This window comes from Halalkalibacter sp. HAAS-P013 (genome assembly GCF_056619925.1).
Window position 1 is genome coordinate 230,687 of the sequence record NZ_JBWQTU010000002.1, and the last position, 115,343, is coordinate 346,029.

Consider the following 115,343-nt stretch of genomic DNA (forward strand, 5'->3'; position numbering starts at 1 on the left):
TTGACTCACGCTGAAAATGACAGCTTCCCCACCAACCCTTATTCCTATAAAAAAGCAGCTAATGCTACTACACTAGCTGCTTAAATGGCAATCATTCTCCACTACAGTTTGCAGTGATATATAATATCTTTCATTACTTAAAAGTCATGAAAATTAAAAATGAATGTATATACTTTATCATAATAACGAGTTTTGATCAAGATCAACTATATACCCCTTCGGGTAGGGGTCAGACCCCGCTTTATCTTGCTAAAGCGGGGTCTGTTTGCATTATTCTGATTTTTGCTTGATTGGGTCTTGCGGGTGAAGAAAGCTTGGTCGAAATCTCATGGATGGTACTGATGAACGAACAAGTATGTGCCAAGCAGAGATTGGGTCAAACGGCAGGAATGGCCACAAATATGGTTTTGCAAATGTTTTAATTGATGCTAAGAATAGAACAAAAATGGTCATTCCAATTATAAACCCAGGTGCTTTAAAGGTGGCAACGGCAACAAGCAGAAACACTCGAATAGCACGTAAGGCAACCCCTAATTCATAACTTGGTGTTGCAAACATACCAATGGCACCTATCGCTACATACAAAATAACTTCTGGTGTGAAATATCCAACCTCAATCGCGATCTCCCCGATTAGGAGAGCTGCCACTAAACCAAGAGCCGTAGCTAATGGAGAAGGTGTATGAATGGCTGCCATCCTCAGTAGTTCAATTCCAAGTTCTGCAAATAGTATTTGCAGAAACACAGGAATGTTGGTCGTTTCTTCTGGGCCAATAAAATCTAAGGCTGTTGGTAATAGATCTGGATTCATCGTAAGCAACAGCCAAAATGGTAAAATAAGTAACGAAAACACAATCCCAATAAAGCGTGTCCACCGTAGAGCTGTCCCTATAAATGGTGCTTGGCGATACTCTTCAGCATGTTGAACATGGTGAAAGAATGTTGTTGGTGTAATAATCACACTTGGTGACGTATCGACCATTATAAGTACATGTCCTTCAAGTAAATGGTTCGCAGCAACATCCGGTCGCTCTGTATATCTAACGAGTGGAAATGGATTAAATCCTTGTTTCACAATATACTCTTCAACTACTTTATCTGACATGGTCAAACCATCGATATTAATCGCTTGTAACTCTTTTTTGAGAATTTCGACCATTTTTGGATCCGCTACCCCGTCAATATAGGAAATACAAATATCCGTTTGTGATCGTTGACTTACTCTCATGATTTCATTTCTTAGCCGATCGTCTCGAATACGTCGACGAGTAAGAGCTGTATTAATAATAATGTTCTCCGTATAACCATCACGAGATCCACGTACAACTCGTTCTGTATCAGGTTCTTCTGGTCCACGTGTTGGGTAACTTCTAACATCAATTACAATTGCCCGATCTTCACCTTCCACTAGAATGAAAACAAGACCGGAAAGCATTTGAGTCGTTGCCTCTTCTAAGTTATCAACGAATTCCACTTGTACATGCGGTAGGTGATTTATAATTGCTTGTTGTACATTCGTCGTTTCATTTACTCTCCCTCGGGACTCTAACAGCATCAATTCCCTAATCTGTTCAATAATGAACTGAATGTCGCACAATCCGTTAACAAAGTAAATTTGAATATGCTTATCAAGAACTGTTAATGTTCGAACCCCAACATCAAACGAAGTGCCAAAACCAAGTCTCTTTTTCAGTTCAGCTTCATTTTCAACAATATTTCGTGATATCGGGGTCTCTTTCTTTTCATGTGCTTGACTCATGATATCCACTCCGTTCCAAAATGGTTTCCACTGCTTGCTTTGTAATAGGGGCTCCTTTTTTTAACGCATCAAATCCGGCCATTTTCCCAATGTCCCCTACTCCGACCACAACAGGAATATCTAATTCATCCAAAATATAAACCGTATCGCCATTTATTCTGCCTATTTCCAAATCTGGTATTCCTTCCTTATCTACTCCAAATTCTGTTAAATGACCATATCGGTCTATACTGACATCTACATGAGTCCACTCACTAGAGTGGGTTGAAGAAGCCACAGCAATGGCTCCGAGTACTTCTATTTGTGGATGAGTCGCTACAAAGTGCATCGCCTTTTCTCCGACTCCTTCATCTCGCTGGCCACAATCATCAAACATAACAAGAACAGGATCATAAGGAGTTTTCATAATGAGAGAGACGATCTCTTCCCCACTAATAGGGGTAGGATTCCCATATGAGTAACTTATACATCTCCCACCTATTTCTTTAGCTACAAATTCAACAACTTGCTTGGCGTGTTCATCTCCATCTGTAATCAGTATCACTTTTCGTCTCTCCATTATTTAATCACCCCTTTGGTTTAAAGAAGATTGCTACTAAAAAACTGAACAAAATCGTTGAGGAAATTCCGACTGATGTAACCTCAAAAACACCCATACCAATTCCAAAAAAACCGTAGCGGTCCCCTTCTGACATTGCTCCATGAACAAGAGCATGTCCAAAGCTAGTAATAGGAACCGTTGCACCAGCTCCAGCAAAGTCAATCAATCGATCATATAGATGAAATCCATCAAGCAAAGCTCCCGCTACCACTAGCGTGCTTAATGTATGAGTCGGGGACAACTTGCCAATATCCATCAGCATCTGCCCAAGAAAACAAATAAACCCTCCTACGACAAAGGCTGCAAGATACTCAAACATGCCTACTCCTCCCGTTCAAATGCAACTGCATGAGCGATACTTGGAATTGATTCTTTTTGTTGGATCATTAAAGGACTTAATAGCGCTCCTGTTGCAACAACAAGCATTCGCTTAATCCTTCCTTCTTTCATTTCTTTAAAGAGATGTCCAAATGTGACAACAGCTGGGCAAGCGGCTCCACTACCTCCTGAAAAAACAGGCTGCTCTTGGTGATAAATCATCACACCGCAATCTTCATACCGATCAAGTGTCATTCCCTTATCTTGTACTAGCTTGCGCAATATTCCACTTCCTACACGTGAGAGATCACCTGTAACGATCACATCATAATAAGATGGCTCACGTCTTGTCTCTTTTAAATGTGTAATTAAAGTATCCGCTGCTGCTGGCGCCATCGCTGACCCCATATCAAAAGGCTGTTTAATGCCATAATCCCTTACCTTCCCGATTGTTGCATCTGTAACTTTTATCAAAGAAGGCTTTTTACCAATGACGACAGCACCTGCTCCCGTTACAGTAAATGTAGATGAATCAGGTCGTTGCCCTGCAAATTCAGTAGGATAACGAAATTGGCGCTCAGCAGTTGCATTATGACTACTTACGGCCGTTAACGTTAAATTAGCTGTACCTGTATCTACAAAAAGTGCCGCAAGTGCTACTCCTTCCATAACCGTTGCACAAGCAGCAAACAAACCAAAATAGGGAACATCTACTTCCCTTGCATAATAATTAGATGTAACAATTTGATTGAGCAGATCACCAGCAAAAAAATAATCCATTTCCTCGCTTTTCTTTTCTGCCTCCTTTAATGCAACCTCTACTGCATCTTGCATTAACTGACGCTCAGCTAACTCCCAATTTTCTTGCCCTGCATACAAATTATCGTAGCTTACATCAAAATAGCTTCCGAGGGGACCTTTTAACTCTTCTGGGCCAACTGCAGTTCCAGCCCCCTGTATGTATACAGGTTGATCAAAATGCCATGTTTGCTTCCCTCGTCTCTCCAACTCAAACACGTCCTTTACGAATTAATCAACATTTCAACTAGCATCCTAGTTAGCCCTACTAAATAAGCAGAAAGCACACCAAAAGCAATAACGGCTCCAGTTAATTTGAACATGTTCGCACCAATTCCAAACACTAATCCTTCACTTTTATGCTCTAGAGCAGCGCTCGTCATTGCATTCGAAAATCCAGTCACAGGAACCAACGAACCTGCCCCAGCAAACTGACCAAGCTTGTCGTAAATCCCGAACCCTGTTGCTAAAGCGGCCAATAAAATCAGCGTTGCCAAAGTCGGACTCATAGCTTCCTCTTGAGTAATAGGCAAAAAGGTCATATAAATACGACTAATCCCTTGTCCGATCGTACATATTAAGCCGCCTATTAAAAAAGCTTTTAATCCATTTTTTAGAACATGACTTTTGGGTTGATAAAGCTTTATATTTTTTTGATACAATTTTTTTTGTTGCTCATCGACTGCCATATCCGATCCCGCCTCCTCATAACAACCTTTCCCTTTCTTACCACACGAAAAATCAGTACTCTACGTGAGGTATAAATAAGACAGATGATTGCACTATACCGTTAGTATGACTGTAAATCGACATATCATTCTAGCAATGGAGTCTTTTTTAAGAAATGGTAAAAAAACCGAACAAGAAACTTTATACTGTTTCTTGTTCGGTGTATACATTTAAATGCTGATCTTTACTATTTCATCTTCCCTATTTCGCTCTTTTAACCAACTTGAGTAATCATACTTCTGTTCCATATAGACTTGATGCCAAATCATGAAAGATAAGACAGTCCAGATTTTCCGACTGCGATCTGCTTTAGCCAAGCAATGTTCTTCAAGGAGATGATGAACATACGTTTTATCAATATATGCATCTGTCTCACTTTCCGAAATTAACTTCTGAGCATAATCATACCATTCGTTTTTTAACCAATGACGGAGAGGAACAGGAAAACCTAGCTTTTTACGCATAAATACATGTTCTGGCACAATTCCCGCAAAAGCTTTACGTAAAATATATTTTGTTGTCCCATTTGTCGTTTTCCACTCAGCGGGAATGTGAGAGGCTAGCTCAAACACCTCTTTATCCAAAAATGGCACGCGTAATTCGAGCGAATGAGCCATTGTCATTTTATCAGCTTTAACTAATATATCTCCACGTAACCAAGTACATAGATCTAAATGCTGCATGCGATTGACAGCGTGCTGATGAAAAGAGTGATCATAGATATCTTTCGTTATTAATTCATTTGTAAATTCTGCATTATAAGCAAGAAGAAGCTTTTCCTTTTCTAATTCAGTGAACATCTTTGCATTGCCAATGTATCGTTCTTCTAGTGGGGTTGTCCCACGTTCAAGAAAACTCTTACCTTTCATACCTTCTGGCAAAACTGCTGCTAGTTTCCGTAGATTTTTCTTTAGTACTGTTGGAATGTACTGAAAACAAGCTAGACTTTGCGGTTCTCGGTAAATATTATACCCACCGAAAAGTTCGTCTGCTCCTTCCCCAGAAAGGACGACTTTCACCCTCTTACTTGCTTCCTTGGCAACAAAGTAAAGTGGGACACAGGCCGGATCAGCTAACGGATCATCCATGTGCCACATGATCTTAGGTAATTCCTGCCAATACTCTTGTGCCGAAATCACTTTGCTGTTATTTTTAATATTAAGCTTTTCTGCACTTTCTTTTGCGACATCTAATTCACTATAGCCATCTTGGCTGAAGCCAACCGAATATGTTTCTAGATCAGGTTTAATATCTTTAGCAATGGCGGCGATGATCGTGGAATCAATTCCTCCTGAAAGGAATGAGCCAACTGGTACATCACTACGCATATGTTTTTCGACTGACTCATACATCGTTTCTCTAATTTGTGATACCCAGTCTTCCTCCGTTTTGTTAACGGGGCTAAACATCGGTTTAAAATATGATTTTATAATTGCCTTCTGCCCTATTTTCTTAACAAAATAATGTCCAGGTTCTAGCTTGAAAATATCTTTGGTAAGAGAGTATGGTTCAGGAACATACTGAAAGGACAGATAATGATGGAGTGCTTGTGAATTAATCTCTGACATCTCGTCCCCAATTTCTAAGCTTTTCTTTTCAGAAGCACAAATAAAACTATCTTTATCTTCTTTATAGAATAAAGGTTTAATTCCAAAATGATCACGCGCAGCAAACGCCTTCTTTTCATGACTATCCCATATAACAAAAGCAAACATTCCTCGTAAATACTGTACAACTTGTTCTCCTACTTCACTATAAAGAGCAAGAATCACTTCTGTATCCGAATCCGTTTCAAAGTGCTTGCCTTTAGCTAAAAGATCTTGCTTTAATTCAACATAATTATAAATCTCTCCATTAAAGACGATCCAATATCGCCCGTTCATATAGGAAAGAGGTTGATAGCCACCTTCTAAATCAATAATACTTAAGCGGCTAAATCCTAATTGAACATGGTCTCCACGCATATACCCTTCTTGGTCCGGTCCACGATGAGGAATCATTTTGTTCATTTCTTTTAGTTTATAATCACTTTTTTGCGGTTCATCAAAAATACAGGCTACAAAGCCACACATAAACTTGCACCTACTTTTCTTCTAAATGTACTTTTCGTAGTATTGGTTGTAACTACAACTCGTATTCACACATTAGACGCAAGACCTTGCAGAAAGGATTCATATTTATTTAAATATTATTTACACTTAAACATACATCCTGATTTTCATAGTAAAAATAGAACCTGAAGTAGTAATTACTCTTCACTTAAAGGCAACAAAAGAATAAGAAAAGAGGGCACTGAAAAGGTCGGTTTCACCTTTTCAGTGCCCTTCAAAATGGGTACTCTTTTTATCTACACATCTCCCATTTCAAGCTTCATTTGCTCAAGAATTTTCTTCTCAAGCCTTGATACTTGAACTTGGGATATTCCTAACCTCGTTGCCACTTCTGATTGTGTTTGATCTTTGTAATAACGAAGGTAAACGATCAGCCGCTCCCTCTCATCAAGATCACGAATGGCTTCTTTTAGTGCAATCTTATCAAACCATTTTGTCTCCGTTTGATCAGCAATTTGGTCTAACAACGTAATTGGATCCCCATCATTTTCATAGACAGTTTCATGAATGGAAGAAAGGGATCTGCTTGCCTCACCTGCAAACACAACTTCTTCTGGTGTAATTTCTAATGCCTCAGCAATTTCGTTCACTGTCGGCGTTCGTCCTAATGATTTCGTCATTTCATCCTTCATTTTGCGAATTTTATTTCCTAACTCTTTAATGGACCGACTTACCTTAACCGTTCCATCATCACGAAGGAAACGTTGTATTTCACCGATAATCATTGGGACGGCGTACGTTGAAAATTTCACGTCATAAGACAGATCAAATTTATCAACGGATTTGATGAGCCCTATGCAGCCAATTTGAAACAAATCATCTGCTTCATAGCCCCGATTCATAAAACGTTGAACAACAGACCAAACAAGCCTCGTGTTACGATTAACTATTAAATCCCTAGCATCTTGGTCCCCATCCTGACTCCTAGCAATGAGCGCCTTTACTTCGGAATCAGAAAAATGTGCCTGCTTCTTCTTTTGTTGTTTTACCTCGACATCCATAGGCAAAACTCCTTAATTACACATAGCTTTGCTATTTGTAAGTGTTTTTTTTACAAAGACAGTTGTACCAATCATAGGTTCAGATACAACTTGCAGTTCATCCATGAAATTTTCCATGATCGTGAAGCCCATACCTGAACGTTCAAGTTCTGGTTTTGTTGTAAAGAGAGGCTGGCGCGCTTCCTCAATGTCTTGAATGCCCATCCCCTCGTCACGAATTGTGAGTTCTATCGTTCCATTATCAAGCGTACAATGAATATAGACCATTCCGTCCGGCTGATTTTGATATCCATGAATGATAGCATTCGTGACAGCTTCAGATACAACCGTCTTAATCTCAGTCATCTCATCCATAGTTGGATCAAGCTGAGCAATAAACGCTCCCACTGTCACACGTGCAAACGACTCGTTTTGGCTCTGGGCTGAAAACTTCAAATCCATTACATTTTGCATCGTTAAGCCACCCCCAACGTTTGTAAAGCAAATTGTTCACTGTCTTCTAAGCGGATAATTTTAAACAGTCCTGACATTTCAAACAAGCGCTTCACAGATGGGGATATCGCACAAACGACCATTTCCCCCCCATTAGCCTTCACTTGCTTGTATCTACCTAAAATCACACCTAAACCAGAACTATCCATAAACGATAATAACTCTAAGTTTAAGACAATATGCTTTACTTGACCGTCAGTGAGTATTTGTTCAACTTGACCTCGTAATTCCTCTGCCGTATGGTGGTCAAGTTCGCCCTGCAACCTAACGAGTAACACACTACCTTTTTGTTCTAAATCAGTTTGTAAACTCATTTCAATCACTCCCTCTAGTTCACTCACAAGTATGAGTTATCATAGTGAATGTTCTGTTACAAATATTCACTATAGGTCTTTGCTAGAGAGAATTTCGCCTTTTCCCTTTGCTCTTCCTGCAAGGTGACAAAACTAGTCTTCATTCGTAAAAAGTTGTCAAAACAAGTTATGCTGCTCCAAATTTCGCTAGTGTCCTTTTAAACAATTTCCACCAAGAGGCTTCAAGCACATCATCGCCAGCAATTAAAGGCGTTTCACTTAATATTTCCCCTTCTTTCTCGATAAAGAGCGTTCCAACTACGTCCCCCATTTTGACTGGTGCACGTAAATTCGCCTCAATTTCTAGACGTTCTGTCACATCGTCTATTTTCACTCCTTTTTTCGTTAGGATTGATACAGATTCAGATGTGACGACAGGAATTTGGTCTTTATCTCCTTTGCTTACTTCAACATCAGCTAATACGTGCTCACGATCATAAAGCTTATGTGCTTGAAATTGACTAAATGCATAATCAAGCATCGACGTAATTTGAGCATTTCGTTCTTTCGGAGATGGTGCCCCCATAATAACCGTAATGACTCGCATCCCATTTTTCTCAGCAGTTGCCGTTAAACAATACATTGCTTCACGGGTATAGCCTGTTTTTAATCCATCTACACCAGGATAGAACTTAACCAATTTATTCGTATTAACAAGCCAAAATTTATCTTCTTCTGAATCAGCTCGTAAATAATCTTCATAAATACCTGTGTATTTCGTTATATCGTCATACTTTAAGAGTTCTTTTGAAATCATCGCTAAATCATAAGCAGTTGTATAATGATTTTCTGCCGGAAGACCATTTGTATTAACGAAGTTTGTATTCTCTAGTCCTAACTCTTTTGCTTTTTCGTTCATCATGACAACAAATTCTTCTTCGGTTCCAGCTAAATGTTCAGCCATTGCAACAGATGCATCGTTTGCAGAGGCAACAGCAATTGCCTTTAGCATATCTTCTACACTCATTTCCTCGCCAGGTTCTAAGAAGATTTGAGAACCTCCCATGGAAGCTGCATATTCACTTGTACGAACCATATCATCATAAGCTATTGCTTCTCTATCAATGGCTTCCATAATTAAGAGCATCGTCATAATTTTCGTCATACTTGCAGGAGGTAGCTTCTCGTGACTATTTTTGTCAAAAATAACTTCTCCCGTATCACGTTCAATGACAATTGCTGAAGAGGCATTCTCCGCTAACTTTGCTTGTTTTTCTGCAGCGCTTGCCATAGGTACTATCAAACTTAAAATAAGGCTTACGCTTAAAATACTGGATAGAACTTTCCTCATCTCCATCCGACCTCCATATCATATTCATAGTCGTCCTCAGGCGTAACTTTCCATTTCCAGAAGAGGAAACCCCACCCAAGTTGGCTACCCCCCATTTTTCCCACTCCCGTTGTATTTATACATTTTCTGGAGGTTTTCTTGACACTTTCTGAAAGCTAGTGAACTACTAAAGCGTATGATAGGATAGGATAGGAGAAACTCCAAAAAAGGGAATTTGATTGAGTAAATGATTAATTTTTATATAAGCTCCTTTGCTTTATTATCAGATTATTTTTTTTATACAAAATGACGAAAATGATTACTATGTACCTAATGATTTAATAAGATATAGCTCAGATTTTTTATCATGGGAATATGAAGGAGATACCTTTATAATAGAAGACGGCTCTTCCATTAGAGGCTCCACATTACATTAAAGGACTGATTCATTATTTTACATTACTTACAAATTATTTTTATCATTATTGCCTTGCTCATTTTCTGGTATGTGACGATTACCAAAAAATTGTGGAAGTTTGCTATTTTTTTAGCAATGCTGACCCTCGGAGGGCTAGGCATGTTCTTTGAAGCCTATCTTTCATACGCTATGTTTCTTGTTAGTTTGCTGTTATCGGTAATTGCCTATATCGGTTTGTTTTTCATTAGCAAAAAGGAAAATCGTCTTAAATATGTGACTGTTCTCTTCCTCGGGATCATATACATATATATATATGTCTCGTTACTTCCCGATCCATTTGTTCGTTCTCTTGATGATATAAAAAACTCTTATCATACATACACCGAGGCAGCTGCAGACATCCCAAAGTCAGAAGTAGAGGATTCATCGTGGCTATCTACATGGGACCGGTCTTACTCGACACTTGAAACAGAAATGTTGCTTTTCTACACAGAAGAAAGTTATTTTGACCGTTTTTTCCGTACTGAATTTTTGCCAAGTGCCGAGGAGCTGGATGAATTTTCGACGCTCGAGCAGCAAGTCCAAACAGAACATATAGAACATGTTGAGAAAGCTTTACATGCTCTATATGATGCATATCCTCTTCACTCTCATTTCAACATGTTAGAGGAGAATGAATGCGTCCAACACACCGAGGTAATGATTTGTAAAAATGACAGCCATTTTACTATTCAGTTAGACGAAACAGTTATAGCTGATCCAAACATGCTTCAGTCTTACTATGTCTTTAAAGATGTATTGTTACTCACCGGTCAGTCGTCTAATTACTTTTTGCCAAAGGATAAAATGGACTATACAAGTACATTATTAGAAGCAAGATATGAAGATATCAGGTACACGATAATTGGAGAAGTTCAATTTAAAGATTAGGAATTTGCCGGTTTGTCTCAACATTTTTTTGAGGCAAACTTTTTTTATTGATTAATACATACAAATCCGATCTTTTTAGTATATTTTAATTGAGATCAACGCCCACTTCCTTTATACTTACTAATTATAAGACTATAAAGAGGTGCCAGAAATGACGACTAAAGCAATTCGTTTCCATTCAAATACATTATCGGCTGTTCTTCACAAACCAGAGCATCAAAATCAACCTTCTCCGGTTATTATCTTTGTTCATGGGTTTATCGGAAGCAAAGTCGGAGAACATCGAATGTTTGTGAAAGCAGCGAACTATTTTTCACAATTGGGTTTTGTTTGTTTCCGATTTGATTTCAGTGGGTGTGGGGAAAGTGATGGCGACTATCGCGATGTCACTGTTACAAAACAAATTACAGAACTAAAGGCTGCCATTGATTATGTCGCTAATTTACAATTCGTCGATGCAAATAACATCCTCCTAGTAGGTCATAGCCTCGGAGGAGCGATTACCGCTTTAACCGCTTCTCAAATACAACAGTTGCAACATATTGTTTTATGGTCGCCAGTTGCTAACCCTTATGATGATATTACAGCTATAACAGGAAAAGAAGCTGAAGAAACAGCTGCGATCTTCGGCGAGTTTGATTATAGAGGTTTTCTTTTAAGCAACGAATTTTTTACAGATTTAAAGAAGCACCAACCGCTAGAAGCTATAAAATCATTTAAAGGAACTGTTTGTATTTTACACGGTTCAAATGATCAGGAAGTATCTAAAGATAATGCCGAAGCCTACATAAGGTCACTATCTTCCAAAGCCAATAACCAAAATTATTCGTATATTGAGGGCGCTGACCATACTTTTACTAATACAAAATGGGAACAACAACTTTTTCAAAACACATCCGATTGGTTACACAAAATTAAGCTAACAAATTATTCAAAAAACCCCGCCATATGACATGACGGGGTTTAAAAGAATTAACATTTGTGGGCTAGGGTAAAGTTTTTAATTAAAACTGTGAACCGCCAAGTTGTTGCTCAGCTTGTTGAACTAGACGCTTGGTGATCTCGCCGCCAACAGAACCGTTCGCACGTGCAGTTGCATCTGCACCAAGTTGTACCCCAAATTCAGAAGCGATTTCATACTTCATTTGATCTAGAGCTTGTTCAACCCCAGGTACTAATAATTGGTTACTACTGTTGTTGCTTGCCATTTCTGTTCACCTCGCTTTGTTCGTTTTCAGTAACTATTGTGTGAGAAACATATCAACTTATGCAACTTTTTTGTTGGAAAAGTTTTCTCACTGAATGCTACTGGCTTCATAAACTTCTAGAGGTAATCCATCTGGATCAGAAAAAAAAGTGAATTTCCTTCCAGTTGTCTCGTCGATTCGTACAGACTCTACTACTATCCCCTGCTCCTCTAACCATTTTTTACACGCTTGAACATCATCTACTTCAAAAGCAAGATGCCTTAATCCCCTTGCCTCAGGATAACTCGGTCTTTTCGGAGACTCTGGGAATGAAAATAATTCAATTTGACTGTCTCCAATTTGAAGGTCTAATTTATATGAGTTTCGCTCGCTTCGATACGTTTCGTTAATCATTTTCAATCCTAAAAACATTCACATAGAAATGCTTCGATTTCACATAATCTGAACAAATGATAGCTATATGGTGAATGTGTTTAAACACTGTGACGTCCTCCTAGATAAATATTCTCCATTATAGCATTTCTTAATAAGTTTTTTATTGTCCATTACATAAAACTTTATATAGGTTAAAAACTAAAAGCGGTCAAACAGAACATTATAGGAGGGATCTTTACGTGGATCAGGAAATGCATTATAGCGAAGATAATAAATTTATTCCGATTACATCTGTTACTGATGGCGTCATTCAAGAAGTAGCACCACAAATCTATTGTTTGCCTGTTCAAGTAGTAAATGTTTGTTTTGTAGGAGACCCAACGAAAGCCAACGCGTGGGTATTAGTCGATGCCGGTATGCCAAAATCTGCAGATAACATTTTAAATGCTTTAAAAGAAAAATTTGGTTCAGTACAACCGCCTCGAGCAATTGTTTTAACTCACGGTCATTTTGACCACGTTGGAGCAATTGTTGAATTAGCAGAGAAATGGGATGTCCCAATCTATGCCCATTCAGCAGAATTTCCGTACTTAACAGGTGAAAGAAGTTATCCTGAGCCAGATAAGAGCGTGGAAGGCGGACTAATTGCAAAAATGTCATCCATATTCCCGAATGGTCCATCACAAATCGGAAGCCGTCTAAAGGAATTACCTAAAGATCATCGCATTCCTGAAATGCCTGGTTGGCGTTGGATCCACACTCCTGGTCATACTCCAGGACATTGCTCTTTCATCAGGATTGAAGACAACGCACTAATTGCCGGTGATGCCTTTGTGACTGTCAAACAAGACTCACTTTATAAAGTACTCACACAAGAAAAAGAGATGAATGGTCCTCCTAGGTACTTAACGACCGATTGGGAAGCAGCATGGGAGTCAGTTGGTATTTTAAAACATCTCGAACCTACTGTTGCTATTACCGGACATGGCCTACCGATGTACGGAGAAGAACTGACTAAAAGCCTTGATAAACTTGCAGCAGATTTTGATAAGGTAGCGATTCCTGACTACGGTCGCTTTGTTGATCCAAACATTCATTAATTTAATCAAATAAAAAGGGTGACTTGTAAGGAATTCTGAAATGAGTGACTGAAAAATAATTGGTCACCCTTTTTATTTAAACAATCATCAAGAATTTAACGAACATTCGTCTCTTTATACATAACTTTCTGATAATATAAAAAGAAACAGTATTTGTCCGGAGGTTAATGAGATGACAAAAAGAAAATTAGTTATCACACAAAATATTGAAGACACTTATATACAACAGCTAAATATGATTCTACCTGAATGGGAAATAATAGTTGGAAGAGATCGTTCGATTTGGGAAGGACATATTAAAGATGCTGAAATCATAGCAGGGTGGAAAGTCGAAATAAAGGATCTCCTTATCCGAGAAGACCAAACCCCCCTTAAGTGGATCCAAACTTGGTCTGCTGGTGTAAATCACCTTCCTCTTTCTGAATTACAATCAAGAGGAGTTCACATCACCAGCGCTAACGGCGTTCATGCTTACCCTATTTCAGAAACGATATTTGCATTAATGCTTAGCCTAACGAGAAAAATACATACCTATGTAAAAAATCAACAATCTAAAACATGGCACCATGAGCATATGAAGCTTGAAATTCATAGGAAAACAATTGGTATTATTGGGGTAGGTGCGATTGGTCAAGAAACAGCAAAGATTGCTAAAGCCTTCGGTATGAATGTCATTGGCATTCGACATTCAGGACAGCCATCCCCTAATGTAGATGAAATTTATACACCAAGTCACTTAAACGACATTCTGCCTAGATGCGACTATGTCGTCATCACACTACCCCTTACAGCAGACACGCAACATCTATTTGCTGCTGAGCAATTTAAATTGATGAAGCCGAGCGCATTTTTGATTAATATTGGTCGTGGGGAAATTGTTATTGAAGCTGATTTACTAGCTGCTCTTGAGAACGAAGAGATTGCCGGGGCTGGCTTAGATGTATTTGAACAGGAGCCTCTTCCTGAAGAATCGAAGCTTTGGGATCATGATAATGTTATTATTACTCCGCATACAGCTGGTTCGACTGAGTATTATGATAAACGTGTAATGGATGAAGTTCTTATTCCAAATCTAAAGGATTATTTAAGGAATCATCCGCTTTCTGTCAACCTTGTCGATTACGAAAAAGGATATTAATATAGCTCTTGCAAAGAAGTGCTTAAGGAGGCACTTCTTTTTTATGTACGGATTGCTTGAACCTAAAAAACAGTAATACTAGAACAAAACAAATTATTATAAGCAAAAATGCGCGTTATTTTATTAAGCTGTCACTCTTTTATTTAGTAAGATGCTACAATGATAATAATTATTCATATGGGAGGAATCTAGAATGCCGGATTGGTCCTATCATGTGTTATTTAAACCAGTATTATCAAAACTTCCGGCAAAGATATCGCGGGAATTTATTCATAAAACGATGAACCGAATTGCTACCACGCCTGGTGGAAAACAAGTGATTCACTTTTTAGGGAGAGAAGAATCTTCCCAGCTTCTTAAGAAAAACATTCAACAAGTCGAACTTGAGAATTCAATCGGTCTGTCCTGTAAAATAGACCCCAACTTATCAGGAACACAAGCTTTTGCAAATTTAGGTTTTGGCTTTATTGAGGTAGGACCAGTAGGCAAAAAGTCTATCCCAAGTCAAAAGAATCCAATCATTCACCATTTAGAACAACGAATTGATTTCAGTGAATCCACTCCAACGTTAAGTGTAGAGCAAGTTATAACGAAATTAAGAAAGTACAATATAAATAAGCCTATTTTTATTCGGTTAACTGCAAACGATCAGCATTTAGAAGAAATCACTAAGCGCTTAGCGCCATTTACTGATGGTTTTATTATTGATATGACAAATCACTCTCTAATCGACACTGACATTCGTACACTGTCACTATCTCATGCTACGAGCAAACCAACCTTACTTGCTATCGAAGAAAATCAAGTTGAAGACCTACAGTGGCATGAGATTGAAGAAATTTTTTCAGGTCTGGTTCTGGAAGAGGGAAATCAGCAAGAAAATAAGGAAACTCTTTCTTCACATATACAAACGTTAAAATTTTTGCGAGAACATCACTTTTCATTGCCAATCACCACTGTTGGAGGGGTTTTACAACCTAGGGATGCATTAGAGCTATTACATGCAGGTGCGGACATGATTCTCCTATCTCACGGTTACGTCTTTGCTGGTCCAGGACTGCCAAAGAGAATTAAAGAGGCGCAGCTTGATGAGATTAACGTAGCTCCTGTATCTTATCAAGGCTGGGGGTGGTATTGGCTTTTTGGGCTATTTATTATGATCGGAGGGTTATTTGCTCTAATTCTTAGTATGACGACAATTATCCTTCCCTATGATGAGTATTTCTTAGGCATGACTCGTGAATCGATTTATTATTTCAACGAACGCATCCTATTATTTATGGCTCACGATCGAATGACACTCGCGGGAACAATGGTTTCAGGCGGAATCATTTATATGTTTTTAGCTAGATATGGTATTCGTAATGGAATGCTTTGGGCGAAACAGGCAACGGACATTGCCGCTATTATTGGATTTTTAGGTGTTTTTCTTTTTATTGGCTACGGATATTTTGATTGGCTTCACATACTATTTTGGCTCGTATTGCTACCAGTTTATTTAACAGGTTATATAAAAACAAAAAGGGTAACGGGGACACCTTCTTCTTCAAACCGATACAATGATCGGCTTTGGAAAAAAAGTTTGTATGGACAATTTTGCTTTGTCCTGCTCGGCTTCTCCTTCGTCATTGGTGGGATCATCATTTCCTACATCGGCATAACAAGTGTATTTGTTCCAACCGACCTACTCTACCTTTGCATGCCAGCTGAAATGCTTCAATCGTTTAATGATCGGCTCATTCCAGTTATCGCTCATGATCGAGCTGGTTTTGGGAGTGCTCTCTTAAGTGTAGGCCTTCTCGTTTTAATGGTTTCTTTGTGGGGATACCACCAAGGAAATAGTTGGGTATGGTGGCTGTTATTTATCGGAGGGATTCCTGCATTTGTTAGTGGAATTGTTGTGCATTTTGCTATTGGTTATACAACATTTATTCATTTGCTTCCCGCCTATTTTGCTTTAACTCTCTATATGGCCGGATTAGTCTTATCATATCGGTTTCTCAATTTAAAAAGAGGTGTCTCATAAGGTTCTGATTCCCAATCATGAGGTACAGTGTATGTATCCTCAGTAATTAAGGGGGCAGAAACTTAATATGTATCAAGACACCTCTTTACTAATATATTAACGCTATATTACTCTTTCTTCTCACTTTCTTTCTCTTGTAACTCAGCTAGTTTTGCCAATAGAATATGTTGTGGCATGTGCATAATTTGTTCAATCGGAACTTTTAACGAATCCGCGAGCTTTTTCGCTGTTTCAGCAGAAATTTGCAATGGTCTCATTGTTATTCTCCCCTTCTAGTTTTGTATTACCTATATTAAACCATAATACCAAAAAGAGTTACAATGATAGTAGGTATCAATTAGCTGAGAAAAGTAATTGGAACCGTATTAATATAAAAAGCATAGCAAACTTACACACAAAATGGAAGCTACCGAGGTCCAAATAACTTCTTTTGAAGCTTGATCAACCCAATTCTATCCCGAGTACTTCATGACAGATTCTCAAACCAACCTTGATAATTTGATCAAACTCTTCTATCTAAAACACCACGCATTAATACCCTATTTTAGAACTACTAATAGGTAAGTTCACATTTTATTATCTTCGTTCTATTTACTCTATCCTTTCATACGATAAAACAAAAAGGAAAAGGAGGCTTCTGCATGATTCATACCGTTCGAGCTGGGGAAACGTTATTTTCAATCTCTGAAGATTACCGAGTTCCTTTGCAAGTAATTATTTCAGCAAATCCTAGTATAAATCCAAATGTTATTCTTGTTGGGCAAAGAATTAATATACCTGGTCTCCCCTCCCCACAAACGATCCCATATTCCATCGACGTCTCACTGGCGAATCTAACATTAACACTTATGTTTCAAGATCAAATTCAAAAGGTATATCCCGTTGCGCTTGGTCGAATTCTGCATGAAACACCTGTTGGCGATTTTATAATAATTAACAAAGCCCCTAACCCAGGAGGACCTTTTGGTACAATGTGGATGAGTTTGTCAAAGAAACACTATGGAATTCATGGTACAAACGATCCTCAATCAATTGGACATTATGTCTCACGAGGCTGTATACGAATGTTTAATCACGATGTTGAAGAATTAGCTCACACCGTTCCAATAGGTACGTCTGTATTCATCAGGCCTTAATATAACAAAGGTTGTTCTGCCAATTGAACAACCTTATTTTTATGGACAATTTCCATTGCGGGTAATTCATTCTTAATCTCCCCTCCTTTGTGATAAACTGGTAAAAACCGAGTGAACGGAGGAGGACTCATGAAACTACAAACAGTAAATTCAAACGAAGAGAGAAAGCATATCGTTCATCAAACTGCTCAGGCCTTTTTGTCTCGTGCACAAAAACATGATGAAGAAAATACATTTCCAATGGAAAACATTCAAGAGCTTAAAGAAATTGGCTATACAACCCTAACGATTCCAAAAGATTTTGGAGGAGCAGGTCTCCCATTAGCTGACTGGCTATCTTTACAAGAAGTGATTGCTACATATGATGGTTCAACTTCCTTATCCATTGGATGGCATATGGGAATCATGACTCAAATTATTGAAAATAGATCATGGCCTGAAAATATTCTAGACCGCGTCCTTTATGAGGTATTACATGAAGGGAAGTTATTAAATGCTGCAGCTTCAGAGCCTGAAACAGGCAGTCCTACTCGCGGTGGAAAGCCTACGACCACTGCAAAAAACGAAAAAGATAGCTGGGTTATTAACGGCAGAAAGAGCTTTACATCTATGGCACCAGCGCTTGATTATTTTATCGTTTCAGCAACGATTGAAGACGGTCAGGTCGGAAATTTTTTAATTCATCGTTCAGCCCCAGGAGTAAAGATTGAAGAAACATGGAATTCCATTGCCATGAGAGGAACAGCAAGTCATGATCTCTATTTAAAAAATGTTCGTATACCAGCAGATCATTTTCTTGAGGTCATTCACCCTGGAAAGAAAAGTCCAGCTGGCTGGCTTTTGCATATTCCGGCTTGCTATTTAGGAATAGCCCAAGCTGCTCAAAATTTTGCGATTGACTTTGCAAAGTCATATTCTCCAAATAGCTTATCATCAGCGATAAAAGATCTCCCCAACGTTAAAGTCAAAATAGGAGAAAATGAGGCGGATTTAATTCAGGCACGGTATTTTCTTTATGGTGTTGCAAAAAAATGGGATACAAGTTCTCAAAATGAACGCCTCGAGATGCAATCTGAATTAAGTTCGGTAAAATATCATGTTGTTAACAGTGCGGTAAACATTGTCGACCGCGCAATGCGAGTAGTTGGAGCTCAAAGTTTATTTAAAGAAAATCCGATCCAACGCTATTATCGCGATGTTCGGGCTGGCCTACATAATCCTCCAATGGATGACCGAACGCTTGTCGCACTTGCTTCAGAAGCTTTTGAACGCCCTGAATAAACAAAACCATGTGATGAGAGTGATTCTTCAAAAAGTACAAAAAGAGCCTCGACCTTGATTAAGATCGGGGCTTTAGTCTACTCGTCACGTTGAAAACTGATGCTACGTATCATTATTTTGGAACATATCCCCAAAAGCTGAAACGAAATTGTATGCCTTCATTCACAAGTAAAAAATACATATTTCGACATCGTAACATTATACCTGTATACTTATAGACTATTTAGAGGAAGCTGTTTCATATTTTATAGTCAAAAAAAGAGTGCCTGTTCATTAGTCATCACGTATTCTTACAAAACTCGTGATTAATTAATAGAAAGACACTCGTTTAAGTATTTACACTCTTATCAATTTTACCTGTTGTAGAGAAGACAGTTCTGTTTCACCAGTTAAAGCTAGGGCTGTTTGTAATTCAGCTTTTAATTGTGTAATGACTGTTTCTACTCCTACTTGGCCATCTGTAAGACCGTAAGCATACAGCCGACCAATTAAGACACTATCAGCACCTAAGGCAAGGGCTTTTATTATATCTGTACCTCGTCGAATCCCGCCGTCAAAAATGATTTCGATTTGGCCTTTTACCGTATCCACAATTGTAGGTAATGATTCAATACTGCTTATTGAACCGTCTAATTGTCTTCCCCCATGGTTTGAAACAACAATCCCATCCATGCCATAATCAACTGCTAATTTAGCATCGTCAGGATGAACGATCCCTTTTACGACAATGGGTAGGTTAGTTTTCGTACGTAACCATTTTATATTTCCCCATGTTAATGATGGGTTAAACAAGCGAGCGGCTACTTCTTTAATCGCTTCTTCTTTTCCTTCACTTGAAGTGATCTTCGCCTTCTCTTTAAAGACAGGATCCGTTAAATAGTTTCCTAGACCTTGCCCATCCCTTAATGGAAAGTATTGATTTTGTTTATCCTGCTCTCTCCAACCAAGCATCGGAGTATCTACTGTAACAAAAATAGCTGAGTAACCACATTTCTCAGCTCGCTTCACAAAGCTTAGAGCAATGTCTTCATCACTTGGCCAGTACAATTGAAAGAAGCGTGGAACCTCTCCCATTACTTCAGCTATTTCTTCCATTGAACTTGTAGAAACCGTACTAACGGTATACGGAACTTGGTGGGCCGCAGCGGCTTTTGCTGCAGCTAGCTCTCCTTCTTGATGGATGATCGTTTGAAATCCTACTGGAGCTAGAGCAAATGGGACCGGAGCAGAATTTCCAAGAACCGTTTTTGTCACGTCAATTTTTGACACGTTACGAAGAACACGAGGAACAATTTTCCAATTTCTGAATCCTTCGATATTTGCCTGAAGAGTTTCTTCCGCACCAGCTCCACTTTGAATATATTCAAAGGCCCCTTTATCTAAACGTTCTTTTGCAACTTGCTCCCACTCCTCAGGAGACCTAAAACCGATCGTTTGTGACATAATTGCCCCTGCCTCTCTTAATCTTTCTTCAATCTAGCTGCAACGCGGTTACCTATCGACTGAATACCTTGTACAAGAATAATTAGGATAATGACTGTTGCGTACATAACTTCTGGTTCATAACGTAAATGACCGAAACGATATGCTAAGTCTCCTAGACCACCAGCACCAACTAGCCCTGCCATTGCGGTTGCACCAATCAACCCGATTGTTGCAATAGTTAAACCTAAAATAAGAGAAGGGCGTGCTTCTCTTACCATAACATGCCAAATCATATGTCTTGTCTTGATTCCCATTGCTTCATAAGCTTCAAGTACCCCTTTATCGACTTCAAGTAGAGCGGATTCCATTAATCTTGCAATGTAAGGAGCAGTGTAAACAACTAGTGGCACGATTACCCCTTTAACACCCATTGATGTTCCAACAATAAATTTTGTAAAAGGTAAAATAAAGAACAGTAAAATAATGAATGGAATTGAGCGAGTAATATTGATTACAATATTTAATACTTGATAAACGTACTTATTTTCTAAGCTTTTATTTGGTCTTGTTAAAACAAGTAATGTTCCTAATGGCAAGGCAATAATAATGGAAATTAATAATGAGATCGAAACCATTTGAAATGTTTCAATGGTCGCTTTCCAAATCGGGTCTCCCCAACGATCTAAAAATTCAGTTACTTGAAACATGCTACAAATTCACCCTTTCTACATGTACACCCTCTGCTTCTAAATACGTTATGGCCGCCTCTGTTTGTTCTTTTGTTCCTTGTAGGTGAATAACCATTCGGCCATAAGGCTCATTTTTCAATTGAACGATGTTTCCAGATAAAATATTTGTGTACACTTCAAACTTCTTAGATACTTCAGCAAGAGCTGGTTTACCAGTTGATTGACCAACAAAGGACAAACGAATGACTGGACCTTGTTCACTTAATGAATTAATAACTTCAGCTGGAATATCTTCTGGAAACAGACTATTAATGAATTTCTTCGTTGTGTCTGTAGTCGATTTAGAAAAGATATTAATGACCTTTCCTTCTTCAATAACTTTTCCATTCTCCATTACAGCTACTCGATCGCAAATTTTTTGAACGACATGCATTTCATGAGTAATTAACAAGATTGTAATTCCAAATTCTTTATTAATCTTTAATAGTAAAGATAAAATTGATTCAGTCGTTTCTGGGTCTAGAGCGCTTGTTGCTTCGTCACTTAACAATACATCTGGTTCATGAGACAAAGCTCGGGCAATTGCCACACGTTGCTTCTGACCACCTGATAACTGACTAGGGTATGAATCAGCTTTCGCTTCTAGGCCAACTACTGCTAAGTACCTTTTTACTCTTTCATCAATTTCAGCTTTAGGTATTCCTGTTAACTTTAATGGAATCGCAATATTATCATAAACAGTAGCTGTTTTTAAAAGGTTAAACCCTTGAAAGATCATCCCAATGTTTTGTCTTGCTTCACGAAGTTTATTGGTCGATAAATTAGTCATTGATACTCCATTAACGACAATTTCTCCTTCACTCGGCTTTTCAAGCATATTCACGCAACGAATGAGTGTACTCTTACCAGCACCACTATATCCAATCACTCCATATATTTCACCTTTTTTTACATGAATAGAAACGTCGTCTAGTGCCTTGACCGTGTTTTTCTTTGACGCAAATGTTTTTGATACATGCTTTAATTCGATCATATTCGTCAACTCCTTAATAGAAAAAGAGGGTGACAATTGTCACCCACTCTCATATATTACCTTACCATGAAGCTACTACTGAACCAGCAAATTCTTCCTCAACAAATTGTTTTACTTCTTCAGATTGGTAAATTTCAATAAATTTTTGAATCACAGCATCATTTTCATTTTCTGTACGAACAGCAAGTACGTTCACCCAAGGAGAATCACTTGGCTCAATGAAGATAGAATCTTCTGTCGGTACATACCCGTGCTCAATAGCAAAGTTTGTATTAATAGCAGCTGCAGCTAACTCATCTAATTGTCTTGGGATTTGTGACGCTTCAAGCTCAATAAATTCTAAATTATGTGGGTTATCTGTAATATCATTTACTGTTGCAGTAACTCCAGCATCAGGATCAAGTGTAATTAGACCAGCAATTTCAAAAAGAATTAACGCACGCGCACCATTTGTTGGATCATTTGGTAAACCAACTTTGTCACCTTCTTGTAACTCAACTACATCTGTTAGTCCTGTAGAGTAGATTCCCATTGGGAAGTTAACGGTTGTAGCCACATCAATTAAATCCAAATTACGCTCTTCCTTAAAGTTATCTAAATATGGCTTGTGTTGGAAGCTGTTCAGATCCAACTCACCTTCATCAAGCGCTACATTTGGCATTACATACTCTGTAAAAACGGTCATATCAATCTCAAGACCTTCTTCAGCTGCTAATTCAACTACTTTCTCCATGATTTGTTCGTGAGGTCCAGCAGTTACCCCTACTTTTAATTGATCTTCAGATAATTCACCAGTACCAGTGTCACCACCACCACCGCAAGCTGCAAGGCCAATCATTGATAAAGCTGTTAACGCAGAAATTAATATTTTTTTCATTTTGCTCTCTCCTACCCTTTTTTATCTATTTATTTTTTATATGTTTCAACGGTTTTAATTCCGTGAACAACCTGAGTTGTTGTGAATGACTGACTCATAAAGTGAATCGATTCACTTGGATGTAGTGCTTTTTTGGCTATTGCCTCTAAGACTAAGGCTTCACCATTTTGTTTTAGGCCTAATTCCTTTAAGGAAACGGGCAAGCCAACTTTTTCATAGAAAGGAAGCAACTTCTCTATCTCATCCAGCTCACCTTCAAGTGCAAGTTGAACAAGTATACCATAAGCTACTTTTTCACCGTGAAGGACATGATGAGTTTCTTCGAATTGTGTTAGAGCATTATGAATAGAATGCGCCGCAGCTATTCTACCAAATTCATCTCCCAATCCGCCAACAAGACCACCTGCCATTATATTCGTTTCTATAATGGTTAACAAGGATGGTGTAACTTCTTTTTTCGTTAGAGCAGCCAAAGCTTGCTCGCTCTCCTTAAGTATCAGCTCTTGGCAAAGACTTGCTGTTTGGAGTGATAATTTCACAGGTACTCGCATATTACCTAAGTCTTTTGTTAAGGCCTTAGCTTCGTACCATTTCGCCAATGTATCTCCTATTCCCGCACGTAGGTACGAGAGAGGCGAGGAAGCAATAATTGTCGGCTCAATAAGGACAACCCATGGATTCTTCACAAAAGTAGTATATTTTAAATAATCTCCTGCATCGGAATAGATCACACTTAACGGTGTCCATGCTGCACACTGTGAGGCAAGCGTCGGAAGCAAAACGACTGGCACATTCATCTCATTTGCAACGGCTTTGGCTAAGTCCATCACTTTTCCGCCACCTAACCCAATGACGACATCACAGTCCTTTGTTGAACCTACCTTTGTAAAACGCTCAATCTCACTCGATGAACATTCGCCAACATATTGTTCAAAATGAACTTCTAGCTGATCAAAAGAAGGTAAAAACCTATTAGCAGCTTCGAGTGATTTTTCTCCATGAATCAACAACGCTCTACCTACTTTTCCCTCAATCAACAAAGATTGCAGGCCGCCATACACTCCTACTTCACAAGCATAGTAGCTAGGAGAAGCTTGTACTCTTATTTCCTTCATCGTTCCCCCCCTATCCATTCATTTATTTCTTTAGCAGAAAAAACCAAGAAAATGAGTTGGTTTTAACTCATTGTTCATCATTATAAAGAATATTTACTATTACGACAATTGTTTTTTTGAAAAAATATTTCAAAAAAATAAATTCGACAATCTCTCCACCAAAATTATCTGAAAAATAGGCGTTCGCTATAAAATTAAGCATTGACACCTTTCTAATCTCAAGCTATGATTTAAATAACTTAGATTCCGAGAGATCAAATGGAGAAGCAAAGAAGTCTTGTTCTCTTTAGCGTTTTATTGATGTAAATCGATAAGATGAAAAAGTTGAAACAACTTCTAAACTTAATCATTTATGGTAAATCGGCGTATTTCTTCCCTATCACTTGAAGAAATATGCTTTTTTGTATCATCTCGTCTACACATTTTTAGGAGGTATCTTTAATGATACGAACAAAAGGATCGTTAGAAGCGTCAATTTCAAAATCCCTAACCCAGTGGGAAAAGGATTTCTTAGGGAGAGGATCCGTTTCTGTAAAAACTGATATCCTACGTGACATGATAATCGTGACGCTCAAAGGGGTGTTAACCCCTGCTGAATATGCGCTTTGTCAGAAAGATGAAGGTAGATTATCGATCAAAAAAGTTCGCTGTGAACTTGTAGAGTCTGGTCGTGATACATTAGGTGAACTGATCCGAGAAATTGTAGGGATTGAAGTCATTACGCTTCATACAGATATAAGTACAAAAACAGGCGAACGATTAATGGTTTTTAAATTAGCAGCCGACTTAGAGAAAACTTTAACTTAAATGAATAAGGGAGATCTTTAAAAAGCGTTAATGCCTCGTTAAAGATAAACCGCCAATTATGAAAGCAGTAGCGTCTACTTCGGATGAAACTGACTTCCTAATCGGCGGTTTTTTTATATTTAAATAGTCATAAAGGAGGATTCAAACGATGTATGAAATTATGATTCAAAACATATTGTCACCTGTTGTTTTGTTCTTTGTCCTAGGCTTATTCGCCGCTCTCGTTAAGTCTGACTTAAAGTTTCCAAGCGCACTCAGTGAAACACTTAGCATATTTTTACTAGTTGCGATTGGATTAAAAGGAGGGATTGAGTTATCCAAATATTCATTAGAAGAGGTCATCTCTCCTGTAATTGCCACACTATTTCTAGGTTCTACTTTGCCCATCGTGGCTTTGCTTCTTTTAAAGACAATCAAAATTGATAAAAAGAATGCCATTGCACTTGCCGCGACATATGGATCGGTAAGTATTGTCACATACGGGGCTGCAATTTCCTTTCTTGATCAAATTGGAACGACATATGAAGGGTTTATGAACGCCATGGTTGTTTTAATGGAAAGTCCAGCTATTATCGTGTCATTAATTCTCTTGAAAGTGATGGAACAAAAGAAATCAGAAGGACAGACCTATTCACCAAAAACTGTTGCTTTTGCATCACCTGCAACAGCTTGGATTGATAAGGAAGTATTAAAAGAAGCTTTATTTGGAAAAAGTATTTTGCTATTACTCGGTGCCCTCCTCATTGGTCTCATTGCTGGGGAGCAAGCACTTCCGACAGTCCAGCCATTGTTTATTGATCTATATGGCAGTGTGCTTATTCTATTTCTCCTTAGCATGGGGTTAACTGCTGGTGCAAGGTTACCTGAAGTTCGCAAACAAGGTCCACAGCTTTTTCTTTTTGGAATTATCATGCCGATTGTAGGTGGAATCTTAGGGGTTCTAGTAGGAAATGTCATCGGACTTTCTCTTGGTGGAATGACTTTAATGGGAGTTCTTGCTGGGAGCGCATCCTATATTGCAGCACCTGCAGCCTTACGTACGTCTGTACCTGATGCTAATCCATCCGTCTATTTAGGTCTTGCACTTGGTATTACTTTTCCATTTAATCTGATCATTGGAATTCCACTATATTATCAATTTGCTCAGTGGTTAATTCATTTCTAATTGGGAATCCAGATGATAAAAAGGTTGAACCAGCAGACAGTAAATACAAATATCTTCTCCTGAGACAGAAGAAGATATTTGTTAACACGACGCGCGCCTGTAATTAGGAACTATCCTAATTGCAGGCTTTTTTATTTCAAAAAAGAAAAAGGTGATTTCCTTATCGAATCCTAAAATTTGAGATGGAGCTTGTTTATGTTATAGTAATTAAGAAACTAACCTACCTTCCAGAGGTCATAGGAGGCATATAAATGAGCGTACATATTGGAGCAAAACAAGGTGAAATAGCAGAAACGATTCTCCTTCCAGGGGATCCACTACGAGCGAAATATATAGCTGAAACATTTTTAGAAGATGCTGTTTGCTATAATGAAGTAAGAGGCATGTTAGGATTTACCGGTACATATAAAGGTGAGCGTATCTCAGTTCAAGGAACAGGAATGGGTGTTCCTTCCATTTCTATTTACATTAATGAACTTATGCAAGAATACAATGTTCAAAACTTAGTACGTGTTGGAACTTGTGGAGCGATTCAAAAGGATGTTAAAGTAAGGGATGTCATTTTAGCAATGAGCGCTTCGACAGATTCGCAAATGAATCGTTTAACATTCGGTGGATTAGACTTCGCCCCTACTGCTAATTTTGATTTACTTAAACAAGCGTATGATGCCGGTCTTGAAAAAGGGTTAAATCTAAAAGTAGGGAATGTCTTCACTGCGGATATGTTCTATAATGACAATGCAGAATTAGAGAAATGGGCGAAATACGGTATTTTAGCTGTTGAGATGGAATCGGCTGCTCTTTACACCCTTGCTGCTAAATTTGGCAGAAGAGCACTTTCTGTCCTTACAGTAAGTGATCATATTTTAACTGGTGAAGAAACGACTTCTGAAGAACGCCAAACAACATTTAGTGACATGATGGAAGTTGCACTAGAAGCTGTCACAAAAAAATAATCTGTTTTTAAGGCATGAAGTGGGCTTCCCTCTTTATGCCTGTTCTACTTATTACGAGATTATTCTGCGTATTTGTAAATTTTCTCGTCGTAACTTCCCCTCTTTCTCACTCACCATAACCTCTAATTTACTTGCGCAACAAAAAAGCAGACCCCACAGAGCCTGCTCTTCACTAAAATTCATCAATGAATCTCATCATAGATAAGCGTCGGCTTAGCGACTCTTCCGTCCGTAAACGAATACGCAGCATGCACCATTTCGATGACATTACTTACATTTTCTTGATTCGCATGTAACGTCGCTATCGCTTCCCCTGCTTGAACAATATCACCGATTTTTTTATGTAAAACGATTCCTACCGCTAAATCAATTTCTGAATCTTTCGTTGCCCGACCTGCTCCAAGTAACATCGCGGCAGTACCGATTTTATCTGCTACAATGGCTGAAACAGTTCCAGCTTGGTTTGCTAACACTTCTACTTTGTAGCTAGCTTCGGGAAGGGTCTCAGGATGATCTACTACGGAAGGGTCTCCATTTTGTGCTTCGATAAATACTTTTAATGCTTCAAGTGCCGTTCCATCTGCAATAGCATTCTCAAGTTGTTGACGTGCTTCTATAATAGACTCTGCTTTTTTTGCTAGAAAAACCATTTGGCTTCCAAGCGTTAAACATAACTCGCGCAAATCATCTGGTCCACCACCTCGAAGCATCTCAATTGCTTCTTTTACTTCTAGTGCATTTCCGATCGTATATCCAAGAGGCTGATTCATATCAGAGATAATCGCCATCGTTTCACGACCGAGACTATTTCCAATTTCCACCATTGCCTGTGCCAGTTGTTTTGATTGATCCAATTGTTTCATAAATGCGCCAGAACCTGTTTTCACATCAAGGACAATTGCATCAGCCCCTGAAGCAATTTTTTTACTCATAATCGAACTAGCTATAAGAGGGATTGAGTTTACTGTAGCTGTTACATCCCTTAGCGAATATAGCTTTTTATCAGCTGGTGTTAAGTTACCTGTTTGGCCGACAACAGAGAGCTTATTTTTATTAACCAATTCAGTGAATTTTTGAGTTGTTATTTCGACACTAAATCCTGGAATGGCTTCAAGCTTATCAATCGTCCCACCAGTATGTCCTAAGCCACGTCCCGACATTTTAGCGACAGGAACACCGACAGCCGCAACAAGCGGGGCCAAAGCGATCGTCGTTTTATCACCTACTCCGCCTGTAGAATGTTTATCTACTTTAACCCCTTCGATAGCGGACAAGTCAATTTGATCACCTGATTGGACCATCGCCATTGTTAATTCCGCCCGTTCATCTGTTGTCATGTCTTGAAAGAAGATTGCCATCGCAAGAGCAGCCATTTGATAGTCTGGAATATTTCCACTTGTATAGCCTTCAATAGCAAAGCGAATCTCCTCTTTCGTTAATTCATGACCATCTCTTTTTTTCTCAATAAGATCTACCATTCGCATCTGCGTCACATCCTTTTTTTCTTTGACCGATGAAACGATTTCTTACTTCAACTGACTCTGTTCTTTCCTTACAAAAACTGTTCTAATTACTTCTCTTACATTTCTTTCACAATCTCTTTTACTAAGGATAAGAAGTCTGATTTTACTTTTTCTGTCGTTTCAATGACTTCATCGTGTGTAAGAGGCTGAGGTAATATCCCTGCTGCCATATTGGAGATACATGAGATACCAAGCACCTCTAGTCCTGCATGTCGGGCAACAATCACTTCAGGAACCGTTGACATCCCAACAGCGTCAGCACCTAACGTACGAAGCATACGAATTTCAGCTGGTGTTTCATAAGAAGGCCCCGTATTTCCTATATACACACCTTCCTGTACGTTAATAGTAAGTTTTTCTGCTTGATCTCGCGCAAGCTCTCGAAGACGTTCTGAATAGGCACTAGACATATCCGGAAAACGCACTCCAAAGGCTTCATCATTTGGTCCAATTAATGGATTTTGTCCCATGTTGTTAATATGATCTTTAATGATCATTAAGTTACCTGACTCATATGATTCATTCACACCACCTGCTGCGTTCGTTACAATAATTTGTTCGACACCTAAAGCTTTCATGACTCGAACTGGAAAAGTAACAACGTCCATGCTATACCCTTCATAAAAATGAAAACGTCCTTGCATCGCTACTACTTGCTTTCCCTCTAGCATTCCAAATACGAGTTGACCTGCATGGCCAGCTACCGTTGAAACTGGGAAATTTGGAATTTCACTATATGATACTTTTACTGGATTTTGAATTTCATCTGCCAATACACCTAATCCCGAACCTAAAATTAAGCCAATAGATGGTGTTACGGTCATTTTTTCTCGTAAATATGAAGCTGTCTCTGTAATTTTAGTCACTATTTTTCCTCCTAAATTAAAGTTCGTGTAAAAAGCTTACCCCATGTTTCGGAAGCGGAACACCGAAGTTATCAGCAATAGTTGCCCCAACATCAGCAAATGTCGTACGCACGCCAAGGTCTTTCGCACTTGTTTGCTTCTTGTTGTAAACAATTAATGGTACAAACTCCCTCGTATGATCTGTCCCATGATGTGTCGGATCGTTGCCATGGTCAGCAGTAATGATTAGTAAGTCATTCTCTTTAAGCTCTTCCATTACCTGCTTAAGTTGGCGATCAAATTGCTCTAATGCTTTTCCATAACCAATTGGATCACGGCGATGTCCATATACCGCATCAAAATCTACTAAATTTATAAAGCATAACCCAGTAAAAGGCTTACGAATTGTCTCAAGTAATTTCTCCATCCCATCGTCATTGGATACCGTTCGAATCGCTTTTGTTACACCTTCTCCATCATAAATGTCAGAAATTTTCCCAAGTGCAATGGAATCAATCCCGTTATCTGCAAGCTCATTCATAACAGTACGGTCAAAAGGCTTTAACGCATAATCATGACGATTAGACGTTCGTTTCCACTCGCCCGCTTTCCCTACAAAAGGTCTTGCAATTACACGACCAATCATATATTTCGGATCGAGAGTAAGCTTACGTGCTTTTTCGCAAATGTCATATAACTCCTCAATCGGAACGACATCCTCGTGAGCCGCTATTTGCAAGACAGAATCCGCTGAAGTGTAGACGATTAAATTTCCTGTTTTCACATGCTCGTCTCCAAGTTCATCTAAAATCTCTGTTCCTGAAGCCACTTTATTCCCAATCATCTTTCTATCCCATTGACGCTCCAATTCCTCAACTAGTTCTTTAGGGAATCCATCTGGGAAAACACGAAAAGGCTCTTTAATATGTAAGCCCATTAGTTCCCAATGTCCCGTCATCGTATCTTTCCCGCTTGATGCCTCCTGCATAATCCCATAATGCCCTAGAGGACTGTCTACTTTTTCAATCCCTTTTATTTCTCGAATATGACTTAAACCGAGTGCCGCCAAGTTCGGCATCGTTAATCCATTCATCTTTTCAGCAATAGACCTAAGTGTATGAGAGCCTACATCACCAAATTCGGCTGCATCTGGAGCTTCACCAATTCCAACGGAGTCCATTACAATTAAAAATACTCGATCATAACGATAATTACTCACTGTTAAATTCCTCCTTTTATTACATACTATGCCCTATTCTCGTGTCAACTTGAACAAAGTGGTGTTGTCAGAAGTCTGACCTCATAAGACGTAAAAATTCTATGCTCTTGGATGATACTGAGCATAGACGTCTTTCATTTTTGCTTTTGTTACCTGTGTATAAATTTGCGTCGTCGCAATGTCTACATGTCCTAACATCTCTTGAACCGCTCTAAGATCTGCACCATTTGCGAGCAGGTGACTTGCAAATGAATGTCTCAATGTATGCGGGGTTAAAGGTTTTTCAATAGAAGCAATGGCAGCAAGCTGCTTTAAAACTTTCCAAAAACCCTGTCTAGATAACGGGCTTCCTAAATGATTAACAAATAAAACGTCATGCTGTTTGTTTTTCATGAGGTTTCGCCGACTACTTTCAAGATACTTTTGCAAAGCTTTCGTCGCTTCCCCTCCTAGCGGAATAATTCGCTCCTTTCCTGCCTTGCCAATACATCTGACAAACCCCATCGTTAAATGCGTATTCGTGACCGTTACATTCACTAACTCCGACACACGCATCCCAGTAGCATATAATGTTTCCAACATTGCGCGATTCCTAATTGAGAACACATCATTTCCAGAGGGAGCATTAAGTAGGGCCTCAACTTCTTGCACAGATAAAATTTGCGGCAGTCGTTTTGTACGTTTTGGAATATCTAGATGAACAGAAGGATCAGAACTCGTTAAGTTTTCTCGAAGCAAAAATTGATGGAATGCTCTTATTGATGCAATGGTTCTCGCGATCGTTGTATCGGCACGCCCTTGCTCTTTCAAAGAATGCAAATATTCAACAATCGTTAGTTGATCAATATCATGAACACTTTTCTTATTTGCGACACTTCTTACATATAGCTCGTACTGTTTCAGATCACGTTCATACGATTGAACCGTATTTTTTGCGAGCCTGCGTTCCAATTGTATGTAATGTAAAAACTCGTTTCTTTCATGTTCCATCTCTATCACCTTAATTAGGAGTCATTCGCTTACTCACCTTCTCGATAGAACAGCATAAGTCGTTCAATCCACGAAATAGGATCCCCTCCATCTTGTTCCATCTGGAAAACCTTCACAGCTTTCCCTTGAGGCTCATCATAGCGATGATAACTCTCGTATTCTTGACTCACCCATAGAATACCATAATAAAAGAGAAGTGTGCATCCCATAAATAAGAGAAACACTTTTATTGTTTGTATAACTAAACGAAACCAAGATTTCATGGGACATACCTCCACTTATGACTTCTTGTACGATTCCCCTTTTTACAAGCTATGCCAAAAACCATATGGAATATACCTATAAATCCATACGCATTACAATAATTATTAAGTTATCTTCTATTGTTAAACACAGACAAAAGCACCCCCAAGACTCAACATCCAGTGGGTGCTTTTTAATGTTATTTATCTTCTGTTTTTTCTTTATCATGGCAACGATGACAAATTCCATGAAATGTTAAACGATGATCTTTTATTTTAAAGTTCCAATCACGTTCAACGACCTCTTCGACATCACCTAATAAATCTTCTTGTATCTCATCAACAGCTCCACATTCAATACAAACAAGATGGTGGTGAAAATGAGCTGCACCTTCTTGCCGTAAATCAAAACGAGATACACCATCTCCAAAATTTATTTTATCGACTATTTTTAATTCAGCCAGTAACTCCAGCGTCCGGTATACTGTTGCTAGTCCAATTTCTGGTGATTTTTCTTTTACGAGGAGGTAAACGTCCTCTGCACTTAAATGATCCTCTTCATGTTCAAGAAGAACGCGAACTGTTGCTTCCCGCTGTGGTGTAAGTTTGTAACTTTGTGAGTGCAGATGCTTTTTAATACGTTCGAGCCTTTTCTCCATTCGTTATGCCTCCCCTCGTGCAGTTTCCCTTCTTTTATTATAATCATTCAAAAAAACAGTGTCAATCGATAATGATTATTATTTATAAAGTTATAATCATTATTAATTGATAATTATTATATCATAGATTCAATTACCCACTTCATTAAAACAGGTGATACGTATGCCTCAAATGCAGAAGCAAATGCAAGTGCAGATCCTACACATAAAATAAGTAGGGAGTATTTAAGAAATTGCGGAAAAATAGGCATATTTGTTCGTTTCATAAATTGTTGACGAACCATCTTCAAGCAAAATGAAATACTAGCAGTACCTACAATAATAAACGCAGGTACTAGGATGAAATTTTGCGGCATGATTGATACAAACGCCAAAAAAAATCCGGACATCCCCATTTGATTGACTAGAAATCCGACTGTAAAACCAACAACTACTCCTTTTAAGAAAAGCAAAACGAGAATAACCGGCAGGCCAATAATCGATAAACCTAGAATCCACATTAGCCCAAAATATTTTGCATAATGTGCAAAGCTCTGACTAAATAAAGCCGATGACTGCGCTAATTCGCCTTGTTGAACATGTCCAAAAAATTGGTTCAAATACGTATATAAGTCATGCTTTTGCGTTAAGCTCAAGCTATTAACAACGATTGCTCCAAAAACGATCCCTATTAAAAATAAAACGATTGTAAACACATAGATCGTTCGGTTCTCTTCTAAATGGGTAGCTATCATTTCACGTAAGCCGTACTTCATCATGCCAAGACCTCCTCTTTTGCTCTTACTTCACTCTATGAGATGAGATTTGAATCTATGACAATGATGTTTCTATAGTTTTTATGATTAGCGTGTAGCTACCCATTCGATTCAATAGAAAACAGATAGAAGTAACTATTTAATTGAAACGCACCTATTATTTCTTCGATGCAACCTTTCCATAAATCCCGCCACCACCAGCATTAATAGAGAGAGTTCCCTCTCTGGCACCAATAATCGCTTCTGCAACAGGTTTTGATACAACCTGTAACAACTCTTCTATCGGAACGGAATGGATAATGTTCATATCAGTCCCAAAACGGTCTCTAAGTTTCTTTAATGTTTTCTTTCCTAATTTCGGTATAAATTGTAACGGTACTTGATGGATATATGGTGGACGGTCCGTTTCTTTTCCCTCAGAGGATCTCAACTCTAGTAATCGGTCAAAAACTCCTTTAACTATTTTTGAGGTTTGACAATCAGAACAACCTTTTTCCGCTATTTGTTTTAAGCATTTCGCACAAATTGTTCGGTAATACTTGCCTAGAAGGGGATTTAAACCGAAGTTGCTACTAATTTTTCGACCTTTTTTCTTTTGTAAAGCAAGCCTGAACTCTTGAAACGACGGTTGTTTCATTTTTACTTTTTGATACTCTCTTGCAATTTTTTCTAACGAGTGGGCATCAGAGTTCGTTAAATATGGGTATGCTTGTAATTCTTCGATTTGATCAGCCATATTGGTATCACTACTTAAGCCAAGCTCAATGGCATCAATTAACTTAGGATCAAGCACTTCTGTTAAGCTCGATGTTACTCCTTTTCCGTATAAGCTCTTAAAAGGAGTGAACACATGTGCTGGTATAAACAACCCTTTTAGTTCTCGTACTTTTAATTGAACTACTTTTGCATTTTCATAAATTCTTTGGGAGCTTAGATTTGGATTCGTCATCCTTTTTGCTAACCACTCGCTAAACTCTTTCATTTTTTCAATTGTAGGCATGTAGGCAAGCACATGAACAGGTCCTTTGCAGTTTTCATCTAGTAACTCCAGTTCCGTTCCTAGCAGCAATGTTACCCCTGGAAACTGAATCCCACCACCCTCTAATTGAAATGCTTCTCCATTTTCTATTTTCTCTTCTAGTTCAAGTATGACTTCCTTTACATGACAATCGATTACCCCGATCATATCAACCCCTTTTGTTAGAACTGCATATTGAATGATTGAGCTTATTGTCAAAGAAGGAGCAGCAGTTATTTTAACTGCTGCCCCCAAACGGGTTCTGCCAATGTGAATATGTAAATCAGCTACATAATCTCGTAACTCTATCATGACTGGAAACCTGCTTTCATCCGCATATATAAAATTGCATACGCTGTTTTTGCATCATGAATGGTTTGATCCTTTACCATTTTCTCTGCCTCTTCAAGACTAACCTCTATCAGATCTAAAAACTCATCCTCATCCATATTCACTGTTCCTTTTTCAAGTTCATCTGTAAAATATAGATAGATTAATTCATCAGCAAAACCTGGTGACGTGTAAAAAGATAAAAGAAAATCTAGTTTTTTTGTTTTATAGCCTGTTTCCTCTTCCAGTTCTCTTGCAGCTGATTCAAGAGGACTTTCTCCCTTTTCGAGCTTCCCTGCTGGTATTTCTACAATTGTTTTCCCTAGAGCTTTTCGGTACTGTCTTACAAGGACAATGTTCCCTTCTTTTGTCATAGGCACGACTGCTACAGCCCCTGGGTGCTTAACTATTTCACGAGAACTCATTTTTCCGTTTGGGAGCTCTACTTCCTGTACTTCTAAATCAATAACTTTCCCTTTAAAGATTTCCTTAGTTGTTACTGTCTTTTCATATAAATGGTCCATTTTCTCCTCCAAAATATGTATTCGTGTAACTTTCAGTTCTTTTTCTTCCACCCCCGTCATAAACGTGTACCATAATCTACTTGAAAGGACGAGTCCTATAATGAAAGTGTACGTTCATAACAAAGGTGTTATTATGGCTGGAAAGGCATGGGAAATTCAAGCAAAGTTAAAACAAATGCAAAAGTCCTTTGATACGATGGAACAATGGGTTGATGTAATTCATTCTGCTAACTGTAGACCCACTCTGAGTGCTTCTGCTACCGCACAGAAAAAAACAGGGTCATCTTCGTATTTACGTCCCATTGTTTGAATTGGTAGCATCGACTTTTTGGCTACCTGCTCTACTACTGTAGAAACACGATCATCATCAGCATAGTGAATGTGATGACTTGTTTGAGATTGATAAGATTTCAATTGATCGATAACATTTTGACGTTCATGATTCTGCAAATAAGGAAGAGGTAAAATTGCAGGCTTAAACGTAAATTCAAACAATGGTGTTAATGTATGATGGCTGATGCCATTATGACGCTTACGTTTATCCGCAAATGACATTCTAGGAATCCAAATAGGCTTCCCGTTAAGTGCACTGATTGTATGCGACCAATGTGATTGTGCCATTCCTGTAAAGCCATATCGTGTTCCTGTACCGACGACACCTGGCCCCACCGAAATTAAAATAATCTCTGCTTTAAGTACTTGCGTAGCAAATTGCAGTGCTGATGCAACAGTAACCGCTTCATACTGAGCACCAAATGCTTGACCGACACTTATAGAATAAAAATGCAATTGCTCTTCAAGCTTCCGCAACTGATCACTCATCGTTAAAGGTAACGAGGCTTGATCATCAAAAATAACACAACATTTGAGTCCAGGGTTAAATTCTTGTAAAACATAATAAAATAATGGAACCATACTATGTAATTCAGCAAGCCAAACAGGAGTCCCGTTAAGAGAAAAACCTTCCTTAAAATGTTGATGATAGTCACTTTCTTGCGCCTCAACAGCTAAAACACTGTGCTGAATAGGCGTATAGCGTGCTTTCATAATATGTCCCCTACACTCATTTGATTGCCACTGATTACTATAAATGTGAGACCTTACAATATCCCACCCACCTGTTCCTAACTTTAATTCAGTGGCTGTTGTATTAATGAGAATAAGGTTCCCGATCTCAGCTCGTGGTGTAAATTGCTTATATAAGATCGCTTTGTTGCTTCCATTATCCGTAACTAACTTTTGAATGGAATGATCTTCAAAACTAATATCAAGAACCTTAGCTTCTATTTCTTTATACATGCACTCACGCCTTACTAGGAGCTTATTAGGTTAATAATAATGAATAACCTTTCTTATTGTTGCCAAAAAACGGCAAGATATAGACACGTTATGATCAATCTACAACAAAGGGAGGATTAAAGATTCAAGCCCTTCATAGTCGACTTCACCACGAATAACGTGTTCAATTACACCTTCTCTATCTATTATATATGTCATTGGCATTCCGAAGATCTTATAACGATCTGTAACATCACCATCTACATCAAAGAACACTGGCAATGTAATGCCGATTTCTTCTATAAAATTGGGAGCATCATGTAAAGTCCGTTCCGTTTTTTGCATATTAACCGTGACGACACTTAAACCTTTGTCTTCATAGTCAGCTTGTAAGTCCATTAAATCAGGCATTTCATCTCGACACGGCTCACACCATGATGCCCACATATTTAAAATGATGACATCATCTCGATAGTCCCATAATTCACCTGAATCATCTGTATACATTGGTAGCGAAAAATTCTCGGCAATCATACCAGGCTCGTTACCAATTTCCTGACGTTCTTGCAAAAAGATGATTCCAATTATCAGGACGGCTACAACACCTAGGATAAAAATTGTGGCTCTACGTTTCATTTGTTCGTCTCCCCTATAACCATCTTTACTATCTACTTCGTATTATAGGGATTTATTTCTTAAAAACGCAAGTAAAGCAACTAAAAATAAACGACCAACAATGTAAAATGAAGCTTTCCTGAAGATAATAAGTTTGGTAGAATGATAAGGTTAATGGTCACAGATTAGAAAGGACGGATTAAATTTCATGTCAATTATTGAAGCTTTAATATTTGGAATTGTTCAAGGAATCACAGAGTTTTTACCAATTTCTAGTACTGCACATATCGTTATAACTCAACTAGTATTAGGATACCAATTCCCAGGATTTGGATTTGAGATATACCTACACTTTGCTTCTATCCTTGCCGTTATGATTTATTTTAGAAAAGACATTTTGGTTGTCATTTTTGGATTCATTGGATATCTTGCTAATCGTTCCAAAGACAACCGTACACAATTTTTCTTTGGAATCTACATCATTGTTGCAACACTAATAACAGGAGTACTTGGACTACTTCTTGAAGACTTCATTGGAGCTTCTATAAAAACCCCTCCTTTTATTGCTATTGCTTTAGCTGTAACCGGGCTATTTCTAATTATTATTGAACGTTTCGTTCAATATGGGGACCGTACAGAGGAACAAATGACATTTAAAGACTCCATTTTTGTTGGACTAGGACAAACGTTAGCGGTATTCCCAGGAATTTCTCGTTCTGGTGCAACACTTGTTACAGCATTATTTGCTGGTCTAAATCGTGATACAGCTGTTCGTTATTCTTTCTTACTTTCCATTCCTGTCATTCTTGGTTCAAGTGTGTTAGCGATTGGAGACTTTGTTGACGGATCAATGGTTGCAGAAGTAGGAATTCCTGCATTAATTGTTTCCTTTATTGCTACATTCATTTTTTCTTGGCTAGGAATTGTTTGGTTAATTGAATTCTTAAAGAAAAGCAAACTTGTATACTTTGCATTGTACTGTTTCGTCGCAGCAATTTTTGTTTATTTCTTTCTAGATAACAGTATGATTATTGACCTATAAGAAAAAGCCGCGCATGCGGCCTTTTCTTATAGGTCATGTGTGATTGCTTCGTGTATGCTTGAAAAGTCCCCTCAAAAATAATTGACTTTTTTATCTAACAAGCAAAATCAAAGCGTAAAAAAGCGGAATGGTTAGTACACATAGAATAGTTGTCGTTGCCACTGTAAAAGTAGCGAACTCTACATCACCACTATACTTCTTTGCAAACATCGGAACTGTCGGAGCAGTTGGAGTTGCTGTCACAAGGATAGCAACTCCCATCACCGTTGTCGAAACAGGCATCCATAAGAAAGGAATTAAAAAAAGCGGAAGTAACAGTAACTTAGCGCCTGTAGCATACCAAATATATCGGTTTTTTATTAATTGTTTAAACTGTTTTCCACCAATACTCGATAGTAAACTACCAATTAATATCATAGATAAAGGCAATGTCATAGTCCCTATATCTTCAAGCACTCCCCCTAGTATAGGCGGCAAGCGAAAAGGCAGAATCATGACAAGAAACCCGATTGTTGTGGCAATGACACCTGGATTAAGCAAGATCTGCCTCCAAGATACCTTCTGCCCTGCCCTTGCAACGACATACACAACATACGTCCATACATAAAACAAGAAAAAGATCATAAAGAAGGCAGTATATAATACTCCAATTTCTCCAAATAACAAAAAAGCTATCGCATATCCAATAAATCCTTGGTTACCAAAGATAATCGCAGCCTCATACACTCCCTTTCGATTATCAGGTAGCGTTGCTTTTTTTCTTAGCCAATAACCTGTACCTGTTGTACAAAGCAAGGCAAAAACAGACAGACCAATTAACCATGAAATATCTAGCACCAATTCCATAGACATTTGAATGTCCATAGAATAAATGATGAGACAAGGAAGAGTAATATATAGTACGACTTGCGTTAACACAAAATTCGATTCTTTCGGTAAAATGTTCACCTTTCTCATGATAAACCCTATTAGCCCAATTACTAATAAAACAAACATCTCTTGAGCTAAACCAAAAATCGCATTCATTTCATTCCCCCTACCCTTTGAATTCTCCCTCATCTATTAACAAAAAATGGTTATATTAAATTATATCATGACTTAAAAAAATGCATGAAAAAAAGAGGCTGTCTCAAAGGTCTGTTCTTTGACCTTTGAGACAGCCTCGAAGCAATGAGCTAAGCCGTCGTAATCTTTGAAGCCTGTTATGAGTGGTTTTTTCATAACAGGCGCGCGACGAGTGTGCCATGGCAAATCTCTCAAAAGCTCCGTTCTTTGACCTTTTGAGACAAACCACATTTTTATAACTTATCTAATGCTTGCTGTATTGGTGTATCTCCATTTAGAATTTCAAACGTCTTACCATATGAAGGTTTTAGGTTAACAACCTCAGCAAGAACGATCGCTACATCTTCTCTTGTTATCGTGTTATCACGAACTTGAATTTCCTCTTCTAGTTTGAGAAGCTTTTTCGCTGGCTCATTTGTTAAACTGCCTGGCCGAACAATCGTATAGTCCAAACTTGAACGCTTTAAGTGATCATCAGCCAACTTTTTTGCTACAAGATAATGGCGAATTCGCTCACTTTTATCAGGATCAACCGTTCCCATAGAGCTTAACATGACAAAACGCTTCACCCCAAGTCGCTCGGCTGTATCAATGGCTTTCACTGCACCCCACAGATCGATTAAGATAGTTTTATCTGCTCCTGTATGTCCTCCTGAACCCGCTGCAAAAATCACTGCTTCAATCCCGTTAAATGCGTGATCAAAATTAGCTTCTAAATCTGCGATTACTGTTTCTTTTGCTCCTTTTTCTTTTACAGCTGTTTCTTGCTCTGCATTACGGATCATCGCAACAGGAGTATGCCCAGAATCATTCAGCTTTGTTAATGCGTGACGTGCTACCTGACCGTTTGCGCCAATAACTAATACTCTCACAAAGAACACTCCTCTTTTTCAGTGGCTTAATTGTCTTCTTCAATTTTGAAGCAAAGAATTACTAGAATCAACCGATTTGCTTTGCAAATTTAGTTAAAGACCGACGAATCTTCTCTTGATCTAGGCTTGTCCCGATTAGAATGATACATGTTTTTTTACCTGACTCAATTGAGTGTAGCTCGAGTTGATTTGTCGCATATTGAAATGAGTACAATTGTCGATCACCTTTAAAAACAATATAACCTTTTGCACGTAAGATTGATCCTTGTTCTTTCAACCATTCTTCAAAGCTTTTTTTATCGATCACCTCAATCCCTTCAAGTTTAATCGCTTGAAATGGGTGAGTATGATGGTGATGGTGGTGACTCGAATGATTATTTACAGGGACGGTCTCAGTTAAAAAACGTTTTTCAAATAAATCTTCCTCAGACACATCCCCATGTTTTGCTCTTACTATTGGAGCATCTTTCATCTTTACATCTTCTATTTTTGTTATGACTTTTTTTAGTTTTTTCTCATCAATGAGATCGGTTTTGTTTACAACTAGAAGCGTACTTGAGGTAATTTGCTGCTTTAGCATCGTTCTAATTTCTTTTGAGCTTTGGAATAAGCTTTGATATTCTAGATAGTGGCTAGCATCTACCATTCCAATGATTGTTTGAATGCTTACTTGATCGATTAATTCTGGATGGGTAAGAGACTCAACAATTTCTGCTGGATTGGCAATTCCAGTTCCTTCTATTAATAAAACATCTATTTCATGATTTTGCTTCAGAAATTGAATCAATTCATTCCTCATATCATCTTGAATTGTACAACAAATACAACCATTGAGGAGTTCGATCATAGCTTCATCTTCAAACAGTTCCTTTTCAACATTCTCAGAACCGAGTTCATTCATTATTAATGCAGGTTGCTTTCCTTGGCTCTTTATCGTTCTTACCATTTTCTTTAATACAGTTGTTTTCCCACTTCCTAAAAAACCGGTTAATAAATAGACAGGAATTCGGCTCATCATAAGTCACTCCTTTATTTTAGGCTGTTTTCGCATACTTTGTTGTTTTTATGGGGTACGTGTTCTCCACATGTTCGTTGCATTACGCTCCAGCCACTCGCACCCGCAAGGAGGTGTCGAGCCTCCTCGGCTGTGGGGTCTCGCCCCTACCTCTACATCCCGCAGGAGTCGAGTGACTTCCGCTCCATTTCACTTCGAGGAAAACTACCTTTATAGCAACAATCTTTACGAAAATAGCCTTATTTTAAAATATCATACAATTTTCCCCCTTACAAATAAGAAGAGTTCTTATTTGCAAGAGGGGGAAAAAACGACTACATTTAATCTGTAGTCGTTCAATCATATTAAAGAGTGGCACTCTCTTTTTTTTTGCTTTTTAGAAATTTCTCTTTTCTCTTTTTCATTGCTTTTGTGATATAGCCACCTTTAAAATTACGAGGTTCATAGGAAACAATAAACGCACTCGGCTCATAGGAACTTACAATTTGAATGAATTCCTGTTCGCGATCTCTTCTTGCTGTACAATCTAAACGATACCGTTTTGCATCATTCATTCCTTGCACTTCTCCCGTTGACACACTAAATCCTACTTCACGGAGTCGGTCAGTTAAAGGCTCATTTTTATTCATTAAATTCACTTCAATCGATACATACCCTATTGCTAGTTTCTGTTCAATAATTTGACCAATATATAAACCTACACCAAAACCAATAGCATAAGCAGCCATATTTAAATAGTTAGATAAATCACTAAAGACAATGGCAATTGCGCCTACATAAATAACTCCTTCAAGAGTTCCTAAAGCAGATGCTTTTCCTTTCATCCCTTTTACCATCGTGATCGTTCGGAGTGTTAGGACTGGAACATAAATTAATTGTGCAACAAAAATAATTAACGCTTGTAGCATTTATGACACCTACTTTCAATCTAATATAACTATCGTAGTGTAACAGGAAATATCCTTATAATCTACCTTGTTTTTTAAAGGATTTTTTGAAATTATTCCATAGATTTCATCATTATTACAAAACGATATTTCACACTTCATTCACTCAATCTATGTTAAAATAACGAAAGAACTTTCATAGAGTACAATAAGGAGAATTTGAATGAATAAATTTAAACAATTTTTTCTCTCATTTGGAAAAGACTTTTTAGGATTTGTTTTACTTTTGTTATTCTTAATTCTTTTCTTCAATATTGAGTCTTTTAAAGATGAACGTGCTGGTTTTACTGTTCCCGATTCGTGGCTAAATGTAAACACGATTTTCCTTGGAATAGTGATTGAAGCCGTTCCTTTTATTTTGCTAGGTGTGTTTGTCTCAGCACTCATTCAAATTTACGTAAAAGAAGACATCATTCATCGGTACTTGCCAAAAAATGCTTATGCTGCTCTTTTACCCGCTGCCGTATTAGGTGCTATTTTTCCAATTTGTGAATGTGCGATTGTCCCAATTGTTCGCCGGCTGATAAAAAAAGGAATGCCCTTGCACGTTGGCGTGGTCTTCTTAGTAGCCGCTCCAATCTTAAATCCAGTTGTTGCAGCATCTACCTTCTTCGCCTTTCGAACAGATTTGACCGTTCTATATGCACGAATGGGACTTGCTTTTGTTCTTTCAATTATTATCGGGGGGATATTATACGTAGTCTTTAAAAATCGTGATCAGTTAAAATGGACAAAAGAAGAACTTGTTGGGCGTCAAGTTGTATTAGAAACAGGGGCAACTGCACCAAGAAAAATGAATCGTTTTAAACAAACCCTTTACCATGCTGCGGATGAATTTTTCTTAATGGGTAAATTTCTCATATTAGGTGCTTTTATTGCAGCACTATTCCAAACATTCCTTGATCGTAGCATTTTACTAGCTGTCGGGAGCAATGAGTTTAGTTCGACTGCTGTCATGATGGCTTTTGCATTCCTTTTATCGTTATGTTCTGAAGCTGATGCATTCGTTGCGGCATCATTTGGAAATACATTTACAACAGGCTCGCTTATTGCCTTCTTAGTCTACGGTCCAATGATTGACTTAAAGAATACGATTATGTTATTTGCTTTCTTCAAAGCAAAATTTGTATTGATTTTTATTGGGGTTGTTACAGCTATTGTCTTTATTGCAGTTGTTGCTCTGCAGCTACTAGCCATTATTTAAAGGAGGAGTAGTTATATGGAAAAGAAATCAGACTTAGGCTTCCACGCCTATATTCGTGGTATCATCCTGATTGGCTTTGCTTTGCTTATGCTCGCCTTTATTATTACAGGCAATATTATCTATTATATTGCCCCTACGATGATGCCATTTATTTATTTTGCAACAGGAGTCTTCTTATTACTAGGAGTCATTCAAATCATTCGAAGTACAAGTAAAGGGCAAGAAGAAGAGGAATTATGCGATTGCGGGACTGATCACAATGTATCAGGTTCACCAGTTACGAAGTTACTTATTTATTCAATATTCGTTGCTCCAATCATTTTCGGCTTTGTTCTCCCTGATAAATTACTGGATAGTTCTGTTGCTGCCAATCGCGGTATTCAGTATGGTTCTGGAATTTTGGCTGACCAAGCCGCTGCTGAGCAAAATAAAGAGGAGTCTGTTTCTCGAGCTCAAGCATATTTGGATGATCCAGATGCATATTTCGATCAACTTGAAGCAGGGGCTGAAATTTCAGAAGAAGACCATATGACTCCTGATGAATATTTTACACAAGAAGGATTTAATCAGTATTATGAGGAACTAACTGAAGAAGTTCTCGAGCAAGGTCAAATTGTTGTAACAGAAGAGAATTATCTAGATATGATGACAATGTTAGACCTTCAGCTTGAACAATTTATCGGGAAACCAATTGAAATTATAGGTTTTGTTTATCGCGAGCCCGAGTTTGAAGATAATCAGCTTGTTGTTGCTCGTTTTGGAATGACATGTTGTGTGGCAGATGCTTCTGTGTTTGGAACAATGGTTGAAACAAATGAAGCAAATCAGTTTGAAAATGACACATGGGTACGTGTAACAGGTATTTTAGACCAAACAAATTACAATGAATTTCGTATTCCTCTCATTAAATTGCGTGAAATCGAAGTCATTGATCAACCGGCAAGTCCATATGTTTTTCCACGATTTAGCTTTTAAATGAAACGAACGGCTGCCACGAAAGGCAACCGTTCATTTTTTCTTAGGACAATCTATAGTCACTTTGTTGCATTTACATTTTCACTGTTCGGTCTGATTTATCTTCCGACATCGACCTTCATCCTTCAAATGCAAGAGTGTCCTGTAAGCTTTTTCTATAGTTTCAATTTCCTTAAATGTGCATCTACTTCAGCCATTGTAGGCAATGCGGTCATAGCACCACGTGTTGACGCAGCCAAAGCCCCTGAAACAGATGCAAACGTCAAAATTTCCTCCCAACGGTCAGTTGAAATCTGATTAATATCTATATGTTCTTCATTCAAGTTATAAAGAACTCCTGAGACAAACGCATCACCTGCACCAGTCGTATCAACTGTCTCCACTTTCATTGCTGGAACATGAATCGTTTCTCCATTCACATGAACATAACTTCCACCTGCACCAAATGTGACAACTAGGGCAGGAATGCGATAGGTTGACAACTTCGCAATCCCTTTTTCAAGCTCTTTTTCTCCTGTTAAAAATTCTAGTTCTTCTTCCGAAATTTTAACTACATCGGCTTCAGATAACATTGATAGAATCGTTTCTCTTGCTTTTTCAGCTGAAGGCCATAAGCTAAGTCGTAAATTAGGATCATAAGAGATAATTAGACCGCTTTCTTTTGCCCTTTTCACCGCTTCTATGGTCGCTGTTTTACTTGGTTCACTTATCATAGAAATCGAACCGAAGTGCAACACTCGGTTATTAGAAAATAGCGAATCGTTTAAGTCATTCGTACTTAAAAAGCGATCGGCACTTGGATCGATATAAAAACTAAAATTACGTTCTCCTGTTTTATCCAATGTAACGAAAACGACACCCGTTCTCGCTTCATCCGTTAAAATCATATTAGTAATATCAACTCCATGATGCTCTAACGTCTCTTGCATAAAATGCCCTAGGACATCGTTTCCAACTTTCCCCAGAAAGCTTGACTTGGCTCCTAGTTTCGATACAGCTACAGCTACATTTGCAGGTGCCCCACCTGGACTTTTTTGATATGATGTATTTTCTTGATCAAGAGGAATAAAATCAATTAACGCTTCACCTAAACAGATAATTCCTTTCATTATGACACCTCATCACCTTTATTACGTTCAATTCGTTGAATGTGTAATGTTAAATAGACAAGTTCGGAAGGAGGTAGATCGTACTGATGTGTTTCTGCTAAATAACGTCCGATCTCTGTTGCCGTATGATAGGCTGATTTATGCTTTTCTTTAACTAATTTGTGCATATCTTCATCCACATCTTCAAAAGGCTGTCCTTCAGCTACTCGTCTGAGTGCAAAATTTAAATGGGTTAGTAAGCGTTGATATGAAATTGAATCTTCATCTACCTTCACGTTAAGCATTTGTTCAATTTTTTCTATTAGTTCATTCAAGACAACGGTTGTGTTCATGGTCTGATCCATTGTAAGAGCATTCATTTTAGCAGTATGCAGATGTAGGGCAATATGGCCTGCTTCGTCCTCAGGCAACCGAATAGCAACTCTTTGCTCAATCAGATCAAGGGCCCAAATGCCAACCTCATATTCAGCTGAATAAAGAACACGAATTTCATTTAACAACTTATTTTTTAATTGAAACCCTTGTTTTATCCGTTCAATGGCGAATGATACGTGATCAGTTAACGCAACGTGAACATGTTCATTTAATTTGGTTTTTAGTGCTTTTTCCGCATAGGTAATGATTTCTTCTGCAATCGCTATGTGCGCTTCCGGTAATTGACCAATAATTTGAGTGAACTTTTCATATTCATTCTTGTCCTTCATGACAAAAACCTTCTCAATCTTATCAGTACTTATAATATCATTTTTACTTTTACCAAAAGCAACTCCTGCTCCCATGACAATGATTTCTTCTTCTCCTTCTTTCACCACGACAACATTGTTATTTAGCACTCTGTTAATCCTCATTTGTACGAACTCCCTACACTGGTTACAGTTTTAACGTTAAAAGAGGCGTCTCTCCTGCCACTGTCTCTGCTGCTGTTTCTTTCTCTAAGCTAGCAACTGCTTCCATATTTGTAATGACTATCGGAGTAATGGTACTTGTTGCTTTTTCATTAATTAAGTCTAAGTCAAACTCAACCAATGTATCACCAACATTAACCTTATCTCCTTCTTTCACATGAGCAGTAAATCCTTCTCCTTTCATATTAACGGTTTCCAGACCAATATGTAATAGAAGTTCAATTCCACCTTTTGTCCTTAATCCAATCGCATGTTTCGTTGGAAATACTTGCACAATTTCACCTGCTACTGGTGCAACCGCCTTGCCTTCTGTTGGTTCAATAGCAACACCGTCTCCCATCATTTTCTGAGCAAACATAGGGTCTGGTACTTCTTCAATATTAACTAGTTTCCCTGTAATTGGAGCTACAACAACCTCTTGTTGTGGTTGAATTGGCTCTGCTTCTTTTTTTCCAAGCCCAAATAATTTCTTTAGCATTTTTCATTCTCCTTTTCGTTAGCTTTCGTTGAAACTAAAAAAGACTTAAAAAACATAGAGACACCCTAAAGCACCCCTATAACTTTTTAAGTCTTGCCTGATCAAATCAGTAACAATCTTAATTATTCTTTTTCTAACCTATTTTATTATGGGTTCAGACTGTTGTCAAACAAAGACAATTATAGGAGGTACACATACTTTACCCTTAATTTACCGAAACAAACGCAAAAAAAAATCTTACTAAGCTCTAGTTCTCTCCGCACATACCTAAACTTCTTCAGAGTCTTTTCATATGATGTTATGAACAGAAGGAAAGGAGGTAACAAATATGAGTTACGGATATCACGGAGGATTCACGTTAATTGTAGTTCTATTCATTTTACTAGTGATCGTTGGATCTGCTTACGTTTGCTAATTTCATTATAAAAAGGTGCCTTTTAATCAAACTTAGAAAAAAGGCACTTTTTTCAATTAACTTCAAATAAGTATAAAGTTCTATTTTTATCGACAAAACAAGCAGAAAAATTTTTAAGGAAAATTATGTATGTTAAAAATCCCTACAATATAACTATTCAATAATTTGCAATTAGGGTAATATTACTTATAGGAGATGCAAAAAAATTCAAATAGCAAAGGAAGGTCGAAATGCTGACGAGATTAGAAGATGAGATTATACTTGAAGCATATCAACAATCTGTAGAATTACAATTAGATGTAGAATTTATTTCTTTACTAAAAGACGAGTTATTAAGAAGAGGTTTATTAGATGATTTTCAATCAAACGTTGTCCTTTAACTTTTCTACTTCTCTATTCAAATGAGGTGATTTTTTGTTCAATCATATTCTACGCTTCTTCAAAAGAAAATCGTGCTTTTTCTGTAAGGTAACCACAACATACATGAGAAAATATAAAAAGAGTTCGAATGAATCAATCTATGTCTGTGAAAAGTGTCTTGAATATGCCGAACGCCGGGCTTATACAAGACTACCATAAGCCTCCATACCGTATACCCATATTCTTCACCTTCATTTCCCCTAATCTTCGCTGGTCCATTTTTAACATTTATTTCTTCCCCTGCTAATTTTTAATAATTAAAACGAACGAATTTTCTAAAAACAACCTTTTTATTCGTAATTTATATAAAACCTCTTTCATTTTTCATTCATCTCCTCTATACTTACCCGTATACACAAACAATCAAATAAAAAACTCGTATAATATTGGGGATAAGGCCCAAAAGTTTCTACCAGGCTGCCGTAAATGGCTTGACTACGAGTGCAAAGATATATCGTTTTTTTTAATTCTACACAAAAAAGGCGGATATCAAGGTCACTCGTTTTTCAACAGATGCCTTGATATCCGTTTTTTTATTTGAATTTTTAGGGAGTTGAGTTAGATGGAACGATTAAAACAAGCAATTCGTGAAAGAGGAAACGTTCTTTCATCTGAAGTATTAAAAGTCGATACATTTTTGAACCACCAAGTAGATGTTGAGTTGATGGGAGCTGTAGGCGAGGAATTTGCCCGTTTATTTAAAAGTGATGGGGTTACAAAAGTTCTTACAATAGAGTCATCAGGGATCGCACCTAGTTTTATGGCGGCGTCAAACCTTAATACACCACTTATATTTGCACGTAAGAAAAAATCTCTAACTATGAATGAGAATGTGTATGTTAGCCAAGTTTATTCATTTACAAAAAGAGAAACAAATGACATCACTGTATCAAAAGATTTCATCAATGCTGATGACACAGTTTTAATCATTGATGATTTTCTTGCAAATGGCCAAGCTGCATTTGGGCTTATTGATATGGTCAAACAAGCTGGTGCAAAAGTTGCTGGTCTTGGGATTGTTATTGAAAAGTCATTCCAAGACGGAAGAAAACGATTGGAAGAAGATGGATATCGCGTAGAATCATTAGCAAGAATTCATGAATTAGAAGCTGGACGCGTTACTTTTGTAGATGAGCTTGTAACAAACAACAACTAAGGGGCTGACACCATGAGTACAAAAGTTATTCATTATCCGTTATATAAAAAAGAAGATACAGATGCATTCTTTGCTTTATTTCAAAATAACCTAGCTAACTTTGTTGTGATTGCTGTTACGATGCTAGGAATGGGATTTCCGGCTAGTATCGTTTTTGGTAAAGTTATCCCAGGTGCTGCTGTTGCTGTTATGGTTGGAAATTTGTATTATGCTTACATGGCCAAACAATTAGCTGAAAAAGAAGGCCGAACCGACGTTACGGCTCTATCTTATGGTATTAGTACACCTGTTATGTTTGTGTTCTTATTTGGTGTTCTAGCACCAGCTAATGCATTAACTGGCGACCCTGAGCTCGCATGGAAAATTGGGGTTGCTGCAGCTCTATTAAGTGGACTTGTTGAAGTCCTTGTCAGTTTCAGTGGAAACTGGGTTCGTGATCGTCTGCCGCGTGCAGCTATGCTCGGAGCAATTGCTGGTGTGGCTTTAACTTTCGTCGCAGGTGAAATGCTTTTTAATACATTCTCAATTCCTGTGGTTGGACTTGTTTCATTAGCTATTATTCTTGTTGGGATTGTTGCGAAAATTGCAATGCCATTTAAAATTCCTGCATCGTTGTTTGCAGTGTTAACAGGAACCATTTTAGCATTTGCTCTCGGTTACCAGTCTCCAGGTCAAATTACAGATGGACTAGCTAATATTGGTTTCTATCCAATTCTGCCTACACTAGCTCCTTTTGAAGGTATGACATATTTATTCGGTGCCTTAATAGGAATATTAGCTGTTCTTATACCTATTACATTATATAATGCCATCGAAACGATGAACAATGTTGATGCAATGTCAGCTGCTGGTGACTCATATGATGTACGTAAATGTCAAGCAGTAGATGGTGTTGGTACAATGATTGGAGCCTTTTTCGGCGGTTTGTTCCCTACAACTGTATATATTGCAACAGTAGGTTCAAAACAGATGGGCGCAGGTCGTGGATACAGTATTTTAAATGCAATTGTATTTGGGATCGCTGCTGTGACTGGAGTAATTGCAGCTTTCTCAGCTATTATTCCTCTTGCTGCTGTTGCTCCAATTCTAGTATTTGTTGGGATGTCTATGGTTGGTACAGCGTTTCTTTCAAATGACAAGAAATATTATCCAGCTGTTGCCATTGCAATGCTGCCTTACCTTGCAAACTATGTCATGACCCGTTTTAATAATGCTGCAGGAGAAGTCGTAGCAGGAATTTCTACGGGAATTGTTCCACTAGGACAAGGTGCGATGTTTACCGCAATTTTACTGGGAGCAATGACTGTTGCTATTATTGATAAGAACTTTAAACAGGCTATTATCTTCTCATGCATCGCTGCATTCCTGTCATTTATTGGTTTCATGCATGCACCTGCTTTAGCATTTAATGCCGCTCCAGACTTTGCTATTGGTTATCTGTTAGTAGCTGTATTCTTTGGATATGCTTCGTATAAGCAGCGTTCTGAACAACAAATAACTGCAGCCAATACCGTCGATAAAAAAATCGCTTAATCATTTAATTCTATAAAAGGTGTCCCAAAGCTCAAAAAACTTTGGGACACCTTTTATTCTTCATAAATCATTTTTCTCGTCATTCCACCATCAATCGTTAAATTCTCTCCATTAATGAATTGGTTTGATTCATCAGTTAAGAAAAGACATGCCCTTGCAATATCCTTAGGTTCTCCTACCCTCTTGGAAAAATGCTGTTCATGATCAATTTTCCTTAGTTCCGACTGGTCTCCTGTGTGAATCCATCCTGGGCTAATAGCATTAACTTGTATCTGATCTTCTTGAAAGGAAGCGGCTAATGCATGCGTTATAGCAACAATTGCCCCTTTAGAAGCCGCGTATGCTTCTGAATGAGGCTCTGACATAACTGAACGCGTTGACGCTATGTTAACAATGGAACCTTTCTTACGTTTACGCATCACTTTCGCTACTTCTCTTGAAAATAAAAACACACTTCGAACATTTGTATGTTGGATATCGTCCCACTCTTTTGTTGTTATATCAAAGGGTGACTTAAACTTTGAAACTCCAGCATTATTAATTAGAATATCAATTTTCTCATGTTGCTGTAGAGTTCGAGAAACGACTTTAATGATTTGTTCCTCTTTCCTCACATCACATAATTCAGAATAAGCAGCTCCACCATTCTTCACTATATAGGCCGCTGTTTCTCTTGCTTTCATTTCGTCAATATCTGTCACAATAACAATATCACCGTTTGCTCCATATGCTTTTGCGATAGCTTCACCTATTCCTTGTCCTGCACCTGTAACAATAACAATACGGTTGTCCATCAGTATGAACCTCCTCATTTATCATTCAGTTTATATGTATCCTTCCACCTATATTATCATCTACATTCCTCTCTCAAGAAAACATTATACAAAAAATAAAACGACTTAATAAGGGAATGCCCTCTTAAGTCGTTTTTACCTCCCTAGGGGGGAGTTAAGATTCGGCCACATCTTAACTCCTCCTATACACTATGCAAATAATTAATATTGGTTAAATCTAATTTATTGTAGTAACTATCTTCTAACAAAGATGGGGCGTCTTATGAGTTTGTTGACGATGTCTTCACTTGGACTCGAAATTATAGAGTATTGTTGCATTTTTTTCTCACACTTGAAGACGCTAAATTAAAAATAGAGCTGTACCGAGGTGACTATGAATAAAATATTTATGATTCTGACCATTTTAGGAGTTCTACTGTCTGCCCTTGGCACCTTTTTAGCTTGGTCTCCAAGCATTATGTTTCTCATTTATAGTGTGACAATTTTAGCTCTAGCTTCCTATATAGGACGTGCCACAGAAAGCCTATCGATTATTTCCGGCCCAAGAATTGGCGGTTTATTGAGTGTTACTTTCGGAAATGCGGTTGAATTAACCATCTCAGTCTTTGCATTAAAAACAGGTTATTTAAACATCGTCCTTGCTTCTCTGACGGGTGCTGTTATCAGTAACTTACTTTTAGTTGCAGGACTATCATTTTTTATCGGAGGCATTAAGTTCAAGCGCCAATCATTTGATATTCATGATGCAAGACACAGCGTAGGGTTGCTCATGTTCGCTGTTGTTGTTTCGTTTGTATTCCCATATATATTTGCGACAATGCTAACAGATAGAGAAGTTTTACAGCTTAGTCTAGGGATAGCTATTATTATGCTGCTGCTGTACTTCGCTGCCCTCTTTTTTAAGCTTGTTACTCACCGTGGAGTATATACCAAAACAAGTGATACTGAGGAGGATGAAGAACCAGAGTGGACTAAAAAGAGATCAATGGCCATTTTAGCACTTGCAGCTCTCGCTGTAGCCTTTACGAGTGATCAATTAGTCGATACATTTGAAAGCGTTGCTGTTACATTTGGTTGGAGTGAAGTATTTATTGGTGTTATTATTGTAGCGATAATTGGAAATTCCGCTGAAAATATCACTGCGATTTATATGGCATTAAAAAATAAAATGAATGTTTCAGTTGAGATTGCAGTAGGGTCGACGTTGCAAATCGCGATGTTTGTAACACCTGTTCTAGTGTTGTTATCACTGTTTTTTGCAGTACCCATGCCTCTCGTTTTCTCGACTGAAGCTTTAATAGCCATGATTTTATCTGTTTTTCTAGCTACTGCCATGATCAATGACGGTGATTCAAATTGGTTTGAGGGATTAACGTTACTAGCTGCTTACGTTATAATGGCAATTGGTTTTTATTTTATATAATAATCCATCAAGAATTTAAAAGAGGGCACATCAAGGTCGTTTTTACCTTTTCAGTGCCCTCCTATTTCACTATTCTTTTATCTTTACATGGTACGTATTTAACCAGTAATCCATTTGGATAAAATGAGCTAGTAGCTGAGGTCCTGCCATTAATTGACCAAAGTAAGGCTGACCTGTTGGGAACCCGCCTGAATCTGCAATTTCTCTTAAGGCATCCTTATTTATAAATTCAAAAATTGCGGCATCCTTTTGAGCTAATACCTCTTTCATTCCTTTTTGTACAGCGGCCGTATATTTAGGATGATGCGTTTTTGGATACGGACTCTTCTTACGGTATAGAACATCATGCGGCAGTAAGCCTTCCAAAGCCTTTCTAAGAATCCCTTTTTCACGTCCTGCTAATTGTTTCATTTCCCATGGGATATTCCAAACATATTCAACGAGACGGTGATCAGAGAAAGGCACCCGTACTTCTAAGCTCGCTCCCATGCTCATCCGGTCTTTTCTATCAAGGAGATTGGTCATAAACCAAATAATATTTAAATACGAAATTTCCCGGCGCCTTGCCTCTTCAGGTGTATCTTCATCAAACGTAGGGGTTTCTTGGATAGTTTCTTTATAACGTTGATACACATATTGCTTTAAGTCTAATTTCTTTTTCCATTTATCATTTAAGAGATTTTCACGTTCATCAATGGAGCGCATCCAAGGAAATCCATCAATATTCATTATTTCCGGTTTATGAAACCATGGATATCCTCCAAAAATTTCATCGGCACATTCCCCTGATAACCCAACAGTCACATCTTCTTTGATTTCATGACAAAACCAAATTAACGATGAATCTATATCTGCCATACCTGGCAAGTCGCGAACATCGACGGCTTCTTTTAGGCGATTAGCTAGTTCATCAATCGAAATTACTTTATTATGATGTTCAGTCCCTAGAGCAGCTGACACGACTTTGACCCATGGTGCATCTGAATTTGGTTGGAAATCATTTGCTTTAAAGTATTTGTCATTCTCATCATAATCTATTGAATAACTCTTAATTGCCCCTTTTCCCTGTTTTTCATATACTTTTGCAGCAAGAGCCGTTAACGCACTTGAATCAATACCACCTGATAGAAACATCCCTACTGGTACATCAGCAAATAATTGACGCTCGACTGTATCCTCTAATAAATAACGAACATGCTCAGCTGTTTCTTCTACAGTATGTTTATGCTTTTTGCTCTTTAATGTCCAGTAGCGGCTTATCTTAGCTCCATTTCGATCATAGATGAGCATATGGGCAGGACGAAGTTCATTTATATCATCATACACCCCATGCCCTGGTGATCTAGATGGAGCTAGCCCCATAATTTCAGCAAGACCTTCCGTTTTGACTACTGGTTCAATATCACGATGAGCAAGCAATGCCTTTAACTCAGACCCAAAAAGTAAGCAGCCATTACGTACCGTGTAGAAAAGTGGTTTTACCCCTAGTCGGTCACGGGCCATAAATAGGCTCTCATCTTTATCATTCCATATTGCAAAAGCAAAGATGCCATTAAACTTTTCTAGACATTGATGCCCCCACTCAATATAGGACTTTAATAGAACTTCTGTATCGGAATGGCCTTTAAAATCATGCCCTCTCACAAGAAGCTCTTTTCGTATATCTTCAGTATTGTAGAGCTCCCCATTATAGACAATTGTATATGTTTTATTTTTGTAAGTACGACTCATTGGTTGAATGCCATTTTCTGGGTCAACAACTACTAGACGCGCATGACCAAAAGCTGCATGAGGTGATGTCCAAACATTCATATCATCCGGCCCTCGACGATTAAGAGTCTCTGCCATTTTACGTACTTGCTTTTCTTCTTTTCGTAAATCTTGACGCCAATCAATCCACCCTGTAATACCACACATGTATCATCAGCCCCTTTTGGGAAGTTTTCTCATGCTCTTGTAGAAGTAAGGTCCGTTCCCACTAATACCGAGCTTTTCTCTCTTTGTAATGTCCATATTAGGCCCTCTACTCATAAACTATCCTATTCAGAAACTTGGGCTAATGTGATGATTTTTTTCTTTCCGTAACATTCAATCATGATTAAAGATATGAAAATCATAGTAATGATTACAGCTGATACTTTTTTTATATAAATTATTCGAAAAGGAGAATGAGATTTGGGACGATCAAACGAAGGTCAAAAACGCTTCGCATCCAAAAAGGAGTACAAAAAGATTTTAAAAAAGAATCAATTACAACTATTGCACCTGCAGCATGAGCTTTATGAGTTAAAATTACCAGTCATTTTGATTTTTGAAGGCTTTGATGCAGCAGGAAAAGGTGGTGCAATCAAAAGAGTCACAGAACGTTTAGATCCACGCGGAAACACGGTTCACGGGGTCGCTGCCCCTGATGAACATGAATTAAAATACCATTACATGAGGCGTTTTTGGAAGAACCTACCTAAAAAAGGACAAATCACAATTTTTGACCGCTCTTGGTATGGTCGAGTTCTTGTGGAACGAGTCGAGGGATTTGCAACGAAAGAAGAATGGATGAGGGCATATGACGAAATTAATCATACTGAGAAAATGCTTGCCGAAGACGGTCATATAATTATGAAGTTTTGGCTTCAAATTACAAAAGATGAACAACTTGCCCGCTTCCAAGCGCGTGCAAATGATCCTTTTAAAAAGTGGAAATTAACTGATGAGGATTGGAGAAACCGTGAAAAGTGGGACCAGTATGAAGAAGCCATTGGGGAGATGATTGATAAAACAAATACCAAATTTGCGAAGTGGCATATAATAAATAGCAATGATAAAAAAGCAGCAAGAGTGGCTATCATCGAAGCCATCATTGCTGGATTTCAAAACAATACAGCAAAAATTCATCCATAACACACGAGTGACTGAAACATGTCGAAGGGTGGCTTGTTTCAGTCGACTCTTAGAATCATTACATGGATTTGTTTTCTGATCTAGAAGGTTGCTTCCTGTTTACTTGATGTATCCGAATTTTTCATTTCCACTTTGATATTCCCTACAATAATTCCGATAAAAATTAGAAACACCCCTAACCACTGTGTCCAATTAATCGTTTCGGATAATATAATAGCAGAAAGAATTATGGCAACGGGCAATTCAGAAGCAGAAAGAATGGTACCAAGACCCGCACCAATATGTGGCATACCAATTGAAAATAAAAGAGGCGGAAGTGCCACACCAAATAACCCTAACATAAAACTATAAGGCAAGACCCCCATAACGACTGAAACGTCTAAAAGGAACATCGGTGGAAACCATACACCAACTATCAAAAATCCCCCTAAAGATAGGAAGGAGCTTTTTTGAACAGGAGGAACAGTCTTCCCTACTGTTCCACTCACGTAAATGAATGTAGCAAATGCGATCGCTGCAAGAATCCCCCATACTACTCCGCTCAGCGAAAATATTCCATTTCCTTCAACTGCAAGTCCCGTTGCTAAAAGTGAACCTACAAACAAAATGAAGATAGCAACAAGTTTTTCACGTGAAGGTCTTTTCTTCTCAAAAATCCATTCCAATAGCGCTCCTATCCAGATAAATTGAAATAAAAATATAATGGCTAATGATGCATCAAGTGTTTGTAATGACAAATAATAAAAAATACCCGTTAATCCCATTGGCATACCAGCCAGTAGCAATTCTCGAGACTGTCTTAATGATAATTTTGTTCTTTTCGTGAATAAAGACAACAAGAATATAAGAATTGTCCCTATAATAAATTGTCCTCCTGTTACTTCTCCAACCGAAAATCCAGCCCCATATGCTAACTTAACAAAGGTTGATAATATACCAAAACAGCATCCAGCTAAAAATACTAGAAACGCATAATGCCAAACCTTCATCATCCACACTCCTCCCTCTTCATTTAGCTTAACCCAAACAAAAAAACACACTCTGTCCTACGACAAAGTGTGGTGAAAATAGAGTATCCTCTAGAAAAGTCCACGCCTGTTTTGAATACAATAAACAGGTTTTAGTAGTTACTAGTTTGATAGCTTTATTGTAAAAGGATGAACTGGTCACGTCAACTTCCTTTTTATATACTGTAACTGTTAAAGAAAAACTTGAAAAGACTGGCGTGAGCATAGGATGGACAAACGCTTTATTAAAAAACAAATGGATAATGTTATAAAAACCTACACAGAGCAAAGTTTTGGTCTACCTCTTACGAAAGAAGAAGAGGATCAATTACTGCAAAAGATAGTCATTCAAGTAAAACAACAAGGATTTGAAAACTTACCAGACATTCTACATGATGTTCTCTACCCTTTTTTCACTAATCAGGATGAGTGATTCCTTTTTTCCATTAACTTTTTCACATGCTCTTTTGGCTCCCAGCAATGAAAAGTATAGGTCGGCTTTGTTTCATAACCTAAACGAATGCAGCGATAGTGCATTCCTCCTCCTTGCTTTTTTTCAGCAACGAAATGATGACATGTTGCGCAGCAATGATAGCGGTTAGCCATAAGTTGCTCCCCTCTCTTCTTATTTTTGATTCAGCCTTCTGCCAGCAATTCGTTCTATCACTTTTGGCATAACTTGATATAAAGTGGAACCAATATTCATCCATTTAGGTAAGTTTAGCTCTCGTTTCGGCTTTTTGATAAGCTGAATTGTCTTAGCTGCGACATCTTCGGATTGCAACATCCACCGATCCACATTTTTAACATACGTTCCTTCCTGATCAGCTCGCTCAAAAAAAGGTGTCTTAATAGGACCCGGATTTACAGCACTAACATTAATTTTTGTATCCATTAACTCCATTCTAAGCCCATTTGTAAAACCTAAAACGGCATGCTTGGTAGCGGAGTAAACAGTTGACTTTGGCGTTGACAGTTTTCCTGCTTGTGAGGCAATATTAATTATATGGCCTTTATTGTTTTTTAACATATACGGGAGAACGGCTTTCGTTAATGCTATCAAACCAACGACATTCACAGAAAACATTTCCTTAACATCGTTTATATTAGCTGACACGACTTTATCAAACACTCCAAACCCTGCATTGTTAATTAGAACGTCAACTCGCCCAACCTCTTTCATAATCTGTTCTGTTCTTTCTTCAATCATCAAGGGATGGCTAACATCTAGCGAATATACAAACGCTATACCGCCCTGCTCTTCAATTATTCCTTTTAACTCCTGTAATTTATCAATATTTCGTGCTAGCAAAACAACGGTATAGCCTTTTTTCACCGCTTCTAGCGCAATCTCTCGTCCTAAGCCACTTGACGCTCCTGTTATCCAAATCGTTTTATTTGTGTTCATCTTTCCGCTCCTTAGTTTTATTCATTTATTTTTCTGTTTTTTCTGAGTAAGAGTTGACTACGAAGCCGGACCCTCATATAATGGAAAAAAAACATGACAAAAGCGTTGATAGGGATTAGTAAATGACCATTATGTGTAAAGAGAGTGGCTTCATCGGCTGAAAGAGTCATCACCTCTAATGATATTGAACCTGCCCTAGAGCTAGTCAGCTTAATACTTTACATTTTTATTAAGCTCGACCGTCCCCCACGATACGGGTAAGAGTGGGCAAATTGCCAACTAAGGTGGTACCGCGGAAACTAAGCTCTTCCGTCCTTATTATGATGAGGACGGAGGGGCTTTTATTTTTTGAACTAGTAATTTATTGAAATGAGGAGAGAATCATGAGTCGACAACGTCTCGTTGTTAAAATTGGTAGTAGTTCATTGACGACAAAGCACGGTGCTTTAAGTATGGAAAAAGTCACTGAATTTGTCAAAGCAATCGCACAACTTAAGCAAGCCGGTCATGAAGTGATCGTGATCTCTTCTGGCGCTGTTGCAGCTGGATTTAAGGCTCTAGGCTATCCAAGCAGGCCTGTCACAATTGCTGGCAAACAGGCTGCTGCTGCGGTGGGGCAGGCAATGCTCATGCAAGCCTATATTGAGCAGTTTGGAATTCATGAGTTAACCCCTGCCCAATTACTATTAACTAGACAAGATTTTTCAGATGAAACACGCTATGGGAATGCATATTCCACGTTAACAGAGCTATTAAAACGAGGCGCTATTCCGATTATTAACGAAAATGACTCGACTTCGATCGAAGAACTGACATTTGGAGATAATGACATGTTATCTGCCCTTGTTAGCGGGTTAATTCATGCGAATACCTTATGTATCATGACAGATGTGAACGGGCTCTATGATGATAACCCCCAAACAAACCCAAATGCTAAAAAAATCCACTATCTACCTTACGTTACCGATGACCTGCTCGCTCTAGCCGGGGAATCGACATCAAAAGTAGGTACAGGCGGCATGAAATCAAAAGTAAGCGCCGCACAAACAGCCTTAACATTAGGTGTAAACGTCTTTATTGGAAAAGGCGTTCAGAAAGAGACATTCACCGATATTTTAGAAGGAAAAGGTGATGGAACTTATATTGGGTCATTTCAACATGAAACGGTAATGCCAACAACAAAACAGTGGATTGCGCTTCATTCAAAAATCTCTGCTCGCCTTATGATTGACAAAGGAGCAGAACAAGCACTATTGCACCGAGGGAAAAGCCTTTTGCCTGTTGGCATTGTAGCTATAGAAGGTCAATTCACAACAGGGGATGTGATCGAAGTGGTCAATGAGACTGGCACCCTTATCGGCAAAGGAAAGGCCAACATGACACTGGAAGAATGTAATCATTTCCGAGAACAGCAAGGAACTAATAAAGATACAACTAAAAATAAACAACCTGTTGTCATTCATCGCAATGAATGGGTTCCACATATAAAGGAGACGATGAAACGATGAGCGAATTGAAAATCAAAGCAAAAAAAGCAAGCGAATGTGCCCGTGAACTAGCAACAAAAACAACGACAGAAAAGAACGAAGCTCTTGAAGCGATTGCCCTGCAACTCCTTCAAGAAGAAGAGTACCTATTAACAGAAAATGAAAAAGACATTCAAATCGCAAGAAACAACGGAACAAATGAAGGTATCATTGATCGGTTAACATTAACTTCTACAAGATTAAAAGATATGGCAGAAGGAATCAAACAGGTTATTTCACTAACAGATCCAGTAGGAGAAACTCTAGCAAGTATCGAGCGTCCAAATGGATTACAAATTCAAAAAGTACGTGTTCCTCTTGGAGTTATTGGGATGATCTATGAAGCTAGACCAAATGTGACAATCGACGCGTCAAGCCTTTGTCTAAAAGCGGGAAATGCAGTATTACTTCGTGGAAGTTCTTCTGCCATTCATTCCAATACAGCACTTGTAAAAGTGGTCCAACGTGCGTTAGAACAAACAACGATTCCAGTAGAAGCAATCCAATTAATTGAAGATACTAGCCGGGCAACAGCAGCAGAAATGTTCATACTAAATGAGTATTTAGATGTCCTGATTCCTCGCGGGGGTGCGTCACTTATTCAATCCGTAGTAAAAAATGCATCAGTACCAGTTTTAGAGACAGGAGTTGGCAATTGCCATCTTTACATTGATCACAATGCAGACACCAACATGGCTATCTCCGTAGCTGTTAATGCAAAAACACAGCGCCCTTCTGTTTGTAATGCAGTTGAAACGATTCTTGTAAATTCAACCTGGGCAACTGATCATTTCGAATCATTACTGCAAGCTCTCTCGGATAAAAATGTAGCTTTTGTCGGAGATGAAAAAACTAAGTCCTTTGATTCTAGAATTGAGGCAGCGCAAGAGGTTGATTGGACCGATGAATTTCTTGATTTAAAAGTCGCATTAAAAATTGTTGATTCATTGGACGAAGCAATCGAGCATATTCATCAATATGGAACGAAACACTCTGAGGCGATTATTAGTGAAGATGCAGACAATGTGGCAAACTTTTTGAACAAAGTAGATGCTGCTGCAGTTTACCATAATGCTTCCACACGTTTTACTGATGGTTTTGAATTTGGGTTCGGCGCTGAGATTGGTATAAGTACACAAAAGCTCCATGCTCGTGGACCAATGGGATTAGAAGCATTAACATCAACAAAATATATCGTCCATGGAACCGGACAAGTGAAAGGATAGGTGCGAATCGTTGTTACAAAACAAAACCATTACTTTTTTAGGTGCAGGATCAATGGCCGAAGCGATCATTGGTGGATTGGTAAGACAAGAAGTTGTCGAACCAAAGCAGATCATCGCAACAAACTTAAGTGATCAAGAAAAGTTACATTATCTTAAGAACATGTACGGAATACGAACGAATAGCGATCGTAGTGAAGCGGTTTGTCAAGGTGATATTGTCATTTTGGCAATGAAACCAAAGCATGTGAAAGAGGCCATTGATGACATTCAACATGCGACAAATGCAAACCAACTTTTCGTCTCGGTTTTAGCTGGAATTCCTACCTTCTATATTGAAGATTTATTAGGATCTAAGGCTGGTGTTATCAGAACGATGCCCAATACATCAGCAAAGGTTGGCGAATCTGCAACAGCGATTACGAAAGGAATCCATGCAACGGATAAACAGCTTAAAGAAGCGGAACAACTTTTTTCAGCTGTAGGAACGGTTACCATTGTAAAGGAAGATAAATTAGATGCTGTTACTGGGCTCGCAGGCAGCGGGCCAGCGTATTTTTATTATTTGGTTGAAGCAATGGAACAAGCTGCACATGAAGCAGGTCTTACACCTGAAGAGGCATCTGCACTTATCACTCAAACCATTGTTGGTGTAGGAAAAAGGCTGCAATCAACTAGCAAATCTTCAAGAGAGTTATATGAAGAAGTGATGAGCCCTAATGGTACAACAGAGGCTGGAATTAATGTCCTTAGAGAACGAAAAAGCCAAGAGGCTATGTGCAGTGCTGTAACCCGTGCAATATCAAGATCTAAGGAACTAGGTGAAGTGTTCACAAAAACAAAATAATATATTTTCTTTTAGGTAGACACAGCTTATGTGTTTACCTTTTTTTATTAACGAAACACCAGTTATTGAACTTGATTTGTTTGTACATACTGAATCGACAAAATACGATCTAGTCGAAACATAAAATACTTTTTCGATAATAACAATAAGCAATGATGCCTTGCTTATTTAACGATTTCACCAATATGTTTCATTGTAATAATGAAACATTCCCTGCTAGATAAATTATTTCTAGTTTCACTCTAAATTCTTTGCTGTTCCTTAATAATTGTACCATCCGCATTTGCCTTCCTTTTTCTTACATCTTCCAAACACAAATACGTTCCTTTTATCAAGAATGTAAGCTTGTAAAACAACAAACACTTTTTCATAAACTCAAAATCTAGTAGAATAAGTAATAGATTTGTTTCTTAAGGAGATGCGCCAAACATGGAAACTAGAAATAGCGAACTATCTAAATCCCCCTTTGTACGGACCGTTCAGAAGATTGTGTATCATCGTGCATTTACTACAACAATCATAACTCTTATTCTTATTAACGCCATCATTGTCGGGCTTGAGACATATCCCGATTTGTATAGAGCTTATTACGAGTGGTTTTATTTCATTGACTATATCCTGCTATGGATCTTTACAATTGAAATTGCCATGCGATTTATTGCAACGCGGCCGACAAAAGATTTCTTTAAAAGCAGCTGGAATTGGTTCGACTTTTTGATTGTTGCTGCTGGTCATGTATTTGTCGGAGCCCACTTCGTGACAGTGCTCAGGATTTTACGTGTGCTTCGTGTACTTCGTGCGATATCCGTTATTCCTTCATTGCGTCGCCTTGTAGATGCCTTGTTAATGACAATTCCTGCACTTGGTAACATAATGATTTTAATGAGTATCATTTTCTATATTTTTGCTGTAATAGGAACGATGTTGTTTGCTGGAGTTGCCCCTGAATACTTCGGAAACTTACAGCTGACTCTCTTAACGTTGTTTCAAGTTGTCACGCTAGAATCATGGGCAAGTGGTGTTATGAGGCCCATATTTGCTGAAGTTGCTTGGTCTTGGATCTATTTCGTTATTTTTATCTTAGTTGGCACATTCATTGTATTTAACCTCTTTATCGGGGTCATCGTTAATAATGTAGAAAAAGCGAATGAAGAAGAAGAAGAGGAAAACAAAAATTCAGAGTTAAAAGAACTACGACAAGAGGTAGCAGAAATGAAAGCAATGATCCAAGCATTGACAGAACGGAAATAAAAAAAGAACGAGGCTCCCCTCGTTCTTTTTTATTTCTTATTGAACCGTTTCGTCTGCACCACCAAAAAATTCATGATACAATTCAACAACTGTACGGTCTGCGTCTGAAGCATGAATCCCTAAAATTAAACTTACTTCAGAAGACCCTTGGTTAATCATTTCAATATTTACATTTGCTCTAGTTAAAGCTGCTGTTGCGCGCGAAGATATCCCGATTGTATTATGCATTCCTTCTCCCACAATCATAACCATGGCAAAATCACGTTCAACATAGACATCATCTACATGAAGTTCCTCTTGAATTCTTGAAACGACACGCTCCTCAATTTCTGCTGTTAACTGCTCTTGGCGGAGTATAACAGAAGTATCATCAATTCCTGATGGCATATGCTCATAAGACAATCCTTCGTCCTCTAATATTTGTAATAACTTGCGACCAAAACCTACTTCTCTGTTCATCAAATACTTACGAACATAGATCGTTGCAAATCCTTCATCTGCCGCTATTCCAATAACTGGATTCATGAAGTATTCTCTCTCAGCGATAATCATCGTTCCTGATGAGGAAGGATTATTTGTATTTTTTACGCAAACAGGAATTCCATTTCTGAACGCCGGAAATAAAGCTTCATCATGAAACACGGAGAAACCTGCATAAGACAACTCACGCATTTCTCGGTAAGTCATTTTTTTAATCTTAACAGGGTTATCAATAATATTAGGGTTGGCAGCAAAAACTGAATCAACATCTGTAAAATTCTCATATAAATCTGCTTTTACACCTGCTGCTAAAATAGAACCAGTAATATCAGACCCCCCTCGTGAAAAAGTTACGAGCGATCCTTCTTTTGAATAACCGAAAAATCCAGGAAACACAATAATTTCACTACGATCGCGTAAAGCTTTAAGGTGCTCATATGCTTCTGGTAAGACTTGTGCATTTCCTGGTTCATCACTAACAAATAGACCAGCATCTTGTGGATTTAAATATGTAGCATTTAATCCTATGCTTTGGAAGTATGCAGCAATTAATTTAGCATTGTTATCTTCACCACTTGCCTTTATTAAGTCCATGCATGCACCAGGACGATTACGATCAAACAAAAGACGCTCACGCAAATCTGCTTCAATCGTCGCAACGATTTCCTTTCCAAGGCTTAACCCTTCTGCAATATCTTCATAACGATTTAAGACAGCTTGTAATTCATTTTCCGTATCTTCATTTTTTAAATAGGTTTCACCAAGGTGGATAAGAAGGTCCGTCACTTTTGTATCATCACTGCTTCTTTTTCCCGGTGCGGAAACGACGATTATTTTTCTTTCTTTGTCTTCTGCAACAATGGAAGCTACCTTTTTAATTTGCTCCGCACTTGCGACTGATGTTCCCCCAAATTTCGCTACCTTCATCTTTTGTCTCCAGCTCCCTTATTCTTCATTTCTCTCTTCATTTATAAGTTTTTTGAACATTCTCAATATAGCATAATCAAGCAGGTTCTGCAAAATGATTCTTACACGTTTTAAGCTTACATACTCGCCTAAATCTTCTTCAGTTATTCTCACCACATTGTTCCACACAATCCTCCCTGATTCTTGACAATGGCTCCCATTCCCATAAGAAAAGCCGCGATGCAGCCTTTTTTGTTTTAAACAAAGAGTAGGTGAATATCTCACCTACTCTATAATGGGTCATCATCAATTTTCACATAATATAAAAACACATGTTCATATTCATCATTTGGATAAATGGCCTCTTCGTAATCAAAAGTTTTAATACGACTAGCTTCTACACTTTCTACAAAATAAGCGGTGTAGATCTTCTCACCGACAGGAACCTCATCAAAGTGATCAAACAAATAGCCCCATGAAAAAGCACCTCGATTAGTTCCTTCGCGAGTAAAGGAATAATCTGTAGAACCTGCACCTCCACTGTCATAAAGAAGCCTTAACGTTCCAAAAACCATGAGATCGTCTCCGTCTTCCTTCATATCAAGGGTAAAAAGAAATCTCACTCTCTCGTCTTCTACTTCTGCCTCCGAATAATTAGCCCCCATTTTCATGCCACCCATGCTCTCGACAAGTTCACCATAATGATAATATTCTACCCCTATTTCCACTGATTGAAATTGTTTCTTACGATCATGAAATTCAAAATAAAAAATTTGATCCGCAAGCAGTGAAAACATCACCTCTTCGTTTTCTGATAACGTTATCTCATTCATTGACTTTACATTTCTATCATTTGAAGAAATAAGCGTATCACAACCAGCTATAAGCAAGAGAAAAACAATTCCTAATCCCCATTTAGCCATGTTACACCTACTTTCTCACATCATTGAAAAATACCTATTAAGAATGGTTTAGTTTCTTGCAACTGATCTTGTGTACAAGAAGATTCACTTACATATTCAAGCTCTAATGCATACTTTAACGTCGTCTCTTCTAAATTATTGGTTAAATGAGCTTGATCAAAGCATGCAGGTGCACTATACACTTTATTTGTATGATCTAATATTACTCTTGTATCACCTGATACCGTTACTGTAATTGGAATGACTAGGCCAATTACAAGTAAGAAACCTGCCAAAATCATCCAAATTATGGTTCCCTTTTTCATTTTATACCTTCTTTCCACTCTTTTCCTTCTAATCTCTTTGTAGAAAACAGTCGATATTCTTGTTTCCTTTTCCCTTTGTAGTGTAATATGGAGTAAGCATAACCCGCAACTTTTTACCTTTCGTTTTATCCATTTAAACATGTATCGTTATGCTTACATTCGTTAGAGGTGGTTCGTTAGCAGCATCGATGCTTGATGAACAACTAGACAAAAATGAATCTAGTCATATTTGTTGTCAAACGCCACATAAATAGAATTAATTTTCAGGAGTGATAGATCAGATGAAACGTTCTTTACCACCTAAGGCTGAGCGTCATCGTCATTTTGGTACAGTTGATCCCATTGTAGGAACAAAGCCAACAGACAAAGAAAAGATGCCAGACCTTCAAAATAAACCAGACGATTTTTACTTTCCCATTCAACAAGTGGGAATTTCTGACGTGAAGTACCCTGTCATGATTGAATCAGAATTAGCACCAACAACCCAAACAACAACAGCTACATTTTCCTTAACAACAAGCTTGGACCAAGATTTTAAAGGAATAAATATGAGTCGCCTTACAGAGCAACTTCATCTATTTTTCCAATCTCACTTGTTAACAGATCAAACCTTACGTGAATTTACTTCTATTCTTGCTCGTGAAATGAAACAAAGAGCTGCGAATGTTCGTGTTACGTTTCCATGGTTTTTCACAAAGACAAGCCCTGCTATGCAAAAAGAAGGAATGGCCCACGCTGATATCACATATGATGTCTCGTTTGATGAGGACAAAGGGTATACATCCGTTATTACACTAACAGGGGCAGTCACGACTCTATGTCCATGCTCTAAAGAAATTAGTGAGTACAGTGCCCACAATCAGCGAAGTTTCGTAACAATGACTGTAACGGTCGATGATGCGTACGAAGCAGACTGGAAGGCTATTCTGTTAGAAGCTGCGGAAAGTAATGCAAGCTCCATTCTATTCCCTGTCTTGAAGCGTCCAGATGAGAAGGCTGTTACCGAGCGTGCATATGAGAATCCTCGCTTCGTGGAAGACCTCGTTCGTCTTGTTGCGGCTGATTTATATGAAAATGAAGCGATTCGTTCATTCGAAGTTCAATGTCGTAATGAAGAATCCATTCATCAGCATGACGCAATCGCAAAACTATCTTTTACAAAGTAATACAAAAGGGAGAACCATTGATTGATCAAAAATGGTTCTCCCTTTTTCTATTAATTTCTTGTTTAATCAATTGATGTAGGAGCTGTTCTCGATTTTGCTCCTGCAAAAAACGTAAAGACGCACATTGCTGTAAAATTTGTTTGCGAACGTGTTGTTCTAAACCACTATTGAATACTTGTTTTCTTGCATACTCTAAAAAAAGCAAATCTTCTTCAATGGAATCAGGGATGTTTTTCTTTATTTGTGCCATCAGTCTCTTTCCATACGTAGGACTTGCTCCACCTGTTGATAAAGAAACGGAAAAGGGTCCTTTTTGAAACGTCATAGGAAAATGAAAATCACTAAGGATAGAATTATCAGCAAAATAAACGAGTTGATAATTCTTTCTATGTTGATAGAGAGCTAGATGAAGCGCTGAATCATTCGTCATTAAAAACAGAAAGTCTTCATCAAAAGAAAATGTTGGATCGACCATTCCTTTTTCCCATTTAAAATGTGGTTTATTTAAATAGCTTTCTAGAGTTGGATGAAGTGATGGTGCATAAACAATCACTTGGCTGACGCCTGCCTCAAGTAATTTAGGAATCTGGCGAGCTGCCACAGTACCAGCTCCAATGACGGCAGCCCTTTTTCCATCTAGCTTAAGTATAACTGGAAGATGACTCACGCTTTTACACCCGGTGCCTGATTAGAACGTCCACGCAAGTAACAAGTATCACAATTTACTTTCACCTCTTCGTCTAATACCTCTTGTACACGTTGTCCTAAAACTGAGATCAATTGATCGTCAAATCCTAAATAGTCACATAAAACAAATTCTTTATTCGTTTGTTTTGACCATTCATCTAATTGTTTTTGCAAACCTTTCATTAACACACCTGTAAATAACAAATAAGGAACAACATACACTATGTTATTTGGCAAACGGTTCACTCTAGCTAATCCTTCAGCAACATTCGGTCTCGTAGCAGCTAAAAAGCATACATCGACTTCATCTACAGGAGTATATTCCCAAACAAGTCGAGCAATTTTCATTAAGTCACTCGTCTGATCAGGATCACTGCTTCCCCTTCCTACTAAAAGAATTGAGATCGGTTTACGCTCCTCATATTTTGGTCGTTCATTCTCAAAGTGAAACCCAACAGCTCGTAACCGATCTTGAATGATGTCAATCACGGTTGATTCAATACCAATTGGTCGCCCATAAGAGAAAGCTATATGATGATATTTCGCCTGCATTTTATCAATTTCTTCAGGAATATCTACTTTCGCATGCATTGCTGTTAATAAGAGGAGGGGAATAACTGCAATCTTCGTGGCACCTTGCTCCACACATGCCTGTACTCCCTCTTCAATGGTCGGCTCGGCTAATTCTAGAAAACAGCATTCTTGAATCTTCACTTCTGAATGTTCTTTTTTGGCTTTGTTCACAAAAGAAAGAAGCTCCTCATTCCCAGCCTGAACACGACTTCCATGACCTACATATAAAATAGCTTGCACAAAATCACCTACTTTGTTTTAACAATCTCTTTTAACACTTCAACTAGCTCTAGTTTTGATGGCTCTTGCAGCACATGTTTAACTTGATAACCTAATTCATTTGCTGCATTAGCCGTTTCAGGTCCAAAACAGATAACTTCAGCCCTTTTTGATAATGAAACTGGTGTTTCCTGGCAAGCTTCGATTTGCTCTGTCACAACTTTGACAGCTTCCGCACTTGGAAAAACAATTGTATCCACTCGGTTTTCGTCAAGAATACGTTGACAAGTGAAATTGGACTGTTCAATAATTTCATCTGTATGAGATACATAAAAGTCATGCTCTCCATAAAGCTCGTACCGCTTCTTCTCTCGTTTTTCCCAATTTTTAGAACCAATAACCAATCGTTTATCTGATTCAATCATCTCACGTAATGGGAACCCAAGACAAGCAAATGACTCAATTGCCTTAATTGATTTTTTAGACGCTCCGTAAAAACGTGCTTGAAGAGACCTAATATCCATTCGCTTTTTTCTAAGCTGCGCAAAGAACCAATCAACTGATTTCGGTGAATGAAATATAATTTGATCGTAGTTTTTGAAGCTCACATCGATATCCATATGACCCCTTGTTACAAAGCGAGGATATTCAAATACGTCCGCTCCTAATTTAGTTAATTCTTTTGCAATCTCACTTGATCCTTCCATTGTGCGTCCAAATAAAATATGTTTTCCAAAAAGTGGCTGACGCTCAAACCAGCTTTCTTTCGTTCTTAGTTTTGCTACCTCACCTACTAAAGTAATTGCTGGATTAGAGAACTTTTCTCTCTGAACAAGTTCTGCAATCGTAGCTAAATCCCCAGTTAGTGTCTTTTGCTTTCCTACTGTACCCCATTGTACAAGTAGCACAGGTGTTTTCGGATCTCGACCATGGTCGATAAGTTGCTCACAAATATATGGTAAGTTTTTTACACCCATATAAAAAGCTATCGTATCTACTCCTGTAGCAAGTCCCTTCCAATCTATAATTGGTTGTCCAGTGGGAGATTTATCATGTCCTGTTACAACGGCAAATGATGCTCCGTGATCTCGGTGCGTTACCGGAACACCAGCGTATGTAGCTGCTCCAATACCTGCTGTAATTCCCGGTACAATCTCATAAGAAACTCCCACTTCTTCAAGAGCTGTCGCCTCTTCTCCCACTCGACCATATACGCTTGGATCTCCACCTTTTAACCGAACTACTTGCTTGCCTTCTAGTGCATATTTCACGAGCAAATCGTTAATAGCTTCTTGTCTAAGCAAGTGTCGATCAGGTAATTTCCCACAATAAACTAACTCTGCTCCTGGCTTCGTAATCTCAAGTAAAAGTGGATTGACAAGACGGTCGTACAAAACAACATCCGCTTTTTCAAGACACTGCTGACCTTTCACTGTCATTAGACGAACATCTCCTGGCCCAGCTCCAATTAAATATACATATCCTTTAGTCATTATGATTCTCCTTTAAGCTATCTGTAAATACCGGATTAAATTACATTTCCGACTTTTTTCATATGTTTTATCAATTATAATATACCAAAAGGCTGATCTCAATTGAAAAAATACAATTAATGTTAGTCTTACTCTTTCTAAATGTTCTACCCAATGATAAATCCCAATAATTAATGTTAGATTATCTGACATTCCAAACCACTCGCCACCTATTAATGTGCTATGATAGTAAAAAGATCTGAACATTCTAACTTAATAAGGGGTGGAATGGGTGTCAACATATAAAGATAAAAAAGTAATTACAATTGGAATTGTTAGTGAACTTACAGGCCTTTCCGAAAGAAAGATTCGTTATTATGAAGAGAGAAAACTAATCTATCCAGAAAGGTCAAAAGGCGGAACAAGAAAATACTCATTTCTAGATGTTGAGCGATTACTAGATATTGCTAATAAAATGGAAGATGGTATGCAAACATTTGAAATTCGGAAAATGGAACAAAAACAAATGCAGAAAAAAGAAGTACGCGATCGTATGCTTCGCGGACAGCTTAATGCCGCATTTAATATTCGCAAGTAAGACATGTGTGACGAGAGATCGTTATACATGTTTTTTTTTTGGCCTTTTTTCATTAGGTTATCTTTATTTTATCTTTTTATCATAGAACGTAAAGCCCTTTGACAAACTAACATAAAAATAGAGTGTTTAGAAAAGGTGGATGGCTATGCGAATTCGATTCATAATTATGGTTTTTTTATGTATGTTCCTACTTCTGGTCTCCTTTTTCCCTACTTCATTTGCCAATGAAAACAAACAAGTTGCCATCATCATTGACGACTTTGGGGGGAAAGTAAAAGGGGTTCAGTCTTTTTTAGATGGGAATATTCCCATTACTGCAGCAGTTATGCCTTTTATGGAGCAATCAACTGAACAAGCAAAGCTTGCTCACCAATCAGGATTTGAAGTAATGATCCATATGCCAATGGAACCTAAAAAGGGGAAGGCATCTTGGCTCGGGCCAAATGCGATTACAAGTGACTTGTCTGATGAAGAAATACGAAAAAGAGTATTAGCAGCCATTGAGAATGTTCCTTTTGCAAAAGGAATCAACAACCATATGGGATCTAAAATTGTGGAAGACGAACGAATCATTCGTATCATTTTAGAAATTGCTAAACAAAAAGGGTTATATGTAATTGATAGTGGAACAAGCTCAGCTTCTGTGATTCCTAAATTAGCAAGTGAGATGAATATTCCTCACGCAACAAGAAGTATCTTTATCGACGATACTCACTCTTCAAAAGAACATGTTATGAAGCAAATGTCATCTTTATTAAAAATAGCAAAGAAAGATAAAAAAGCAATTGCAATAGGACATGTAGGTATAAAAGGTCATGAGACGTTTGCAGGAATTTCAAATACACTTCCATTATTTAAAAAAGAACAGGTGGAAATTGTACCTGTATCACATCTATTGGACACTGAAATAGAGAAAGATCCTATTCATTTTTGGCAACCTAAAGAAAAGGAGGATTAAGATGACAACACTTACTCACCTAGGTAGTGAAACGTTTACAGCTAAAGATCATTCAAAAATTATTCTTCGCCCTGCACAAAAGCATGATGCAAAAGAAATTATTTATTCAGTTTCCTCTATCATTGAGCAAGGAGCTTATATTCAAAAAGAACGAGTTCGAACAATTGAAGAGGAAGAAGCATTTATTGAGGAAATGAAAGAAAATGGGAACATGTATACTGTAATCGAAGTTAACGGAGCAGCACGAGGTATTGCGAGAGTCATCCGAGGAGAATTAGAGATGAAACGACATATTGGTCTCTTTCGAACGTGGCTTCACGAAGACGCACAAGGAAAAGGAATTGGAAAAAAAGTAATGGAGTACACGCTCGCATGGTGTAAACGAGAATATTTGCATAAATTATGCTTAACGGTTTTTGCTTCAAATAAAGTAGCCATAAGTTTATACGAAAAAGCTGGGTTCGTCACAGAAGGCATCCAAAAAGAACAAGCATACCTTAATGGTGCGTATGATGACGAATTATTTATGGCTTATTTTTTTAATCGTAAGAGAAAGGATGTTTGATTCTAATGTTATGGAGAATGGCAAAAACAGTGTTGATTGTCGGTCTCGTAGGGATTGGTCTAGCCATAATAGGAAGAGCACTTATTGACGACAATGATTTCACAATACAAACAAAAAAGATTCCAGAGCAGCTAGAAATCTCGGCAATGAACCACTTAATGGCTGAAGACCTGACAATGACAACTTCTATGTTCTTGAAACAGCTTTCTGCTCAAATGCAAAGGTGGGCAAATCAAGACTTAACTGAACAAGAGTTACAACTTAGGTTCGAAGAAGAAGTGACAGAACATCCACATTTTCACGGTTTCGCTATTATTGAAAACGATAAAGTTATTGAACAAGTTGGCCATGTCGAGCGAATGGACGTATCAAAATTAACTCACCGCCATATGAAAAGTAACTTTTCTGACCCTTATTCTGTTGATGGAAAGCAATACATGTTAATGGGAGAGAGGCTTGACGATGGTCGAACCGTTTTAGGTGAAATTGACTTATCTTTCGTAAAATCTTTCATAAAAGGACTAGCATCCGTAGCTGATGCCAACGGGACTTTTTTCGTTTCTGGGGCTGATCCTGAAGTGGACTGGAAAACAACTGAAGATATCCCTGAAAATTTAGAAGCAGAAACGGTACCAGAATTAGGTTGGCAAATCGTTGTACATTCTGATGATCAGAAACCAGAACAACTTCAACAACCTTTTTTTGAACGTCAAGCCGTTATTAAATTTAAACACCCAGAAGTTGCTCATACGTGGTTAATGGAAAATCAAGATTTACTAGTTCTTGAAGATCACAATCCAATGTTTGTTGTCGAATCAAAGACGGAATCAACCGAACAATTGATTCAGCGTTTACGTAAAGAATATGATTTAGCCATTGCAGAGCCAAATTATAAAATTTCTAAACAAGTCATTCTTTTTTCAACTGACCCAAATGAACCAAGGCATACATTTCCAACACAAAACAATAGACAACAAAATCAGAGAAGGGCAGGACGAGAACAAGTACAGCAAAATGTATTAACATCAAAACCAAACGATGAATTTTTCGAGCCTTATCAGTGGAATTTAGATCAAATAGAGATTGATGAAGGATGGAACTTGGCAGGAGGTCAAGGGGTGAAAATCGCCGTCTTAGATACTGGCGTAGACCCAAATCACCTAGATATCGCTGAAAAACTAGGACCAGGATACAACTCGTTTGACGATACCTCTGATTTCTCTGATGCACATGGGCATGGGACACATGTAGCAGGAGTAGCTGCTGCCTTAACAAACAATGTAACAGGAATAGCTGGTGTGTCTTGGGATAGTACAATTTTGCCTGTTAAAGTATTAAACGATGAAGGAGAAGGTTCATCGTTTGAAGTGGCTAAAGGAATTTACTGGGCCGTAGAACAAGGAGCTGATGTCATCAATATGAGTCTTGGCGATTACTACTCTTCTGATTTATTACACGAGGCAATTCGATATGCATATGAACAAGATGTTGTTTTAATTGCTGCATCTGGAAATGACAATGTCCAAGACCCTATGTACCCAGCGCAATATGAAGAAGTATTCACAGTTGCTGCCGTTGATGAGGCAAGAAATCGTGCATTTTTTTCCAACTACGGTGAACATGTCGATGTTACAGCTCCAGGCGAGCATATACCAAGCTTGTTTCCTGATAACAACTATGTAGTGATGTCTGGTACATCTATGGCGGCTCCACATGTTGCTGGCTTGGCCGGGTTAATTCGTTCTCTGCGCCCAGATTTAACAAATGAAGAAGTATACAACGTTATGCGATCAACTGCTAAAGACCTCGGTACAGCAGGACACGATCCATACTATGGATTTGGTGAAATTGATGTAGCTGCCGCTTTACAATCAATAGCCAATCAATAAAAAGCATTCTATGCAATGCGTTAATACAATAAAGGAGGGTCTGCCCCTCCCTTCTTGCTCGATTCCAAAATTTCAATTTAAAAAATAAAAAAGCCAGATTCCCTCTGTGATCATCCGCGATTTAACGCGGTGAAGATACACAGAGGGATCTGACCCCTAAATAACCAACCCTGCTGTTTTTCCAACAGGTTTTTTTCCTGTATCGTAATAGACGTAATTATTTGCCCCCTATAGGATGTTCTTCTCTTGCAAATAATTTAATATTGCATTAACTGATTCTTCAACAGTTTGTTTATCCGAATCAACAATAACTTCTGGAGCATCTGGCTCCTCATAAGGCGAACTAATTCCTGTGAATTCAGGTATTTCCCCAGCGCGAGCTTTTTTATAAAGTCCCTTTGGATCACGTTCTTCACAAGCCTCCAAAGAACAACGCACGTAAACTTCAATAAATTCTCCGTTTTCCACTAATTCACGAACACGATCGCGGTCTTCTTTAAAAGGAGAAATAAAGGCCGTACAAACGATTGTACCTGCATCGACAAAAAGTTTGGCTACCTCTCCGATTCGTCTAATATTCTCTTTTCGGTCCTCATCACTAAAGCCAAGACCTTTATTTAAGCCATGACGAACATTATCCCCATCTAAAACATAACTGTTCTTCCCTTGCTTAAAAAGTTGTTGCTCTAAAGCATTAGCTAGCGTTGACTTCCCTGCACCTGAAAGCCCTGTAAACCAAAGTATCGCACTCTTATGACCGTTGCGCTCTTGGCGCTCTTCTTTCTTTATCGTTGTCTCATGCCAAACAATATTATTATCTGCCATAATAGCTCCCCCTCTAATAATTCTGATAATTTTGCTCTGTTTTAAAAATAAAGTTCCTTAGTTCAACTGTCAATACGCTGATTTATATGCCCGCCCCATCATCATACGTCGTTCGTCTTTCTTGTCTTGCTGCTTGATACATGCTATAAGCTCCAGCAGTGGCAATCAGAACACTTACTAAGACAAATAGGGTGTAGTAATCTCCTTTTTTAAAAAGAAGAATAAGTCCATACGACAAAACGAGTGAAAATAGCGGAGATACAATCCAAACTTTTAAAATTTGTTTGAGGATGCTTTTTTGCCATAAACGCAAGCCGCCCTCTACCGTACCAATTCCGATAATAGCTGAAGTTGTCACTTGTGTTAATGGAACAGGCAATCCAAAAATAGACGCCGTTATAACAAGAGAGCCTCCAGTTAGCGAAACGGTACTTCCTTGTAACAAGCTTAATTTCGTAATTCGTTTCCCGTTTGTCTCAAGGACACGACCACCTAATAGGAGCGCGCCGATAGCTACAAAAAAGCCTCCAAGTAAAATAGCTGGACCGATCTCTATTAGTCCTGCACCTACAAGAGGGCCCACTGCATTTGCAACATTGTTCATCCCTGCTGCATAAGCTTCCATACAGCCGCTAATAATGAGCAAAATGACCAATGGTTTCCGCCATTTACCCTTTCCCGTTAGATCAGGATATTTATTCTCTAACTTTCTTACTAAATGACCTGCTGCATAAGCAAAAAGAAAGGCAACAATCGGAACAATCACCCAAAACGCAATGATCACAAGTAACTTATCAAAGAAAAGCGATTGATAAGCTATTCCAGCTCCTACAATCGCTCCAACAACGACTTCACTTGTTGATAATGGAATCCCTAGCAAATTAGCAATAAATAAAGAGAGACATGCAGCACCTAGGATGATGATAACGAGTTCTACATCAACGATGGATGTGGGAATAATTCCACTTCCTATCGTTCTTACAACTTCTCCACCAGCTAATGCACCTAAGAACGCAAATACTCCAACAAGCAGCATCGCATTTCGTTTTTTGGGGATCGCGCCACTTCCGTATGCAGGCCCCATTGCCGCGGCGGTTCCACTAGCTCCTATATTCATTGCAAAGAAACATGCAATAATGATAGCGGCAATGGCTAACATACTATGACTTCCTTCCTTTTAAGCATGCACTTTCTGCATTCCACGAATCAATACTTCAACTACTTCACGACGACTAAATTCTGGTGGTGGCACTACACCTTCAGACAGCATTTGACGTACTTTCGTTCCAGATAGAACGACATGGTCTTCTTTTCCATGAGGGCATGTTTTCGTTGATGCCATGTTTCCGCATGCTTTACAGAAAAAACTATGCTCAAAGAATAATGGACTAATCGCTAATTCATCTTCTTCAAACTCAGAGAAAATCAATTGTGCATCATACGTTCCATAATAATCACCAACACCTGCATGATCGCGACCGACAATAAAGTGCGTGCAACCGTAGTTTTGACGAACAATTGCGTGGAAGATTGCTTCACGCGGCCCCGCATAACGCATTGCAGCAGGGAACACCGCTAAGAATACGCGATCTTTTGGATAATACTTCTCAAGCAACACTTCATAACTTTCCATACGTACATCAGCCGGAATATCATCTGACTTTGTTTCACCAACTAATGGATTTAAAAATAGACCATCAACAATTTCAAGAGCCGACTTTTGAATGTATTCATGTGCACGGTGAACCGGATTACGAGTTTGGAAGCCTACAATTTTCTTCCAACCTAAGTCTTCAAATCGCGCTCTCGTTTCTTTCGGGTCTAGATAATATGTTTCAAAACGCTCATGTTTCACACGTTTTGTCACCGTTATTTCTCCACCAACATAAACATTTGGACGCTCAAACATTTTTTTCACGCCTGGATGAGCATCATCACTTGCACGGTACACCTTTTCAGCTTCAACCTTCTTATCCGGTGTGTAAATATCAGCAATTTCAATTACGCCATATACGTCACCATTAAATACTAACTTTGCCTTCTCGCCAACAGAAAGAGTTGCTGCCTTTTCTTCGGAAACTGGCAATGTTACAGGAATGCTCCAAACAGTTCCATTTGCTAAACGCATGTTGTGTACGACTGACTCATAGTCTTCTTTACCTAAAAATCCTGTTAATGGGCTAAATGCACCAATTCCAATTAATTCTAAATCCGACAGTGAAAATGAATCTAATTCAATTTCTTTCGTTACAGCTGAACTATCATAAGATTGGTCAAAACGGTTAATTAGTGTTCCTCCATGTGCTTGAATCATTTAAAATCTCCCTTTTCCATTATTATTTGTGTAAACCACATTCTGTTTTTTCTGAATTTGCCCAGCGTCCACTCCGTGGGTCTTCGCCTTCAGCAACTTGCTTCGTACAGTATTCACAGCCAATGCTTGGATAGTTTCTATCATGCAACTCGTTATACTCTAATTGATGAAGTTTCACATACATCCAAATTTCTTCTTCCGTCCAATGAATTAAAGGACAGATTTTAATCGATTTAAACCTGTTGTCTTGATTGACAAACTGAGTATTAGCTCGAGTTGGTGACTGCTCTCTCCGCAGACCTGAAATCCATGCATCATAACGACTTAACTCTCTCTCAAGAGGAACCATTTTTCGAATATTACAGCAAGCATCAGGATCTCGCTCCCAAAGTCGATCGCCATGTTGTTTCGCTTGTTCTTCAGGTGTAACTTCAGGCTTTGCTAACTCAATATTTAAGGTTGGATAGCGTTTCTTAACTTTTTCAATTAATTCATATGTTTCGTTAAAATGAAAGTCTGTATCAAGGAAAACAATGGTAGCATCTTTTTTCACTTTACTAATTAGATCAATCAGTACCATACCTTCAACACCAAAACTACAGGAATAAACTAATTTATCCCCAAACTTCTGATAAGCCCATTTTAAAACTTCTAAGGAGTCTTTACGTTCTAATTCCTTATTTACTTGTTCATAATCCTCTTTTACTAAGGAATTGTAATTAAAAATCATACATTCACCCCTCTTTTAAATAAAGACGACGTAGATTAAGTATCCCAATCAACCGTCGCCTCTAGTTTTCTAGTCAGCACTCGTTATTTAATTCGTACTTTTTCATTTTTCTCCAATTGAATGACCTTTCCATCTTGAACGATAAGCGTTACAGAACCATACTTTAAATCCTTCAAAAGCTCTTGTAGCTGCTTACTAATTCGTTGGAATTCCTGTTCACTCGCCATAATAGCCTCCCACAATTACCGTTATTAAAAACGAGGAAGTTTAATCCCTTGTAATTTGATATGATTTATTAGTTTAATAGTATTCTATCCATCATTCCATCAAAAGTCAAGACGGTATAAGGTGAAAATGAGCACAAAAAAATAAGTGCACTACCTTTTCCTAGTAGTACACTTGTATTTTATGGTTGTGTAATTATCCCTGTCACATCTTCAATATTTATCGTTCCACCTCTACTCTCTAAAATCTCAACATTTCCATTAACTCCAACAATGCTAATATTTCCAGAACCGCTTCTAACTAGGATGTCTCCGGCATGATCCTGAAAATCAACATGTCCTGATCCCGCTATTAGCCGTAATAAGCCAGATGATCCAGTTACATTGGTTGTTCCTGCATTATTATTAATCGTTATTGATCCGTGTACATTTTCTAATGTTACATGCCCTGCTCCATCAGTAATTTCAACATTACCTTCTATATCCTTTAAAGAAAGATGATTGGAGCCATGTTGCACCTTCAAATCCGACTTCATTGATAAGATTTTTAATTGACCTTCATTTTGTCGATATACTAAAGGCAAATGATCTGGCACTTCAATCTCTAAATGAACAAATCCTTGTTCTATGTCCGTTCCTCGTTTTACAGAGGTACGCAGCTCTCCGGTTGTCCCTTCTGCTTCCAATAAAAGTGATGTGTTATTTTCACTAAACGCTTTCGCATGTTCAACATCTTGATCACTCATTGCCGCAAATGTTGCGGTAACATGAATTTGGTCTAGGCCTTCAACACCAGTAATAGTCACATCTCCTTCATCTTGATGAATAACGAATTCCTCTAGCCCTTTTGCATCTAACGTGAAAACCTCTTCGTTTTCATATGTTACAATATTGCATCCTGTCATAACAATTACAGCCATGACAAGCATAAATCCACTTACTAGTTTGTTCATTATGTTCTCTCCTGTCTATTATGCATGCCAGTTTCCTAGTTAAGTGTACAAAATGTTTCTGGTGGAAGCCAACAAATATAAACAGAAACCATATTAATTCACGATTTGGTCACTTTTTCGAAATGGTATTACTTCTGCCGGAGGTTTTGAAACAACTATATATTCAATCTTATAGCCTTCTTTTTTTCTTTTTATAAATGTTGATTTTGAAATAGGACGTGCTCTTGACCAACTTAATGAATCAATATTTTCCCAAGAATCATGTGTTATTAGTTCTTTCTTATAGTAATAGTCATTTCCAGATGGATAAGACTCACATATATACTTTACCGTCTGTTTTGAATGCATTTATTGCCACTCCTTTGTCCATAGCTTTCCCAGAACATGACAAGTTAAAACTACACTTGCTAGGAGTTCGTGAAATGAATAAATACATGCTAAACTATGTAAATGAATGGAATAAGAAAGGGGAGTGATTGAGCTGTTACTTTTTTCGCTTAAACTCTTGCTTAATGGCCAATTCACGTCCTTGAAACATAGCTCGTAAGATTGGTCTCGTAACAAAACTCCACACTTGCTTTAAACATAACCATGTCTTCCATGATCGTCCTTGAATCTTCTTCAGTAAAATTGTGCGTATGGCTCCATTCTGTAAATGGATATGGTAGCTTTATTCCTTTATCTATAAAGAAACTTGGAGCATGTACATGACTGATCTGTGAAGTCCAGTTCACATACAAACCAGCAAAATGAAGTTTCATATGAATTGTGTTTCCTTCGACTGTTTCAGGATTTGAAAGAATCGTCACTTTTGGAAATGATGTAATCTTAGCTAAATTTTCTGCCGTAGAAAAAAACGTCCAAACTTCTTCAATTGGTGCATTAATAACTGTTCTATATGTAAAAACAAGTGAACCCATCGCTAGCACCACCTTCAGCAAAATTTATTAACTACAATTAAGAGGGATTATTTATGGTAAAAAAAGATTTCATTTTTTGCATTGGTTTTCTTTTCGCAGTCACGCTATTATCAATCAGTTTTTTTCTCCCCACATATTTCTGGATCCTCTTTCCAATATCGCTTTTTTTGCTTTCCGTGTACAGTTGGGTATTCGAGAATCAACTAGTAGAGAAACTTCATTTATCACAATGGCTTCTTTCATTTGCAAGCGGGCTCTCGTTATATCTTTTATTTGCTCTTGGTAAATGGTTGATAGAGATTTCTGGCATTCCATTAATGGACCAACTCCAAGCACTATACGCATTAGTCAAACCAACCGATTGGCTTCATTACGTTTGGCTTTTTATCATCATCATACCTGGAGAAGAGTGGTTTTGGCGGGGATTTATTGTTAATCGACTAAGCAAAAAAACTACAATATATAAAGCAGCCATCGTTGGTACTTTTTTATATGGAGGAGCACACCTTGTAACTGGTAGTTTACTATTAGTATTAGCCGCTCTGTTCGGGGGCTTCCTTTGGTCGATTCTGTATTTGAAGACGAGAAACATCTTAGTCCCGATTATATCCCATTTATTTTTTGATGTTCTCTTACTAATTCTTTTTCCTTTAGTGTAAAAAAATGACTCAATCAATTCCTTTTAATTGATTGAGTCATTTTTACGCATATATATTTACTAACAATCCTTTAATTTCCCCAACCATATTAAGGATGTCTAATCCTTTTTTCTGCTTTTGTAACACGGCATCTGTTAAGTCTAATAGCTTGCGGTCGACTTCTTGGACAATTTTATAAATTTTCGTTCGCCCTCTACGGTTAAACCCTCGGCGTTCTTCTACACTTAATCCAAATTGAACAGCATCTTCCATGAACTCTTTGACAAGTTGCTTATATTTTCTTAACTCATCTACAGTTCGCGTTTCCGATAGGACTTTCCCCTGATCATCAATTTTACTCATTAATTGCGAAAGTCGTTCATACGCTTTTTCGTCGCGTTGCTTCCCCATTACTTCTTGAAACGATACCTTTGCCTCAGGACCAGTCTTCTTCGGTTCAATACGACCAAGTCCTGTTTTGGCTATACGTTGCACATCCATAATAAACCTACTTTCTAAGCTAGTCTCTTTGTTTGTAGTTTACCACATTCTCTTGAATTCAGTAGGAAAATGACGAGAAGTTAGTCTTCTCGTCATTGGACACTATTTATTGTAATAATTGTAATACACCCTGCGGCAACTGGTTTGCTTGAGCAAGCATCGCCGTAGCAGATTGGTTCAAAATGTTGTTACGAGTAAATTCAGTCATTTCAAGTGCCATATCTGCATCACGGATTCGTGATTCAGCAGCTGTTAGGTTCTCATGAGTGACTTGAAGATTGTTAATAGTATGTTCAAGACGATTTTGTATTGCACCGAGTGTTGAACGCTGACCTGATACAGTTTTTATAGCGGCATCTATTGCACTGATTGCTTCGACAGCACCCTCTCTGTTCTCTACACTTATGTCGTTAATACCCAATTCGTCGCTGTCCATTTGGGTAATTTTGAATTCAACGCTTTGACCTTCATTTGCACCGATCTGGAAAAATAACTCTAATTCTCCAGATCCATCTTCTCCACTTAACAATTTACGGGTATTAAATTCCGTTTTCTCAGAGATTTCATCAATTTCTTCAATTAGCTGTGAAATTTCTTTATTAATTTCATTACGATCATCGTCTGTATTCGTATCATTTGCAGCTTGAACTGCCAATTCACGCATACGTTGAAGCATTGCATGAACCTCCTGCATAGCTCCCTCAGCTGTTTGCATAAGTGAAATACCATCTAATGCGTTTCTTTCTGCCATTTTTAATCCTCGAATTTGCGAGCGCATTTTCTCTGAAATAGCAAGTCCTGCAGCATCATCTGCAGCACGATTAATACGCAATCCAGAAGAAAGTTTTTCTAGATTCTTTGAAGTACTCGCTTGATTTTGATATAAATTCCGATAAGAATTTAAAGCTTGTATATTGTTATTAATTTTCATATTTTTTTATCCTTTCGTTACTCATAGAGTGCAGTAGTTTCATATGCATTTACCTTCGCTGTTGTTCTTTTAGCTGTTGAATTAGGTTTCATTTTCGTTGATTCATTCCATGAAGACATAATCTCCATTAACAACTTCACAACCTCTTCAATGAGTTTTTTGTCTTTTTTTATATTAGCTTCAATTAATCTATCTGCAATATAGTTATAAATTTGTTCAAGTTGATCTGCAATAATCCCAGCACCATAATTCAAACCTGCACCTAAACGGTGAACAATATCGCTTGCTTTCTTCAGCTTTTCATTAGCATTAATAAAATCCTTTTTATCTATAGAAATAATCGCATTTTCTAAGTTCGTTAAGCACGCTTCATAAAGCAAAGCTGTCAATTCTTGAGGAGACTTTTGATAAAGTGTCTCGTTCGTTAGGATTGTGGTCATCCGTTCCACCTCCATTATTTCTATTTCCTATAATTTATATCGGGAACTGTCGAAAAAAGTTTAATAGCTTTTTTCCATTTTCTCTATTAAGAGTAATATCTCAGCCATAACAGAATAAAGTTGTGGTGGAATATTTTCACCTAAATCCATATCAAGTAAATTTTCAACAAGTTTAGCATCTTCTTGCATATGGACATTGTTCTTCTTGGCTAACTCCATTATTTGATCAGCAACTTTTCCTTTTCCATGAGCTACAACTTTCGGCGTTCCACCATTTTCATCATCATATCTGATGACAGCTGCAGTTGGTCCATTGATTTTCTTTCGTTGCTTATGATTTATGTGTCTAGCGACCATCATATTTTATAATCAAACCCTTTCTCCCCGAACGCAGGTTGTAAAGATGATTCTTGTTCTTCTCTGCTTACTAACTCTTCACTTTTAGTCAGCTTACTAAAATTAATTCCATTAATCGAATAACCAATCTCAGAAAGCTTCGCGACAGCCATCTCGACGAGTGGTGCCATTTTTTGTTTAAAATCACCTTTATCGTTTTTTAACGTTACCGAAAGATGCCCTTTTGCTGCTGATACAACAATTCCAATCTCCCCCATCTTAGGCGTTTCCATTAAAAAATAAAGACTGCAGTTCTCCCAGTCCACTTGTTGTCCTTCATTTCGCGAATTAACATATACTTGTAGGTTTTCAACTTTATCCTCTAGTAATAACGGAAGTTGGAAATACAAGCTTTGTAGATTGCTTTGTTGCTCAGATCTACTTAATAACTGCTGTCCTGTTACATTTGACAAAGCTTGATTAGCAAGCTGTTGTACACGTGAGCCTTCTTCTTCTCCTCGTGCTAATTGCATTAAAATCGATTTTAAATTCCGTTCAGATGAATCTTGTTGCTCACGTCCAGATGCTAGTTGCATAGCTACTTCACTATCTCGATTTAGACCAACATTTCTCACCATTTCAAACATCGCTCGTGGTGAACCTTCTTGCATTGGTCCACGGGCTGTATCAGCATATTTTAATCCAAATGATTTACTTGGCGTTTGAAATTCACGTAATGCTTGTTCACTTGCTGCTGTATAATGCTTCACCCTCGTTTCTGATGGTTGAAATTGCAGTCTCTCAACCTGCTGCTTCACTTCACGGACGATCTCATTTACTTCTCGATATTTCCCTTGTGCTAATAACTTTTTTGCTTCAGCTAATTGACTGCTTGCCTGCATCAATTGCCTTTCCGTCTTCATATCAGTCAGCAACATCATTTCACTTTTTAAAATCGCATTATCTAAGTTTTTAATCGTCGTCTCAAGTAATGGCTTGGTCTGAGATTGTGCTTGACTGCGAAATTGCTCAATTTGTCGATTAATCAGATCTAAATTACGAGTAATATCTCGTTGAAGTTTCTTAAAATCGCTTACCATTTGTGCCATTTTTTCTGTTACCGTTGTAACAGCAATTGATTTATTAGCCATACCCACACTTGTTTGGAACGCTTCATTTTGAGTATAAGTGGTTGTTTCTTGCTGCCTTAACAGATTAACTTGCTTAATATCTTCAATTGCCTTGGCTATTTCTTGACGGGACTTTAATTCTCTTCCTTGTTGCTGCAACTCTCTTGCACCGGTGATTGACTGCCTAAATTTATTTTGCTCTTCTGCCGTGAGCGCTTGGTGATTATTTAGTAAAGAATCTACTTTTTGTATGGCACGGTCTAAAGAAGCTTCCCTTCGAAGCAACGTTTCTGCTTCTTTTGTCGCTTCGCCTAGAGCTCTAACATGTAGATTCTCATTAGCTATTTCTTTCGATACAGCCTCTGTTTTGATACTTTGTTCAATCGTATTCAGTGATTGCTGCAATCGGTCCTTAGCCACACTTTGTAATTGAATTGCCTGACGCAATGACTTGGAAAGCTGTTGACTTGTTTGAGCATCTGAAGCCGCCATTTGCCTAATAACCGTTTCTACTTTCTCGCTAACAGAATAAGATAAGTCACCTTGTGTAAGTTGTTGTCTAACATCTGCGAGAGATTGACGTCTTCCTTCATTACTAGTTGCCCGTTCAGCTTGTTGCAAAGATTGAATCAATCTTTCATTAGAAATTCGATCAAGATGTCTTGATTCTGTTACCGCTCGATCAACAGAGCGGCCTGTTTCACGGTCTACTTGAGGATTATTCGCTAGTTGGTGTACTCGCTCCACTCCTCTTCGGACTGACTCCCGTTGAATCTCAGTTCGTACTTGCACAATTTGATCAACTATTCGAGATCTAGTTCCTTCCTGAACTTGAGTAGTTTGACCTCTGTCATGAAGTCCCCTTGCTTCTCCCTCCATTTGAGCAAGTGCTTGGACTTGAGTTGCACGCTCCACACTCCCTCGTTGAACTTGGCTTTCGATTTGATTGATTGCCCTTACTAATCGATCATTCGTTGACTTGTGGACTTGATTCGCTTGACGAACTTCCAGCGTTAGTTGTTCATGTAAAGGAGTACGAACTCTAATGTTTTCGACACGTTCTCTCGTTCCTTGCGTAAATCCTTGTTGTTCCATTTGCGTTCTTATATCTCGTATAGCTTGGCGCTCTGATGGATTTGTAGTTATTCGTTCGACTTGCAAAAGTGCTTGAGTGATTCGATCTGTCATAACTCGAACGACATTCCGAATGTCATCTGTCGTTCGCTCGATTGCTCGGCTTGTTTCCCGGTCTACTTGCGGATAATTTGCTAGTTGCTGGATCCGGTCCACTATTCTTTGAACTGGTTCACGCGAAATTTCATTTCTTACTTGCGCAATTTGGTCAACCAGTCGAGGTCCATTTCCTTCTCGTGTTTCAATTGTTGATACTCTGTCTGGATTTCCACGTGCTTCACTCCCTGTTGGACGCTCCAATCGTTCTCTTTCAGCTGGCCCTACCTTAAAATCACGGTCAAGTTCTTTTGCCAAATCCGTTAAAACACTATTTATTTGTCTGCCATGTAATGTTTCATGAATAGAACGCAAATGAGTTGAAGTCACTTCTAGCCTTTTATTCGCTAAAGCCTGAACTGTTTGCAGCCGTCTTTCTGATTTTCCTTCGTTAATAAACTTTTGTAAGTCTCTTACAGCTTCCTTTGAAAGAGCAACCCCTTTATCGAGTACGATAGCAGCAGCCTGTCTTAGCTCAGGAGTAGGCTGTTGGATTCCTAATTGACGTAATGTTTGAGTAACACCTTGCTGACGGCCTTGCTCATGAGTTCTCGCATGTTGAGTATCTCTTCCGCCCTCGTCATGAAGAACTCTAACTAGAGTACGATCAGCTTCAGACCCAAGTACCTGAACAGTCGTACGCTCTCCTGATGGAACACCACCTTCAAACTTAGCTACAACCTCTCTTCCCCTTACAGAGAGTAATGCTTCATTGTTACCCTTTTGTTCTTTCACGGTAACCCGATATACGTCACCTTCTCTAAGTTGAATCAGTCGCTCTGATTGCTGTGTTGTATGTAAAGATTGTTGAACCTGCACCCTTCTCACGCTCCGCTCATGTTAAATCTACTTCTATTATCGGTTCCATATGAGAAGATCTTTACTGTTATTCCTCTTCTTCTTTTTTCCAACCTTTCTGGACAATTCCTTCACCAAACCGTTCACGCAATTGATTAATCGTCTCATTAATTTCTTCTTTTTTTATCTCCTCTTCATATGTAAATAAGTCGAGCTGCTTATATGCATGTTTTTTCTCAAGCAAATCATATGTACTTATCCCTAATAGACGAATGGCATTGCCATTCCAAGCTTCCTCAACAAGTGATTTTGCCTCATTGAATAGCTCCTCTTCAGATTGAATAGGGTTTAGGAGTTTATGACTTCTCGTAATCATTTTCCAATCGTAATAACGAATTGTAATTTGTACTCCTCTCGCAAACATGTCTTTCTTTCGTAATCTTAGATGTACACGTCTTGCAAGATCTTCTAATGTTCCTCGTATGACTTGGTCGTTTTTTGTATCTTTACGTAATGTAGTTGAATGCCCAATTGATTTGAATTCAGAATAAGCATGAGGGTTAACAGGCCTACTGTCATTTCCGTTCGCTCTTTCTTTTAACTCTAACCCACGCTCTCCGAATTTTTTCAAAAGGCGTTCTCCATCCGCAACAGCTAAATCTCCTATAGTTAAAATGTCCATATTTCTCCACTTATCAACCGTTCTTTTCCCAATTCCGTGCATTTCTTCTATTGGTAGTGGCCATAATTTCTGCTGGATATCACGTTTTCGTAGAATTGTGATCCCATTTGGTTTTTTCATGTCACTTGCCATCTTAGCTAGAAATTTATTTGGGGCAATTCCAATACTACAAGGGAGCTTTAGCTCTCTTAACACACGCTTCTGCATATTCTCCGCTAGTTTTACCGGATCCTCCTCATGTAAATAAGACGTTAGGTCCAGGTACCCTTCATCAATGGATACTTGCTGAACAAGAGGAGTATAGGTAAAGAGAAGTTCAAAGAGAGCTTTCGATGCCGCACGATACCGATCCCCATTGGGCCTAAGGATGATTAAATTCGGACATAATTTCTTTGCTTGCCAGATAGGCATCGTTGTTTTTACCCCTTTTGCTCTTGCTTCATAACTACTAGTTATGATAATGCCTCGACGTTCTTCCGGATTCCCTGCAATCGCGACCGGTTTACCTAATAAAGAACGGTCATAAGCTATTTCCACCGATGCAAAAAAACTATTCATATCTAAATGAAATATCAAACTAGCACGATTCATCCTACAGACCTCCTTACACTTATTATACGAAAATGCGTTCGTTTTTTAAAGAAGACAGTTGCAGTACGAACCGTAGTACGTTAAGGTGTTAACAAAGAAACATTTAATGTACTTATTAAGAAAAGAGCAATCCATTTTAAGATTGCTCTTTTCTTAATTATTCTTATTTTATTGATACTTCTTTCACAACTGCGACTACTGCTTCTGAAAGTTTAACAAGTTCAGAAATCGGCATGCGTTCATTTTTTGTATGAATTTCCTCATACCCAACCGCTAAATTCACAGTCGGTACCCCATGTCCAGCAAAAATATTCGCATCACTGCCTCCCCCACTTTGAAGTAGCTTTGGGGTACGGCCAATTTGTGACATGGCCTTCTTTGCTACCTCTACAACTTCATCACCATCACCTAGCTTAAATCCTGGATACATAATTTCAACTTCTACCTCAGCTGATGTCCCCATCTCTTTAGCTGTAGATTCAAAGGCCTCTTTCATCTTTGCTACTTGTGCTTCCATTTTCTCAGCAATTAAAGATCGTGCCTCCGCCAAAATGGCTACGTGATCACACACAATATTCGTTTGTGTCCCACCTTCAAAACGTCCAATGTTTGCCGTCGTCTCTTGATCAATACGTCCAAGAGGCATATTAGAAATTGCTTTTGCAGCTACAGTTATAGCGGAAATACCTTTCTCCGGAGCCACACCTGCATGAGCGGTTTTACCGAGAATCGTTGCCTTCACCTTTGCTTGAGTTGGAGCTGCTACTATAATATTTCCAACAGGTCCATCACTATCTAAAGCAAATCCAAATTTCGCTTTTAAAAGACCTGGATCGAGAACTTTGGCTCCGTTCAAGCCCGATTCTTCGCCAACTGTAATAATAAATTGGATCGTACCATGCTCTAATTTCTCCTCTTTTAAAACACGAACAGCCTCAAGCATAGCTGCAATACCAGCTTTATCATCCGCACCTAAAATTGTTGTTCCATCTGTCACGACATAGCCGTCTTGAATTGTGGGTTTGACTCCTTTTCCAGGGACAACAGTATCCATATGTGAAGTGAAGTAAATCGTATCTACTCCTTCTTTTGTTCCTTCAAGAGTACATATTAAATTTCCCGCTGCATGCTCTGTTTTACTAGCTGCATCATCTTCTACTACAGTCATTCCTAAGTCTTCAAATTTCTTTTTAAGTATAGGGGCTATGATGTCCTCATGCTTTGTTTCAGAGTCAATTTGTACAAGTTCCAGAAACTCATCTACTAAACGTTGTTCATTTACCATATGTATGTTCCTCCAAATTCAGTCTATGTATGAGCGTTAGTCAGTGTAGGCTCAATCCATCTACTTGCTTGCTTATAACCATCGTTAAAAAGGGCTGTACCTATTTACGACATAATTAAATGTTACCGTTCTCGATCATAAAGCGCAAGTTCCTGTAAAAACAACTAACTTACTTACTTTTCTCACAAAACTCATATAACACGCCATGAGTTGATTTCGGATGAAGGAAGGCCACTTTTGCTCCGCCGGCACCATCAATCGGTACATCATGGATCATTTTAATACCATTTTTCTTAATTTCTTCTATTCGTCCACTAATATCAGTCACACCGAGCGCAACATGATGAATGCCCTCTCCACGTTTTTCGATAAATTTGGCAATTGGGCTATCTGAAGATAAAGGTTCAAGTAATTCAATTTTCGATTGACCAATAGCTAAAAAAGCAACTTTTACGCCTTGAGATGCAACTTCTTCTATTCCAAGTACCGGCAACTGTAAATGGTCCATATAGAATGGCAGTACTTGATCTATTGAACGAACAGCGATACCAATATGGTCAATTTTCTCTAGTCTATTTATTGTCAATTGAATCAACTCCTCCATATTCTTTAAATTTATTTCTTGATAGCGTCTTAGATTCCTTCTTTTATCTGGTATTTATAGATTTCACTTGTCCAAAATCGTATAAGAAGATAAAATAGAACAAGGTATTAAAGAGGAGGGTTTCACATGCCACGTAAATTTCAAAAAGCTATTATTTATTTAATGATTGCAACTATGGTTCTTGGTACCCTTTTAATGGGTGTATCTTTTTTCTAAACAAACTACAAAAGCAAGCTCTTATATGTGTAAGAAAAACACCTGGGATATTCTACCAGGTGTTTTTCTTTATTGCTCCAAACTTTTCTGCTATTTCTATAAACGGATCTTCTGTATCCGTTATATAGATTGTTGTTCCAATCGGGATCTCTTCAAATAGCTCTTCGACAATGGTGTTAGGCATCCGAATACACCCTGCCGTCACAGAATAACCAATGGAGTCAGGACGATTCGTTCCATGAATACCGAACGTTCTTCCGTCCGTATCATTTGCATTAAAACCAATCCACCTTGAACCAAGAGGGTTGGTTGGATCACCACCTGGTATATCTTTCTTTCGATAATAAGGGTCTTTTGCCTTCACAATAATTGTAAATGTTCCAAGAGGCGTTTCATCACCCGATTTACCAGTTGCCACTTTAAACACCTCTTTGATTTCACCATCATTAACATAGGCAAGTTCGTTCTTATTGACATTTACAATAAGAAATGGGTCTCCCACCATTGGGTTATCTCCAATTGGCCAAATAGGTGAAGCAATTAAGATAACTAACATTGAAAGAAGTGAGAGTTTCATTAGAATCCTCCCTGTACTTTTAGCAAAGGATGCTTAAACAACCATCTTTTTAATTAGTTTCTCTCTACAGTTTCTTTTTATCCGCTTGATTCCATAATCGATCCTTTATATGCAAATATTCCTCAAGCTCATGCAAGATATAAACAAGTGAAGACCTAACTTCAAATTCCTCTCTCGTCTTCGGAAGTGGCATCTCCTCAAATCCAGCTCTCATCGAACGGATCCTTTCCAAGAAATAAGGAACTCTGTTTGCAGGGCTCACGGAATTACTAAGCTCATCCATAAAATCAGCTACAGTCTCACTTTGAGAAACTGTTTGATGGATTTGCGATACATATGGCATTAATCGTTCTAAGATTTCAAATTGCTTCTCACGCATCTTAAAGTAATAATAATATTGATCATCATACCGCAGGATGTGATTATGAATATTTCTCAATGCAAGATTTTTTCCTTGTTGTAATAGATCCACCGTTTCTGGAATTTCCTTTCCATCCCATTCACTTTCCCCATATCGTAAATAAACCGATAATTCATGAAGAATGGTCTTGAAATGCTCCTCTATTTCTTTATGATACATTCTTAACGCTTGATCACTATTTGGCATGTAGAGGTTCATTAACAAGGCAACTCCCACTCCAATAATAATGATCAACAATTCATTAAATATAAGAGTTAATGACATATTACCAACTGTGTAAAGATGTAGAATAATGACCGAGCTAGTAGCAATTCCTTCATTCATTTTCAATTTTACAACAATTGGAATGAATAAAATCATTATTAAGGCTAGTGTCCATGGTTGATAGCCAATTACCTCAAACAACACTCCGCTGATCATCATTCCGATTATGCATGAAACAACACGAGCCCAAGAAACCTTAAGCGAATCTCTCCTCGTTACAGAAATGCATAGGATCGTTATAATGGCAGCTGATCCATAAAAATCTAAATTAAGTCCCTGAGCAATTGCTACAGCAAGTCCAGCTCCTACTGCTGTTTTTAATGTCCGATAGCCAATTCTAAATGACATGAGCTCCCTCTCTTATGTAAAACTTATTTTACGTAATTTTACCATACTTTCGTACAAGTATAAGGTGTCCTTCTTGAAAAGAAAAAAGGGGCTATGCCAAAAGGTCTAATTTTGACCATTTGGCATAGCCCTGAAACAATGAGTCACTACATCTTTTAAAAGCTTTGAGACTAACCCCTTCACCTATAAAACCTTCTCCAAAAACTCTCTCGCTCGATCAGATCGCGGAGCATTGAAAAATTCACTTGGAGGAGCATCTTCCATTAAAATACCATGATCTAAAAAGAGAACACGGTCAGCTACTTCCTTTGCAAAACCCATCTCATGAGTGACAATCGCCATTGTCATACCAGACGTTGCTAAATCTTTCATTACTTCTAGTACTTCTTTAACCATCTCTGGATCCAAAGCTGATGTTGGTTCATCAAACAACATAACTTCTGGCTCCATTGCTAGTGAGCGTGCAATAGCTACCCTTTGTTTTTGCCCACCTGAGAGGCGACTTGGGTATTCATCACGCTTATTTAGTAACCCTACTTTTTTAAGTAACGTTTCTGCTCTTTCGGTTGCTTCCTGCTTAGATAGACCTTTTACAGTCATCGGAGCATATGTTAAGTTACCTAAGACGGTCATATGTGGAAATAAATGAAAATGTTGAAATACCATACCAATCTGTTGTCTGACGCGCAGGACATTGGTTTTAGGATTCGTTAACTCTTCACCACCAACGTATATCTTACCAGATGTAGGAATCTCAAGTAAATTCATACATCTAAGAAACGTGGACTTTCCCGAACCAGAAGGTCCGATTATTGCGACAACCTCTCCCTTTTTAATATCTGTAGTGATACCTTTTAAAACTTCGACTTTTCCAAAGGATTTATACAAATCGTTTATTTTAATCACTGCGCTGCAATCTCCTTTCAATAAGTCGACCTATGATGGTCAATACCATAACAAGTAAATAGTAAATCAAACCAACAAATAACAGTGCCTCAAAATATCGATAAATTTGTGCGTTTAATACTTGAGCACGGCGCATGAGATCCATAACACCAATGATTGACACAATTGCTGACTCTTTTGTTAAGTTAATAAATTCATTGAAAAGCGCAGGCAATATATTGCGGAAAGCTTGAGGTAAAATAATTCTTAACATCGTAGGACGATAAGGAATCCCTAACGCCTCAGCAGCTTCCTTTTGGCCCTTGTCTACCGCTTGGATACCTGCGCGAATAATTTCAGAAACATAGGCTGCTGAGTTTAATCCAAAAGCTAGTACTCCAGCTACATACGCTGAAATATCCATCCCTAATTGCGGGATTCCAAAATAAATAATTGATAATTGTAAAATCAATGGTGTTCCACGGAATACTGACGTGTAAGCATCTGCAAACCAACGGAGCACTCGGAATCGACCAATTTTAAAAATGGACAAAATAATTCCTAACACGAGACCTAATACTAGTGCTGCTGATACAAATTGTAACGTGACCCCGATCCCTTGTAGTAAAAAAGGGATATGGGGCACGATTTGGCTAAAATCCAAATTCATGCCCAATTATCCTTCCTATTAACATTCTTGTAATAACACAACACATCCCGCGGCAAAGTTTGCGCGCGGGTGTAATTTCATAGACTTTTATTGTTACTGTGCTAAATGACCTTCAGCAACAGTATCCTCCATTAGGACAGCATCAATACGTCCAGCTTGTAATTCTTGCATAATTTCAGGAATACGATTTAACTTCACTACTTCAAAACCATATTCTTCAGCTAGTTCATCTGCTTCTTCCTCTTGGATTGAACCCAATTGAACGCCGACTTTTAATCCCTCTAAATCTTCAAGGGATGAAAGATTAGCACTCTCTTTTGAAACGATAAGGTTTGTTGCCTCATAATAGATATCGGAAAAATCCACATTTTCTTTACGTTCTTCTGTAGGTGTCATACCAGCTAAAACAAAATCAACTCGCCCTGATTCCATTGCAGGAATTAACGCATTAAAATCCATATCTTCAATTTTTAAACCATAGCCTAGTTCTTCAGTGATGTACTTCGCTATATCAATATCAAAACCGATAATTTCTCCTGTCGTAAGGTCAACAGATTCGTATGGAGGATAATCAGCTGATGTTCCCATGACTAATGTAGTCTCTGCATCTGTCGGCTCAGTTCCTTCTGTAGCTGCATCCGTTTCTTCAACTTCACCACCAAACCATTTTAATATTAGTTCATCCATCTCTCCGCTTTCAATTAACTCATTTAACGTTTGATTGAACGGTTCAACAAGCTCACTGCCTTTTGGAAAAGCAATAGCAGACCCTAACTCTCCTTCAGTTGGAATCTCAAAGCTCACTAATTGATCAGTGTCCTCGCCGCCACAACCAGCTAATAATCCAACAGACAGAATGGCTGAAACTCCTAACATCCACCAACTCTTTTTCATAGTAAAATAACCCCCTGAATCTTTTTTTAATATAATATTTATTCTTGTAAATGCATATTAACACATACTTAAGTAGTTGAAAATAACTTTTTTCCGAAATTACCAACACTATTATTAACAGAAAATTCATTGATTTTCAATTATTCGAGGTAGATTACTTACCAATATAATTTGCTATTTCTCAATATTTTATCAATTGTTAATCCAACCAAAAGAGCGACCAGCTTCCTGGTCGCTCCTAGTACTAGTTTTCATGTTGTTCAATAAGTATTATTATTCTGTACCTTCTGCATCATCTTCTACAGGCTCATCAATTGTTGCTGGATCATCCACTGGTGCATTCTCATCCACTGGCTCTCCACAAGCTGCTAACACACTAATAGAAAGTGCCCCTACTAATACCATATAAAGTAGTTTCTTGCTCATCGCAAATTCCCCCTTTGTCGTTGAGTTGGAATTATGATGCGCTCCCAACTATTCCCATCATACTAAACTCCCCCTGCCGTTAGAAGCGCATTTACTTTTTTTACAAATTTTCACAAATTCATTTGATATTCTCACAATCTACTATCTTATTCTTTTAGAATTACAGAACTTCTTACATAAATCTAGATTATGGACGTCTTCCTCGTCTAAATTCAGTATACTTAACAGTAAGAACTATCCATAAGAAAGAAAGAGAGCGATTGAAATACCTTATCGACGACGAAATGACGCTTTTCGTTACCATTTTAAATACCCTCTCAATGCTAGGTATTAAAAAAATATGCTAAAGAAGTTAAATAATTTAGTTTATTATTATAAATTACTTTAAAGAAGCGAAATGCTACCTCTGTAGCATTTCGCTTTTTTTGCTTTCTATTTGGGCAGGTAGAATAATTTCCATTTTCGTCCCTTTTCCTTCTTCACTATAAATATTTAACACTCCATTATGATGCTCAATGATCTTGTAACAAACCATCAAACCTAAACCTGTTCCCTTTTCCTTTGTCGAGTAGAATGGCTCACCTAAACGCTGGATTCGTTCTTTAGGTATTCCACATCCATTATCTTCGACCTGTATGCATATTTGATTATCGGGGTGATTTAGTATACGGATTGTAATTGTTCCATTATCGGCAACTGCTTCTATGGAATTCCGAATTAAATTAATAAATACTTGTTTTAACTGTTTTTCCAAGCCAATAATAAAAGGAACTTGTTCATATTCAAACTCTAAAGTGACGTTATTCATATTCGATTGTGTTTTTGTTAAAGTTAAAATTTGGTTTACAAGGTTTAAAATATCTAATTCTTCAAATTGATTATCAAAATTAGGCTTAGCTAAAGTAAGATACTCATAAATGATTGCTTCTACTCGCTCTAACTCTTCCATCACCAAATTTATATAAAACGGGTTGTATTGCTGTTCTTTTTGAAACAGTTGCAAGAAACCTTTCACCGTCGTTAATGGGTTTCTTATTTCATGGGCTACTCCCGCAGCTAGTTGTGCAACAACTGATAATTTATCCGATTTTCTAATAATATCATCCACTTTTTTTCTTTCTGAAATATCTTTTAATATCGTTCTAAACGCAGGCTTCCCGCGAAATCTAATAACAGTTGTCGTAGCTTCTACTTCTATAGTCTTCCCTTGTTCCAGTTGAAAGCAATAAATTGTATTCGCAACGGAAATTTTCCCTAGAAGTAATAGGCGGCTATCCTCTCTCGCTCTTGCTCGATCGTAATTAGATAGAAGGTTATTTAATTTCAAACCAATTAATTTCTGAGGATGAATAAAGTTAAAGAGCTTCTCCCCTGCTGGATTCACATAAATAAGTTTCACTCCATCATGGACCATAATCGTTTCCGGTGTATTTTCTACTAAGCTTCGATAGTTTTCTTCTTTTATTCGAAGTTCTTTTTCCATTTTTTTGCGATCTGTAATATTAATAAAATACATCGTTACTTGTTCATCGGAACGGTACGCTCTTACATCAAACCATTGCTCTTGTTTTTCGTGAAAATATTCAACTTGTGTGTATTCCTCACCAACAAGCAATTGATAAAATTTCTTTGTCAACGTTTCTTTCTTGTCTTGTTTTAAACTTGCCCAAAAATCACTTTTTTGTAATTCTTTCCATGACATGTCTAGCATTCGTTCAGCTTCTTCGTTAACGTATAGAAATTGCCCATCAAGTCTAATCGTAATAATAGCATCTTTTATTCCATCAAGAATTTTTTTCGGCAAACGAACTTCATCACGATTTCTGAGGCTTGTTTCGAGCAACGAGCTTTCGCCTTCTTTTCCAATTACCATTAGTCGATCTAGTTGCAAATGGAAACAGATTTCACCTTCTATAGAAACATCTGTAACTGTAAATAATGTCGTTTGAAGGTATCCTTTTCCATGTAATATTATCTTTTCAATTTGATCGTTCTTCCGCCCTTTTTTCAACAATGGTTCTTTTATACTTTGTCGATTTAGGCTGTCTTCATTAATTAAAAAAGATTCTATATTTAACAACTGAATTTCCTCTTTTGTATAACCAAATTGCTCGCAAAATGCTGTGTTAACGAACAGAAACTCTCCACACTCATTCACAATGGCTTGTCCTTGCAGCGATGCACCTAAACACGAAGAAACAATTAAACCATTCATATCCATTCTCCTAACTTAGGCAAACTATTCCTCTCGATAAGATTCGCCGTTATCCCTATAAATCCTGTTTTTTTCGCCAGTTTTCTTGCTCATATGCTACTCTATTCCATTAACCATCACTTGGTTACCATTTCCAATAGGTGCATTTCTTCATAACGAAAGAAGGCAGGTTATTCCCTGCCCTCTACATAAATGTTGTCGTTCTATTAAAGAACATCAAGGTTAACAAGTAACGCGAGGAGAATTTGTAACAATAATTGAATGTTTACACCAATTTGCGTATCTGTTGTTGTGACATCGACATTTCTTGAGTTTTCAATTACTGTTTTCTGGAACGTCATTTGCTTTGTTTTTGTACTCTGTAATAACTCTTGCGTGATTTGTTCAGCTTGCTCGCTGCTAGCTATAGAGATACTAATAACTAACGCAATTGCTGCTTGCAATGACGCTTGCAATGAAACTGCAGCTTTCGTATCTGTTGAACTTACTTTTACATCACAAGAATCTTTAATGATAATATACTCCTCAGACTGTTGGAATGTTTTATCTACTTGCCCAGCACTTTGTGTTACAGTGTCGTCGTCAGCCATTGGGTGACAAGCTTTCGAGTCAAGCGCAGACCACCTTGTTGTGTCTTCTTTTTTTGATGAATAGTATACATCTTGATTCATGATCAATTCCTCCTTTCCGTTTCTAATTTACACTATGTCTTTATGCGGATTTTGCTTGGTCATTTGCCTCGGTTCATCTGACTAATTTCAAATTTTCTTAAAGATTAAAGGTGACTGGTATGTTTTCTTTCCATACAGCCACCCTTTTTATACTCAATCGTTCCCATAGAAGTTGTCTCTAAAGAACATCTAAATTCACAAGTAAAGCAAGGAGAATTTGTAACAGCAATTGAATGTTAACCCCTATTTGCGTATCTGTTGTTGTTACATTTACATTTTTGGAATTTTCAACGACTGTTTTCTGGAACGTCATTTGGTTTGTCTTAGTGCTTTGAATCAATTCTTGAGTGATGCTCTCTGCATCCTCACTACTTGCTACAGATATGCTGACAATTAAAGCGATTGCTGCTTGAAGTGAAGCTTGTAACGAAACAGCTGCTTTCGTATCAGTTGAACTGACTGAAATATCACAAGAATTACTAATCAATATATACTCCTCTGATTGTTGAAAAGTCTTATCTACTTGACCAGCAACTTGGTTTACACCTTGACTCATACTTACTGCCTCCTTTCCTTCTCTAATTTACACTATTGCCTTCTAACGAAATTTGCTTGGTTATTTGTCTCAATAAATGCGCCTATTTTTGGTGAAGTGATGAAATATAAAGGAGAGTTTAAAATCATAATTGACTTAAACCCTCCTTTTCACTTTAATGTTTATTAAAAAAGGTTTTAACTTTCGATAAGTCATTGTTGCTTTTCATTATCTTTTTCAACGACTCTTCAATGACTGAGTTCGTTTGAACAACTTCTTCCTCTACGTTTTGTGGCGTGTTATTATCCTCAAAGTCCTCTTCACTTACACTTTTGTTTTGATTCTCAAGAAACTTCTCTACTTCTGATTGAATTTCCCCAACAACTCTCTTTACTTTCTCTTTTTCCTCATCTGATAAATCAGATACTGGTTTCACATTATGCTTGCTCAGAACTTTTTTCACCATTATATCCATAAGCTCTTGCTGATAATTGCTCATTATGATGCTCCTCTCTTCCTTTCGTTTATAGCCGAATGGCATTATTAGAATATGATACAAGCGGATGCAACGTGTTAGACTGTAGCGGAGTTCATTTGTAATTGATCAGTATTGTCGAGGAAAATAATTAAAAACAAAAAAGGTGTTATCAAAAAGGTATAATTTTTACCTTTTGGGATAACACCTCACTTTAAACAATTGCTGCTATTTATTTCTTGTTATCATGATCAATATCTAACTCTTCTATTAGGTCTTCTTTTATTTCTTCTTTCATCCCTTCTAACATTTCTTCTTTCATTTCCTCGTACATTTCCTCCTTCATCTCTTCCTTCATTTCTTCGATAACTTCTTCTTTCATTTCCTCATACATTTCTTCACGAATTTCTTCTTTTATTTCTCTTCGATTTTTCTTATGACGCTTTCTGCCTTCTAGTTTATAATCTCTTCCTAACATGATTAGTACCGAGATGATCATTATTATCATAATAATAGCAAAAGGAAGGGCTGCAATAATTGATGCTGTTTGCAGTGCGCTTAGGCCACCACCACCACTGATTAAGAGTACGGAAGCTGTCCCTGCAATTAAGACTCCCCAAAGCATTTTGGAAAATAGACTAGGATTTAAACTACCGTGAGAAGTCATGGCTCCTAAAACATACGAAGCCGAATCAGCAGATGTTATAAAAAAGATAAGAATGAGAATTACTGCAATGAAGCTTGTGATTGTACTTAAAGGTAATTCACCAAGTGTAGCAAAAAGTGCTAATTCCACATTATTCATTACAAGATCTCCAATCGGAGCAGCACCAGCAATTTCTAAACTTAATGCCGTTCCACCGAACGCCGTAAACCAAATAATGGCTAAAATCGATGGTACAACTAACACACCTGCCATAAATTCTCTGATTGTACGTCCACGGGAAATTCGAGCGATAAAAATCCCCATAAATGGAGCCCAAGCAATGTGCCACGCCCAAAAGAAGATGGTATTCGTTCCAAGCCACGCACTTTCAATAAAAGGGGTCATCGTTAAACTCATTGAAGCAACATTTGTAATGTAACCACCTAATGTTGTCACAAAGCTCTCTGCAATAAACAACGTTGGCCCGACTATGATGACAAAAAGCAATAGGATAGCCGCAACAGCTAAGTTAATATTACTTAACCTCTTAATACCTTTATCTACTCCTTTTGCCGCAGAAAACATAAAAAGAAATGTAACAATAGCAATAATTATAACTTGAGTTGCCACCGTATTTGGCACAGGAGAAATGTAGGAAAGCCCCCCTGTGATCTGCAGTGCGCTTAAACCAAATGTTGTAGCAACACCTGTACAAGTTGCAATGACAGCTAATATATCAATCGACTTTCCTAACCAACCATGAACTCTTTCACCAATAATTGGATAAAATGCAGAACTAATTAATGCAGGACGATCTTTTCGAAACTGAACATATGCTAATGTTAATCCAACAATGGAAAAGATTGCCCACGGATGTAGGGCCCAGTGAAAAACTGCATATCTTAGTCCAGCAACTGCAGCCTCTGGCGTTTCAGGTGTAAATCCACTAGGTGTGTCAAAGTAATAAAGTACTGGTTCTGCTACCCCCCAAAAGACAAACCCTACACCAATACCCGCAGCAAAAAGCATTCCTATCCACGAGTACCATGAATATTGCGGCTTCTCACCTGGTTTACCTAACCGCATACTCCCAAGTGGGCTGATGGCTAAAACAATTACAAATAAAACAAAAAAGGCAGTGACTAACATATAAAACCAACCAAAATTAGCCAACATCCAATTGAGACCTTGGCCTGCCGCTCGGTCGAGTGAGCCTGGCGATAACGCTCCCCACACGACAAATAATCCGACTAACATAGCTGATATGATAAGAACCATTCCTACTCTTTTCGTTTCATTAACTTGATCCATATTAACCTCCTATACAAAAACCACAAAATTTCAAGCATATAGCTAACAGTTTATACTACCCAAATTACATAACACGTTAAACCTGTCTTTTAATTACTCTTTGTTATATTCAGATATACTATTCTTTTGTTGTTTAAGAAATAACCAATAATTGTAAAGTCATTTTGCAGTTTAGAATGGTTTTCTATAGATATACTAAAAAAATATTACATTTAACTTATACAGGTTTTTTGCTTACTTGCTATAGCGAGAATCGTAATATTAGAGAGGTCGTTGCTAATGGATAATGAGAAAAGAGCTGAGATTATATTTTGGAGTATTGCCTTTCCTGGATTTGGTCAATTCCTTAACAAAAAATATGCAAAAGGATTTTTATTTGTCATATTAGAGTTTATCGTTAACGTTCAAGCAAGATTAAATTTAGCAATCATCCCCAGTTTTCATGGATTAGGAGAAGCTGCCAATGCCTCTGTTAATTATCAATGGATTATGTTCTATCCTTGTTTATATTTATTTTCAATGTATGATGCATACCGCGATGCTGGTGGAGTACATATACGTTATGCCTTTATCCCGTTTGTAGTTTCTGCTTATGCTGGAACAATTGGTGTAGTCTTCTCCTCTACAATGGAAATTTTCGGAAAGATCGCTGGCATTATTTGGCTTCCTATCCTCTTTCACTTAGGTGGATATCTTATTGGGTTAATCATAAGAGCAATCGTATTAAAAACTGTTAGAGTTAATCCCCAAACATAAACTCTAATCATTTTCTTACGGAAAGATTAGTTGCTATAATAATAATCAAGGAGGGGAATTAGTTGAAGCACATTATTGAAAAAGCTACGTTCGCTGGCGGCTGTTTTTGGTGTATGGTAAAACCATTTGATAAGTATGAAGGAATTGAATCAGTTATTTCAGGTTATACGGGAGGTTATACTGAAAACCCTTCATACGAGGAAGTTTGCTCTGAAAGTACGGGGCACTTTGAAGCAGTCCAAATCTTATATGATCCGGCTGTTTTTACATATGAGAAGTTATTGGAGATTTTCTGGCAGCAAATTGACCCGACTGATCCTGGAGGACAGTTTTTCGACCGTGGAGATTCTTATCGAACAGCGATCTTTTACCACTCAGACGAACAACGAAAGCTTGCCGAAGAATCAAAGAAGTTATTAGAAAAAAGTCGAAAATTCCCCACATTAATAGCAACACAAGTATTACCGGCAAAAGCGTTTTATCCTGCTGAGGAATATCACCAAGATTACTACAAGAAAAACCCACTTCACTATGCAAGATATCGCAAAGGATCGGGTAGGGAATCATTTATTAACTTACATTGGGGGCAAAATGATGAGTAAAGAAACGAAAGAACAATTAATAAAGCGCCTAACACCGATGCAATATGCTGTCACGCAAGAGAATGGGACAGAACCGCCTTTCCAAAATGAATTTTACAATCATGAAGAAGACGGTATATATGTCGATATTGTATCAGGTAAACCTCTATTTAGCTCTTTAGATAAATATGATGCTGGATGTGGCTGGCCTAGCTTTACCAAACCAATCGTTGATGAAGAAATAATTGAAAAAGAAGATTATAGTCATGGGATGATTCGAACAGAAGTCCGTAGTAAAGAAGCAGATTCACATCTCGGACATGTCTTTAATGATGGTCCAGGACCAAATGGGTTACGCTACTGCATAAATTCAGCAGCACTACGTTTTATTCCAAAAACTAAATTAGAAAAAGAAGGATACGACTTGTATCAAAAGTTATTTAAATAAATAGTGAGAGAGGTTGTCTCATAGGAACTGCCCGCACCATAAAGTAAGTATATATCCGTTTATTTGAGTACACATATTTTGTTTGACCTAGCGGGCTGAAACTTGATTTTGTGACAACCTCTCTTTCTTATTTACCAGCACGATACCTCCCTAAATCCATATCCTAGAAAATGATTCCCTTAAATCATTCACACTATTTCGTCGTACGTATATCGGACTACATATTTGTCTGTTCTCAATTTCTTTATTTCTACAAGTGGCCCGATTTCATAGCCACTCGTCCAATTGTCTTCAATTTTTGCTTTCACACAACCAGCTTGAAATTTAGATCGGAATACTTGTTTATAGTAAATCCACCTTGGAATTTTGGACATTCTCACTCATACCTTTCTCAACTTTTCTATATAGTACAAAATATTAAAGAACTATACAATTTGTTCGAACTGTATGTTCCTATTATCTTTAACATTTTTTGGGTGAATAATCCTAAATGGTATTCCATTAATTGAACCTAACTATTATTGAATCACTTAACATAGCATTATCACCTATCATTAGGTAAAATAAAAAAGGGAATTCTCAGGAAGAGGAGTTGAGTCATATGAGCAGAAGATTATTAGAAGGCAACATTACAGAAACAAGCATTAAAAGCGAAGAGTTGCAGGAGGAAATATCATTACTCATTTATACTCCACCTAACTTTACGCCATTGCAAACGTATGATGTTCTAATATGTCAAGATGGCAACGACTATTTTCAGCTTGGGCGCATCCCAAGACAAATTGAACAATTAATAGACGAAGGTGAAATTAGGGAAACGATTGTTGTTGGGATTCCATATCCATCTGTAAGTGAACGGCGAAAACGCTACCACCCCAATGGAGAAAAAGTTGAGTTCTATATACGTTTTTTAGCAAATGAAGTTATACCATTCCTTGATAAAACGTATCCAACTCATCAACTTGCCTCATCTCGAACGTTAGCTGGAGATTCTCTTGCTGCAACAGTATCTCTTTTGACATCTTTGAAATACCCTAGCCTATTCGGTCAAGTAATGATGCACTCTCCGTATGTTAATGAGTCGGTTATTCATAACATAGCTACTTATAACAAAATAGAGAACATTGCGATTTATCATGTGATTGGAACGAAAGAGACAGCTGTAAAAACAACGGATGGACAAACGCTAGATTTCGTAACTCCAAATCGGCAGTTACATGCTATGTTAAGAGAAAAGCCATTTGCCTATACTTATGAAGAATTCGATGGGGATCATACATGGACATATTGGCAAAAAGATTTACCAAGAGGCTTAACCACGTTATTATCATAACAAAAACGATCACAGAAGGAGGATGTTAACTATGAATTATGGAATTGCTTTGTTTCCATCTAAGGAGCTTCAAGACTATGCTAACTCTTATCGGATGCGCTATGACAGTCATTATTCACTAATCCCGCCACATATCACTTTAAAAGAAACATTTGAGATTCAGGAAGAAGAGCTTTCTTCAATCGTCTCTACTTTAAGAGAAATTGCCAATAATGCAGAACCTGCTTTTATTGATATATATAAAGTAGATACCTTTTACCCGCAGTCGAATACAATTTTCTTTAAGATTCGTGAACATGAATCGTTATCATCCTTGTACAAAGCTCTACACGAGAACCCCTTTTCTTCAAATGAAAAATATGGGTTCATCCCTCACGTGACCATCGGGCAAGACCTCTCAAGTCAGGAGCACGCTGATATTGTTGGGCAATTAAAAATGAAGAAAATTGAACATCAGGAAACGATTAATCGAATGCAGTTGCTTTATCAATTAGAAAACGGTTCATGGACCGTTTATGAAACATTCCATCTTGGAAAGGAAGTATAAATTAATAATGGAAGTCGTTAAAGTTATAACAAAAGATCAGCTAGAAGATGCATATAACATTCGTACTGAGGTGTTTGTCGACGAACAAAATGTACCAATAGAAGAAGAAATTGACCAACATGAAGAAGAAGCGATTCACTTTGTTGTATATAGTGAATCTGACAAACCAATTGGTGCGGGTCGTCTTAGGTTTGTTGATGGCTATTGCAAAGTTGAACGAATATGTATTGCCAAAAATGCTCGTGGTACAGGAGCAGGACGGGAACTGATGAAAAAGATTGAGGAAACTGCTCAATTAAATGGGATTGTCAAAGCAAAGCTAAATGCGCAAATTCAAGCACAGGAATTCTATTGTAAACTAGGCTATGAGACGATTTCAGGAGAATTCCTAGACGCTGGTATCCCTCATGTGACCATGACTAAATCATTAGGTTAACGAAAAAAAGAAGCAACTGAAAATGATGATCATTCCATTTTCAGTCGCTTCTTTTACAGTTGTATTTGGTTAATTTCTTATTCTTTATGGTGTACAGGTTCTACTTCTGTCTCAGTTTGATTCAAGTGAGCTTGGACCGCTGCCACCTTCCTAGCCATGGTTGACTCCTTATCACGACGGTCATCAATTCGAATATTCGTTGCTACTCTCTTTAAACCATGTTTAAATGGTACTTCGTGTATCACTTGTATGACCTCAAATAAAACAGGAAGTTCTCCTTCAATTAACGTACTCATCGGTGTTAGTTGGTACGTTATTCTGCCTTCGTATGAATGTAATACCTCTTGTATTTCCGCAACGTACTTGCTTACACTTGGCGTCTCTGTTCCAATTGGAATTACGGTTACATCAACAATTGCCATATGACTTTCCTCCTTCTTTCGTTTTGGACGTATAACAGTCAATCTCTCAGGAAATTCTTCTGCTGCAAGCTTACGATATGATTCAATCGAAGCTATCATATGTAAACGCTCCGGCTCCATTGTTGTCACATGGACTTGCAGCCAATAAGAAATCGAAAGAACTACCTTTTTTATCATTCCAAATCCTTTTATATCCATTACTTTTTGTACGATAGGAACTAACAAGAGACTACTATAGGATGCAATCTCAATCGCCCAAGATACTTTCCCAGTCATTCCTGCTAGAAGCATTGAGATGAGTAAAACACTTAAAAAATAGATGACAACAACATTTGTTGAGCAATAACGATTCGTAATGCTAGCCTTTCCTATTTTGAATATTCGAGCCCTTCGAATTACTCCCTTATCACTAAATACTTTATGTTCAGCCCCATGATATTTTCTAAGCTGTCTTGGAAATAGAAAATGCGTACCAAACATGTAATAAAACAAAAAATAATACGGCAGGCCTTCCCAAATTGTAGGATACCAAATAGCTAGTAGTTTTGGAACAAAAACCAAACCTATATAAAAAAGTGTTAATGCTTTAAACCATAATGGCATAGACCAGACAATTTGCTTCATCATAATGACCATTGTTGCTGAATTTACTGGTTTAAGCCAACTTTTTAACCGTCCGTTCTCATGATACGCGCATGCGACATGTTGTTTTCCTATGTAAAAAATACCATTTTGATAGGAGAGCCCTCTGATCTTCACGCACATACCTTCCTTCTGTCGTGTTACTCTTCCTTATGACTAATTCTCAAACTCCAATGAGGAACATTGGCTGCTCCTGTAAAGGTTGGTGATGACAATAATGCATCTGTCTTTTCAAGTGGTGCATGCTCTGTCCACGTATGGAGAAAGGTTAAGACCACATCTTCGTCTTCTATGTCCTCCCCCTTAACACTTACTCGTAAGCGGCCTACATTCCCATAACTTTCATGTTCTACAATTTTATTCGAAAAAGGAAAAATAATCCCATTATCTACGATTGTTCCTTCCGATTGTTCAATGGTTCGATCAGCATACAACAGTTCAAGCAATGCTTCTTCCACTTGAACATCGGTACGTGGGGTCATCGTATCTCTCTCCGTAATGACAATTCCGATATAATCTTCTCCATATAACCCTTCAGCAGGCATAACAGTCCAATCCCAATTTGCTGTGATTTCTACCCCTTGCTCGGTCTTCGTTGTCTCCAATTCCCATTCAATAATATTTTTCAATTCTTCATTCGTAATTGCTTCAGATCCCTGTAAAAAGTGATAACCTCCGAATAGCATTATAGCAGCTAAAATAGCTGGCAGGATGAGTACTGGTTTATTTCCACGAAACATAATCTCTATTCTTCCTTCCTATGTGTAAAACAAATCATATACTATCCTTAATATTAAACGATCCCTATACGGGAGTAAACGGAAAAGTAAGCAAACCTATAAAAAGAGTCAACTAGATGATAATCCAGTTGACTGATGGTTTTAATTCGATTTATACCTAAATGCTGCATGATTGGTCGGCCCGATTCCGTCTCCAATATTTAATGAATTTGAAATGGCCGCTGTAATAAAGGCTTTAGCTGTCTCCGTAGCTTCTTTTATTGCAGCTCCTTTTGCTAGTTCTGCTGCAATAGCTGCTGCAAACGTACAACCGGTACCGTGTGTGTGCTTTGTATTAATACGGTCTACTTCGAGCTCATGAATCGTTCCCCCATCAAATAGTATATCAACGGCTGGCCCATCGGTTAAATGGCCGCCTTTTAATACAACATAGCTTGGTCCAAGTTTATGAAGATCAATCGCCGCCTGTTTCATTTCTTCTAACGATTTCATTTCTGCTCTTCCAAGCAATTTCGCAGCTTCTGGTAAATTAGGAGTAATTACCGTTGCAATTGGAAGCAATTCGCTAGTAAGAGCCTTTACTGCTTCTTCTTGAAGAAGAGAAGCTCCTCCTTTTGCAATCATTACTGGGTCTACTACAATATTTTTCACATCAAATTTTTTCAACTGATTAGCAACAAGGGTAATAATGTCCGCAGAAAATAACATTCCCGTCTTGACTGCATCTGTACCAATATCAGATAAGACTGCCTCAAGCTGTGCTTCAATTGCTTCTAACGATTGTGGAAACACCCCATGAACTCCAAGTGTATTTTGAGCTGTTAAAGCTGTGATTACACTCATTCCAAATGTGTGCATTTCTTGAAATGTTTTAATATCTGCTTGGATTCCAGCCCCGCCACCACTATCTGATCCGGCTATCGTTAACGTTTTTGCTAAAGTCATAGTAAAACCTCCTCTCTAGTCTATTGCCCCATTCAGCCTATTACGTAAATCGTTCAGGCTTACAAGAGGCAAGCGGTGGATATGCTTCCTTTTCATCCAATAAGTCTGCAACCGCTACAGCTGTTATCGGGCTTAATAATATTCCATTTCGGTAATGTCCTGTTGCAAATACAACATGTGGTGCTACCTCAAGTTTCCCTATAAGTGGAAACCCATCCTGAGTCGCAGGACGTAATCCTGCCCATGTATGGAAAGGAGTTATATCACCTAAGAAAGGGAAAACTTGCTTATTCCAGTTTGTTAGTCGTTGAATTCCTTTTTCTGTAACATCCGTCTTGAAACCTGCTATATCTTCGGAAGCTCCATTAACCAACGTTCCATTTCCCTTTGGGACAAGATAACCCTGACTTGTATAAACAATATGCTTTACTTGATTTATAGGTACATCATACGCGCAAATTTGCCCGCGAATTGGATAAACTGGAATGCGAACTCCAAACACTTCCTCTAACTCACTAGACCAAGCACCTGAACAAACAATTAAACGGTCTCCTGTAAATTGACGACCATCTTTTGCTCGAAATGTAACCGATTGTTCCCAATCAACAATGGTTACTTGTTCAAGCTGCTCTACTACGTTTACTCCGTTCAAGCGGCAGGCAACTTCAAGTGCCTTAACATAGTCTGGTGCAAACACGTGACTTTCTTCTGGGTAATACATTGCCGCTTTTATATCCTTTGAAAGTGTCGGTTCCATTTCCCATAAGCGACTTCCAGATATCAATTCAGTTTCTGCTCCCCATTCACGTTGCCAAGACTGCCTCGTCTCAAGTGCGAGAACATCCGCATCATGATAAACCGCATGAAGACTTCCGCTCTCCGAATATTCAAAGTCCATTTTTGAAACATTCTTTACATCGTTTTGCCATTGCTTATACACCCTTAAACTATCTAAGCATAACCTAAAAAAGTCGTCAGGATCTTCACCAATTTCTGAATAAGGAGCAAGCATCCCAGCTGCGGCACCAGATGCTTGTCCTCCACAATTAGTTTTCTCTAATACTGTTACATCATAATTACGTCTGCTAAGCTCAAATGCAGTTGCAAGACCTATGACGCCCCCTCCAAGAATAATTACTTTCTCTTGCACATGTCTCCCCCCTGCTCTTACTACTTTGAAACGAATGTTGCTAACCCGCTACTAGCTGTAGCATACTTCTTCTTCGTAATTCTCCCTGCTTCGTAGGAAAGTCTCCCTGCTTCAATTGCATATTTCATCGCTCGAGCCATCTTAACCGGGTCCTTAGCCTTTGCTACAGGGGTATTCATTAATACACCATCTGCACCTAATTCCATCGCTTGTGCAACGTCCATTGCAGAACCAAGGCCTGCATCGACGATAATTGGCACATTTGCTTGTTCAATAATGAGCTCTAAATTATAAGGATTTAATATGCCAAGTCCCGTTCCAATCGGAGCACCTCCTGGCATGACTGCTGCTGCTCCAGCTTCCTCTAATCTTTTACAAAGAACTGGATCATCAGATGTATATGGCAAAACAACAAATCCCTCTTTTGCTAGTACTTCTGTTGCTTTCAGTGTTTCAATCGGATCAGGAAGCAGCGTTTTCTCATCTACACTAATTTCTACTTTAATCCAATCACTCAAACCTGAAGCCTTTGCCAATCTCGCAATTCGGATTGCCTCTTCTGCTGTTTTCGCACCTGATGTGTTAGGTAAGTAGGTAAAAGACATACCTTCTAAATGTTGTAATATAGCATCCTCGTTCGGAGCTCCTAGATTGACTCTTCTAATAGCAAACGTCAACACCTCTGCTTCAGATGCCTTAATCGCTTCATTTTGGACAAATGGATTTGGATACCTACCAGTCCCGAGAAAAAAACGCGAAGATAATTCTTTTCCTGCAATCGTTAATTTATTTTTCTTCATCTCAGCCACCTCCAACAAATTGAACAAGTTCAATTCTCATACCTTCTTTTAGTTCAGTTACTGACCAATTGGTACTTTCAATAATTTTTCCATCTACCTCTGTTACAACAAGATGTGGTTCGAGTTCAAAATGCGACACCACTTCTTCAAGGTTGGAAACGTCAACGTTATGTTCTTCCCCATTTATAATTAAACGCATCTACTATTCACCCTTTTTCAGCTAATATTTTTGAGAATTGCTGACAAACACCCTTAACATCTTCTGCACCAACAATTTCAGAAATCATACAAACCCTAGTTGCACCTGCATCTAGTACTTGGTCTACATTGTGCAACTTAATTCCGCCGATCGCTACAAACGGAATATTGATCTCTGCAACAACTTGCTTAATATACTCAGTTGTAACAGGATCGACAACATCCACTTTACTATTAGTATGAAAAATCGGCCCAACACCAATGTAATCAGCTCCACCCGCTTCAGCCTCGCGAGCTTCCTCAATTTCGTGAGTCGAAAGTCCGATTATTTTATCCTGCCCCATGATCTTCCTTGCTTCAGCAAGAGGTAAATCATCCTGGCCAATGTGTATGCCATCAGCATCAACTGCAAGAGCAACATCAATGTGGTCATTCACAATAAACAACACATCATGCTTTCTCGTTAATTCACGTAGCGACTTTGCTTTTTTTAGCACATCTCTTTTGCTACTCGTTTTATCTCGCAGCTGGATAATATCAACACCACCAAGAATTGCTTCTTCCATAACTTCTACAAGGTCTCTACCTTGATGAAATTCTTCACCTGTAATCGCGTATAACTTAAACTCTCTCATGAGTAACCCACCTTTTTATACATAAAATCGAAAAAAAGCCGCATCCGAACATACGGAATACGGCTCAGATGACTTCCCTACGCTGGCGTGATCCAGATCAGGTATGAGGGTAAAAGGGTAACCTTTTTCTCAGTCCACTTATGTGGACACCCCTAGTCTATACATACTAGTTATACATTTATTATGACATACTGACTAAAAAAAGCAAGAGGACAAGTTAACAACTTATTCTTCGGGCTCTTCTAAAAGAGGAATAGACGTCCCCTCAGACAAGTCCATAACCATCTCGAAACGATCTCCAAAAAGCAAGAAAGAACCTTCAGGTGAAACATGAATTGGAACATGCCGTTCTAAGACAGTCAGTTTTTCCTCAGCATCGTTTTGTACATCGTAGGCAATTAATTCAAAACCATCTGTGTAACTAAAGAAATCACTACTATATTGTGGTCTTAAGTAATAAAAGATTCCATGGCCATTATCATAAGAGTAATAGGGGATCCACCATTGTTCCGAATACGTGTTAAGTATTGGCATTTCAATTTGCCTAAAAGGATGTTGTTCTTCATAAAACGTGTATGTGGAATACAGGTCATACACAGATCCCACTGTTACAGAGAGAGAGAGACCATCCGGGAAGCTCATATATGCAATTACAGCATCCTTCCATTTCTTAACTTCCCCACTATTTACATTGACTTCATATAGAGGAGCTTGAAAATTAGGTTCGAGCTCTTCCCATTTTAAATACCCGATATCGGTAGACGAAATCCATTGTACATATGACTGTTCCAAATCGATGCTTTTCACTTTCGTTTCCGTTACATCAACAACATACGTTTCAAAATCCCAATCTGGTAAAAAAGCAATCAAAATAAACGTATCAAGTTTATATGGATTCCAGTATACGCTATATTCTTCGCCGTAATCTTTGATAGTCTGCCTTACTTCACCGTTACGGTTAATAATAGCTAAGTGTGCCTCGTTATCAACCGTTATATGCGAAACAGCAAACAAAGAATAGTCTGCATTAGCACGGACATCTGTAATCCACCCGCCCATCTCAACAAAACTAAATGACTGTCCTGTAGTTAGATGATGTTTATAAAGACTCGATCGCTCTTCTTGTTCTTGCAAATACAAGATCGTATCATCGTCATACCAACCTATAATATCCGTAACACCATGTTCATTTTGTATAGGTGTAATATCTGATCCTGTAAAGAAAGAGGTTGAAACATCTCGCTTAATTGGTTGATATTCAAAACTTCTTGGCAAAGGTTGACTCTCTAACGGAGCTTGGGTACAGGCTGAAACTATAAAAAGAATCCCAATAATAAAAGTAATTCGCTTCATCTTTCCCCTCCCTCTCTTTTAAGCACTTTAGCCTATAGTATTAGACGAAAATAACCCCTTAGACGTTTCAATTTTTTTCACACAAAAAAGAAAGATGCCTCACATCTTCCGGCCCACTAAATTACTACATTATAGCAGAAAGAGAGATATTTGTACTATGTTTTAGTAAAATAAAAATAGGCACTTAAAAAGGGGGTTTTACCTTTTTAAGTACCTTCTATACATGAGTCAATGAATCTCACTTTTCACCATCTATAAACCTCGAACCAGCAATTCCAGGATTCGTCATTTCCTTTGGATCCAAAATTTCATTCAATTCCTCTTCCGATAAAATTCCTCTTTCAAGACAAATTTCCCTAACTGGTCGATTTGATTGAATTGCTTCTTTCGCCACCCTTGAAGCTACCTCATAACCTACATGAGGATTAATTGCTGTTACAATTCCAACACTTCTTTCAACCATCTGACGGCAATGTTCTACATTAGCAGTCATTCCCTCAATGGCATATTTTCTAAAAACACTGATTCCATTTTGTAAAATTGAAAAGGACTGTAATAAATTAAACACCAAAACGGGCTCCATGACATTTAGCTCTAATTGACCAGCCTCGGAAGCTAAACTTATCGTATGATCATTTCCAATTACTTGGAATGAAATTTGGTTTACAACTTCACACATAACAGGATTTACTTTCCCAGGCATAATTGAAGAACCCGGCTGTCTTGGTGGCAGATTAATTTCGTTAATCCCCGTACGTGGTCCAGAACTCATTAAGCGTAAGTCATTGGCCATCTTCGATAAATTAATAGCCATAATTTTAAGAGCACTTGAAACTTCCGTATAAGCATCTGTATTTTGTGTTGCATCTACTAAATCCTCTGCAGTTTCAAATGGATAACCTGTAATATCTGCTAAGTAATCTGCTATTTTTTTAATATACTCGGGTTTTGCATTTAGCCCTGTACCAACTGCTGTTGCACCCATATTCACTTCATATAAATGCCCAACAGATCTCTCAATTCGACCAAGGTCCCGACTAAGAACACGCTGATAAGCGCCAAATTCTTGTCCAAGTCTAATTGGTACCGCATCTTGCAAATGAGTGCGACCCATTTTTAGAACATCATCAAACTCTTTTTCTTTTAGCTTTAATGCTTGAATCAATTCAGATAGTTCTTTTTTCAATCCATCAGCTAATCGGAGAGCAGCAATATGAATTGCTGTTGGAAAGGCATCATTTGTTGATTGTGCCATATTCACATGCGTGTTAGGACTAACTCGCATATATTCGCCTTTTTTTCCACCGAGTATTTCAATTGCTCGGTTAGCAATAACTTCATTTGCATTCATGTTAAAGGAAGTTCCTGCTCCACCTTGTATTGAATCAACAATAAACTGATCTAAAAATTTACCATTTATAATATCATCTGCCGCTGAAATAATGGCGTCTGCAATATTCACTGTAAGAACTCCAACATCACGGTTTGCCATGGCAGCCGCCTTTTTTACATACCCAAACGCACGAACTAACTCCGGGTGTGGCGGGTAGCCTGTAATGGGAAAATTCTCCCTTGCCCTCATTGTTTGAATTCCATAATAAGCTTCCTTCGGGACTTGCTTTTCGCCGATTAGGTCGCGTTCCGTCCGATATTCTGACATCCACATAGTCTCCTTTTTCGATGTTTACTTCTATATAACTACTACGATCGATTGTCCTTTTTTATCCTATGTATCAGCCCTTCAATGTGTACGTTTTCGACTGAGACCTCCTTCTTAAAGTCTTCTCAGGGAGTTAATTGCACTACAATTACTCCCTATCTAATAAGATTCACTTATTTCAATAACCTAGTTTCATTTCGCAAGATAAGAAGTCCTTGCTGAAAAGTTTCTTTATCAATCATCTTCCATTCATACAGCTCACGTAATTCATCTTCCATTAAGGCAAGATCAATAGAGCGATCACGTGTATAGACGATGGATCCATGTTTTTTTAGTAACTGTCTTACATCATACATCGTTTTCAAAACATTCACCTCAAAAACCATTATAACAGCTTTAGAACCGCTACGAAAAGAAGCCAAACAAGCGGTGTAAATGAGATAAACGAATGACGCCAAAATACTTGACGTATTTGCGTTTGAACAAAAACTCCTAATCCTAATGCAGCCGTAAACAAAAATGAAGCTGCAATAGTAAAAAACGTTCTAAATTCAAGTAAGCCCCATTCCATTCCCATTAAAAAGAATAGCAATGCTAAAACTAAAATTAAAACTTTATCTTCTGGGTGAAAAAAACCAAGTGTAGGATGAAAACGACTAAAACAAGCCACAATAAACAAAAGAGATAAAATCGATAAAAGGATTTCGATAAAACGTACACCAATCCATCCTGATATCAATATTCCAGTAATCATACCAATGTAACATAAAAACAAGAAAAATAAAGAAAATAGTAAGAGTTGAATTGGTCTTATTGTGTCACGCGGGGCAGTCAATAGACCTCCTATTGTCAATCCGATCGTAAAAACAAAAATCATAATAACCATTATAAACCACATGCAAAACACCATCCTTTGAAAGTCACTGAAAAGGTATGTTCAAACCTACTACTCAGTACCTCGAATTAAGTAATGTCGCTTTTGTGAGCAGCTCCTAATTGACAAATTTCGTACAGCTAGTTACTACTTTATTTTGAAATTCATTCTTATGCTATGATATGTATACAAAGTAAAATTAAGAAGGACAAGATAAAACTTGTTCAAGTAAAAAATGAAATGAGGAGCGGAAGATGGAACAGAAAGTAAAAGATGTCATTGATCGAGCATTTTACGGAACACCGGAGATTAAACCAGAAGAGAGAAATTTGTTTTTATCGACTATTTTGGAGAGAATTCATATAGCCTTAACAAAAAAGCAAGTAATTCACAAAGGAATGTATTCAGAAGTCATTCAATTAATGAAAGAAAAAAAGAATCTAACCTTGTATGTAAACGGAAAATTAAGTTACAGTAATTACTCAAATTATATTCAGGAAGCGAACAGGGCAGGTATTCGCTTTACGATAGTAACACCGCAAAAGGAAACACCTTTTGGCCTTGTATTAGCAGATGAATCAAAAGCAATAGATAGTAACGATATTTTTGTGAAAGATGATTTATATGAGTTAGATATGAATGAGTCGATCAATCTGTAAATAAAAAAGCTAAAATAAAAAAATACATTTTTTGGAGGGCACCGAAAGTCATTAATACCTTTTCGGGGCCCTCCTTTGTGGTCTTTTTTACCTATCTGGATCATTGGGATGGACTGCGGTAGGGCGCTGTTTTTTTAATGGCATCGCTGTTCGGAATATTACATCTTTTAAGGCAGATCCATTAAATGGTAAAAACGGCCACATATAAGGGGTACCTAATGACCTTAAGTGGACAAGCATTATTAACCAAACCGTAATTCCTATAACAAACCCTGCTACTCCAAAGAGCGCAGTTGCAATTAATAAGCCAACCCTAACTAATCGATTTGCCAAACTCATTTCATAACTTGGCGTTGCAAACGTCCCTACAGCTGCTACTGCTAAATAGAGCACAACTTCAGGAGAAAAGACTCCTACATTAATAGCAACTTCCCCGATTAAAAGCGCAGCGACCAAACCTAGTGCTGTGGCTAAAGCATTTGGGGTATGTATGGCGGCCATCCTCAGCATTTCAATCCCTATCTCAGCAATTAGAAACTGAGCATACAAAGGAACGGTACCTTTTTCCTGCTCTCCAATAAAGTTTAATGCAGCAGGAGCAAGCCCCTCATTTGTAGCAAGTAAATACCAAAGTGGCAATAAAAATAATGAAGCCCAGACAGCGGCATAACGAACTACTCGTAAACTAGCCCCAACGATTGGCTTTTGGCGATATTCTTCGGCGTGCTGCATATGATGCCAAAAAGTCGTCGGTGCAATCATTACACTTGGGGAGCCATCTACCATAATTATGACATGCCCTTCAAACAAGTGACTAGATGCAACATCAGGTCGTTCCGTGTAACGAACCATTGGATAAGGGTTATAATGATGTCCAAATATAAATTCCTCTATTGTTTTATCTCCCATAGATAATCCATCTGTATCGATTTTCTCTAATGATTCTTTTATGCTTTGCACGTATTCTTGGTCAGCGATATCAGCAATGTACGTAATGGCTAGATCTGATTTAGAACGACGTCCAACTGAAACATATTCAACTCTCATCGTCTTGTCGCGAATTCGTCTTCGTATTAAAGCAGCATTCATAACAAGCGTTTCGACGAATCCGTCTTTTGAGCCACGAATGACTTTTTCCGTATCAGGCTCTTCTGGACCTCTAACAGGGTACTCCCTCGTGTCGACCAGAATGACCTTGTCTATTCCTTCAACAACGAGCGCAGCGGGACCTGCTAGAATTTGATCAACCACTTCATCTAAATCATCCGTTGTCTCTATTTCTGCATAAGGAATATGATGCTTAATTAATCTGTCTAATGGTCTTTCTGCCAAATCGGAGTCTTTTATTCGAATTAATTCACGTTGAATTTGAGTAATCGCCTGATCTTTCCCAAACCCATCTACAAGAAAGAGCGACATTTCTCTTTCGCCATGTTCTAATTCAAGATGCACTAAATCAAAGCTTGCATCGACCGCTAACTCCTTTTTTAAAAACTCAACATTGTCGTTATAAATGATTGTGACAGGGTTTTTTACTTTATTTGTACTCACGTGTCATCACCTCCCATTCCCTTAACATTATTTGCTTCTATATCTATTTCCATTCATGACACATGCATAAGAGCGAATGCATTCACATATAGATGTGACAAACTGTTTGTCCAATGGAGGCAGAACGATGAATAAATGGAAATTTGCGATAGTCATGCTAATCACATCTTTTTGTGTAGGACTTTTTCTTGTCTTTACAATTAAACCTGAACCATTAAATGATGCTCTTATTTTTTTCCCACTTGATCCGACAGCCACATTTGATGAAGCAACATCACACATTGATTTTCTAGCGATGGAAGATGAGGATGAGTACATTTTAGATTGGAGTGTCGCTTCGGTATTAAATCAATCAGCTTATTTGAGGCAAGACGTTTCTCTTTTGTTTGAGGACGGTTATTTAAAAGATACATTATCATCATGGCGTGAGAACACGGACACCATTGAGATGGAAAAGGATGTGAAGTCAGATGACAGCGGTCATTATCGTATAGTTACATTTCATCATGCTGAGCTACACTACCCAAATGATGAAATTAAAAGTGCTCAAAAACTAAGTTTTGAT

Annotated in this window: 127 protein-coding genes, 2 pseudogenes, 2 riboswitches and 1 other annotated feature (1 of these 132 cut by a window edge); of the genes and pseudogenes, 40 read left to right on the top strand and 89 right to left on the bottom strand. The window is 38.0% G+C overall.

Annotation, left to right across the window (positions count from 1 at the left end):
* Nucleotides 1-270: 270 nt before the first annotated feature.
* From AC1FXP_RS05005 to AC1FXP_RS05050, 10 genes are all read right to left on the bottom strand, one after another.
* Nucleotides 271-1,758, bottom strand: a complete 1,488-nt coding sequence (locus tag AC1FXP_RS05005) for a spore germination protein (protein ID WP_480059089.1) — start codon at nt 1,756-1,758, stop codon at nt 271-273.
* On the bottom strand, nt 1,742-2,317 hold the full coding sequence (spoVAEA, locus tag AC1FXP_RS05010) for a stage V sporulation protein SpoVABEA (protein ID WP_480059090.1): 576 nt from the start codon (nt 2,315-2,317) through the stop codon (nt 1,742-1,744). The genes AC1FXP_RS05005 and spoVAEA overlap by 17 nt, the downstream gene beginning before the upstream one ends.
* A 7-nt stretch (nt 2,318-2,324) precedes the next feature.
* Nucleotides 2,325-2,678, bottom strand: coding sequence for a stage V sporulation protein AE (spoVAE, locus tag AC1FXP_RS05015; protein ID WP_250097118.1), 354 nt, complete (start codon nt 2,676-2,678; stop codon nt 2,325-2,327).
* A gap of 2 nt (nt 2,679-2,680) precedes the next feature.
* Nucleotides 2,681-3,685, bottom strand: coding sequence for a stage V sporulation protein AD (spoVAD, locus tag AC1FXP_RS05020; RefSeq protein ID WP_480059091.1), 1,005 nt, complete (start codon nt 3,683-3,685; stop codon nt 2,681-2,683).
* 14 nt (nt 3,686-3,699) lie between these two features.
* Complete coding sequence (gene spoVAC / locus AC1FXP_RS05025) at nt 3,700-4,164, bottom strand: stage V sporulation protein AC (RefSeq protein WP_480059092.1); 465 nt, start codon at nt 4,162-4,164, stop codon at nt 3,700-3,702.
* Nucleotides 4,165-4,374: 210 nt separating this feature from the next.
* Complete coding sequence (gene asnB, locus AC1FXP_RS05030; protein ID WP_480059093.1) at nt 4,375-6,276, bottom strand: asparagine synthase (glutamine-hydrolyzing); 1,902 nt, start codon at nt 6,274-6,276, stop codon at nt 4,375-4,377.
* 275 nt (nt 6,277-6,551) lie between these two features.
* On the bottom strand, nt 6,552-7,316 hold the full coding sequence (sigF, locus tag AC1FXP_RS05035; protein ID WP_480059094.1) for an RNA polymerase sporulation sigma factor SigF: 765 nt from the start codon (nt 7,314-7,316) through the stop codon (nt 6,552-6,554).
* A 12-nt stretch (nt 7,317-7,328) separates the two neighbouring features.
* A complete protein-coding gene (gene spoIIAB, locus AC1FXP_RS05040) occupies nt 7,329-7,769 on the bottom strand; it encodes an anti-sigma F factor (RefSeq protein WP_480059095.1) in 441 nt (146 codons plus the stop codon).
* 2 nt (nt 7,770-7,771) lie between these two features.
* Nucleotides 7,772-8,122: an anti-sigma F factor antagonist gene (gene spoIIAA / locus AC1FXP_RS05045; RefSeq protein WP_480059096.1), complete on the bottom strand. Its 351-nt coding sequence runs from the start codon at nt 8,120-8,122 to the stop codon at nt 7,772-7,774.
* A 166-nt stretch (nt 8,123-8,288) separates the two neighbouring features.
* A complete protein-coding gene (locus AC1FXP_RS05050) occupies nt 8,289-9,452 on the bottom strand; it encodes a D-alanyl-D-alanine carboxypeptidase family protein (protein ID WP_480059097.1) in 1,164 nt (387 codons plus the stop codon).
* A 556-nt stretch (nt 9,453-10,008) separates the two neighbouring features.
* Between AC1FXP_RS05050 and AC1FXP_RS05055 the strand changes: the two genes are divergently transcribed.
* Entirely contained in the window at nt 10,009-10,779 is a 771-nt protein-coding gene (locus AC1FXP_RS05055) for a hypothetical protein (RefSeq protein WP_480059098.1), read from the top strand.
* 151 nt (nt 10,780-10,930) lie between these two features.
* Nucleotides 10,931-11,731, top strand: coding sequence for an alpha/beta hydrolase (locus AC1FXP_RS05060; protein ID WP_480059099.1), 801 nt, complete (start codon nt 10,931-10,933; stop codon nt 11,729-11,731).
* 52 nt (nt 11,732-11,783) lie between these two features.
* On the opposite strand, the gene AC1FXP_RS05065 is transcribed toward AC1FXP_RS05060, so the two are convergent.
* A complete protein-coding gene (locus AC1FXP_RS05065; protein WP_034628840.1) occupies nt 11,784-11,987 on the bottom strand; it encodes an alpha/beta-type small acid-soluble spore protein in 204 nt (67 codons plus the stop codon).
* Nucleotides 11,988-12,074: 87 nt separating this feature from the next.
* A pseudogene (gloA2, locus tag AC1FXP_RS05070) lies at nt 12,075-12,468 on the bottom strand (SMU1112c/YaeR family gloxylase I-like metalloprotein).
* Nucleotides 12,469-12,601: 133 nt separating this feature from the next.
* Here gloA2 and AC1FXP_RS05075 point away from each other — a divergent pair.
* From AC1FXP_RS05075 to AC1FXP_RS05085, 3 genes are all read left to right on the top strand, one after another.
* Entirely contained in the window at nt 12,602-13,462 is an 861-nt protein-coding gene (locus AC1FXP_RS05075) for an MBL fold metallo-hydrolase (RefSeq protein WP_480059100.1), read from the top strand.
* Between the two features lie 172 nt (nt 13,463-13,634).
* Complete coding sequence (locus tag AC1FXP_RS05080) at nt 13,635-14,600, top strand: D-2-hydroxyacid dehydrogenase (RefSeq protein ID WP_480059101.1); 966 nt, start codon at nt 13,635-13,637, stop codon at nt 14,598-14,600.
* A gap of 193 nt (nt 14,601-14,793) precedes the next feature.
* Nucleotides 14,794-16,626: a dihydroorotate dehydrogenase gene (locus AC1FXP_RS05085; protein ID WP_480059102.1), complete on the top strand. Its 1,833-nt coding sequence runs from the start codon at nt 14,794-14,796 to the stop codon at nt 16,624-16,626.
* Between the two features lie 107 nt (nt 16,627-16,733).
* Here the strand turns inward: AC1FXP_RS05085 and AC1FXP_RS05090 are convergent, their stop codons facing one another.
* Nucleotides 16,734-16,883, bottom strand: a complete 150-nt coding sequence (locus AC1FXP_RS05090) for a YycC family protein (RefSeq protein ID WP_480059103.1) — start codon at nt 16,881-16,883, stop codon at nt 16,734-16,736.
* 384 nt (nt 16,884-17,267) lie between these two features.
* On the opposite strand from AC1FXP_RS05090, the gene AC1FXP_RS05095 reads away from it, so the two are divergent.
* Together AC1FXP_RS05095 and AC1FXP_RS05100 are read left to right on the top strand one after the other, a co-directional pair.
* Complete coding sequence (locus AC1FXP_RS05095; protein WP_480059104.1) at nt 17,268-17,762, top strand: L,D-transpeptidase family protein; 495 nt, start codon at nt 17,268-17,270, stop codon at nt 17,760-17,762.
* Between the two features lie 129 nt (nt 17,763-17,891).
* Nucleotides 17,892-19,043: an acyl-CoA dehydrogenase family protein gene (locus tag AC1FXP_RS05100; RefSeq protein WP_480059105.1), complete on the top strand. Its 1,152-nt coding sequence runs from the start codon at nt 17,892-17,894 to the stop codon at nt 19,041-19,043.
* Nucleotides 19,044-19,379: 336 nt separating this feature from the next.
* On the opposite strand, the gene AC1FXP_RS05105 is transcribed toward AC1FXP_RS05100, so the two are convergent.
* The 5 genes from AC1FXP_RS05105 to AC1FXP_RS05125 form a co-directional block, all read right to left on the bottom strand.
* Entirely contained in the window at nt 19,380-20,486 is a 1,107-nt protein-coding gene (locus AC1FXP_RS05105) for an alpha-hydroxy-acid oxidizing protein (protein ID WP_480059106.1), read from the bottom strand.
* Between the two features lie 17 nt (nt 20,487-20,503).
* Entirely contained in the window at nt 20,504-21,175 is a 672-nt protein-coding gene (locus tag AC1FXP_RS05110) for a methionine ABC transporter permease (RefSeq protein ID WP_480059107.1), read from the bottom strand.
* Between the two features lies 1 nt (nt 21,176).
* Nucleotides 21,177-22,190: a methionine ABC transporter ATP-binding protein gene (locus AC1FXP_RS05115; protein ID WP_480059108.1), complete on the bottom strand. Its 1,014-nt coding sequence runs from the start codon at nt 22,188-22,190 to the stop codon at nt 21,177-21,179.
* 61 nt (nt 22,191-22,251) lie between these two features.
* Nucleotides 22,252-23,067, bottom strand: coding sequence for a MetQ/NlpA family ABC transporter substrate-binding protein (locus AC1FXP_RS05120; protein WP_480059109.1), 816 nt, complete (start codon nt 23,065-23,067; stop codon nt 22,252-22,254).
* Between the two features lie 29 nt (nt 23,068-23,096).
* Entirely contained in the window at nt 23,097-24,182 is a 1,086-nt protein-coding gene (locus tag AC1FXP_RS05125; RefSeq protein ID WP_480059110.1) for an iron-containing alcohol dehydrogenase family protein, read from the bottom strand.
* A gap of 441 nt (nt 24,183-24,623) precedes the next feature.
* On the opposite strand from AC1FXP_RS05125, the gene AC1FXP_RS05130 reads away from it, so the two are divergent.
* The 3 genes from AC1FXP_RS05130 to deoD all read left to right on the top strand — a co-directional run bounded on the left by AC1FXP_RS05130 (nt 24,624) and on the right by deoD (nt 27,110).
* Nucleotides 24,624-24,989 carry a Na-translocating system protein MpsC family protein gene (locus tag AC1FXP_RS05130; RefSeq protein ID WP_480059111.1) on the top strand — a complete coding sequence of 122 codons (366 nt, stop codon included), beginning with the start codon at nt 24,624-24,626 and terminating at the stop codon, nt 24,987-24,989.
* Between the two features lie 148 nt (nt 24,990-25,137).
* The gene (locus AC1FXP_RS05135) at nt 25,138-26,154 is read left to right on the top strand and encodes a sodium-dependent bicarbonate transport family permease (RefSeq protein WP_480059112.1); all 1,017 of its coding nucleotides are present in this window, start codon (nt 25,138-25,140) and stop codon (nt 26,152-26,154) included.
* A gap of 251 nt (nt 26,155-26,405) precedes the next feature.
* Nucleotides 26,406-27,110, top strand: a complete 705-nt coding sequence (gene deoD, locus AC1FXP_RS05140; RefSeq protein ID WP_480059113.1) for a purine-nucleoside phosphorylase — start codon at nt 26,406-26,408, stop codon at nt 27,108-27,110.
* Nucleotides 27,111-27,292: 182 nt separating this feature from the next.
* Here the strand turns inward: deoD and AC1FXP_RS05145 are convergent, their stop codons facing one another.
* The 9 genes from AC1FXP_RS05145 to AC1FXP_RS05185 all read right to left on the bottom strand — a co-directional run bounded on the left by AC1FXP_RS05145 (nt 27,293) and on the right by AC1FXP_RS05185 (nt 35,215).
* Entirely contained in the window at nt 27,293-28,594 is a 1,302-nt protein-coding gene (locus tag AC1FXP_RS05145; protein ID WP_480059114.1) for a pyrimidine-nucleoside phosphorylase, read from the bottom strand.
* A gap of 95 nt (nt 28,595-28,689) precedes the next feature.
* Entirely contained in the window at nt 28,690-29,499 is an 810-nt protein-coding gene (locus AC1FXP_RS05150) for a purine-nucleoside phosphorylase (protein WP_480059115.1), read from the bottom strand.
* Between the two features lie 16 nt (nt 29,500-29,515).
* A complete protein-coding gene (gene deoB / locus AC1FXP_RS05155; RefSeq protein ID WP_480059116.1) occupies nt 29,516-30,697 on the bottom strand; it encodes a phosphopentomutase in 1,182 nt (393 codons plus the stop codon).
* Between the two features lie 99 nt (nt 30,698-30,796).
* Nucleotides 30,797-31,687, bottom strand: coding sequence for a site-specific tyrosine recombinase XerD (gene xerD / locus AC1FXP_RS05160; protein ID WP_480059117.1), 891 nt, complete (start codon nt 31,685-31,687; stop codon nt 30,797-30,799).
* A gap of 29 nt (nt 31,688-31,716) precedes the next feature.
* Nucleotides 31,717-31,950: a YqzK family protein gene (locus AC1FXP_RS05165; protein WP_480059118.1), complete on the bottom strand. Its 234-nt coding sequence runs from the start codon at nt 31,948-31,950 to the stop codon at nt 31,717-31,719.
* Nucleotides 31,951-32,129: 179 nt separating this feature from the next.
* Nucleotides 32,130-32,588, bottom strand: coding sequence for a ferric iron uptake transcriptional regulator (gene fur, locus AC1FXP_RS05170; protein ID WP_480059119.1), 459 nt, complete (start codon nt 32,586-32,588; stop codon nt 32,130-32,132).
* A gap of 116 nt (nt 32,589-32,704) precedes the next feature.
* A complete protein-coding gene (gene spoIIM, locus AC1FXP_RS05175; protein ID WP_480059501.1) occupies nt 32,705-33,343 on the bottom strand; it encodes a stage II sporulation protein M in 639 nt (212 codons plus the stop codon).
* A gap of 157 nt (nt 33,344-33,500) precedes the next feature.
* Nucleotides 33,501-34,673, bottom strand: a complete 1,173-nt coding sequence (locus AC1FXP_RS05180; RefSeq protein WP_480059120.1) for an endonuclease Q family protein — start codon at nt 34,671-34,673, stop codon at nt 33,501-33,503.
* On the bottom strand, nt 34,670-35,215 hold the full coding sequence (locus AC1FXP_RS05185; protein ID WP_480059121.1) for an NUDIX hydrolase: 546 nt from the start codon (nt 35,213-35,215) through the stop codon (nt 34,670-34,672). The genes AC1FXP_RS05180 and AC1FXP_RS05185 overlap by 4 nt, the downstream gene beginning before the upstream one ends.
* A gap of 100 nt (nt 35,216-35,315) precedes the next feature.
* Between AC1FXP_RS05185 and mciZ the strand changes: the two genes are divergently transcribed.
* Nucleotides 35,316-35,525, top strand: coding sequence for a Z-ring formation inhibitor MciZ (gene mciZ / locus AC1FXP_RS05190; protein WP_480059122.1), 210 nt, complete (start codon nt 35,316-35,318; stop codon nt 35,523-35,525).
* Here mciZ and AC1FXP_RS05195 read toward each other — a convergent pair.
* Nucleotides 35,435-36,514: a DUF3866 family protein gene (locus AC1FXP_RS05195; RefSeq protein ID WP_480059123.1), complete on the bottom strand. Its 1,080-nt coding sequence runs from the start codon at nt 36,512-36,514 to the stop codon at nt 35,435-35,437. The genes mciZ and AC1FXP_RS05195 overlap by 91 nt on opposite strands.
* 99 nt (nt 36,515-36,613) lie before the next feature.
* A complete protein-coding gene (locus AC1FXP_RS05200) occupies nt 36,614-37,129 on the bottom strand; it encodes a TlpA disulfide reductase family protein (protein ID WP_480059124.1) in 516 nt (171 codons plus the stop codon).
* Nucleotides 37,130-37,316: 187 nt separating this feature from the next.
* On the opposite strand from AC1FXP_RS05200, the gene uppP reads away from it, so the two are divergent.
* Entirely contained in the window at nt 37,317-38,150 is an 834-nt protein-coding gene (gene uppP, locus AC1FXP_RS05205) for an undecaprenyl-diphosphatase UppP (protein WP_480059125.1), read from the top strand.
* Nucleotides 38,151-38,240: 90 nt separating this feature from the next.
* Here the strand turns inward: uppP and AC1FXP_RS05210 are convergent, their stop codons facing one another.
* From AC1FXP_RS05210 to AC1FXP_RS05225, 4 genes are all read right to left on the bottom strand, one after another.
* Nucleotides 38,241-39,176: an AEC family transporter gene (locus tag AC1FXP_RS05210; RefSeq protein ID WP_480059126.1), complete on the bottom strand. Its 936-nt coding sequence runs from the start codon at nt 39,174-39,176 to the stop codon at nt 38,241-38,243.
* A gap of 272 nt (nt 39,177-39,448) precedes the next feature.
* Complete coding sequence (locus AC1FXP_RS05215; RefSeq protein WP_480059127.1) at nt 39,449-40,087, bottom strand: SDR family oxidoreductase; 639 nt, start codon at nt 40,085-40,087, stop codon at nt 39,449-39,451.
* Between the two features lie 67 nt (nt 40,088-40,154).
* The gene (locus AC1FXP_RS05220) at nt 40,155-41,105 is read right to left on the bottom strand and encodes a CobW family GTP-binding protein (RefSeq protein ID WP_480059128.1); all 951 of its coding nucleotides are present in this window, start codon (nt 41,103-41,105) and stop codon (nt 40,155-40,157) included.
* Between the two features lie 341 nt (nt 41,106-41,446).
* The gene (locus AC1FXP_RS05225) at nt 41,447-42,010 is read right to left on the bottom strand and encodes a DUF2179 domain-containing protein (RefSeq protein WP_480059129.1); all 564 of its coding nucleotides are present in this window, start codon (nt 42,008-42,010) and stop codon (nt 41,447-41,449) included.
* A 202-nt stretch (nt 42,011-42,212) separates the two neighbouring features.
* On the opposite strand from AC1FXP_RS05225, the gene AC1FXP_RS05230 reads away from it, so the two are divergent.
* Together AC1FXP_RS05230 and AC1FXP_RS05235 are read left to right on the top strand one after the other, a co-directional pair.
* Nucleotides 42,213-43,253: a permease gene (locus AC1FXP_RS05230; RefSeq protein ID WP_480059130.1), complete on the top strand. Its 1,041-nt coding sequence runs from the start codon at nt 42,213-42,215 to the stop codon at nt 43,251-43,253.
* Between the two features lie 15 nt (nt 43,254-43,268).
* On the top strand, nt 43,269-44,228 hold the full coding sequence (locus AC1FXP_RS05235) for a TIGR03943 family putative permease subunit (protein WP_480059131.1): 960 nt from the start codon (nt 43,269-43,271) through the stop codon (nt 44,226-44,228).
* A gap of 155 nt (nt 44,229-44,383) precedes the next feature.
* On the opposite strand, the gene AC1FXP_RS05240 is transcribed toward AC1FXP_RS05235, so the two are convergent.
* The 3 genes from AC1FXP_RS05240 to AC1FXP_RS05250 are packed head-to-tail and all read right to left on the bottom strand — an operon-like array spanning nt 44,384 to nt 46,720.
* Complete coding sequence (locus AC1FXP_RS05240; protein WP_480059132.1) at nt 44,384-45,337, bottom strand: aminoimidazole riboside kinase; 954 nt, start codon at nt 45,335-45,337, stop codon at nt 44,384-44,386.
* Nucleotides 45,337-46,185, bottom strand: coding sequence for a BglG family transcription antiterminator LicT (licT, locus tag AC1FXP_RS05245; protein ID WP_480059133.1), 849 nt, complete (start codon nt 46,183-46,185; stop codon nt 45,337-45,339). The genes AC1FXP_RS05240 and licT overlap by 1 nt, the downstream gene beginning before the upstream one ends.
* Before the next feature lie 22 nt (nt 46,186-46,207).
* Nucleotides 46,208-46,720, bottom strand: coding sequence for a PTS sugar transporter subunit IIA (locus AC1FXP_RS05250; protein ID WP_480059134.1), 513 nt, complete (start codon nt 46,718-46,720; stop codon nt 46,208-46,210).
* 328 nt (nt 46,721-47,048) lie between these two features.
* On the opposite strand from AC1FXP_RS05250, the gene AC1FXP_RS05255 reads away from it, so the two are divergent.
* From AC1FXP_RS05255 to AC1FXP_RS05270, 4 genes are all read left to right on the top strand, one after another.
* Entirely contained in the window at nt 47,049-47,135 is an 87-nt protein-coding gene (locus AC1FXP_RS05255; protein ID WP_480059503.1) for a YjcZ family sporulation protein, read from the top strand.
* Between the two features lie 230 nt (nt 47,136-47,365).
* A complete protein-coding gene (gene sda / locus AC1FXP_RS05260; RefSeq protein ID WP_480059135.1) occupies nt 47,366-47,515 on the top strand; it encodes a sporulation histidine kinase inhibitor Sda in 150 nt (49 codons plus the stop codon).
* A 396-nt stretch (nt 47,516-47,911) separates the two neighbouring features.
* Nucleotides 47,912-48,013: riboswitch (purine riboswitch) on the top strand.
* Nucleotides 48,014-48,117: 104 nt separating this feature from the next.
* Nucleotides 48,118-48,711: a xanthine phosphoribosyltransferase gene (locus AC1FXP_RS05265; RefSeq protein ID WP_480059136.1), complete on the top strand. Its 594-nt coding sequence runs from the start codon at nt 48,118-48,120 to the stop codon at nt 48,709-48,711.
* Nucleotides 48,712-48,723: 12 nt separating this feature from the next.
* Nucleotides 48,724-50,244: a SulP family inorganic anion transporter gene (locus tag AC1FXP_RS05270; RefSeq protein WP_480059137.1), complete on the top strand. Its 1,521-nt coding sequence runs from the start codon at nt 48,724-48,726 to the stop codon at nt 50,242-50,244.
* 53 nt (nt 50,245-50,297) lie between these two features.
* Here AC1FXP_RS05270 and AC1FXP_RS05275 read toward each other — a convergent pair whose 3' ends face one another.
* The gene (locus AC1FXP_RS05275; protein ID WP_480059138.1) at nt 50,298-51,038 is read right to left on the bottom strand and encodes an SDR family NAD(P)-dependent oxidoreductase; all 741 of its coding nucleotides are present in this window, start codon (nt 51,036-51,038) and stop codon (nt 50,298-50,300) included.
* Between the two features lie 373 nt (nt 51,039-51,411).
* On the opposite strand from AC1FXP_RS05275, the gene cax reads away from it, so the two are divergent.
* On the top strand, nt 51,412-52,461 hold the full coding sequence (gene cax, locus AC1FXP_RS05280; protein WP_480059139.1) for a calcium/proton exchanger: 1,050 nt from the start codon (nt 51,412-51,414) through the stop codon (nt 52,459-52,461).
* A gap of 69 nt (nt 52,462-52,530) precedes the next feature.
* Here the strand turns inward: cax and asnB (AC1FXP_RS05285) are convergent, their stop codons facing one another.
* Nucleotides 52,531-54,378: an asparagine synthase (glutamine-hydrolyzing) gene (gene asnB, locus AC1FXP_RS05285; RefSeq protein WP_480059140.1), complete on the bottom strand. Its 1,848-nt coding sequence runs from the start codon at nt 54,376-54,378 to the stop codon at nt 52,531-52,533.
* 258 nt (nt 54,379-54,636) lie between these two features.
* Here asnB (AC1FXP_RS05285) and AC1FXP_RS05290 point away from each other — a divergent pair, with 258 nt between their 5' ends.
* Nucleotides 54,637-55,359 (top strand): polyphosphate kinase 2 family protein, encoded by a 723-nt coding sequence (locus AC1FXP_RS05290; RefSeq protein ID WP_480059141.1) that lies wholly within the window; start codon nt 54,637-54,639, stop codon nt 55,357-55,359.
* Nucleotides 55,360-55,439: 80 nt separating this feature from the next.
* Here the strand turns inward: AC1FXP_RS05290 and AC1FXP_RS05295 are convergent, their stop codons facing one another.
* Nucleotides 55,440-56,348, bottom strand: coding sequence for an EamA family transporter (locus AC1FXP_RS05295; protein WP_480059505.1), 909 nt, complete (start codon nt 56,346-56,348; stop codon nt 55,440-55,442).
* A gap of 247 nt (nt 56,349-56,595) precedes the next feature.
* Between AC1FXP_RS05295 and AC1FXP_RS05300 the strand changes: the two genes are divergently transcribed.
* Entirely contained in the window at nt 56,596-56,799 is a 204-nt protein-coding gene (locus AC1FXP_RS05300; protein ID WP_480059142.1) for a YqzH family protein, read from the top strand.
* Here AC1FXP_RS05300 and AC1FXP_RS05305 read toward each other — a convergent pair.
* Complete coding sequence (locus AC1FXP_RS05305; RefSeq protein WP_480059143.1) at nt 56,787-56,972, bottom strand: hypothetical protein; 186 nt, start codon at nt 56,970-56,972, stop codon at nt 56,787-56,789. The two genes, AC1FXP_RS05300 and AC1FXP_RS05305, sit on opposite strands and share 13 nt — an antisense overlap.
* Nucleotides 56,973-56,991: 19 nt before the next feature.
* Nucleotides 56,992-57,774: an SDR family NAD(P)-dependent oxidoreductase gene (locus AC1FXP_RS05310; RefSeq protein ID WP_480059144.1), complete on the bottom strand. Its 783-nt coding sequence runs from the start codon at nt 57,772-57,774 to the stop codon at nt 56,992-56,994.
* A gap of 96 nt (nt 57,775-57,870) precedes the next feature.
* Nucleotides 57,871-58,094 (top strand) — a binding site (T-box leader).
* Nucleotides 58,095-58,157: 63 nt separating this feature from the next.
* On the opposite strand from AC1FXP_RS05310, the gene proB reads away from it, so the two are divergent.
* The 4 genes from proB (at nt 58,158) to AC1FXP_RS05330 (ending at nt 62,621) form a co-directional block, all read left to right on the top strand.
* Nucleotides 58,158-59,282: a glutamate 5-kinase gene (gene proB, locus AC1FXP_RS05315; RefSeq protein ID WP_480059145.1), complete on the top strand. Its 1,125-nt coding sequence runs from the start codon at nt 58,158-58,160 to the stop codon at nt 59,280-59,282.
* Complete coding sequence (locus AC1FXP_RS05320) at nt 59,279-60,526, top strand: glutamate-5-semialdehyde dehydrogenase (protein ID WP_480059146.1); 1,248 nt, start codon at nt 59,279-59,281, stop codon at nt 60,524-60,526. The genes proB and AC1FXP_RS05320 overlap by 4 nt, the downstream gene beginning before the upstream one ends.
* Before the next feature lie 10 nt (nt 60,527-60,536).
* On the top strand, nt 60,537-61,370 hold the full coding sequence (gene proC / locus AC1FXP_RS05325; protein ID WP_480059147.1) for a pyrroline-5-carboxylate reductase: 834 nt from the start codon (nt 60,537-60,539) through the stop codon (nt 61,368-61,370).
* A gap of 429 nt (nt 61,371-61,799) precedes the next feature.
* Complete coding sequence (locus tag AC1FXP_RS05330) at nt 61,800-62,621, top strand: ion transporter (protein WP_480059148.1); 822 nt, start codon at nt 61,800-61,802, stop codon at nt 62,619-62,621.
* Between the two features lie 36 nt (nt 62,622-62,657).
* On the opposite strand, the gene AC1FXP_RS05335 is transcribed toward AC1FXP_RS05330, so the two are convergent.
* The 3 genes from AC1FXP_RS05335 to AC1FXP_RS05345 all read right to left on the bottom strand — a co-directional run bounded on the left by AC1FXP_RS05335 (nt 62,658) and on the right by AC1FXP_RS05345 (nt 65,235).
* Entirely contained in the window at nt 62,658-64,028 is a 1,371-nt protein-coding gene (locus AC1FXP_RS05335; protein WP_480059149.1) for an aspartate kinase, read from the bottom strand.
* A 269-nt stretch (nt 64,029-64,297) separates the two neighbouring features.
* Complete coding sequence (locus tag AC1FXP_RS05340) at nt 64,298-64,930, bottom strand: hypothetical protein (protein WP_480059150.1); 633 nt, start codon at nt 64,928-64,930, stop codon at nt 64,298-64,300.
* A gap of 20 nt (nt 64,931-64,950) precedes the next feature.
* Nucleotides 64,951-65,235 carry a hypothetical protein gene (locus AC1FXP_RS05345; protein WP_480059151.1) on the bottom strand — a complete coding sequence of 95 codons (285 nt, stop codon included), beginning with the start codon at nt 65,233-65,235 and terminating at the stop codon, nt 64,951-64,953.
* Nucleotides 65,236-65,516: 281 nt separating this feature from the next.
* Between AC1FXP_RS05345 and folE2 the strand changes: the two genes are divergently transcribed.
* Nucleotides 65,517-66,401, top strand: a complete 885-nt coding sequence (gene folE2 / locus AC1FXP_RS05350; RefSeq protein WP_480059152.1) for a GTP cyclohydrolase FolE2 — start codon at nt 65,517-65,519, stop codon at nt 66,399-66,401.
* Between the two features lie 25 nt (nt 66,402-66,426).
* On the opposite strand, the gene AC1FXP_RS05355 is transcribed toward folE2, so the two are convergent.
* From AC1FXP_RS05355 to AC1FXP_RS05370, 4 genes are read right to left on the bottom strand one after another with little or no spacing between them, the layout of a single operon-like run.
* Nucleotides 66,427-67,068 carry a precorrin-2 dehydrogenase/sirohydrochlorin ferrochelatase family protein gene (locus tag AC1FXP_RS05355; RefSeq protein ID WP_480059153.1) on the bottom strand — a complete coding sequence of 214 codons (642 nt, stop codon included), beginning with the start codon at nt 67,066-67,068 and terminating at the stop codon, nt 66,427-66,429.
* Nucleotides 67,065-67,901 (bottom strand): sirohydrochlorin chelatase, encoded by an 837-nt coding sequence (locus AC1FXP_RS05360; protein WP_480059154.1) that lies wholly within the window; start codon nt 67,899-67,901, stop codon nt 67,065-67,067. Before AC1FXP_RS05360 ends, AC1FXP_RS05355 begins: the two co-directional genes overlap by 4 nt.
* A gap of 8 nt (nt 67,902-67,909) precedes the next feature.
* Nucleotides 67,910-69,373, bottom strand: coding sequence for a uroporphyrinogen-III C-methyltransferase (gene cobA / locus AC1FXP_RS05365; RefSeq protein ID WP_480059156.1), 1,464 nt, complete (start codon nt 69,371-69,373; stop codon nt 67,910-67,912).
* A 12-nt stretch (nt 69,374-69,385) separates the two neighbouring features.
* On the bottom strand, nt 69,386-69,565 hold the full coding sequence (locus tag AC1FXP_RS05370) for a hypothetical protein (RefSeq protein ID WP_480059158.1): 180 nt from the start codon (nt 69,563-69,565) through the stop codon (nt 69,386-69,388).
* A gap of 79 nt (nt 69,566-69,644) precedes the next feature.
* Between AC1FXP_RS05370 and AC1FXP_RS05375 the strand changes: the two genes are divergently transcribed.
* The 4 genes from AC1FXP_RS05375 (at nt 69,645) to AC1FXP_RS05390 (ending at nt 73,362) form a co-directional block, all read left to right on the top strand.
* Entirely contained in the window at nt 69,645-69,950 is a 306-nt protein-coding gene (locus tag AC1FXP_RS05375) for a MerR family transcriptional regulator (RefSeq protein WP_250096033.1), read from the top strand.
* Nucleotides 69,951-70,095: 145 nt separating this feature from the next.
* A complete protein-coding gene (locus tag AC1FXP_RS05380) occupies nt 70,096-70,908 on the top strand; it encodes a divergent polysaccharide deacetylase family protein (protein ID WP_480059160.1) in 813 nt (270 codons plus the stop codon).
* 1 nt (nt 70,909) lies between these two features.
* A complete protein-coding gene (locus AC1FXP_RS05385) occupies nt 70,910-71,473 on the top strand; it encodes an N-acetyltransferase family protein (RefSeq protein ID WP_480059162.1) in 564 nt (187 codons plus the stop codon).
* 5 nt (nt 71,474-71,478) lie between these two features.
* On the top strand, nt 71,479-73,362 hold the full coding sequence (locus AC1FXP_RS05390) for a S8 family peptidase (RefSeq protein ID WP_480059164.1): 1,884 nt from the start codon (nt 71,479-71,481) through the stop codon (nt 73,360-73,362).
* A 228-nt stretch (nt 73,363-73,590) separates the two neighbouring features.
* Here AC1FXP_RS05390 and cysC read toward each other — a convergent pair whose 3' ends face one another.
* The 8 genes from cysC to AC1FXP_RS05430 form a co-directional block, all read right to left on the bottom strand.
* Nucleotides 73,591-74,187, bottom strand: a complete 597-nt coding sequence (cysC, locus tag AC1FXP_RS05395) for an adenylyl-sulfate kinase (protein WP_480059166.1) — start codon at nt 74,185-74,187, stop codon at nt 73,591-73,593.
* Nucleotides 74,188-74,269: 82 nt separating this feature from the next.
* Nucleotides 74,270-75,346: an inorganic phosphate transporter gene (locus tag AC1FXP_RS05400; RefSeq protein WP_480059171.1), complete on the bottom strand. Its 1,077-nt coding sequence runs from the start codon at nt 75,344-75,346 to the stop codon at nt 74,270-74,272.
* Between the two features lie 18 nt (nt 75,347-75,364).
* A complete protein-coding gene (sat, locus tag AC1FXP_RS05405) occupies nt 75,365-76,501 on the bottom strand; it encodes a sulfate adenylyltransferase (protein ID WP_480059173.1) in 1,137 nt (378 codons plus the stop codon).
* A gap of 22 nt (nt 76,502-76,523) precedes the next feature.
* Complete coding sequence (locus AC1FXP_RS05410) at nt 76,524-77,231, bottom strand: phosphoadenylyl-sulfate reductase (RefSeq protein ID WP_480059175.1); 708 nt, start codon at nt 77,229-77,231, stop codon at nt 76,524-76,526.
* An 83-nt stretch (nt 77,232-77,314) separates the two neighbouring features.
* Nucleotides 77,315-77,458 carry a YezD family protein gene (locus AC1FXP_RS05415; protein WP_250096043.1) on the bottom strand — a complete coding sequence of 48 codons (144 nt, stop codon included), beginning with the start codon at nt 77,456-77,458 and terminating at the stop codon, nt 77,315-77,317.
* 179 nt (nt 77,459-77,637) lie between these two features.
* Complete coding sequence (locus AC1FXP_RS05420) at nt 77,638-78,408, bottom strand: DUF4097 family beta strand repeat-containing protein (RefSeq protein ID WP_480059177.1); 771 nt, start codon at nt 78,406-78,408, stop codon at nt 77,638-77,640.
* A 93-nt stretch (nt 78,409-78,501) separates the two neighbouring features.
* Nucleotides 78,502-78,756, bottom strand: coding sequence for a hypothetical protein (locus AC1FXP_RS05425; RefSeq protein ID WP_480059179.1), 255 nt, complete (start codon nt 78,754-78,756; stop codon nt 78,502-78,504).
* Nucleotides 78,757-78,929: 173 nt separating this feature from the next.
* On the bottom strand, nt 78,930-79,328 hold the full coding sequence (locus AC1FXP_RS05430; RefSeq protein WP_480059181.1) for an SRPBCC family protein: 399 nt from the start codon (nt 79,326-79,328) through the stop codon (nt 78,930-78,932).
* Nucleotides 79,329-79,381: 53 nt separating this feature from the next.
* Here AC1FXP_RS05430 and AC1FXP_RS05435 point away from each other — a divergent pair, with 53 nt between their 5' ends.
* Entirely contained in the window at nt 79,382-79,987 is a 606-nt protein-coding gene (locus AC1FXP_RS05435; RefSeq protein ID WP_480059183.1) for a CPBP family intramembrane glutamic endopeptidase, read from the top strand.
* A gap of 42 nt (nt 79,988-80,029) precedes the next feature.
* On the opposite strand, the gene AC1FXP_RS05440 is transcribed toward AC1FXP_RS05435, so the two are convergent.
* The 8 genes from AC1FXP_RS05440 to mce form a co-directional block, all read right to left on the bottom strand.
* Nucleotides 80,030-80,467: a YaaR family protein gene (locus AC1FXP_RS05440; RefSeq protein ID WP_480059185.1), complete on the bottom strand. Its 438-nt coding sequence runs from the start codon at nt 80,465-80,467 to the stop codon at nt 80,030-80,032.
* A 106-nt stretch (nt 80,468-80,573) separates the two neighbouring features.
* Complete coding sequence (locus AC1FXP_RS05445) at nt 80,574-81,398, bottom strand: flagellin N-terminal helical domain-containing protein (protein WP_480059187.1); 825 nt, start codon at nt 81,396-81,398, stop codon at nt 80,574-80,576.
* Between the two features lie 17 nt (nt 81,399-81,415).
* Nucleotides 81,416-81,838, bottom strand: a complete 423-nt coding sequence (fliS, locus tag AC1FXP_RS05450) for a flagellar export chaperone FliS (protein WP_480059189.1) — start codon at nt 81,836-81,838, stop codon at nt 81,416-81,418.
* 60 nt (nt 81,839-81,898) lie between these two features.
* Nucleotides 81,899-82,198, bottom strand: coding sequence for an EscU/YscU/HrcU family type III secretion system export apparatus switch protein (locus AC1FXP_RS05455; protein WP_480059191.1), 300 nt, complete (start codon nt 82,196-82,198; stop codon nt 81,899-81,901).
* On the bottom strand, nt 82,195-85,353 hold the full coding sequence (locus AC1FXP_RS05460; protein WP_480059193.1) for a hypothetical protein: 3,159 nt from the start codon (nt 85,351-85,353) through the stop codon (nt 82,195-82,197). Before AC1FXP_RS05460 ends, AC1FXP_RS05455 begins: the two co-directional genes overlap by 4 nt.
* A gap of 67 nt (nt 85,354-85,420) precedes the next feature.
* Nucleotides 85,421-86,605 carry a DNA polymerase IV gene (locus tag AC1FXP_RS05465; protein ID WP_480059195.1) on the bottom strand — a complete coding sequence of 395 codons (1,185 nt, stop codon included), beginning with the start codon at nt 86,603-86,605 and terminating at the stop codon, nt 85,421-85,423.
* 163 nt (nt 86,606-86,768) lie between these two features.
* Nucleotides 86,769-87,890 carry a M20/M25/M40 family metallo-hydrolase gene (locus tag AC1FXP_RS05470; RefSeq protein WP_480059197.1) on the bottom strand — a complete coding sequence of 374 codons (1,122 nt, stop codon included), beginning with the start codon at nt 87,888-87,890 and terminating at the stop codon, nt 86,769-86,771.
* A 169-nt stretch (nt 87,891-88,059) separates the two neighbouring features.
* Nucleotides 88,060-88,476, bottom strand: a complete 417-nt coding sequence (gene mce / locus AC1FXP_RS05475) for a methylmalonyl-CoA epimerase (protein ID WP_480059199.1) — start codon at nt 88,474-88,476, stop codon at nt 88,060-88,062.
* A 144-nt stretch (nt 88,477-88,620) separates the two neighbouring features.
* Here mce and prli42 point away from each other — a divergent pair, with 144 nt between their 5' ends.
* Nucleotides 88,621-88,710 (top strand): stressosome-associated protein Prli42, encoded by a 90-nt coding sequence (gene prli42 / locus AC1FXP_RS05480; RefSeq protein WP_480059201.1) that lies wholly within the window; start codon nt 88,621-88,623, stop codon nt 88,708-88,710.
* A 52-nt stretch (nt 88,711-88,762) separates the two neighbouring features.
* Here prli42 and AC1FXP_RS05485 read toward each other — a convergent pair whose 3' ends face one another.
* The 11 genes from AC1FXP_RS05485 to AC1FXP_RS05535 form a co-directional block, all read right to left on the bottom strand.
* Nucleotides 88,763-89,287 (bottom strand): L,D-transpeptidase, encoded by a 525-nt coding sequence (locus tag AC1FXP_RS05485; protein ID WP_480059203.1) that lies wholly within the window; start codon nt 89,285-89,287, stop codon nt 88,763-88,765.
* A 64-nt stretch (nt 89,288-89,351) separates the two neighbouring features.
* Nucleotides 89,352-90,320 (bottom strand): aromatic acid exporter family protein, encoded by a 969-nt coding sequence (locus AC1FXP_RS05490; RefSeq protein ID WP_480059205.1) that lies wholly within the window; start codon nt 90,318-90,320, stop codon nt 89,352-89,354.
* A gap of 183 nt (nt 90,321-90,503) precedes the next feature.
* A complete protein-coding gene (locus AC1FXP_RS05495; protein WP_480059207.1) occupies nt 90,504-91,226 on the bottom strand; it encodes an amino acid ABC transporter ATP-binding protein in 723 nt (240 codons plus the stop codon).
* Entirely contained in the window at nt 91,219-91,875 is a 657-nt protein-coding gene (locus tag AC1FXP_RS05500; RefSeq protein ID WP_480059209.1) for an amino acid ABC transporter permease, read from the bottom strand. The genes AC1FXP_RS05495 and AC1FXP_RS05500 overlap by 8 nt, the downstream gene beginning before the upstream one ends.
* A gap of 93 nt (nt 91,876-91,968) precedes the next feature.
* Complete coding sequence (locus AC1FXP_RS05505) at nt 91,969-92,769, bottom strand: transporter substrate-binding domain-containing protein (protein ID WP_480059211.1); 801 nt, start codon at nt 92,767-92,769, stop codon at nt 91,969-91,971.
* A gap of 273 nt (nt 92,770-93,042) precedes the next feature.
* Complete coding sequence (locus tag AC1FXP_RS05510; protein WP_480059213.1) at nt 93,043-93,195, bottom strand: hypothetical protein; 153 nt, start codon at nt 93,193-93,195, stop codon at nt 93,043-93,045.
* Between the two features lie 400 nt (nt 93,196-93,595).
* Entirely contained in the window at nt 93,596-95,410 is a 1,815-nt protein-coding gene (locus AC1FXP_RS05515; protein ID WP_480059215.1) for a PAS domain-containing protein, read from the bottom strand.
* A gap of 206 nt (nt 95,411-95,616) precedes the next feature.
* Nucleotides 95,617-96,081 carry a spore coat protein gene (locus tag AC1FXP_RS05520; protein WP_480059217.1) on the bottom strand — a complete coding sequence of 155 codons (465 nt, stop codon included), beginning with the start codon at nt 96,079-96,081 and terminating at the stop codon, nt 95,617-95,619.
* 178 nt (nt 96,082-96,259) lie between these two features.
* Nucleotides 96,260-96,637 (bottom strand): spore coat protein, encoded by a 378-nt coding sequence (locus AC1FXP_RS05525; protein WP_480059219.1) that lies wholly within the window; start codon nt 96,635-96,637, stop codon nt 96,260-96,262.
* Nucleotides 96,638-96,791: 154 nt separating this feature from the next.
* Nucleotides 96,792-97,115, bottom strand: a complete 324-nt coding sequence (locus tag AC1FXP_RS05530) for a hypothetical protein (RefSeq protein WP_480059221.1) — start codon at nt 97,113-97,115, stop codon at nt 96,792-96,794.
* A gap of 208 nt (nt 97,116-97,323) precedes the next feature.
* Entirely contained in the window at nt 97,324-99,048 is a 1,725-nt protein-coding gene (locus AC1FXP_RS05535; RefSeq protein WP_480059223.1) for a BCCT family transporter, read from the bottom strand.
* Between the two features lie 279 nt (nt 99,049-99,327).
* Here AC1FXP_RS05535 and AC1FXP_RS05540 point away from each other — a divergent pair, with 279 nt between their 5' ends.
* The 3 genes from AC1FXP_RS05540 to msrB all read left to right on the top strand — a co-directional run bounded on the left by AC1FXP_RS05540 (nt 99,328) and on the right by msrB (nt 100,833).
* Nucleotides 99,328-99,804, top strand: coding sequence for a hypothetical protein (locus tag AC1FXP_RS05540; protein ID WP_480059225.1), 477 nt, complete (start codon nt 99,328-99,330; stop codon nt 99,802-99,804).
* Between the two features lie 62 nt (nt 99,805-99,866).
* Nucleotides 99,867-100,406, top strand: coding sequence for a peptide-methionine (S)-S-oxide reductase MsrA (gene msrA / locus AC1FXP_RS05545; RefSeq protein ID WP_480059227.1), 540 nt, complete (start codon nt 99,867-99,869; stop codon nt 100,404-100,406).
* Entirely contained in the window at nt 100,399-100,833 is a 435-nt protein-coding gene (gene msrB, locus AC1FXP_RS05550; protein ID WP_480059507.1) for a peptide-methionine (R)-S-oxide reductase MsrB, read from the top strand. Before msrA ends, msrB begins: the two co-directional genes overlap by 8 nt.
* Nucleotides 100,834-101,021: 188 nt before the next feature.
* On the opposite strand, the gene AC1FXP_RS05555 is transcribed toward msrB, so the two are convergent.
* A complete protein-coding gene (locus AC1FXP_RS05555; RefSeq protein ID WP_480059229.1) occupies nt 101,022-101,207 on the bottom strand; it encodes a hypothetical protein in 186 nt (61 codons plus the stop codon).
* 227 nt (nt 101,208-101,434) lie between these two features.
* On the opposite strand from AC1FXP_RS05555, the gene AC1FXP_RS05560 reads away from it, so the two are divergent.
* Genes AC1FXP_RS05560 through AC1FXP_RS05570 form a run of 3 tightly spaced genes read left to right on the top strand, consistent with a single transcriptional unit; the run spans nt 101,435 to nt 103,149 of the window.
* The gene (locus AC1FXP_RS05560) at nt 101,435-102,166 is read left to right on the top strand and encodes an alpha/beta hydrolase (RefSeq protein ID WP_480059231.1); all 732 of its coding nucleotides are present in this window, start codon (nt 101,435-101,437) and stop codon (nt 102,164-102,166) included.
* Between the two features lie 31 nt (nt 102,167-102,197).
* On the top strand, nt 102,198-102,713 hold the full coding sequence (locus AC1FXP_RS05565) for a YjcG family protein (protein ID WP_480059233.1): 516 nt from the start codon (nt 102,198-102,200) through the stop codon (nt 102,711-102,713).
* 7 nt (nt 102,714-102,720) lie between these two features.
* On the top strand, nt 102,721-103,149 hold the full coding sequence (locus tag AC1FXP_RS05570; RefSeq protein WP_480059235.1) for a GNAT family N-acetyltransferase: 429 nt from the start codon (nt 102,721-102,723) through the stop codon (nt 103,147-103,149).
* Between the two features lie 77 nt (nt 103,150-103,226).
* Here AC1FXP_RS05570 and AC1FXP_RS05575 read toward each other — a convergent pair whose 3' ends face one another.
* From AC1FXP_RS05575 to AC1FXP_RS05630, 12 genes and pseudogenes are all read right to left on the bottom strand, one after another.
* Nucleotides 103,227-103,571 (bottom strand): MTH1187 family thiamine-binding protein, encoded by a 345-nt coding sequence (locus AC1FXP_RS05575; protein ID WP_480059509.1) that lies wholly within the window; start codon nt 103,569-103,571, stop codon nt 103,227-103,229.
* 78 nt (nt 103,572-103,649) lie between these two features.
* A pseudogene (locus tag AC1FXP_RS05580) lies at nt 103,650-104,336 on the bottom strand (DUF1385 domain-containing protein); the annotation flags it as partial.
* 17 nt (nt 104,337-104,353) lie between these two features.
* Nucleotides 104,354-104,953 carry a hypothetical protein gene (locus AC1FXP_RS05585; protein WP_480059237.1) on the bottom strand — a complete coding sequence of 200 codons (600 nt, stop codon included), beginning with the start codon at nt 104,951-104,953 and terminating at the stop codon, nt 104,354-104,356.
* A gap of 141 nt (nt 104,954-105,094) precedes the next feature.
* On the bottom strand, nt 105,095-105,898 hold the full coding sequence (gene thiD / locus AC1FXP_RS05590; protein WP_480059239.1) for a bifunctional hydroxymethylpyrimidine kinase/phosphomethylpyrimidine kinase: 804 nt from the start codon (nt 105,896-105,898) through the stop codon (nt 105,095-105,097).
* A gap of 40 nt (nt 105,899-105,938) precedes the next feature.
* On the bottom strand, nt 105,939-107,048 hold the full coding sequence (gene thiO, locus AC1FXP_RS05595; protein ID WP_480059241.1) for a glycine oxidase ThiO: 1,110 nt from the start codon (nt 107,046-107,048) through the stop codon (nt 105,939-105,941).
* Nucleotides 107,049-107,068: 20 nt separating this feature from the next.
* The gene (locus AC1FXP_RS05600; protein WP_480059243.1) at nt 107,069-107,848 is read right to left on the bottom strand and encodes a thiazole synthase; all 780 of its coding nucleotides are present in this window, start codon (nt 107,846-107,848) and stop codon (nt 107,069-107,071) included.
* A gap of 1 nt (nt 107,849) precedes the next feature.
* Nucleotides 107,850-108,047 carry a sulfur carrier protein ThiS gene (gene thiS / locus AC1FXP_RS05605; protein WP_480059245.1) on the bottom strand — a complete coding sequence of 66 codons (198 nt, stop codon included), beginning with the start codon at nt 108,045-108,047 and terminating at the stop codon, nt 107,850-107,852.
* Between the two features lie 7 nt (nt 108,048-108,054).
* Nucleotides 108,055-108,681, bottom strand: coding sequence for a thiamine phosphate synthase (thiE, locus tag AC1FXP_RS05610; RefSeq protein ID WP_480059247.1), 627 nt, complete (start codon nt 108,679-108,681; stop codon nt 108,055-108,057).
* Between the two features lie 57 nt (nt 108,682-108,738).
* A riboswitch (TPP riboswitch) is annotated at nt 108,739-108,845 on the bottom strand.
* A gap of 61 nt (nt 108,846-108,906) precedes the next feature.
* Complete coding sequence (locus AC1FXP_RS05615) at nt 108,907-110,034, bottom strand: membrane lipoprotein lipid attachment site-containing protein (protein WP_480059249.1); 1,128 nt, start codon at nt 110,032-110,034, stop codon at nt 108,907-108,909.
* Between the two features lie 238 nt (nt 110,035-110,272).
* Entirely contained in the window at nt 110,273-111,694 is a 1,422-nt protein-coding gene (gene aspA / locus AC1FXP_RS05620) for an aspartate ammonia-lyase (protein ID WP_480059251.1), read from the bottom strand.
* A 173-nt stretch (nt 111,695-111,867) separates the two neighbouring features.
* Nucleotides 111,868-112,050 carry a YqgQ family protein gene (locus tag AC1FXP_RS05625; protein WP_480059511.1) on the bottom strand — a complete coding sequence of 61 codons (183 nt, stop codon included), beginning with the start codon at nt 112,048-112,050 and terminating at the stop codon, nt 111,868-111,870.
* Nucleotides 112,051-112,079: 29 nt separating this feature from the next.
* Nucleotides 112,080-112,592, bottom strand: coding sequence for a hypothetical protein (locus tag AC1FXP_RS05630; RefSeq protein WP_480059253.1), 513 nt, complete (start codon nt 112,590-112,592; stop codon nt 112,080-112,082).
* Between the two features lie 230 nt (nt 112,593-112,822).
* Between AC1FXP_RS05630 and AC1FXP_RS05635 the strand changes: the two genes are divergently transcribed.
* Entirely contained in the window at nt 112,823-113,227 is a 405-nt protein-coding gene (locus tag AC1FXP_RS05635) for a YueI family protein (protein WP_480059255.1), read from the top strand.
* An 87-nt stretch (nt 113,228-113,314) separates the two neighbouring features.
* Here the strand turns inward: AC1FXP_RS05635 and AC1FXP_RS05640 are convergent, their stop codons facing one another.
* The gene (locus tag AC1FXP_RS05640; protein ID WP_480059257.1) at nt 113,315-114,778 is read right to left on the bottom strand and encodes a spore germination protein; all 1,464 of its coding nucleotides are present in this window, start codon (nt 114,776-114,778) and stop codon (nt 113,315-113,317) included.
* Nucleotides 114,779-114,905: 127 nt separating this feature from the next.
* Here AC1FXP_RS05640 and AC1FXP_RS05645 point away from each other — a divergent pair, with 127 nt between their 5' ends.
* Nucleotides 114,906-115,343: the beginning of a hypothetical protein gene (locus AC1FXP_RS05645; protein ID WP_480059259.1), read on the top strand. The gene runs 441 nt beyond the window's last position; only the first 438 of its 879 coding nucleotides appear in the window; the start codon lies at nt 114,906-114,908; its stop codon lies off the right edge, out of view.

Coding starts and splice junctions, on each gene's coding strand:
- AC1FXP_RS05060 (WP_480059099.1), top strand. CDS start 10,931: ATGACGACTAAAGCAATTCGTTTCCATTCAAATACATTATCGGCTGTT.
- AC1FXP_RS05445 (WP_480059187.1), bottom strand. CDS start 81,398: ATGAAAATTAATAACAATATACAAGCTTTAAATTCTTATCGGAATTTA.
- AC1FXP_RS05570 (WP_480059235.1), top strand. CDS start 102,721: ATGGAAGTCGTTAAAGTTATAACAAAAGATCAGCTAGAAGATGCATAT.
- AC1FXP_RS05485 (WP_480059203.1), bottom strand. CDS start 89,287: ATGAAACTCTCACTTCTTTCAATGTTAGTTATCTTAATTGCTTCACCT.
- AC1FXP_RS05410 (WP_480059175.1), bottom strand. CDS start 77,231: ATGATTTTTAATTACAATTCCTTAGTAAAAGAGGATTATGAACAAGTA.
- AC1FXP_RS05625 (WP_480059511.1), bottom strand. CDS start 112,050: ATGTATGATGTAAGACAGTTACTAAAAAAACATGGATCCATCGTCTAT.
- folE2 (WP_480059152.1), top strand. CDS start 65,517: ATGAAACGTTCTTTACCACCTAAGGCTGAGCGTCATCGTCATTTTGGT.
- AC1FXP_RS05455 (WP_480059191.1), bottom strand. CDS start 82,198: ATGATGGTCGCTAGACACATAAATCATAAGCAACGAAAGAAAATCAAT.
- AC1FXP_RS05065 (WP_034628840.1), bottom strand. CDS start 11,987: ATGGCAAGCAACAACAGTAGTAACCAATTATTAGTACCTGGGGTTGAA.
- AC1FXP_RS05635 (WP_480059255.1), top strand. CDS start 112,823: ATGGAACAGAAAGTAAAAGATGTCATTGATCGAGCATTTTACGGAACA.
- AC1FXP_RS05295 (WP_480059505.1), bottom strand. CDS start 56,348: ATGAAGGTTTGGCATTATGCGTTTCTAGTATTTTTAGCTGGATGCTGT.
- AC1FXP_RS05560 (WP_480059231.1), top strand. CDS start 101,435: ATGAGCAGAAGATTATTAGAAGGCAACATTACAGAAACAAGCATTAAA.
- AC1FXP_RS05200 (WP_480059124.1), bottom strand. CDS start 37,129: ATGAAACGTAGAGCCACAATTTTTATCCTAGGTGTTGTAGCCGTCCTG.
- AC1FXP_RS05525 (WP_480059219.1), bottom strand. CDS start 96,637: ATGAGTCAAGGTGTAAACCAAGTTGCTGGTCAAGTAGATAAGACTTTT.
- AC1FXP_RS05220 (WP_480059128.1), bottom strand. CDS start 41,105: ATGATGAGCCGAATTCCTGTCTATTTATTAACCGGTTTTTTAGGAAGT.
- AC1FXP_RS05440 (WP_480059185.1), bottom strand. CDS start 80,467: ATGGATGTGCAACGTATAGCCAAAACAGGACTTGGTCGTATTGAACCG.
- AC1FXP_RS05230 (WP_480059130.1), top strand. CDS start 42,213: ATGAATAAATTTAAACAATTTTTTCTCTCATTTGGAAAAGACTTTTTA.
- AC1FXP_RS05400 (WP_480059171.1), bottom strand. CDS start 75,346: ATGTTAGCCATTGCCGCTATCATTATTGCATGTTTCTTTGCAATGAAT.
- AC1FXP_RS05470 (WP_480059197.1), bottom strand. CDS start 87,890: ATGGTAAATGAACAACGTTTAGTAGATGAGTTTCTGGAACTTGTACAA.
- AC1FXP_RS05195 (WP_480059123.1), bottom strand. CDS start 36,514: ATGTATAAAGAAATAGAAGCTAAGGTTCTTGATATTAGTTTTGAAGAT.
- mciZ (WP_480059122.1), top strand. CDS start 35,316: ATGAAAGTGTACGTTCATAACAAAGGTGTTATTATGGCTGGAAAGGCA.
- AC1FXP_RS05615 (WP_480059249.1), bottom strand. CDS start 110,034: ATGAAGCGAATTACTTTTATTATTGGGATTCTTTTTATAGTTTCAGCC.
- sda (WP_480059135.1), top strand. CDS start 47,366: ATGCTGACGAGATTAGAAGATGAGATTATACTTGAAGCATATCAACAA.
- AC1FXP_RS05270 (WP_480059137.1), top strand. CDS start 48,724: ATGAGTACAAAAGTTATTCATTATCCGTTATATAAAAAAGAAGATACA.
- proB (WP_480059145.1), top strand. CDS start 58,158: ATGAGTCGACAACGTCTCGTTGTTAAAATTGGTAGTAGTTCATTGACG.
- deoD (WP_480059113.1), top strand. CDS start 26,406: ATGAGCGTACATATTGGAGCAAAACAAGGTGAAATAGCAGAAACGATT.
- spoVAE (WP_250097118.1), bottom strand. CDS start 2,678: ATGTTTGAGTATCTTGCAGCCTTTGTCGTAGGAGGGTTTATTTGTTTT.
- AC1FXP_RS05050 (WP_480059097.1), bottom strand. CDS start 9,452: ATGAGGAAAGTTCTATCCAGTATTTTAAGCGTAAGCCTTATTTTAAGT.
- AC1FXP_RS05540 (WP_480059225.1), top strand. CDS start 99,328: ATGGATAATGAGAAAAGAGCTGAGATTATATTTTGGAGTATTGCCTTT.
- thiE (WP_480059247.1), bottom strand. CDS start 108,681: ATGAGAGAGTTTAAGTTATACGCGATTACAGGTGAAGAATTTCATCAA.
- AC1FXP_RS05390 (WP_480059164.1), top strand. CDS start 71,479: ATGTTATGGAGAATGGCAAAAACAGTGTTGATTGTCGGTCTCGTAGGG.
- AC1FXP_RS05535 (WP_480059223.1), bottom strand. CDS start 99,048: ATGGATCAAGTTAATGAAACGAAAAGAGTAGGAATGGTTCTTATCATA.
- thiD (WP_480059239.1), bottom strand. CDS start 105,898: ATGACTTTAGCAAAAACGTTAACGATAGCCGGATCAGATAGTGGTGGC.
- AC1FXP_RS05555 (WP_480059229.1), bottom strand. CDS start 101,207: ATGTCCAAAATTCCAAGGTGGATTTACTATAAACAAGTATTCCGATCT.
- AC1FXP_RS05115 (WP_480059108.1), bottom strand. CDS start 22,190: ATGATCGAATTAAAGCATGTATCAAAAACATTTGCGTCAAAGAAAAAC.
- AC1FXP_RS05370 (WP_480059158.1), bottom strand. CDS start 69,565: ATGTCAGATAATCTAACATTAATTATTGGGATTTATCATTGGGTAGAA.
- AC1FXP_RS05265 (WP_480059136.1), top strand. CDS start 48,118: ATGGAACGATTAAAACAAGCAATTCGTGAAAGAGGAAACGTTCTTTCA.
- uppP (WP_480059125.1), top strand. CDS start 37,317: ATGTCAATTATTGAAGCTTTAATATTTGGAATTGTTCAAGGAATCACA.
- cobA (WP_480059156.1), bottom strand. CDS start 69,373: ATGACTAAAGGATATGTATATTTAATTGGAGCTGGGCCAGGAGATGTT.
- spoIIAA (WP_480059096.1), bottom strand. CDS start 8,122: ATGAGTTTACAAACTGATTTAGAACAAAAAGGTAGTGTGTTACTCGTT.
- AC1FXP_RS05235 (WP_480059131.1), top strand. CDS start 43,269: ATGGAAAAGAAATCAGACTTAGGCTTCCACGCCTATATTCGTGGTATC.
- AC1FXP_RS05340 (WP_480059150.1), bottom strand. CDS start 64,930: ATGGCTAAATGGGGATTAGGAATTGTTTTTCTCTTGCTTATAGCTGGT.
- AC1FXP_RS05630 (WP_480059253.1), bottom strand. CDS start 112,592: ATGTGGTTTATAATGGTTATTATGATTTTTGTTTTTACGATCGGATTG.
- AC1FXP_RS05255 (WP_480059503.1), top strand. CDS start 47,049: ATGAGTTACGGATATCACGGAGGATTCACGTTAATTGTAGTTCTATTC.
- AC1FXP_RS05120 (WP_480059109.1), bottom strand. CDS start 23,067: ATGAAAAAAATATTAATTTCTGCGTTAACAGCTTTATCAATGATTGGC.
- fliS (WP_480059189.1), bottom strand. CDS start 81,838: ATGACCACAATCCTAACGAACGAGACACTTTATCAAAAGTCTCCTCAA.
- AC1FXP_RS05520 (WP_480059217.1), bottom strand. CDS start 96,081: ATGAATCAAGATGTATACTATTCATCAAAAAAAGAAGACACAACAAGG.
- prli42 (WP_480059201.1), top strand. CDS start 88,621: ATGCCACGTAAATTTCAAAAAGCTATTATTTATTTAATGATTGCAACT.
- AC1FXP_RS05095 (WP_480059104.1), top strand. CDS start 17,268: ATGATTCATACCGTTCGAGCTGGGGAAACGTTATTTTCAATCTCTGAA.
- AC1FXP_RS05330 (WP_480059148.1), top strand. CDS start 61,800: ATGGAAACTAGAAATAGCGAACTATCTAAATCCCCCTTTGTACGGACC.
- AC1FXP_RS05490 (WP_480059205.1), bottom strand. CDS start 90,320: ATGTCATTTAGAATTGGCTATCGGACATTAAAAACAGCAGTAGGAGCT.
- asnB (WP_480059140.1), bottom strand. CDS start 54,378: ATGTGTGGTATTACAGGGTGGATTGATTGGCGTCAAGATTTACGAAAA.
- AC1FXP_RS05500 (WP_480059209.1), bottom strand. CDS start 91,875: ATGAATTTGGATTTTAGCCAAATCGTGCCCCATATCCCTTTTTTACTA.
- AC1FXP_RS05110 (WP_480059107.1), bottom strand. CDS start 21,175: ATGTTTCAAGTAACTGAATTTTTAGATCGTTGGGGAGACCCGATTTGG.
- AC1FXP_RS05430 (WP_480059181.1), bottom strand. CDS start 79,328: ATGGGTTCACTTGTTTTTACATATAGAACAGTTATTAATGCACCAATT.
- AC1FXP_RS05300 (WP_480059142.1), top strand. CDS start 56,596: ATGGACAAACGCTTTATTAAAAAACAAATGGATAATGTTATAAAAACC.
- fur (WP_480059119.1), bottom strand. CDS start 32,588: ATGGAGAAAAGGCTCGAACGTATTAAAAAGCATCTGCACTCACAAAGT.
- AC1FXP_RS05080 (WP_480059101.1), top strand. CDS start 13,635: ATGACAAAAAGAAAATTAGTTATCACACAAAATATTGAAGACACTTAT.
- sat (WP_480059173.1), bottom strand. CDS start 76,501: ATGATTCAAGCACATGGAGGAACACTAATTAACCGTTTTGACCAATCT.
- cax (WP_480059139.1), top strand. CDS start 51,412: ATGAATAAAATATTTATGATTCTGACCATTTTAGGAGTTCTACTGTCT.
- AC1FXP_RS05130 (WP_480059111.1), top strand. CDS start 24,624: ATGATACGAACAAAAGGATCGTTAGAAGCGTCAATTTCAAAATCCCTA.
- AC1FXP_RS05425 (WP_480059179.1), bottom strand. CDS start 78,756: ATGCATTCAAAACAGACGGTAAAGTATATATGTGAGTCTTATCCATCT.
- asnB (WP_480059093.1), bottom strand. CDS start 6,276: ATGTGTGGCTTTGTAGCCTGTATTTTTGATGAACCGCAAAAAAGTGAT.
- AC1FXP_RS05085 (WP_480059102.1), top strand. CDS start 14,794: ATGCCGGATTGGTCCTATCATGTGTTATTTAAACCAGTATTATCAAAA.
- AC1FXP_RS05510 (WP_480059213.1), bottom strand. CDS start 93,195: ATGAGCAAGAAACTACTTTATATGGTATTAGTAGGGGCACTTTCTATT.
- spoVAEA (WP_480059090.1), bottom strand. CDS start 2,317: ATGGAGAGACGAAAAGTGATACTGATTACAGATGGAGATGAACACGCC.
- AC1FXP_RS05465 (WP_480059195.1), bottom strand. CDS start 86,605: ATGAATCGTGCTAGTTTGATATTTCATTTAGATATGAATAGTTTTTTT.
- AC1FXP_RS05275 (WP_480059138.1), bottom strand. CDS start 51,038: ATGGACAACCGTATTGTTATTGTTACAGGTGCAGGACAAGGAATAGGT.
- AC1FXP_RS05380 (WP_480059160.1), top strand. CDS start 70,096: ATGCGAATTCGATTCATAATTATGGTTTTTTTATGTATGTTCCTACTT.
- AC1FXP_RS05090 (WP_480059103.1), bottom strand. CDS start 16,883: ATGAGACCATTGCAAATTTCTGCTGAAACAGCGAAAAAGCTCGCGGAT.
- spoIIM (WP_480059501.1), bottom strand. CDS start 33,343: ATGAAGTACGGCTTACGTGAAATGATAGCTACCCATTTAGAAGAGAAC.
- AC1FXP_RS05505 (WP_480059211.1), bottom strand. CDS start 92,769: ATGAAAAAGAGTTGGTGGATGTTAGGAGTTTCAGCCATTCTGTCTGTT.
- xerD (WP_480059117.1), bottom strand. CDS start 31,687: ATGGAACATGAAAGAAACGAGTTTTTACATTACATACAATTGGAACGC.
- AC1FXP_RS05240 (WP_480059132.1), bottom strand. CDS start 45,337: ATGAAAGGAATTATCTGTTTAGGTGAAGCGTTAATTGATTTTATTCCT.
- AC1FXP_RS05250 (WP_480059134.1), bottom strand. CDS start 46,720: ATGCTAAAGAAATTATTTGGGCTTGGAAAAAAAGAAGCAGAGCCAATT.
- AC1FXP_RS05435 (WP_480059183.1), top strand. CDS start 79,382: ATGGTAAAAAAAGATTTCATTTTTTGCATTGGTTTTCTTTTCGCAGTC.
- AC1FXP_RS05055 (WP_480059098.1), top strand. CDS start 10,009: ATGTTCTTTGAAGCCTATCTTTCATACGCTATGTTTCTTGTTAGTTTG.
- AC1FXP_RS05320 (WP_480059146.1), top strand. CDS start 59,279: ATGAGCGAATTGAAAATCAAAGCAAAAAAAGCAAGCGAATGTGCCCGT.
- AC1FXP_RS05100 (WP_480059105.1), top strand. CDS start 17,892: ATGAAACTACAAACAGTAAATTCAAACGAAGAGAGAAAGCATATCGTT.
- AC1FXP_RS05515 (WP_480059215.1), bottom strand. CDS start 95,410: ATGAATGGTTTAATTGTTTCTTCGTGTTTAGGTGCATCGCTGCAAGGA.
- AC1FXP_RS05125 (WP_480059110.1), bottom strand. CDS start 24,182: ATGAAGGAAATAAGAGTACAAGCTTCTCCTAGCTACTATGCTTGTGAA.
- AC1FXP_RS05420 (WP_480059177.1), bottom strand. CDS start 78,408: ATGAACAAACTAGTAAGTGGATTTATGCTTGTCATGGCTGTAATTGTT.
- AC1FXP_RS05565 (WP_480059233.1), top strand. CDS start 102,198: ATGAATTATGGAATTGCTTTGTTTCCATCTAAGGAGCTTCAAGACTAT.
- AC1FXP_RS05345 (WP_480059151.1), bottom strand. CDS start 65,235: ATGAAAAAGGGAACCATAATTTGGATGATTTTGGCAGGTTTCTTACTT.
- AC1FXP_RS05145 (WP_480059114.1), bottom strand. CDS start 28,594: ATGCGAATGGTAGATCTTATTGAGAAAAAAAGAGATGGTCATGAATTA.
- AC1FXP_RS05105 (WP_480059106.1), bottom strand. CDS start 20,486: ATGTCACAAACGATCGGTTTTAGGTCTCCTGAGGAGTGGGAGCAAGTT.
- AC1FXP_RS05005 (WP_480059089.1), bottom strand. CDS start 1,758: ATGAGTCAAGCACATGAAAAGAAAGAGACCCCGATATCACGAAATATT.
- AC1FXP_RS05225 (WP_480059129.1), bottom strand. CDS start 42,010: ATGCTACAAGCGTTAATTATTTTTGTTGCACAATTAATTTATGTTCCA.
- AC1FXP_RS05185 (WP_480059121.1), bottom strand. CDS start 35,215: ATGGACCATTTATATGAAAAGACAGTAACAACTAAGGAAATCTTTAAA.
- sigF (WP_480059094.1), bottom strand. CDS start 7,316: ATGGATGTCGAGGTAAAACAACAAAAGAAGAAGCAGGCACATTTTTCT.
- AC1FXP_RS05585 (WP_480059237.1), bottom strand. CDS start 104,953: ATGTTTCGTGGAAATAAACCAGTACTCATCCTGCCAGCTATTTTAGCT.
- AC1FXP_RS05165 (WP_480059118.1), bottom strand. CDS start 31,950: ATGAAATCTTGGTTTCGTTTAGTTATACAAACAATAAAAGTGTTTCTC.
- AC1FXP_RS05415 (WP_250096043.1), bottom strand. CDS start 77,458: ATGGCGAGTGAACAGGAATTCCAACGAATTAGTAAGCAGCTACAAGAG.
- AC1FXP_RS05575 (WP_480059509.1), bottom strand. CDS start 103,571: ATGGCAATTGTTGATGTAACCGTAATTCCAATTGGAACAGAGACGCCA.
- AC1FXP_RS05180 (WP_480059120.1), bottom strand. CDS start 34,673: ATGATAGAGTTACGAGATTATGTAGCTGATTTACATATTCACATTGGC.
- AC1FXP_RS05600 (WP_480059243.1), bottom strand. CDS start 107,848: ATGAAGAAAAATAAATTAACGATTGCAGGAAAAGAATTATCTTCGCGT.
- spoVAC (WP_480059092.1), bottom strand. CDS start 4,164: ATGGCAGTCGATGAGCAACAAAAAAAATTGTATCAAAAAAATATAAAG.
- AC1FXP_RS05135 (WP_480059112.1), top strand. CDS start 25,138: ATGTATGAAATTATGATTCAAAACATATTGTCACCTGTTGTTTTGTTC.
- licT (WP_480059133.1), bottom strand. CDS start 46,185: ATGAGGATTAACAGAGTGCTAAATAACAATGTTGTCGTGGTGAAAGAA.
- thiS (WP_480059245.1), bottom strand. CDS start 108,047: ATGCGTTTAATTATAAATGGGGAAGAACATAACGTTGACGTTTCCAAC.
- AC1FXP_RS05310 (WP_480059144.1), bottom strand. CDS start 57,774: ATGAACACAAATAAAACGATTTGGATAACAGGAGCGTCAAGTGGCTTA.
- AC1FXP_RS05210 (WP_480059126.1), bottom strand. CDS start 39,176: ATGAATGCGATTTTTGGTTTAGCTCAAGAGATGTTTGTTTTATTAGTA.
- AC1FXP_RS05335 (WP_480059149.1), bottom strand. CDS start 64,028: ATGAAGGTAGCGAAATTTGGGGGAACATCAGTCGCAAGTGCGGAGCAA.
- AC1FXP_RS05305 (WP_480059143.1), bottom strand. CDS start 56,972: ATGGCTAACCGCTATCATTGCTGCGCAACATGTCATCATTTCGTTGCT.
- AC1FXP_RS05530 (WP_480059221.1), bottom strand. CDS start 97,115: ATGAGCAATTATCAGCAAGAGCTTATGGATATAATGGTGAAAAAAGTT.
- AC1FXP_RS05385 (WP_480059162.1), top strand. CDS start 70,910: ATGACAACACTTACTCACCTAGGTAGTGAAACGTTTACAGCTAAAGAT.
- aspA (WP_480059251.1), bottom strand. CDS start 111,694: ATGTCAGAATATCGGACGGAACGCGACCTAATCGGCGAAAAGCAAGTC.
- cysC (WP_480059166.1), bottom strand. CDS start 74,187: ATGGCAGATAATAATATTGTTTGGCATGAGACAACGATAAAGAAAGAA.
- msrB (WP_480059507.1), top strand. CDS start 100,399: ATGAGTAAAGAAACGAAAGAACAATTAATAAAGCGCCTAACACCGATG.
- spoIIAB (WP_480059095.1), bottom strand. CDS start 7,769: ATGCAAAATGTAATGGATTTGAAGTTTTCAGCCCAGAGCCAAAACGAG.